Source organism: Micromonospora sp. NPDC053740, assembly GCF_040677775.1.
GTDB classification, from domain to species: Bacteria; Actinomycetota; Actinomycetes; order Mycobacteriales; family Micromonosporaceae; genus Micromonospora; species Micromonospora alfalfae.
Genome location: NZ_JBFASO010000013.1, coordinates 1 through 115,343 on the forward strand (window position 1 = coordinate 1; position 115,343 = coordinate 115,343).

The 115,343-nt window shown below is 71.7% G+C and carries 101 protein-coding genes, 3 pseudogenes and 1 riboswitch (1 of these 105 running past the window's edge); of the genes and pseudogenes, 59 read left to right on the top strand and 45 right to left on the bottom strand.

The genetic code is table 11. From position 1 onward, the window contains the following. A pseudogene (locus AB0K35_RS28865) lies at positions 1-228 on the bottom strand (hypothetical protein); the annotation flags it as partial. A 170-nt stretch (positions 229-398) separates the two neighbouring features. Between AB0K35_RS28865 and AB0K35_RS28870 the strand changes: the two are divergent. From AB0K35_RS28870 to AB0K35_RS28915, 10 genes are all read left to right on the top strand, one after another. Continuing rightward, positions 399-1,769, top strand: a complete 1,371-nt coding sequence (locus AB0K35_RS28870; RefSeq protein ID WP_238671360.1) for an L-serine ammonia-lyase — start codon at positions 399-401, stop codon at positions 1,767-1,769. A 71-nt stretch (positions 1,770-1,840) separates the two neighbouring features. Next, the gene (locus tag AB0K35_RS28875) at positions 1,841-2,668 is read left to right on the top strand and encodes an ABC transporter permease (RefSeq protein WP_238671359.1); all 828 of its coding nucleotides are present in this window, start codon (positions 1,841-1,843) and stop codon (positions 2,666-2,668) included. 1 nt (position 2,669) lies between these two features. After that, positions 2,670-3,416, top strand: coding sequence for an ABC transporter ATP-binding protein (locus AB0K35_RS28880; protein WP_363889381.1), 747 nt, complete (start codon positions 2,670-2,672; stop codon positions 3,414-3,416). Between the two features lie 41 nt (positions 3,417-3,457). Next, positions 3,458-5,473, top strand: a complete 2,016-nt coding sequence (locus tag AB0K35_RS28885) for a DUF5941 domain-containing protein (protein ID WP_363889725.1) — start codon at positions 3,458-3,460, stop codon at positions 5,471-5,473. A 14-nt stretch (positions 5,474-5,487) separates the two neighbouring features. Then, the gene (locus AB0K35_RS28890; protein WP_238671357.1) at positions 5,488-7,698 is read left to right on the top strand and encodes a bifunctional glycosyltransferase family 2 protein/CDP-glycerol:glycerophosphate glycerophosphotransferase; all 2,211 of its coding nucleotides are present in this window, start codon (positions 5,488-5,490) and stop codon (positions 7,696-7,698) included. A gap of 126 nt (positions 7,699-7,824) precedes the next feature. Further along, entirely contained in the window at positions 7,825-9,123 is a 1,299-nt protein-coding gene (locus tag AB0K35_RS28895; RefSeq protein WP_238671356.1) for an ABC transporter ATP-binding protein, read from the top strand. A 94-nt stretch (positions 9,124-9,217) separates the two neighbouring features. Beyond that, positions 9,218-10,228: a hypothetical protein gene (locus AB0K35_RS28900; RefSeq protein WP_238671355.1), complete on the top strand. Its 1,011-nt coding sequence runs from the start codon at positions 9,218-9,220 to the stop codon at positions 10,226-10,228. A 61-nt stretch (positions 10,229-10,289) separates the two neighbouring features. Continuing rightward, on the top strand, positions 10,290-10,754 hold the full coding sequence (locus tag AB0K35_RS28905; RefSeq protein WP_238671354.1) for a DUF4442 domain-containing protein: 465 nt from the start codon (positions 10,290-10,292) through the stop codon (positions 10,752-10,754). 59 nt (positions 10,755-10,813) lie between these two features. Continuing rightward, positions 10,814-11,617: a beta-phosphoglucomutase family hydrolase gene (locus AB0K35_RS28910; protein ID WP_238671353.1), complete on the top strand. Its 804-nt coding sequence runs from the start codon at positions 10,814-10,816 to the stop codon at positions 11,615-11,617. After that, positions 11,614-13,986 carry a glycoside hydrolase family 65 protein gene (locus AB0K35_RS28915; protein ID WP_238671352.1) on the top strand — a complete coding sequence of 791 codons (2,373 nt, stop codon included), beginning with the start codon at positions 11,614-11,616 and terminating at the stop codon, positions 13,984-13,986. Before AB0K35_RS28910 ends, AB0K35_RS28915 begins: the two co-directional genes overlap by 4 nt. Positions 13,987-14,058: 72 nt before the next feature. On the opposite strand, the gene AB0K35_RS28920 is transcribed toward AB0K35_RS28915, so the two are convergent. Further along, positions 14,059-14,253, bottom strand: a complete 195-nt coding sequence (locus AB0K35_RS28920) for a hypothetical protein (RefSeq protein ID WP_238671351.1) — start codon at positions 14,251-14,253, stop codon at positions 14,059-14,061. A 190-nt stretch (positions 14,254-14,443) separates the two neighbouring features. Between AB0K35_RS28920 and AB0K35_RS28925 the strand changes: the two genes are divergently transcribed. Continuing rightward, on the top strand, positions 14,444-15,097 hold the full coding sequence (locus AB0K35_RS28925; RefSeq protein WP_238671350.1) for an alpha/beta fold hydrolase: 654 nt from the start codon (positions 14,444-14,446) through the stop codon (positions 15,095-15,097). Here AB0K35_RS28925 and AB0K35_RS28930 read toward each other — a convergent pair whose 3' ends face one another. Further along, entirely contained in the window at positions 15,098-16,198 is a 1,101-nt protein-coding gene (locus AB0K35_RS28930; RefSeq protein WP_238671349.1) for an AI-2E family transporter, read from the bottom strand. Between the two features lie 201 nt (positions 16,199-16,399). Here AB0K35_RS28930 and AB0K35_RS28935 point away from each other — a divergent pair, with 201 nt between their 5' ends. Further along, positions 16,400-16,582 carry an antitoxin gene (locus AB0K35_RS28935; RefSeq protein ID WP_091395189.1) on the top strand — a complete coding sequence of 61 codons (183 nt, stop codon included), beginning with the start codon at positions 16,400-16,402 and terminating at the stop codon, positions 16,580-16,582. 62 nt (positions 16,583-16,644) lie between these two features. On the opposite strand, the gene AB0K35_RS28940 is transcribed toward AB0K35_RS28935, so the two are convergent. Beyond that, positions 16,645-17,244 carry a hemerythrin domain-containing protein gene (locus tag AB0K35_RS28940; protein ID WP_363889387.1) on the bottom strand — a complete coding sequence of 200 codons (600 nt, stop codon included), beginning with the start codon at positions 17,242-17,244 and terminating at the stop codon, positions 16,645-16,647. A gap of 84 nt (positions 17,245-17,328) precedes the next feature. On the opposite strand from AB0K35_RS28940, the gene AB0K35_RS28945 reads away from it, so the two are divergent. Then, positions 17,329-18,741 (top strand): FUSC family protein, encoded by a 1,413-nt coding sequence (locus AB0K35_RS28945; protein ID WP_363889389.1) that lies wholly within the window; start codon positions 17,329-17,331, stop codon positions 18,739-18,741. On the opposite strand, the gene AB0K35_RS28950 is transcribed toward AB0K35_RS28945, so the two are convergent. The 8 genes from AB0K35_RS28950 to eccB all read right to left on the bottom strand — a co-directional run bounded on the left by AB0K35_RS28950 (position 18,742) and on the right by eccB (position 25,329). Beyond that, entirely contained in the window at positions 18,742-19,386 is a 645-nt protein-coding gene (locus tag AB0K35_RS28950) for a C39 family peptidase (protein ID WP_238671346.1), read from the bottom strand. A 223-nt stretch (positions 19,387-19,609) separates the two neighbouring features. Next, complete coding sequence (locus AB0K35_RS28955) at positions 19,610-20,017, bottom strand: TIGR03618 family F420-dependent PPOX class oxidoreductase (protein WP_238671345.1); 408 nt, start codon at positions 20,015-20,017, stop codon at positions 19,610-19,612. Positions 20,018-20,048: 31 nt separating this feature from the next. Beyond that, positions 20,049-20,390, bottom strand: a complete 342-nt coding sequence (locus AB0K35_RS28960) for a YkvA family protein (RefSeq protein ID WP_238671344.1) — start codon at positions 20,388-20,390, stop codon at positions 20,049-20,051. Between the two features lie 33 nt (positions 20,391-20,423). Continuing rightward, positions 20,424-21,242 (bottom strand): hypothetical protein, encoded by an 819-nt coding sequence (locus AB0K35_RS28965; protein WP_363889394.1) that lies wholly within the window; start codon positions 21,240-21,242, stop codon positions 20,424-20,426. A gap of 157 nt (positions 21,243-21,399) precedes the next feature. Beyond that, on the bottom strand, positions 21,400-21,759 hold the full coding sequence (locus AB0K35_RS28970; RefSeq protein WP_238671342.1) for a hypothetical protein: 360 nt from the start codon (positions 21,757-21,759) through the stop codon (positions 21,400-21,402). A 205-nt stretch (positions 21,760-21,964) separates the two neighbouring features. Then, positions 21,965-23,260, bottom strand: a complete 1,296-nt coding sequence (locus AB0K35_RS28975) for a WXG100 family type VII secretion target (RefSeq protein ID WP_363889396.1) — start codon at positions 23,258-23,260, stop codon at positions 21,965-21,967. Next, entirely contained in the window at positions 23,253-23,621 is a 369-nt protein-coding gene (locus tag AB0K35_RS28980) for a hypothetical protein (protein WP_363889398.1), read from the bottom strand. The genes AB0K35_RS28975 and AB0K35_RS28980 overlap by 8 nt, the downstream gene beginning before the upstream one ends. Positions 23,622-23,709: 88 nt before the next feature. Then, positions 23,710-25,329: a type VII secretion protein EccB gene (gene eccB / locus AB0K35_RS28985; protein ID WP_238671339.1), complete on the bottom strand. Its 1,620-nt coding sequence runs from the start codon at positions 25,327-25,329 to the stop codon at positions 23,710-23,712. A gap of 161 nt (positions 25,330-25,490) precedes the next feature. On the opposite strand from eccB, the gene AB0K35_RS28990 reads away from it, so the two are divergent. Further along, positions 25,491-26,678: a type VII secretion protein EccE gene (locus AB0K35_RS28990; protein WP_363889402.1), complete on the top strand. Its 1,188-nt coding sequence runs from the start codon at positions 25,491-25,493 to the stop codon at positions 26,676-26,678. A gap of 10 nt (positions 26,679-26,688) precedes the next feature. Here AB0K35_RS28990 and eccD read toward each other — a convergent pair whose 3' ends face one another. Then, positions 26,689-28,086, bottom strand: coding sequence for a type VII secretion integral membrane protein EccD (eccD, locus tag AB0K35_RS28995; RefSeq protein ID WP_363889405.1), 1,398 nt, complete (start codon positions 28,084-28,086; stop codon positions 26,689-26,691). 166 nt (positions 28,087-28,252) lie between these two features. On the opposite strand from eccD, the gene eccCa reads away from it, so the two are divergent. From eccCa to AB0K35_RS29010, 3 genes are all read left to right on the top strand, one after another. Next, positions 28,253-32,218 carry a type VII secretion protein EccCa gene (gene eccCa / locus AB0K35_RS29000; RefSeq protein ID WP_363889407.1) on the top strand — a complete coding sequence of 1,322 codons (3,966 nt, stop codon included), beginning with the start codon at positions 28,253-28,255 and terminating at the stop codon, positions 32,216-32,218. A 203-nt stretch (positions 32,219-32,421) separates the two neighbouring features. Then, positions 32,422-32,730 carry a WXG100 family type VII secretion target gene (locus tag AB0K35_RS29005; RefSeq protein WP_030329557.1) on the top strand — a complete coding sequence of 103 codons (309 nt, stop codon included), beginning with the start codon at positions 32,422-32,424 and terminating at the stop codon, positions 32,728-32,730. Positions 32,731-32,755: 25 nt separating this feature from the next. Next, positions 32,756-33,034: a WXG100 family type VII secretion target gene (locus AB0K35_RS29010; RefSeq protein WP_030329555.1), complete on the top strand. Its 279-nt coding sequence runs from the start codon at positions 32,756-32,758 to the stop codon at positions 33,032-33,034. A 124-nt stretch (positions 33,035-33,158) separates the two neighbouring features. On the opposite strand, the gene mycP is transcribed toward AB0K35_RS29010, so the two are convergent. Continuing rightward, the gene (mycP, locus tag AB0K35_RS29015; RefSeq protein WP_363889409.1) at positions 33,159-34,388 is read right to left on the bottom strand and encodes a type VII secretion-associated serine protease mycosin; all 1,230 of its coding nucleotides are present in this window, start codon (positions 34,386-34,388) and stop codon (positions 33,159-33,161) included. 51 nt (positions 34,389-34,439) lie between these two features. Further along, positions 34,440-34,775 carry a MarR family winged helix-turn-helix transcriptional regulator gene (locus AB0K35_RS29020; RefSeq protein WP_238671334.1) on the bottom strand — a complete coding sequence of 112 codons (336 nt, stop codon included), beginning with the start codon at positions 34,773-34,775 and terminating at the stop codon, positions 34,440-34,442. Positions 34,776-35,001: 226 nt separating this feature from the next. Between AB0K35_RS29020 and AB0K35_RS29025 the strand changes: the two genes are divergently transcribed. Continuing rightward, positions 35,002-35,727, top strand: coding sequence for a carbonic anhydrase (locus tag AB0K35_RS29025; RefSeq protein ID WP_238671333.1), 726 nt, complete (start codon positions 35,002-35,004; stop codon positions 35,725-35,727). A gap of 56 nt (positions 35,728-35,783) precedes the next feature. Here AB0K35_RS29025 and AB0K35_RS29030 read toward each other — a convergent pair whose 3' ends face one another. Next, positions 35,784-36,803, bottom strand: coding sequence for a hypothetical protein (locus AB0K35_RS29030; protein ID WP_357267049.1), 1,020 nt, complete (start codon positions 36,801-36,803; stop codon positions 35,784-35,786). Positions 36,804-36,807: 4 nt separating this feature from the next. Continuing rightward, positions 36,808-36,938, bottom strand: a riboswitch (cyclic di-AMP (ydaO/yuaA leader). A gap of 166 nt (positions 36,939-37,104) precedes the next feature. Beyond that, positions 37,105-38,475 (bottom strand): YibE/F family protein, encoded by a 1,371-nt coding sequence (locus AB0K35_RS29035; protein WP_238671331.1) that lies wholly within the window; start codon positions 38,473-38,475, stop codon positions 37,105-37,107. Between the two features lie 306 nt (positions 38,476-38,781). On the opposite strand from AB0K35_RS29035, the pseudogene AB0K35_RS29040 reads away from it, so the two are divergent. Beyond that, positions 38,782-40,717 (top strand): annotated as a pseudogene (locus AB0K35_RS29040) (heavy metal translocating P-type ATPase); the annotation flags it as partial. Between the two features lie 6 nt (positions 40,718-40,723). Here the strand turns inward: AB0K35_RS29040 and AB0K35_RS29045 are convergent. Beyond that, complete coding sequence (locus AB0K35_RS29045) at positions 40,724-41,020, bottom strand: metal-sensitive transcriptional regulator (protein WP_030329541.1); 297 nt, start codon at positions 41,018-41,020, stop codon at positions 40,724-40,726. A 94-nt stretch (positions 41,021-41,114) separates the two neighbouring features. Between AB0K35_RS29045 and AB0K35_RS29050 the strand changes: the two genes are divergently transcribed. The 7 genes from AB0K35_RS29050 to AB0K35_RS29080 all read left to right on the top strand — a co-directional run bounded on the left by AB0K35_RS29050 (position 41,115) and on the right by AB0K35_RS29080 (position 47,156). Continuing rightward, on the top strand, positions 41,115-41,324 hold the full coding sequence (locus AB0K35_RS29050; RefSeq protein WP_363889412.1) for a copper ion binding protein: 210 nt from the start codon (positions 41,115-41,117) through the stop codon (positions 41,322-41,324). Between the two features lie 13 nt (positions 41,325-41,337). Continuing rightward, positions 41,338-42,288 carry a hypothetical protein gene (locus AB0K35_RS29055; RefSeq protein ID WP_363889415.1) on the top strand — a complete coding sequence of 317 codons (951 nt, stop codon included), beginning with the start codon at positions 41,338-41,340 and terminating at the stop codon, positions 42,286-42,288. Positions 42,289-42,300: 12 nt separating this feature from the next. Then, positions 42,301-44,547, top strand: a complete 2,247-nt coding sequence (locus AB0K35_RS29060) for a heavy metal translocating P-type ATPase (RefSeq protein WP_363889417.1) — start codon at positions 42,301-42,303, stop codon at positions 44,545-44,547. A 74-nt stretch (positions 44,548-44,621) separates the two neighbouring features. Next, on the top strand, positions 44,622-44,795 hold the full coding sequence (locus AB0K35_RS29065) for a CsbD family protein (RefSeq protein WP_036410891.1): 174 nt from the start codon (positions 44,622-44,624) through the stop codon (positions 44,793-44,795). Positions 44,796-44,958: 163 nt separating this feature from the next. Beyond that, positions 44,959-45,306, top strand: a complete 348-nt coding sequence (locus AB0K35_RS29070) for a helix-turn-helix domain-containing protein (RefSeq protein WP_363889419.1) — start codon at positions 44,959-44,961, stop codon at positions 45,304-45,306. Beyond that, positions 45,303-45,572, top strand: coding sequence for a hypothetical protein (locus AB0K35_RS29075; RefSeq protein ID WP_238671325.1), 270 nt, complete (start codon positions 45,303-45,305; stop codon positions 45,570-45,572). The genes AB0K35_RS29070 and AB0K35_RS29075 overlap by 4 nt, the downstream gene beginning before the upstream one ends. A 123-nt stretch (positions 45,573-45,695) precedes the next feature. Beyond that, positions 45,696-47,156 (top strand): alpha/beta hydrolase, encoded by a 1,461-nt coding sequence (locus AB0K35_RS29080; RefSeq protein ID WP_363889422.1) that lies wholly within the window; start codon positions 45,696-45,698, stop codon positions 47,154-47,156. Positions 47,157-47,203: 47 nt separating this feature from the next. Here AB0K35_RS29080 and AB0K35_RS29085 read toward each other — a convergent pair whose 3' ends face one another. The 4 genes from AB0K35_RS29085 to AB0K35_RS29100 form a co-directional block, all read right to left on the bottom strand. Further along, complete coding sequence (locus AB0K35_RS29085; protein WP_238671323.1) at positions 47,204-47,860, bottom strand: class I SAM-dependent methyltransferase; 657 nt, start codon at positions 47,858-47,860, stop codon at positions 47,204-47,206. A gap of 91 nt (positions 47,861-47,951) precedes the next feature. Beyond that, positions 47,952-49,205: a DUF6596 domain-containing protein gene (locus AB0K35_RS29090; protein WP_238671322.1), complete on the bottom strand. Its 1,254-nt coding sequence runs from the start codon at positions 49,203-49,205 to the stop codon at positions 47,952-47,954. Next, positions 49,202-49,558 (bottom strand): YciI family protein, encoded by a 357-nt coding sequence (locus AB0K35_RS29095; protein WP_363889727.1) that lies wholly within the window; start codon positions 49,556-49,558, stop codon positions 49,202-49,204. The genes AB0K35_RS29090 and AB0K35_RS29095 overlap by 4 nt, the downstream gene beginning before the upstream one ends. A gap of 180 nt (positions 49,559-49,738) precedes the next feature. Continuing rightward, positions 49,739-51,001 (bottom strand): DUF2786 domain-containing protein, encoded by a 1,263-nt coding sequence (locus AB0K35_RS29100; protein WP_363889425.1) that lies wholly within the window; start codon positions 50,999-51,001, stop codon positions 49,739-49,741. A gap of 169 nt (positions 51,002-51,170) precedes the next feature. Between AB0K35_RS29100 and AB0K35_RS29105 the strand changes: the two genes are divergently transcribed. Next, the gene (locus AB0K35_RS29105) at positions 51,171-51,647 is read left to right on the top strand and encodes a DUF2243 domain-containing protein (RefSeq protein ID WP_238671320.1); all 477 of its coding nucleotides are present in this window, start codon (positions 51,171-51,173) and stop codon (positions 51,645-51,647) included. Then, positions 51,614-52,507, top strand: a complete 894-nt coding sequence (locus AB0K35_RS29110) for a cytochrome c oxidase assembly protein (RefSeq protein WP_363889427.1) — start codon at positions 51,614-51,616, stop codon at positions 52,505-52,507. The genes AB0K35_RS29105 and AB0K35_RS29110 overlap by 34 nt, the downstream gene beginning before the upstream one ends. Here the strand turns inward: AB0K35_RS29110 and AB0K35_RS29115 are convergent, their stop codons facing one another. Genes AB0K35_RS29115 through AB0K35_RS29135 form a run of 5 tightly spaced genes read right to left on the bottom strand, consistent with a single transcriptional unit; the run spans position 52,508 to position 59,192 of the window. Beyond that, on the bottom strand, positions 52,508-53,647 hold the full coding sequence (locus AB0K35_RS29115) for a CaiB/BaiF CoA-transferase family protein (RefSeq protein WP_238671318.1): 1,140 nt from the start codon (positions 53,645-53,647) through the stop codon (positions 52,508-52,510). After that, the gene (locus AB0K35_RS29120) at positions 53,644-55,800 is read right to left on the bottom strand and encodes a 3-hydroxyacyl-CoA dehydrogenase NAD-binding domain-containing protein (protein ID WP_363889430.1); all 2,157 of its coding nucleotides are present in this window, start codon (positions 55,798-55,800) and stop codon (positions 53,644-53,646) included. Before AB0K35_RS29120 ends, AB0K35_RS29115 begins: the two co-directional genes overlap by 4 nt. 14 nt (positions 55,801-55,814) lie before the next feature. Next, on the bottom strand, positions 55,815-57,029 hold the full coding sequence (locus tag AB0K35_RS29125) for an acetyl-CoA C-acetyltransferase (RefSeq protein WP_363889433.1): 1,215 nt from the start codon (positions 57,027-57,029) through the stop codon (positions 55,815-55,817). Beyond that, positions 57,019-58,179: an acyl-CoA dehydrogenase family protein gene (locus AB0K35_RS29130; RefSeq protein ID WP_363889436.1), complete on the bottom strand. Its 1,161-nt coding sequence runs from the start codon at positions 58,177-58,179 to the stop codon at positions 57,019-57,021. The genes AB0K35_RS29125 and AB0K35_RS29130 overlap by 11 nt, the downstream gene beginning before the upstream one ends. A 32-nt stretch (positions 58,180-58,211) precedes the next feature. Beyond that, a complete protein-coding gene (locus AB0K35_RS29135) occupies positions 58,212-59,192 on the bottom strand; it encodes a YafY family protein (protein ID WP_363889439.1) in 981 nt (326 codons plus the stop codon). A 99-nt stretch (positions 59,193-59,291) separates the two neighbouring features. Here AB0K35_RS29135 and AB0K35_RS29140 point away from each other — a divergent pair, with 99 nt between their 5' ends. The 4 genes from AB0K35_RS29140 (at position 59,292) to AB0K35_RS29155 (ending at position 62,096) form a co-directional block, all read left to right on the top strand. Further along, entirely contained in the window at positions 59,292-59,690 is a 399-nt protein-coding gene (locus AB0K35_RS29140) for a VOC family protein (RefSeq protein WP_363889442.1), read from the top strand. A gap of 95 nt (positions 59,691-59,785) precedes the next feature. Next, positions 59,786-60,448 carry a TetR/AcrR family transcriptional regulator gene (locus AB0K35_RS29145; protein ID WP_363889445.1) on the top strand — a complete coding sequence of 221 codons (663 nt, stop codon included), beginning with the start codon at positions 59,786-59,788 and terminating at the stop codon, positions 60,446-60,448. A 135-nt stretch (positions 60,449-60,583) separates the two neighbouring features. Continuing rightward, a complete protein-coding gene (locus tag AB0K35_RS29150) occupies positions 60,584-61,432 on the top strand; it encodes an MBL fold metallo-hydrolase (protein WP_363889448.1) in 849 nt (282 codons plus the stop codon). 4 nt (positions 61,433-61,436) lie between these two features. Next, on the top strand, positions 61,437-62,096 hold the full coding sequence (locus AB0K35_RS29155) for a CGNR zinc finger domain-containing protein (protein WP_238671310.1): 660 nt from the start codon (positions 61,437-61,439) through the stop codon (positions 62,094-62,096). Positions 62,097-62,105: 9 nt separating this feature from the next. Here AB0K35_RS29155 and AB0K35_RS29160 read toward each other — a convergent pair whose 3' ends face one another. After that, positions 62,106-62,993, bottom strand: a complete 888-nt coding sequence (locus tag AB0K35_RS29160; protein ID WP_238671309.1) for a zf-HC2 domain-containing protein — start codon at positions 62,991-62,993, stop codon at positions 62,106-62,108. 72 nt (positions 62,994-63,065) lie between these two features. Between AB0K35_RS29160 and AB0K35_RS29165 the strand changes: the two genes are divergently transcribed. The 9 genes from AB0K35_RS29165 to AB0K35_RS29205 all read left to right on the top strand — a co-directional run bounded on the left by AB0K35_RS29165 (position 63,066) and on the right by AB0K35_RS29205 (position 75,614). Beyond that, positions 63,066-64,106 carry an SAM-dependent methyltransferase gene (locus AB0K35_RS29165; RefSeq protein ID WP_363889450.1) on the top strand — a complete coding sequence of 347 codons (1,041 nt, stop codon included), beginning with the start codon at positions 63,066-63,068 and terminating at the stop codon, positions 64,104-64,106. A 383-nt stretch (positions 64,107-64,489) separates the two neighbouring features. Beyond that, entirely contained in the window at positions 64,490-64,579 is a 90-nt protein-coding gene (gene kdpF, locus AB0K35_RS29170) for a K(+)-transporting ATPase subunit F (protein ID WP_036410889.1), read from the top strand. After that, positions 64,579-66,234 (top strand): potassium-transporting ATPase subunit KdpA, encoded by a 1,656-nt coding sequence (gene kdpA / locus AB0K35_RS29175; RefSeq protein ID WP_238671308.1) that lies wholly within the window; start codon positions 64,579-64,581, stop codon positions 66,232-66,234. Before kdpF ends, kdpA begins: the two co-directional genes overlap by 1 nt. Before the next feature lie 20 nt (positions 66,235-66,254). Next, positions 66,255-68,438, top strand: a complete 2,184-nt coding sequence (gene kdpB, locus AB0K35_RS29180) for a potassium-transporting ATPase subunit KdpB (protein ID WP_238671307.1) — start codon at positions 66,255-66,257, stop codon at positions 68,436-68,438. After that, positions 68,438-69,319 carry a potassium-transporting ATPase subunit C gene (locus tag AB0K35_RS29185; protein ID WP_363889454.1) on the top strand — a complete coding sequence of 294 codons (882 nt, stop codon included), beginning with the start codon at positions 68,438-68,440 and terminating at the stop codon, positions 69,317-69,319. Before kdpB ends, AB0K35_RS29185 begins: the two co-directional genes overlap by 1 nt. A 71-nt stretch (positions 69,320-69,390) precedes the next feature. Beyond that, positions 69,391-71,940 carry a DUF4118 domain-containing protein gene (locus AB0K35_RS29190; RefSeq protein WP_363889457.1) on the top strand — a complete coding sequence of 850 codons (2,550 nt, stop codon included), beginning with the start codon at positions 69,391-69,393 and terminating at the stop codon, positions 71,938-71,940. After that, positions 71,937-72,617, top strand: a complete 681-nt coding sequence (locus AB0K35_RS29195; protein ID WP_363889459.1) for a response regulator — start codon at positions 71,937-71,939, stop codon at positions 72,615-72,617. The genes AB0K35_RS29190 and AB0K35_RS29195 overlap by 4 nt, the downstream gene beginning before the upstream one ends. 104 nt (positions 72,618-72,721) lie before the next feature. Continuing rightward, complete coding sequence (locus tag AB0K35_RS29200; RefSeq protein ID WP_363889461.1) at positions 72,722-74,737, top strand: FAD-dependent oxidoreductase; 2,016 nt, start codon at positions 72,722-72,724, stop codon at positions 74,735-74,737. A gap of 121 nt (positions 74,738-74,858) precedes the next feature. Further along, on the top strand, positions 74,859-75,614 hold the full coding sequence (locus AB0K35_RS29205) for a dienelactone hydrolase family protein (protein ID WP_363889464.1): 756 nt from the start codon (positions 74,859-74,861) through the stop codon (positions 75,612-75,614). A gap of 255 nt (positions 75,615-75,869) precedes the next feature. Here the strand turns inward: AB0K35_RS29205 and AB0K35_RS29210 are convergent, their stop codons facing one another. The 8 genes from AB0K35_RS29210 to AB0K35_RS29245 all read right to left on the bottom strand — a co-directional run bounded on the left by AB0K35_RS29210 (position 75,870) and on the right by AB0K35_RS29245 (position 83,013). Continuing rightward, positions 75,870-76,970 (bottom strand): L-dopachrome tautomerase-related protein, encoded by a 1,101-nt coding sequence (locus AB0K35_RS29210; RefSeq protein ID WP_363889466.1) that lies wholly within the window; start codon positions 76,968-76,970, stop codon positions 75,870-75,872. Between the two features lie 90 nt (positions 76,971-77,060). Continuing rightward, a complete protein-coding gene (locus AB0K35_RS29215; protein WP_363889468.1) occupies positions 77,061-77,942 on the bottom strand; it encodes an SMP-30/gluconolactonase/LRE family protein in 882 nt (293 codons plus the stop codon). A 20-nt stretch (positions 77,943-77,962) separates the two neighbouring features. Next, positions 77,963-78,904 carry a sugar kinase gene (locus tag AB0K35_RS29220; RefSeq protein ID WP_363889471.1) on the bottom strand — a complete coding sequence of 314 codons (942 nt, stop codon included), beginning with the start codon at positions 78,902-78,904 and terminating at the stop codon, positions 77,963-77,965. Continuing rightward, a complete protein-coding gene (locus AB0K35_RS29225; RefSeq protein WP_363889473.1) occupies positions 78,901-79,521 on the bottom strand; it encodes a bifunctional 4-hydroxy-2-oxoglutarate aldolase/2-dehydro-3-deoxy-phosphogluconate aldolase in 621 nt (206 codons plus the stop codon). The genes AB0K35_RS29220 and AB0K35_RS29225 overlap by 4 nt, the downstream gene beginning before the upstream one ends. A 10-nt stretch (positions 79,522-79,531) precedes the next feature. Then, complete coding sequence (locus AB0K35_RS29230; protein ID WP_363889475.1) at positions 79,532-80,368, bottom strand: hypothetical protein; 837 nt, start codon at positions 80,366-80,368, stop codon at positions 79,532-79,534. Beyond that, positions 80,365-81,510, bottom strand: coding sequence for a galactonate dehydratase (dgoD, locus tag AB0K35_RS29235; protein ID WP_363889477.1), 1,146 nt, complete (start codon positions 81,508-81,510; stop codon positions 80,365-80,367). Before dgoD ends, AB0K35_RS29230 begins: the two co-directional genes overlap by 4 nt. Beyond that, the gene (locus tag AB0K35_RS29240; RefSeq protein ID WP_238671296.1) at positions 81,507-82,217 is read right to left on the bottom strand and encodes an FCD domain-containing protein; all 711 of its coding nucleotides are present in this window, start codon (positions 82,215-82,217) and stop codon (positions 81,507-81,509) included. Before AB0K35_RS29240 ends, dgoD begins: the two co-directional genes overlap by 4 nt. A gap of 37 nt (positions 82,218-82,254) precedes the next feature. Beyond that, complete coding sequence (locus AB0K35_RS29245; RefSeq protein WP_363889480.1) at positions 82,255-83,013, bottom strand: SDR family oxidoreductase; 759 nt, start codon at positions 83,011-83,013, stop codon at positions 82,255-82,257. A gap of 147 nt (positions 83,014-83,160) precedes the next feature. On the opposite strand from AB0K35_RS29245, the gene AB0K35_RS29250 reads away from it, so the two are divergent. From AB0K35_RS29250 to AB0K35_RS29270, 5 genes are read left to right on the top strand one after another with little or no spacing between them, the layout of a single operon-like run. Beyond that, on the top strand, positions 83,161-84,456 hold the full coding sequence (locus tag AB0K35_RS29250; protein WP_238671294.1) for an extracellular solute-binding protein: 1,296 nt from the start codon (positions 83,161-83,163) through the stop codon (positions 84,454-84,456). A gap of 1 nt (position 84,457) precedes the next feature. Continuing rightward, entirely contained in the window at positions 84,458-85,375 is a 918-nt protein-coding gene (locus AB0K35_RS29255) for a sugar ABC transporter permease (protein WP_238671293.1), read from the top strand. Beyond that, positions 85,375-86,196, top strand: a complete 822-nt coding sequence (locus AB0K35_RS29260) for a carbohydrate ABC transporter permease (RefSeq protein ID WP_112581751.1) — start codon at positions 85,375-85,377, stop codon at positions 86,194-86,196. Before AB0K35_RS29255 ends, AB0K35_RS29260 begins: the two co-directional genes overlap by 1 nt. After that, positions 86,193-88,280, top strand: a complete 2,088-nt coding sequence (locus AB0K35_RS29265) for an alpha-galactosidase (RefSeq protein ID WP_363889482.1) — start codon at positions 86,193-86,195, stop codon at positions 88,278-88,280. The genes AB0K35_RS29260 and AB0K35_RS29265 overlap by 4 nt, the downstream gene beginning before the upstream one ends. Before the next feature lie 46 nt (positions 88,281-88,326). Beyond that, a complete protein-coding gene (locus AB0K35_RS29270) occupies positions 88,327-90,540 on the top strand; it encodes a glycoside hydrolase family 27 protein (RefSeq protein ID WP_363889484.1) in 2,214 nt (737 codons plus the stop codon). A gap of 50 nt (positions 90,541-90,590) precedes the next feature. On the opposite strand, the gene AB0K35_RS29275 is transcribed toward AB0K35_RS29270, so the two are convergent. Together AB0K35_RS29275 and AB0K35_RS29280 are read right to left on the bottom strand one after the other, a co-directional pair. Then, a complete protein-coding gene (locus AB0K35_RS29275) occupies positions 90,591-93,101 on the bottom strand; it encodes an AAA family ATPase (RefSeq protein WP_363889486.1) in 2,511 nt (836 codons plus the stop codon). A 97-nt stretch (positions 93,102-93,198) separates the two neighbouring features. Further along, entirely contained in the window at positions 93,199-96,276 is a 3,078-nt protein-coding gene (locus tag AB0K35_RS29280; RefSeq protein ID WP_363889489.1) for a S8 family serine peptidase, read from the bottom strand. Between the two features lie 171 nt (positions 96,277-96,447). Between AB0K35_RS29280 and AB0K35_RS29285 the strand changes: the two genes are divergently transcribed. Next, positions 96,448-97,269 carry a serine/threonine protein kinase gene (locus AB0K35_RS29285; protein ID WP_363889491.1) on the top strand — a complete coding sequence of 274 codons (822 nt, stop codon included), beginning with the start codon at positions 96,448-96,450 and terminating at the stop codon, positions 97,267-97,269. A gap of 105 nt (positions 97,270-97,374) precedes the next feature. On the opposite strand, the pseudogene AB0K35_RS29290 reads toward AB0K35_RS29285, so the two are convergent. Together AB0K35_RS29290 and AB0K35_RS29295 are read right to left on the bottom strand one after the other, a co-directional pair. Next, positions 97,375-98,624: pseudogene (locus tag AB0K35_RS29290) on the bottom strand (DUF222 domain-containing protein). A 214-nt stretch (positions 98,625-98,838) separates the two neighbouring features. Further along, positions 98,839-99,318 carry a helix-turn-helix domain-containing protein gene (locus tag AB0K35_RS29295; RefSeq protein WP_363889493.1) on the bottom strand — a complete coding sequence of 160 codons (480 nt, stop codon included), beginning with the start codon at positions 99,316-99,318 and terminating at the stop codon, positions 98,839-98,841. A gap of 101 nt (positions 99,319-99,419) precedes the next feature. Here AB0K35_RS29295 and AB0K35_RS29300 point away from each other — a divergent pair, with 101 nt between their 5' ends. Further along, complete coding sequence (locus AB0K35_RS29300; RefSeq protein WP_363889496.1) at positions 99,420-100,997, top strand: MFS transporter; 1,578 nt, start codon at positions 99,420-99,422, stop codon at positions 100,995-100,997. On the opposite strand, the gene AB0K35_RS29305 is transcribed toward AB0K35_RS29300, so the two are convergent. Beyond that, positions 100,998-101,864, bottom strand: a complete 867-nt coding sequence (locus AB0K35_RS29305; protein ID WP_238671284.1) for an oxidoreductase — start codon at positions 101,862-101,864, stop codon at positions 100,998-101,000. A 154-nt stretch (positions 101,865-102,018) separates the two neighbouring features. Between AB0K35_RS29305 and AB0K35_RS29310 the strand changes: the two genes are divergently transcribed. After that, positions 102,019-102,900 (top strand): helix-turn-helix transcriptional regulator, encoded by an 882-nt coding sequence (locus tag AB0K35_RS29310; RefSeq protein ID WP_363889498.1) that lies wholly within the window; start codon positions 102,019-102,021, stop codon positions 102,898-102,900. A gap of 5 nt (positions 102,901-102,905) precedes the next feature. Here the strand turns inward: AB0K35_RS29310 and AB0K35_RS29315 are convergent, their stop codons facing one another. Beyond that, positions 102,906-103,397: a helix-turn-helix domain-containing protein gene (locus AB0K35_RS29315; protein ID WP_238671282.1), complete on the bottom strand. Its 492-nt coding sequence runs from the start codon at positions 103,395-103,397 to the stop codon at positions 102,906-102,908. Positions 103,398-103,541: 144 nt separating this feature from the next. On the opposite strand from AB0K35_RS29315, the gene AB0K35_RS29320 reads away from it, so the two are divergent. The 6 genes from AB0K35_RS29320 (at position 103,542) to AB0K35_RS29345 (ending at position 108,582) form a co-directional block, all read left to right on the top strand. Next, positions 103,542-103,874, top strand: a complete 333-nt coding sequence (locus AB0K35_RS29320; RefSeq protein WP_238671281.1) for a nuclear transport factor 2 family protein — start codon at positions 103,542-103,544, stop codon at positions 103,872-103,874. A gap of 51 nt (positions 103,875-103,925) precedes the next feature. Then, positions 103,926-104,468, top strand: a complete 543-nt coding sequence (locus AB0K35_RS29325; protein WP_238671280.1) for a TetR family transcriptional regulator — start codon at positions 103,926-103,928, stop codon at positions 104,466-104,468. 87 nt (positions 104,469-104,555) lie between these two features. Next, entirely contained in the window at positions 104,556-105,584 is a 1,029-nt protein-coding gene (locus AB0K35_RS29330; RefSeq protein ID WP_238671279.1) for a medium chain dehydrogenase/reductase family protein, read from the top strand. Between the two features lie 288 nt (positions 105,585-105,872). Further along, positions 105,873-106,046: a hypothetical protein gene (locus AB0K35_RS29335; protein ID WP_238671278.1), complete on the top strand. Its 174-nt coding sequence runs from the start codon at positions 105,873-105,875 to the stop codon at positions 106,044-106,046. A 156-nt stretch (positions 106,047-106,202) separates the two neighbouring features. After that, the gene (locus AB0K35_RS29340; RefSeq protein WP_363889501.1) at positions 106,203-107,417 is read left to right on the top strand and encodes a PP2C family protein-serine/threonine phosphatase; all 1,215 of its coding nucleotides are present in this window, start codon (positions 106,203-106,205) and stop codon (positions 107,415-107,417) included. 97 nt (positions 107,418-107,514) lie between these two features. Further along, a complete protein-coding gene (locus tag AB0K35_RS29345) occupies positions 107,515-108,582 on the top strand; it encodes a DUF2855 family protein (RefSeq protein WP_363889503.1) in 1,068 nt (355 codons plus the stop codon). 6 nt (positions 108,583-108,588) lie between these two features. Here AB0K35_RS29345 and AB0K35_RS29350 read toward each other — a convergent pair whose 3' ends face one another. Then, the gene (locus tag AB0K35_RS29350; protein ID WP_363889506.1) at positions 108,589-109,395 is read right to left on the bottom strand and encodes an RNA polymerase sigma factor SigF; all 807 of its coding nucleotides are present in this window, start codon (positions 109,393-109,395) and stop codon (positions 108,589-108,591) included. 231 nt (positions 109,396-109,626) lie between these two features. Further along, the gene (locus AB0K35_RS29355; RefSeq protein WP_357364510.1) at positions 109,627-109,812 is read right to left on the bottom strand and encodes a hypothetical protein; all 186 of its coding nucleotides are present in this window, start codon (positions 109,810-109,812) and stop codon (positions 109,627-109,629) included. A 319-nt stretch (positions 109,813-110,131) separates the two neighbouring features. Here AB0K35_RS29355 and AB0K35_RS29360 point away from each other — a divergent pair, with 319 nt between their 5' ends. Both AB0K35_RS29360 and AB0K35_RS29365 read left to right on the top strand, forming a co-directional pair. Beyond that, positions 110,132-112,012 carry a sigma-70 family RNA polymerase sigma factor gene (locus AB0K35_RS29360; protein ID WP_363889508.1) on the top strand — a complete coding sequence of 627 codons (1,881 nt, stop codon included), beginning with the start codon at positions 110,132-110,134 and terminating at the stop codon, positions 112,010-112,012. Further along, a complete protein-coding gene (locus AB0K35_RS29365) occupies positions 112,009-112,689 on the top strand; it encodes a DUF305 domain-containing protein (RefSeq protein WP_363889510.1) in 681 nt (226 codons plus the stop codon). The genes AB0K35_RS29360 and AB0K35_RS29365 overlap by 4 nt, the downstream gene beginning before the upstream one ends. A 53-nt stretch (positions 112,690-112,742) precedes the next feature. Here AB0K35_RS29365 and AB0K35_RS29370 read toward each other — a convergent pair whose 3' ends face one another. Next, positions 112,743-113,303: a GNAT family N-acetyltransferase gene (locus AB0K35_RS29370; protein ID WP_363889513.1), complete on the bottom strand. Its 561-nt coding sequence runs from the start codon at positions 113,301-113,303 to the stop codon at positions 112,743-112,745. 81 nt (positions 113,304-113,384) lie between these two features. Between AB0K35_RS29370 and AB0K35_RS29375 the strand changes: the two genes are divergently transcribed. Continuing rightward, on the top strand, positions 113,385-114,095 hold the full coding sequence (locus tag AB0K35_RS29375; RefSeq protein WP_238671270.1) for a siderophore-interacting protein: 711 nt from the start codon (positions 113,385-113,387) through the stop codon (positions 114,093-114,095). Beyond that, positions 114,092-115,343: the 5' portion of an MFS transporter gene (locus AB0K35_RS29380; RefSeq protein WP_238671269.1), read on the top strand. It continues 20 nt past the right edge of the window; the window shows 1,252 of its 1,272 coding nt (coding positions 1-1,252); its start codon is at positions 114,092-114,094; its stop codon lies beyond the right edge, outside the window. The genes AB0K35_RS29375 and AB0K35_RS29380 overlap by 4 nt, the downstream gene beginning before the upstream one ends.

A 115,343-nucleotide genomic window follows, 5' to 3' on the forward strand; every position in this document is an offset into this window, starting at 1 on the left:
CGGGCGGCGGGCGGCGGGGCGGGGCGGGGCGGCACCGGGCGGGGCGGCACCGGGCGGGGCGGCACCGGGCGGGGTCGACCAGGGTGGCACCGGGCGGGGCGGCGCCGGGCGGGGTCGACCAGGGTGGCACCGGGCGGGGCGGCGCCGGGCGGGGTCGACCAGGGTGGCACCGGGCGGGGCGGCGCCGGGCCGGTCGGGGCGGGTGGGGGACGGTGGTCGGGTGTTCACGTCCCGGACCGGGTGGGCGGTGAGCTGGGCGGGTAGGCTGGTTGATCGGTCTTCCACACCCCGGAGGGCCGGCACCCCATACCCAGGACGGTCACGAGCGGGGCCGCCAGACCGGCGGTCACGACCCGGCCGGGTCCCGTACGCCGGGACGACGGCGAGGAAGCGCAGCCATGATCAGTGTTTTCGACCTCTTCAGCGTCGGTATCGGGCCGTCCAGCTCTCACACTGTGGGGCCGATGCGGGCCGCGCGGACGTTCGTTGGTGGGCTGAAGGCCGACGGGCTGCTCAGCGACACGGCGCGGGTGCAGGCCGAGTTGTTCGGCTCGTTGGGTGCTACCGGGCATGGCCACGGCAGCGGTCCGGCGGTGCTGCTCGGGTTGTCCGGCGAGTCGCCGGAGACTGTCGACACGGACACTGTCGGTCCTCGGGTCGAGCGGATCCGGGCCGAGCGGCGGATCAACATCCTCGACGCGCACGAGATCGACTTTGACCCGGATCGGGACCTGACGTTGCACCGCCGCCGGTCGTTGCCGTATCACCCGAACGGGATGACGTTCGTGGCGTACGACGGGGCCGGCGTCGAGCTGCGCAGCCGCACCTACTACTCCGTCGGTGGCGGGTTCGTGGTGGACGAGGCGGCGGCCGGGGCGGACCGGATCAAGCCGGACAACACTGTGGTGCGGTATCCCTTCCTGACCGGGGCGCAGCTCCTCGACATCACCACCCGCACCGGGCTGTCGATCAGCGAGGTGATGCTGGCCAACGAGCGTTCCTGGCGCAGCGAGGCGGACATCCGGGCCGGTCTGCTGGAGATCTGGCGGGTGATGCAGGAGTGCGTGCAGCGCGGCTGCGAGCGGGACGGCGTACTCCCTGGGGGGTTGAAGGTTCGGCGGCGGGCGGCGGAGCTGCGGCGTGGTCTGGAGGCGGAGGCCGGGTCGGCGGACCCGCTGCACGCGATGGACTGGGTGACGCTGTTCGCGCTCGCGGTCAACGAGGAGAACGCCGCTGGCGGCCGGGTGGTCACCGCGCCGACCAACGGCGCGGCCGGGATCATTCCGGCGGTGCTGCACTACTACACCCGGTTCGTGCCGGACGCCGATGACGAGGGTGTGGTGCGGTTCCTGCTGACGGCGGGTGCGATCGGTGTGCTGTTCAAGGAGAACGCCTCGATCTCGGGCGCCGAGGTGGGCTGCCAGGGTGAGGTCGGTTCGGCGTGCTCGATGGCGGCGGCGGGGCTGGCCGAGGCGCTCGGTGGCACCCCGGAGCAGGTGGAGAACGCGGCCGAGATCGGGATGGAGCACAACCTCGGGTTGACCTGTGACCCGGTGGGTGGCCTGGTGCAGATCCCCTGCATCGAGCGGAACGCGGTGGCTAGCATCAAGGCGATCACGGCCGCCCGGCTGGCGCTGCGCGGCGACGGGGTGCACAAGGTGTCGCTGGACAAGGTCATCAAGACCATGCGGGAGACGGGCGCCGACATGAAGGTCAAGTACAAGGAGACGGCGCGTGGCGGTTTGGCCGTCAACGTGATCGAGTGCTGAGTCCGGTCGATTCGGGGCAATCGTTCACCGACTGCTAACCTGTCGTCCGTTTCAGGAGGCGGGAGGCTGCGGTGACCTCTGGCGTCGCGGCGTTGTGGTCGCACCGCAACTCGCTGCGCATCCTGGTCAGGCGGGATCTTGCGGTCAAGTACCAGCAGTCGGTGCTGGGCTACTTCTGGTCGTTGATCGAGCCGCTCGGCATGGGCGCCATCTACTGGTTCGTCTTCGGGGTGCTCTACTCCCGGGACACCGGTCGGCACCTCGGTGAGGCGGCCGGTTCGTACCCGTTGTTCCTGATCACCGGCATCTTCGCCTGGATGTGGACCAGTTCGGCGCTGAGTGAGGCGACGAACGCGCTGACCGGCCAGTCCCGGTTGATCACCACGATGAACGTGCCACGTCAGGTCTTTCCGATCGGTCGGGTCACCGGCCGGTTCGCCGAGTACGCGGCCGGCCTGCCGATCCTGATCGCCATCGCGGTGATCTACGCGGCGCACGGTCGGATCCATCCGGGTTGGTCGCTGCTCTCGCTGCCGCTGGCGGTGGCCGTCCAAGCCGTCCTGTTGACCGGGCTCGCCCTGCTGCTGTCCGCGTGGAACGTGCTGATGCGCGACGTGGAACGGCTGATGCGGCTGATCATCCGGGTGCTCTTCTACGCCACGCCGATCATCTATCCGCTCAGCCTGGTCCGGGAGTCCGGCCTGCCCGGCTGGTTGAAGGTGGTGTACGAGCTGAACCCGCTGGTCGGGATCTTCCAGCTGCACCACGCGATCTGGTATCCGGACGAGTTCCCGGACGCCCGGCTGCTCGCCACCACTGTCGTCGGCAGCCTGCTGGTGCTGGCCGCCGGTTGGTGGTCGTTCCGCCGGTTGGAGCCCGCAGTGCTCAAGGAGCTCTGAGGTGGCCGCGCCGATCATCGAGGCCGACGGGCTGGGCATCCGGTTCGTCCGGAACCGTCGCCGCCAGTTGCGGCTGCGGGAGCTGTTCATCCACCGGGGTGCGCGTGGTGCCCTGCCCGGCCAGTTCTGGCCGTTGCGGGACGTGTCGTTCACCATCGAGCCCGGCGAGACCGTCGGGGTGATCGGGCGCAACGGCACCGGCAAGAGCACCCTGCTGCGGCTGATCGCCGGGGTGCTCATTCCGGATGAGGGCGACATCCGGGTGCACGGCGCTGTGGCGCCGCTGCTGGAGTTGTCCGCCGGTTTCTCCAACGACCTGACCGGGCGGGAGAACCTGCACCTGGTCGGTGGGCTGCACGGACTGTCGACGAGCTATCTGAAGCGGCACTTCGACGAGATCGTCGAGTTCGCCGGTGAGCAGGTGGAACGGGCCATCGACACGTCGGTGCGGCACTACTCGTCGGGGATGAAGGTGCGGCTGGGCTTCGCGATCATCTCGCACCTGCCGCACCCGATCCTGCTGATGGACGAGGTGACAGCGGTCGGGGACGCGGAGTTCCGCAAGAAGTGTTACGCGACTATTGATCGTCTGCTCGGGGAGGGGCGCACGCTGGTGCTGGTGTCACACAACGAAAAGGACCTGACCCGGTTCTGCCGTCGGGGGTTGTACCTCGACGCGGGCCGGTTGACGCTCGACGGCACCATCGCCGATGCGCTCGACGCGTACCACGCAGCGGTCCCGCGGTGACGCTCGCGATCGTGCTCGCCGCCGGGACGCCCGCGGCGGGCCTGACCACTGCGACCGGTGAGCCGTTGGCCGACCGGCTGGCCGACCAGTTGCGCCTGGCCGGGGCGGACGAGGTGCGCTTCGCCGCCAACCTCGACGAGCTGTCCGACCTGGTCACCACAGCGACCGTCCCGGTGCTGATCACCGGCACCGACCTGGTGGCGCACACGGCTGTACTGCGGCACCTGGCCACCAGCCCGGTGGGTCCCACTGTGGCGCTGGTCCTCGGTGACCCGCCGGTGCCCGGTCGGACAGCGGTGCGGGAGGAGCGCGGCCAGGTGGTCGACGCCGGCGCGTTGGACGCCCTCGACGGGGCCGCCACCGGCGTGTTCGGCGGCGCGCTGCGGGTCGGCGTTGACGACCTGCCGACCCTCGCGGCCGCCGCCCGCGCCGCCACGTCCGGGATGCTCCCCGTCGCCGCTCCGATCGGCCCGGCCGGCGACGTCGCGCCGCTGCCGGTGACCGGCGGGGGCGGGTCCGGGGGGTCGGTGGCGGCCGGTGGCCCCGGGTCCGCCGTGGACCGGCTCTTCGCGGGTCTCGCGGCGCTCGGCACCCTGATCTTCGCCCAGCGGGTACGCCTGCTCGTCGCCCACCGGGTCGAGGACCCGGCCGGGCTCACCGCTGCCGAGGCGGCGGTGACCGCTGTCGACGAGGACCGGGCCGAGTTGCGGCTGTCGGTGAAGGAGAAGGACGACTTCTTCTCCACCTACTTCGTCAGCACCTGGTCGCCGTACGTGGTCCGGCTCTCGGCCCGGCTCCGGCTCACCCCGACCGGGGTGACGGTGATCTCGGTGCTCTTCGCGTTGGGCGCGGCGGTGCTGTTCGGGGTCGGTGGGCGGCCCGCGCTGGTCGGTGGCGCGGTGCTGCTCTACCTGGGCTTCGTGCTGGACTGCGTGGACGGCCAGTTGGCCCGCTACACCCGGCACTTCAGCGCCTGGGGTGGCTGGTTGGACACGATGGCGGACCGGGCCAAGGAGTACCTGGTCTACGCCGGGCTGGGCTTCGGGGTGAGCCACGCCGGGCTGGGCAACGGGTGGGCGCTCGCGATCGCCGCGATGACGTTGCAGACCGTCCGGCACATGACCGACACCTGGTACGGGGTGCTGCACGACGAGGCTGCCCGCCGCCCGCGTACGGCGACGAACGCCAGCGGTGGGATCGGTGACCGGCTCAACGCGGCGTCGACCCGGGTGCAGGCGGACACCGGGTCGGTGTCGTACTGGCTGAAGCGGACAGTGGTCTTCCCGATCGGCGAGCGGTGGGCGCTGATCGCGCTGACAGTGGCGCTGTTCAACCCGCTGGTCAGCCTGATCGCCGTGCTGGTCTGGGGGGTGTTGGCGTTCGCGTACACGGGGGCGCTGCGGACGCTGCGGGCCCGCTGGATGTGGGTGCCGGTGCTGGACACTGTCGACGCCACCCTGCACCGCGACGACGGCCCGCTGGCCCGCTGGTTGCCGGTGGTCCGCCCGATGGGGCCGCTGACCCTGGCGGTGATCGCCGCGCTCGGCCCGGCGGTGCTGCTGGTCGGGGCGCTGCTGAGCGACGCGCCCGAGGGGCTGCGCTGGGCGGTGCCGGTGGCGCTGCTGGTGCTGCTGGTCGGCGGCCTGGGTGCCGGGGCGGCGCACAACGGTCCGCTGGACTGGCTGGTGCCTGCGGCGTTGCGGGCCGCCGAGTACCTGTTCGCCATCGCGGTCGGGGTGGTCGGTGCGGCACCCGGCTGGCTGATCTTCGGGTACGTCTTCGTGCTCACTGTGCACCACTACGACCTGACCGCCCGGCTGGAGAAGCGTCAGGCGGCACCGCCCCTGCACGCGGCGACGCTGGGCTGGGAGGGACGTTCCGTGCTGTTGGCCCTCGCGGCGATCGCCGGTATTGCGGGTATCGGACTGGCTACACTCGGTGCGTACCTTCTCGTGGTTTTCGTGGTGAGCGTCGTCCTGGCCTGGTTCGTGCGACCGGCCCGTAGCGCGCGGGCGTCGGTGGCGCCGGCGGGCGCTGGAGGTGCCGCGCCGCGCTGACGGAGGGCGGCCGGATGACTCTGATCAGCTTCGTGGTGCCCGCCTTCCGGGTGCAGGGATACCTGCGGGAGTGCCTGGACTCCATCCTCGGTCAGCCGGAGACGGACATCGAGGTGATCGCCGTCGACGACTGCTCGCCGGACGCCAGCGGCGACATCATCGACGAGTACGCGGCCCGCGACCAGCGGGTCCACTCGGTCCGGCTGTCGGAGAACGTCGGCCTCGGTCCGGCCCGGAACATCGGGCTGGACCGGGCCGTCGGCGAGTACGTGTGGTTCCTCGACGGCGACGACTGGCTGGCCCCGGAGTGCCTGACCGAGGTCGCCGAACGGTTGCGGGTCACCCGCCCGGACGTCCTGCTCGTCGACCACGTCCGCACCCACTGGAACGACACCGCCACCCGCAGCGCGATGGCCGAGGTGTTTCCGGAGTCGCCGGGCCCGGGCACCTTCCGCCTGCGGGACCGGCCGCAGGCGATGCACCTGCTGCACACCGCGTGGAACCGGCTGGTCCGTCGGGAGTTCCTCACCGATCTGGGTCTGCGCTTCGCGCCCGGCTGGTACGAGGATGTCTCGTTCAGCTACCCGGTGCTGATGGCCGCGCACCGGATCGGCGTACTGGACCGGGTCTGCGTCAACTACCGCCAACGCCGCGCCGGTGCGATCACCCGGACCCGGGGTGACCGGCATTTCGAGGTCTTCCCGCAGTGGCACCGGGTGTTCCACCTGATGGAGTCGTGGGGGTCGGCGACGGAGGCCCTGCGGCCGGTGGTCTTCGAACGGATGATCTGGCACTACCTGACGGTGCTCGGCAACGGTCAGCGGATCGCGCCGGAACTGCGGGAGGCGTTCTTCGCGCAGATCACAGCGGACTACGAGCGCTGGCTGCCGGCCGGCGGTTATCCGGTACCGGACGGGGTCGAGGGGATCAAGCACAAGCTTGTCGCCTCCGGCCGGTGGCGCACCTTCAGCGCGTTGCGGGCCGCCGGCCGGGCCCGCGACGCCGCCCGCCGACGGGCCCGCACCGCGCGGCGCACTGTCGGCCCGGTCGCCCGGCGCGGTGCCCGGCTGACCCGGGACGGGCTGCTGCGCGAGTACTACCGGGCCGAGTTGCGGCGGCCGGTCGACCCGGCGCTCGCCGTGTACGCGGCGTACTGGTACCGGGGTTACTCCTGCAACCCGGCGGCCATCTACGAGGTCGCCCGCCGATTGGCGCCGGGGGTGCGCGGGGTGTGGGTGGTGCGTCGGGACCGGGTGGACAGCGTGCCGGCCGGAGTGGAGTACGTGGTGGCCGGCACGCCGGCGTACTACCGGGTGCTCGCCCGCGCCCGGTGGCTGGTCAACAACGTCAACTTTCCGGACTTCGTCAGGAAGCGACCCGAACAGGTGCACGTGCAGACGCACCACGGCACGCCGGTCAAGGTGATGGGGCTGGATCAGCAGCGCTACCCGATCGGCGCGGGTCGGATGGACTTCGCCGGGCTGCTGCGCCGGGTGGACCGCTGGGACTACAGCGTCAGCGCCAACAGCTTCTCCACCCAGATGTGGGACCGGGCGTACCCGGCCACGTACACCACGCTGGAGGTGGGGTACCCGCGCAACGATCGCCTGGTCACCGCCAGCCCGGACGAGGTGCGCCGACTCCGCGCGGAGTTCGGCCTCGACCCCGACGAGCAGGTCGTCCTGTACGCCCCGACGCACCGCGAGCACCTGCCCGGCTATCGGCCGCCGTTCGACCCGGACCGGTTCGTCAAGGCGCTGGGTGACTCGGGCCGGTTGTTGATGCGCAGCCACTACTTCCACGACCGGGACCGACGGCCCGGCCAGCCGAGGGACTGGGAGCGGGTTCGTGACGTCAGCGGCCATCAACGGGTGGAGGATCTCTACCTGGTGGCGGACGTGCTGGTAACCGACTACTCGTCGGCCATGTTCGACTATGCGGTGTTGGACCGGCCGATCGTGCTGTACACCCCGGACTGGGAGGCGTACCGGCTGGCCCGGGGCGTCTACTTCGACGTCACCGCCGAACCGCCGGGCGCGGTAGCCTCCACTTTCGCCGATCTGCTCGACCTGTTCCGTACCGACGGGGTGCGCTCGGACGCGGCGACGAAGGCCCGCGAGCATTTCCGGGCCCGGTTCTGCACTTTGGACGACGGGCGGGCGGCGGAGCGGGTGGTGCGGCAGGTGTTCCTCGGGGAGCCGGACGAGCGATCCACGCGCTGCTGATCGACGCTTCTGTCGTGTAATAGCAGTGTCATCGATCGAACATGAGACGTTTACCCGATGTCACAAACCCATGATCCTGGTCACAGTCTTGTGGGGTTCGGCCGACGCGCGCTGGGGGGGAAGACGGTGAGCACCGTCACGCTCAAGGATGTGACCAAGGTTTTCCGGGATGGCACGCTCGCCGTCGACAGCATCAACCTCGATGTGAACGACGGCGAGTTCATGGTGCTGCTTGGGCCGTCCGGCTGCGGCAAGTCGACGGTGCTGCGGATGATCGCCGGGTTGGAGGAGCCGACCACCGGTGCGGTGATGCTCGACGGGGAGTTGGCCAACGACCTGCCCCCACGGGACCGCAGGATCGCCATGGTCTTCCAGGACTTCGCCCTCTACCCGCACATGACGGTTGGCGACAACATCGCGTTTCCGCTGCGGCTGGCCGGGGTCGAGCCCGAGCCGCGGGGCGAGCGGGTCAGCGACGTGGCGAGCGCGCTGGGCATCGGTGACGTGCTGGCCCGCAAGCCGGGGCAGCTCTCCGGCGGGCAACGGCAGCGGGTGGCGATGGGGCGTGCGATCGTCCGCCGGCCGGGCCTGTTCCTGATGGACGAGCCGTTGTCCAACCTGGACAGCGGCCTGCGGGCCGAGCTGCGCGCGGAGATCTCCGGCCTGACCCGCGAGCTGGGCGTCACCACTGTCTACGTCACCCACGACCAGGCCGAGGCGCTCACCATGGCCGACCGGGTGGCCATCATGCGCCGCGGCGTACTCCAGGACGTGGGCACACCGACCCAGGTGTACGGCCGGCCGGCGACGCTCTACGTCGCGGCGTTCCTGGGCAGCCCGCGGATGAACCTGCTGGAGGCGTCGGTCTACGTCCATCTCGACCGTTACGTCACGCTGAACCTCGGTGACCAGTCGCTCTACCTGCCCTGGAACGACATCCGCAGTAGGGCGGTGGCGCACTACCACGGTGAGCGGATCGTTGTCGGCATGCGGGCCGAGGCGCTCACCCCTGTCGCACCGGACAGCCCCGGCGACGTGCTGCGTGGGCGGATCCGCTACCTGGAGCACCACGGGCACGAGTCGTTGGCGTTCCTCGACATCGGCGCGACAGCGATCGTGGTTGACGAGATGGGCGCCCCACTCGAATCGCCGCCGGTCGGCCAGCGAGGCCTGCGCCGGTTCGGCTCGGTGATGCAGCGGCTGACCGGCAAGCCGGTGGAGGCGCAGGAGGCCCCGCCCAGTGGCGTCCAGACCAGCGTGCTGCCCGATCCGGGCCGGCACCACCGCCGTCCGGCGGAGCTGGCGGTGCGGCTGGCGCCGTACCCGGCGGTCAGCGCCGGTCACCCGCTCGCCGTCTCGGTACGGATGGACGCGCTGCACTTCTTCGACGAGCGTGGCGACCGGATCGACGTGGGTTGGCGCTGACGACGTCCCCGGACGGGGTGGCGGGCCCGCCACCCGGTGCCCTACCGTCTGCCCACCCAGTCCACTGTGAAATACCACCGAGAGGGGTGCACCCGTGTCGGGTGACCGTCCCAGCCCGCTCGTCATCGAGCGCATCCTGCGGGATCGCGAGGGCATCTGGCAGCAGATCGTGGCCGAGCGTGACCTCAACGCCCTGACCGGGCGGATGCTGACCAGCTCCGCCATCGCGTTGGCCTGCTACGGGGCGGTGCTGGGCTTCTTCCACAGCCCGCTGATGGCGCTGACCTCGGCGCTGAAGCTGCCGCTGCTGTTCCTGGTCACCCTGGTCATCTGCCTGCCCACGCTCTACCTGTTCAACCTGGTCTTCGGTGCCCGGCTCTCGGTGCGGCAGTCGGTGGCGCTGGTGATGGTGGCGATCACCGTCACCTCGATGCTCGCTGTGGCGTTCGCGCCGATCAGCCTCTTCTTCCTGATCACCGCCAACGACTACGGGTTCTTCAAGCTGCTCAACGTGTCGATCCTGACCCTGTCGGCGCTGGTCGGGTTGCGCTTTCTGACAAGCGGGATGCAGGTGCTCAACGACCACGGCCTGCTCGCGCCCGAGGCCGCCAACGCCACTGTCGGCGAGCAGGCCAGCGCCCCGGCGCCGGTCCAGGCCGTGCCGGCCGCGGTGCCCGCCGGGCCGTCGCCGGCTGCCGCGCCGGCCGCCGGTCAGAGCACCGAGCCGGTCGCCGTGCCGGCCGGAGCCGCCGTGGCCGAGTCGACAGCGAACGGTGCCGTGACCACTGCGACGCCCCCGGCCCCGGTTCCGACGCAGTGGGCCGGGCAGCCGGCCGGTGCCTCGTTCCCGCCCGGCATGCTGCCGCCCGGCTACGTGGCGCAACGCCCGTGGGACGGCCGTACGGTCCGGCGCGGGGAGCCGACGCAGCGGCCGGCCAGCATGACACTGCTCTACATCTGGATCCTGCTCTTCGGGTTTGTCGGCACCCAGTTGGCGTGGACGTTGCGGCCGTTCTTCGGCGACCCGGGGCAGGATTTCTCCTTCTTCCGCAGCATCGACGGCAACTTCTATGCGGAGATCCTGCGCATCATCGGCAACCTCTGAGCGGGCCCTGACGGGAAAGTAGCTGGTTGCCGGCCTGGTTACCGATTAGTAACGTCAGGTCATGACTATCGACTCCCGCCAGGTGGCGGCCGGCATGCTGGAAGCGGTGCCGTTCGCTCGTACGCTCGGCATCGAGTTCGTCGAGGTGGCACCCGAGGCGGAGGGCGGCGTGCGGGCAGTCGTGCGGCTGCCCGACTCGCCGGCCACCCACAACCACATCGGGGGCCCGCACGCCGGAGCCATGTTCGCCCTCGGCGAGACGGCCTCCGGCGCGGTGGTGCTGGCCGCCTTCGGGCAACTGCTCGATCGGGCCGTGCCGTTGGCCGTCCGGGCCGAGATCGCCTACCGGAAACTCGCAATGGGTCCGGTGCTGGCCACGGCGCGACTCGGCCGGTCGGCGACCGAGGTGACCGAGGAGCTGGCCGCCGGTCGGCGCCCGGAATTCCCCGTCACGGTCCAGATCGCCACCGAGGACGGCAAGCCCACCTCGGAAATGACAGTGATCTGGACGCTGCGACCGAACTGAAACGCCTCAGGGCGGCCGAAACGGGTTTGCGGGCCCAGCAGGGTGGATAGATTCGTACCGTGCTGGGCCTACCTGCTCACGTGACCGCCTGTCTCTTCGATCTGGACGGTGTGCTGACGCAGACCGCCCGCGTACACAACGCCGCCTGGACGCAGACGTTCGACGAGTTCCTCCGCCAGCGCGCCACGGCCTCCGGCGAACCGTTCCAACCGTTCGATCCGGGCCCGGACTACAACCGCTACGTCGACGGCCGCCCCCGCGCCGACGGCGTCCGGTCGTTCCTCGCCTCCCGCGGGATCGTGCTGCCCGAGGGCGGCCCGGACGACCCGCCGGAGGCGGAGACAGTCAACGGCCTTGGCAACCGCAAGAACGTCCTGCTCCTGCACCGCCTGCGTACCGACGGCGTCGAGGTCTACCCGGGCTCCGTGCGGTATCTGAAGGCCGCAAAAGCCGCTGGGCTCCGCCGAGCCGTGGTCACCGCCAGCGCGAACGGGGGTGAGGTGGTCGCCGTCGCCGGGTTCGAGCCACTGCTGGAGGCCCGGGTGGACGGGCTGGTCGCCCGTGCTCAGGGGCTGCGCGGCAAACCACACCCGGACACGTTCCTCGCCGGGGCCAGGGCGCTCGGCGTCGACCCGACCCAGGCCGCCGTCTTCGAGGACGCCCTCTCCGGGGTGGCCGCCGGCCGCGCGGGTGGCTTCGGCTACGTCGTCGGCGTCGACCGGGTCGGCCAGGCCGACGAGTTACTCGCCCACGGTGCCGACATCGTGGTGACGGACCTCGCCGACCTCCTCGACCGCGCGGACCCACCGGCGCCGAACCGCACCGCTACCGACCCGCTCGCCGCCGAACGAGGCTTCAGATGATTCGGGAGCGCGCCTATCCGGTAGAGCCGTGGCACGTCCGGGAGACCCGGCTGGACATGGACGTGCTGGCCCAGTCGGAGTCGGTCTTCGCGCTCTCCAACGGGCACGTCGGCCTGCGCGGCAACCTCGACGAGGGCGAACCGCACGGCCTGCCCGGCACCTACCTCAACTCGTTCTACGAACTGCGTCCGTTGCCGTACGCGGAGGCGGGCTACGGCTTCCCCGAGTCCGGGCAGACCATCGTCAACGTCACAAACGGCAAACTGATCCGGCTGCTGGTCGACGACGAACCGCTCGACGTGCGTTACGGCGAGCTGATCGCCCACGAACGGATCCTCGACCTGCGGGCCGGCACGCTGCACCGGGAGCTGCACTGGCGCTCGCCCGCCGGCCGGGAGGTCAAGGTCCGCAGCACCCGTCTCGTCTCGTTCACCCAGCGGTCCGTGGCCGCCATCAGCTACGAGGTGGAGGCCGTCGACCGCCCGCTGCGGCTGATCGTGCAGTCCGAGTTGGTGGCGAACGAGTCGCTGCCCGCGCAGAGCAAGGACCCCCGGGTCGCGGCGGTGCTGGAGTCGCCGCTCCAGGCCGAGGAAGAGCTGACCACCCCCGACGGCGGCCAGCTGATCCACCGCACCAAGGTCTCCGGTCTGCGGGTCGCCGCCGCCATGGAGCACGAGGTGCACGGCCCGGACCACACCACGATCGAGTCCGAGGGCTACCAGGACTGGGTGCGTACCACAATCGCCTGCGTGCTCCAGCCCGGCGAGAAGCTGCGGGTGATCAAGTATCTGACGTACAGCTGGTCGAGTCGACGGTCCCTGCCGGCGCTGCGCGACCAGGTCGGCGCGGCACTGGCCGGTGCCCGGCTGGACGGGTGGGACGGGCTGCACCGGGAGCAGCGCAACTACCTCGACGCGTTCTGGGACGCCTCCGACGTGCTGGTCGAAGGCGACCCGGAGGTGCAGCAGGCGGTCCGGTTCGGTCTCTTCCACGTGTTGCAGGCCGGCGCGCGGGCCGAGCAGCGGCCGATCTCGGCGAAGGGGCTGACCGGCCCCGGTTACGACGGTCACGCCTTCTGGGACACCGAGATGTTCGTCCTGCCGGTGCTCACCTACACCCAGCCGAGCGCGGTGCGCAGCGCGTTGCAGTGGCGACACAGCACTCTGGATTCGGCGCGGGAACGCGCCGAGACGCTCAACCTCCGGGGCGCCGCCTTCCCCTGGCGCACCATCGGCGGCCCGGAATCATCCGGGTACTGGCCGGCCGGGACGGCAGCCTTCCACATCGCCGCCGACATCGCCGACGCCGTGCGCCGCTACGTGATGGTCACCGGGGACACCCAGTTGGAACGGGACATCGGGCTGGAGCTGCTGGTGGAGACCGCCCGGCTGTGGCGCTCGATCGGTCACCACGACCGGCACGGGCTGTTCCACATCGATGGTGTCACCGGCCCGGACGAGTACACAGCCGTGAAGAACGACAACGTCTACACCAACCTGATGGCGCAGCGGAACCTGCTCGCCGCCGCCGACGTGGTCATGCGCCACCGGGACGAGGCGTTCCACCTCGGCGTCACCGACGAGGAGGCCGCGAGCTGGCGGGACGCCGCCACCTCCATGCACATCCCGTACGACGAGGAGCTTGAGGTCCATCAGCAGGTGGAGGGCTTCACCCGACTCCAGGAATGGGACTTCACGCACACCCCGGCGGAGAAGTACCCGTTGCTGCTGCACTACCCGTACTTCGAGCTGTACCGCAAGCAGGTGGTGAAGCAGGCCGACCTGGTCCTCGCCATGCACTGGCGGGGGGATGCCTTCACCCCCGAGGAGAAGGTGCGCAACTTCCTCTACTACGAGCGCCGCACCGTACGCGACTCGTCGTTGTCGGCCTGCACCCAGTCGGTGCTCGCCGCCGAGGTGGGCCACCCCGAACTCGCGCACACCTACCTGCGCGAGGCCGCGCTGATGGACCTGCACGACCTCAACGAGAACACTCGCGACGGCGTGCACATGGCGTCGTTGGCCGGCGCGTGGCTCGCCCTGGTCAGCGGGTTGGGCGGTCTACGGGACCACGACGGCGAGCTGTCCTTCGCCCCCCGGCTCTCCAGCCGACTCAGCCGGTTGGAGTTCTCACTCCAGTGGCGGGGCTTGGCGCTGCGGGTGGACGTCCGGCCGCACCAGACGACGTACTCGCTGCGGCACGGCGGCCCGGACGACGTGGTGGAGCTGCGCCACCACGACCAGATGCTGCGGGTGACCTGCGACGAGCCGGTGACGGTGCCGGTGCCGCCGGCCGACCCGTCCGGCCCGCCGCCCGAGCAGCCACCGGGCCGGTCTCCGCTGCTGCGGTTGCCCGAACGCGAACAGTGACGGGCGGGGTGGGAGTCCTCCCGCCCCGCCCGCCCGCGCTGTTTGTCGGACCGGCTCGCCGGCCCAGGTTGGTCAGACCGGCTCGCCGGTCGACGGACGTCCGATGGCGTCGCGGGGCGCCGCCGCCTTCGGGTCGTCGGGCAGCCGGGCCGAAGCGGCCTGGTCTCCGAAATCCTGGTCCCCGACGTCCTGGTTGCGCGCGGCGTCCTGTTCACGCTGGGCTCGCTCGGTCAGCTGCTGCTGCCGGGAAATCTGCTGCTTGGCCATGGCGATCCTCGCGATCCGTCGGGGCGCGGTTGCGCCGACACGGTCTGCGGTCGCTCGTCGCGTACCCGGCGCCCCAGCGGGCAAACGCGGCCCGGCGGCGGGCCCACGGCCCGGGGTGACACCGTCGCGGCGTGCGTGCCCGGCGGCGGGCGGGGTACCCGGACCACCGGCGAGTACGCGGAGGTGGGGCATGGACGAGCAGCGCAGCGTGACCATTCCGATCGGGGACGCCCAACTCCCCGCCGACCTGACGCTGCCCGCCCAGCCGGTCGGCGTGGTGCTGTTCGCGCACGGCAGCGGCAGTTCCCGGCACAGCCCGCGCAACGTGGCGGTGGCCCGGACGCTGAACGGCAGTGGGCTCGGCACGGTGCTGGCGGACCTGCTCACCCCGGCCGAGGACGAGGTGGACGCCCGAACAGCCGAACTGCGCTTCGACATCGGGCTGCTCGCCAGCCGGCTGGCCGGGATCGTCGACTGGCTGGCCGTCGAGCGTCCTGCCGGCGATGTGCCGATCGGTCTGTTCGGGGCCAGCACTGGTGCTGCCGCCGCCCTGGTAGCGGCGTCGTCCCGCGCCGATCGGGTGGCCGCTGTGGTCAGCCGGGGTGGTCGGCCGGACCTGGCCGAAGACGCGCTGGCCCAGGTGCGTACCCCGACGTTGCTCCTGGTCGGCGGGCTGGACGAAGAGGTGATCACGCTCAACGAGCGGGCGCTGGCCGAGTTGGGCGAGGTCGGCGAGCTGCGGGTGATCCCCGGCGCCACCCATCTCTTCGAGGAACCCGGCACCCTGGAGCAGGTCGCCGATCAGGCTGCCACCTGGTTCACCACGCACCTCGGTCGGCGGTGATCAGTCCGAGGGCAGGAGAGCCGAGGCCGAGCGGCGCTGTTGCACGGTGTCGATCATCCGCCAGAGGACGGCGGTGATCGGGACGCTGACGAAGGCGCCAGCGATGCCCGCGATCAGCGTGCCCGCGGTGACCGCCACCAGGATCACCGCCGGATGCAGTCGGACCTGCCGTTTCATGACCAGCGGCTCCAGCAGGTTGCCCTCGATCTGCTGCACGGCGATCACCGCCGCGAGGGTGAGCAGCGCTGTGGTGGGACCGTTCGCGGCCAGCGCCACAAGCACCGCCACCGCGCCGGCGACCGTCGCCCCGATGATCGGCACGAACCCGCCGAGGAACGTGATCAACGCCAACGGCAGGGCGAGTGGCACCCGCAGCACCACCAGAGCCAGCCCGATGCCCAGCGCGTCGATCGCGGCGATGAACATGGTGCCCCGGCTGTACGCGCCCAACGTCTGCCAACCGGCCCGGCCGGCCTCGGCCAGCACTGGTTGGTTCGGGCCGGACACCCGGGACAGCACCCAGTGCCACATGGACCGGCCGTCCTTGAGCAGGAAGAAGAGCAGCACCAGAGCCAGCAGCGCGGAGCCGAACACCTCGGTGGCGGTCCGGGCGCCGGCCACCGGGTCCGGAGAGCTGCCACTGAGCCCCTCGCGGGCCTGGTCGACCAGCCGGTCCAGCTGTGCCTCGCTGACCGGCAGGGTGGACGTCACGAAGTCGCGGCTCCGTTCGACCCCCTGCGTCAACTCCTGGCTGAGCTGATCGAACTGGCTGGCGGTCAGGTTCCATACCAGGGCGCCGACACCGACCAGGATGCCCAGCAACAGCAGCACGGTGCAGAGCGCCGCCAGCGCCGCCGGCAGGCGCAACCGGCGCAGCAGCAGCAGGACCGGATCGAGCAGCGCGGTGAGGAAGATGGTGGCGGCCAGCGCGATGGCCAGCGGCGCCAACAGGACGGCGATCCGGCCGAGCAGGTAGAGCCCTGCGGCGATCACCACCAGGCAGGCGCTCCACAACACCGCGGTCCGGACCAGCCACGGCAGCGCCGCCCAGGTCTGGCGCGGCCCGGGGCCACCTGTCGGTCCGGATTCCTCTGCGGCCATGTCGGTCCTCCTCGATGTCGACGAGGTCGGTACCCGGTCGGTCGTGCCCCGACACCCGATTCGCTGGCCGGTGCCCGCGCGGATCGTACGTCGGGCCGAGTGACGTGGGCGGGAGTTCGCGGATCACGTCCACAGCGGCGGCGTTTGCGTGGTCCGGCCGAGGGAACGCGAAGGGGACGGACCGGACTGAGGAGGAACGCGGTGGGTGACTTCATGGACAAGGCCAAGGACTTCGCGGACAAGCATGACAAGCAGGTCGACCAGGGTGCGGAGAAGGCCGGCGACATGGCCGACAAGCGCACCGGCGGCAAGTACGGCGATCAGATCGACAAGGGCGTGGACCAGGCCCAGGCGCGCACCGGTGAGGGCGACCAGGTCCGCTGACCCGACGCGCTCCTCCCGGGCCGTCGAGCCGTCGACGACCCGGGAGGCCGATGCTGCGCGGGTCAGTGGTTGTCGCGTAGCTCGTCCATTGAGGTGGGCCGGCCGCTCAACGCGTCGCGCAACCGGTCGACCAGACCGATGCCGGGGGCGAGCAGCTTGTTCGCCGGCGGGTGTACCGGGCTCCCGGGATGTGGCCGGGTCGGCCCGATTTCCTTGATCACCGTCACCCGGGCGGCGATCTCGACCAGCTCCTCCCGTGCCGTCGCCGCGCGCAGCCGGGGAAAGAGCTCCTTCTCCTCTTCCGCCACGTGCTGTCGGACGGTGCTGGTCAGTTGGGCGAGCAACTCGTCGAAGCGGGGGTCGGACGGGTCGACTGACTCCAACTCCTTCATGGTCCGCTCGGCGTCGGCGTGCTCCGCGATCTCCCGGTCGGCGATCTCGTTGCCGTCGGGCAGTACCTTCCGGGCGATCGGATACACGTACGCCTCCTCGGCCACCGAGTGGCGGACGAGTTCGGCGATCACCACGTCGGCGAGGCGCCTGCGGTGCTCGGGGGTGCCCTGCCGGGTCGCCAACTCGACGAGGACTGCCTCGATCTCACGATGATCGGAGACCAGGATGTCGACGGCATCGTGGTCGTCGGTGGTCGGTGGACTGGTCATGTCACGGCCCCTTACCGGTTGCGGATCGGTGGGAGGTGTGTGGCTCTGGTACCCCCACGGGGCTGCACAAACCTACGGTTGACGATGCGTCCGACGGTGCCGGTGGTGCTCCCGGTGGCGGTGGTGCCCGGCCGCCACGATTGCCCTGCCACCGCCGGGGTAACCGCCGCCATGGCCGACGATCGCCCCACCGCCGACCGCGATCAGTCGCGCTTCGACGAGACCGCCGAGCGGACGGTCCGGCGGGTGCGGCACCGTGGCGGGCAGGCCGGCCGGATCAGGGCCCGGCAGTGGGAGGTCACCCTGGTGATCTCCATCCAGGCCGGGCTGGCCGCGGCCATCGCCGCCCTGCTCGCCAAGAATCTGCTCGGCCAGGGATCGCACGTCTTCGCTCCCGCCGCCGCCGTCGGTACGATCGCCACCGCCATCGGGCAGCGGGCCCGCCGGACCTTCGAACTGTTGGGCGGCGTGGCCCTGGGCATCATCATCGGGGACACGCTGCGATTCCTGCTCGGCTCGGGCCCGTGGCAGACCGGCGTGGTGGTGGCGCTGGCAATCGCCGCCGCGTTGCTGGTGGCGGGGAAGGGCGGTCCGCTGGTCGGCCAAGCCGGCGGTACCGCAGTGCTGATCGCCACGCTGGCCCCGATGGAGCGTGGCCTGGAGGTGCCCCGCATCTTCGACGCGCTCGTCGGTGGGGCGGTCGGCCTGGTGGTGGTCGCCCTGTTGTTGCCGATCAACCCGATGCGGGTGCTGGACCGCGCCGCGGCACCGATCTTCACGATCCTCTGCGAGCAACTCGCCGAGTTGGCGCGGGCGCTGCGCGAGCGCGACAGCGCCGGGACCATGGGCGTCCTGGAACGGCTCCGCGGCACCGACGACGACCTGAGCCGGTTGCACGACGCCCTCAGCGGCGCCGAGGAGGTGGTGACGATCGCCCCGGTGCGCTGGCACCGCCGGCAGCAGTACCACAGTTACGCCCGCAGCGCGGGTCACCTGGAGCGGCTGCTGCTGGACAGCCGCGCCATGGCGCGTTGGTCGGCCACCGCGTTGCAGTACGACGAGCCGATTCCGCCGGAGTTGCCGGATGCGATGGGCCGGTTGGGTCAGGCGGTGGCGGAGATGCGGGTGGAGTGCAAGGTCGGTGACGACCCCCGACGCACCCGCCGGTTGGTCGAGGAGTGCGCCGAATTGGCCGGGCGGGCCTCCTCGACCGGCGTGAAGTCGTTCGGCGAATCCCTCGTCACCGGACTTCGTACCGCGGCCAGTGACCTGCTCCGGGCCGCCGGTTCCGAACCCGAGGACGCCAACCGGATCGTGCGCCGGGCGACCGGAGCAGGTGAGGCGGAGATCCACCCGCCGGTCCGCCGACAACTGCACCGGACCCGACCGACGCGGGCCGCCCGAGCCCGTCGACGCGCACACCTCGCCGCCCGGGTCCGTAACGACGTCGGGCCGGCCTCCCCGCACGGGAGAGGCCGGCCCGGTGAACCGTCCTGATCAGGAGGAGTAGCCGCGCTCGGCGATCCAGTTGGCGACCTTCGGCAGGCTCATCCAGTACTCGCCCAACGCCGGGTCGGCCGGGTCGGCGACCCGGATCATGTCACCACCGTCGCGGTAGCCGACGAGGGTCAGGTAGTGGCCACCCTCGTACGAGTGCGGGTTGCCGTCGGTGTCCACCGTCGTGCCCTTGATGTTCGCCACCACCGGGCGGCCGGCGTCCACAGCGGCCAGCACGTCACGGCGCAGCTGCTCGACCTGGTCGGGGCGGGCCACCGAATCACGGATCTCGGTGGTCCGGTACTTGCCACCGGTCAGCTCGTTCAGCACGCGGGTGGTGTCCAGGGCCGAGGGGGTACCCGCCTCGGTGGTGCCGAGCAGCCGGGCCACCTCGTCCTGGGACAGCGCCTTGCCCTGGGCCGACAACGCGATCCGGGTCGCGGCCGGGCCGCAGTAGTAGAAGTTCGGCTGGGCCTGGTAGTCGACGCCGAGGATCCGCTCGGCGTGCCTGTCGCTCTGGCTCGACGAGGCCGGGGCGGCCTGAGCCGGGGCGGCCTGCGCGGCCACGGCCGGGCCGAGAGCGCAGCCCCCGGCGACCAGCAGGCCGACGACGGACAGACCGCTCTTCTGGACGATCGGGTTCATTGTCGAGTCTCCGTTCGGGGGTTGGCGCCTCCGGCCAGCGGAGGGCGGCAGCACCGGGAATGGCGCTCGGCGCAACACGGGGGCCGACCATCTGTGGTCTCGGCCCTGGCCGTACCGAGGGCGTAACGGCTCTGCTCCACGGAGAATTCCGCCGGCTGCGGGCCCCGGGGTCGCGCGGCGTCCCTGCCCGACCCGAACCGGTCATCGGGGACACACGGTCAGGTCAGAGGCTGCCCAACAGCCTGGTCACGGTGATCTCGATGACCACCCGCTCCGGATTCGGACGCGGCGTCCGATACCGCTCGGCGTACCGCCGCTCCGCCTCCGCCACGGCGGCCGGATCCGACCGCAGCACCGCGCGGCCCTCGATGGTCAACCAGCGGCGGCCATCCACGTGGCACACGGCAACCGCCGCGCCCGCCGCGCCCGCAGCCGCCACCTGACGGGCCTTGCTGGAGGCGCCGGAGGTGATGACCCGGGCCAGGCCGGCGGCCGGGTCGAGAGTCACCCCGACCGGTACGACGTGCGGGGTGCCGTCCGCCCGCAGGGTGGTCAGCGTCGCCAGGTGCCGTTCGGCGCAGAAGGCGACAACCCGCTCATCGTGCACGTCCAACCGATGATCGCCCGCCATGCCCGTCCCCTGTCCACCAAACCGACCCCGATCATGGCACGCGGCGGCGCACCTGGCCCCGATCCGGCGGGGCGTCCGGCTGACCCGGCAGCTGGCGACCCGCCGCCCGACGTTGGTGCACCAGCCGGGTCAGGTAGATCAGCGCGGCGGCCAGGACCCCCATGTCATCCAGGTAGATCGGGTCCGGCAGAACGTCGACCGGGAAGATCGTGTAGATCAGCGCTCCGTAGAAGGCGACCTTGCCGCCCGCGCCCAGCCCGGTCAGCATCCGCCGGGTGCGCACCACCCGCACCGCCAGCACCACGGCACCGACCAGTGTGGCGAGCGCCAGGATGCTGGCGACCACCACGAGGACCCACGCCTGTCGGGACATGCCGTCACGCTAACCCACCCGAGCCTGCGCGGCTCAGAACGCGGGCACCGTCGCACGGCCGCGCGCGGTCACCTTGTTCTCCCGGGTCTGCTCGACGTTCTCCCGGGTCTGCGCGCCCACCGGTCGGGCAACCTCGCTCAGCGGCAGCACCGACGCCGACTCGGCGACCCGTCGTCCGGTCGCGGCGTGCGCCTCCTCGCGCAGACTGCGAGCCGCGGCCACCGCCAACTCCGCCGCCCGCCACGCGGCCTGCTCCCGCTCGCGGGCTGCGGCGTGCCGGGCCGCCAGGTTGTCCCGGATCGCCCGCTGGAGCACCAGCTCCTGCTCGACGGGGTGCAGTCGCGGGTCCCACCCGTCGCGGTGCGCGAAGACGTCGCTGAGCTGCTCCACCGACAGCTCCCGCCGCCAGTACGCATCCAGCGCCGCCCGGTGCAGGTAGCGCTCGCGGTCCGCGTACTCGGCGGGGGTCCGTGCGGTGTGCGGCAGCGGCATCGCGGCCGCCGCGTCGAGCCGCCGTACGCCAGCCTCGGCCGCCTCGTACGCCAGCCAGGCCGCCTCGATCGCCTCCTGCGCGGCCACCCACTCCGCCCGGCGGCGCCGCACGGTGGTGGTCGCCCGCTCCGCGGCCACCGCGACCTCCTGCGCGTAGCGGCTCTGCTCCCGCTCCTCCTGCGCCTGCTCAAGTTGGCTCGGCATGGCGGCGCGGCGGATCCGGGAGCCCGGGTCGAAGCGGAGCCGGCCGGGCCGCAGCAGCAGAGCGGAGACAGCGACGGCCACCACCCCGAGCAGGCTCAGCCAGATGACGGCGGCCCGGGAGAGGTCTGGCAGGACGGCGGAGAGGATGGTTTGCATGATCAGCACCTCGCGGTCGAAGGCGGGTATCGACGGGCGGCAGGAAGGCGCGGCAGCACCGGTCGGCCCGGTGGCGGGATGGTCCCGTCGACGGCGAAGTCAGGTGCCGTGCGGGAGGATCAGCCGGGATCGGGCCCCGGGGATCGCCGGGCCTGGTTCAGCGGGCGGGCGGGCCGCGTCGTGCAGGAGAGCCACGGCCGGGATCGATGGCCGGGACGTGCACCGGGCCCGCCGCGACCGGAACGGTCGCCGTGGCGGTGTCGAGCGTGCCGGCCGGCGGGGCTTCGGCGGGCTGTGCGGCCCGCTGGTTGGCCGGGCCGGTGTCGGGGCGGACATCTGCCACCCGGCTGCTCACGGCACTGGGCCGCAGCTGCGTGGGGGCGGGCGGTGGCGTCGCGGCGAGAGCGGCACCGAGGCCGACCGCGAGCACCAGCGCGGTGACCGCCAGGCGGGTCAGTTCCCGCAGTGACCGCAGCGCAGCCCACCTGGCTGGGCGGACAGACGCTGCGGACGACACCCGACCAACCTATCGCCCGTCCCGGCCTACCGCAGCACGGCGACGGACCGCGCGGGCGTGACCGCCACCACCATGCGCACTGTGGACGCCGGCGGTAGAGGCCCGGAACGGCAGTGCCCCCGACCGGATCGGGTCCGATCGGGGGCGCCGTGCAACGTCGGGGCGGCACCGCCGGTGGTGCGGGCGTGCCGGCGGCGGGCCGTGGTCAGTCGCCGGTGCCGAGCACCGGCGGTGCGGCCTTCTCGTCGCCCTGCCACACCATCTCGTCCTCGGTCAACCAGGTCAGCCGCTCGTCGGAGTCGTCGTCCTGCGCGCGACCCTGCCCGCCGAGCACACCGGGCCGGCCGCCGCCGGACCCCGGTCGGGCGTTGCCACCGGTCATGGCCGGGCGTCCGCCGCTCCCACCACGCTGGCCGTCGATGCTGCGCCCGACCCCGTTGGCGGCGCGGGTCTCCGCCGGAGCCGCACCACCGCCGGTCGGTCGAGCCGAGGCGGGGGGTGCGTTGCCCGAGCCGGCCAGCGCGCCGCTGCGCAACACCCCGCCGGCCGGTGACCCGCCCGGTGCTCCGTAGAGCAGGCCGGGACCGGTGCTCGCCGCAGTGGGCGCGCCGACCGGCCCGGACAGCCCGGCCAGCCCGGCGGCACCACCGCCGAGCAGCGCGCCGCCGACCAGAGGGTCGGCGCCGGCGAGGGAGGTGCCGCGGTCAGCGAAGTCATTGCCAGCACCGATCGGCGCGGCACCGACAGCAGGGCTGCCGCCGGTGCCCGAGCCGACATCGCCCGGCGTCGAACCGTCGCCAGGCAGTTGGGCAACCCGGTCGGGCGTCGAGATGGTCGCGTCGCCGGTGTGCCCGGAGTCCGCGCGGGTGGTGGGGCCACCGGTCACCCTGGCGATGGCCGAGACGCTCTGTGACGTCGTCGGATCCTTGCGGGCGGTGCTCGGAGTATCCGGGTCGGGCGGGGGTGGTTCGACCACCCGGTCGTAGGCCGAGATCTCGTAACTGTTGGCCAGGCCGGCCACCAGGTTCACCATCCGCTGGTGGGCCTTCTCCTGCTCTGCCTTGTCCTGCTGGTGCCCCGCGATGCCCCCGACGATCAGACCGGTCAGACCGAAGACCGCGCCACCTTTGATCGCGCCGCCGATCGCCTTGTCGTTGTCGTCGGTCTCCTCAGGGCTCTCGGCCTGCTTGTGGGCGTCGCGCAGATGGTCGGCCATCATGGTCAACCCCTGCTTGATGCCGGCCATCCCTTCGCCCAACGCGTCGGTGTGGGCGACGATCAGGCTGAGTCGCCGATGGAACTCCCGACCCGCCGACCCCGTCCACGTGTTGCTGAGCTTGTCGAGGTCGCCGCTCAGATCCCGGCCGAGGCCGTCGAGGATGCCCTTGACCTCGGCCCACTGGGTGGCCACGCCCTCGATCTGCTCCGGCTTGCCCGCCATCAGGCCGTCGTACAGCTGCTGGTGGCTGTTGCCCTGGTAGCGCTGGGTGTATTCAGACACGCCCGTCCTCCTTCGCCTGAAACGCCCGGTCGACAGGGGTCAGCGCGGCGGTGACATCGTCGGCGTTGGCCGCGTTGCGCGCCTCGGCGGTGCGGTAGTTGTTCAGGATCGTGCTGGTCGCCTGCTGCGCCGCCAGCACCGCCTGCCTGATGCGCTCGGCCTGGTCGACATAGGACTGGTGGACCTCGCTGTAGCGACGCGCCTTGTCGGTGGCGTCGAAGAACGAGCCCAGCGCCGGAGGACGGCACTGCATCTCGGTGTTGAGCTTGCGCAGCACCGACTCGGCCTGGCTCAACCGCGAGGCCAGGTGCTCGTGGAAGTCCTCAAGGGACAACAGGTCGACTTCCGTACGCCCGGCCATGGCAACATCCCCGTCGTTCTGGCTGACAACCGTCAGCGACATTCAGGTTAGTCCACCAGTGCGACTCCGGGCGACCCGTCGAAGCTGCTCAGCCGTCGGTGCCGATCGATTCCGTGGACCCCCCGCCGGTCCCGCCGCTCGACGGCGTGCCACCGGCCGGACTCGACGACGTCGACCCCGACGGTGGCGCAGCGGAGGACGACCCCGACGGTGACGCCGCGGACGGCGTGCCCGAGGGCGGCGCCGCTGATGGTGAGCCCGACTTCGGCGCGGCCGACGGCGGTGCGCTCGGTGCCGGCCCGTCGGCGGCGAAGACGGCGAACGCGTCCTCGCGGTCCAGCGTCGGCCCGGTCGGGATCAGCGCGAGCAGGGAGCCGGGCACCGCCAGCGGGGTGATCCCGCCGTAACCGAGCACGTCCAGTGTCGCCGCCGAGCCGAGCGGATACCGGATGCCCTGCGGGCTGATCAGGTAGATCGTCGACCCGGCGGCACCGGACCCGCTGGTCCCGGCGCCCGGCGAGGCCTGCGCGATGACACCCTTGCCGCCGGGCAGCAGCACCGCCTCAGCGGTGCGTACGGCGTCGCGCCTGGTCTGGCGCACCGGCACCAGGCCCGGATCGCTGTCGGTCAACTCGCTCGGCACCCGGTCGAAGACCTCCAGGGTGGTGGTCGGCGGGCCGCCCGCGCTGCCCTTGCGGTACGTCGCGCACAGCGTGGTCTGACCGGGCTGGGCCGGGTAGAGGGCGGGCATCGTCGGGGGCACCCCGTCCTCCTCGATCCGCCGTTCCTCGAACGCCTCGCTGGCCTGGTTCGGGGTGATGTCGGTGATCCGACCGCCGTTGCTGACGAGCAGCAGAGCGGTGATCTCACTGATCGAGACGAGAGCGTCCCGGGTCAGCACGTAGTGCCGCCCGGCGGCCTTGAACACCGAACCGACGTCGTGCGACTGCCCGGCCACCGTGCGACTGCTGGGCTCGCCCTCACCGGGCAGCGACGGCCGGCGCAGCGGTGGCCCGGCCGGTACGGCGTTGAGCAGTTGCTGCCCGACCTGGAGTCGCTCGGTGCCGGCCATCCGCAGCGCCGTGATCGTGCGGGACGGATCGAGTAGCTGGAGTCGGGTGTTGTTGGTGACCAGGTATCGCTGGTCGTTCACCGAGACCAGCACCGCCCGGTCACCCAGCGGCGTGCCGCCGGGCAGCGCCCGGTCGATCACCAGTCGGGTGCTGGACCGCTGCCGGTCGACCGGGTCGGGCACGTCGCAGACCGACCAGGGCAGCCCGGTCAGCGACTTGCGGTCCGGCAGGGCGTCCGGCGCCCCGACGATGCCGACGGTGACGCCGCGGGGCCGGTCCCGCAGCGACGCCTGGGACATCGTCCGCACCTGGGCACTCGCGTCGTTCACGATGAGGCGGGCCGAGGTGTAGTTCAGCGTCGGGTGCAGCTTGCCCCCGATGAACACGTACGTCGCGCCGGTCTCCCTTTCGATGACAAGGGTCTGGTCGTCCAGCGGCGCCGTGCCACCGGTCAACTGGCCGTAGGCGCCCACCCCGCCGAGCACGATGGCCGCGGTGAGGACACTGCCGAAGACGGCCATGCCGAGCCGTCGCATCGGCAGGTTGGTGGTCTCCGGATCGCCCGACAGCAAGGCGGAGACGATGCGGCGGGTGACGAAGCGGTACGCCTGCACCTGATCGCGGCGGGTCCGCATGACTTACCTCCGGCGGGGTGGATCCGCGACGATCAGGGTCGGGGTGCCGTCGCGGGCTTCCCTACGATAAGGGGCCGACGGTGGTTCCTTGGGACCACCGCTCGTGGCCGGCACCGGACCGACCGGCGCAGGGTCGTACCGTGCAGGAGGGACAGTCAGCGATGACGCAGGTTCAGGCGCCACCCGCCCGAGCGGTCACGGACCCTGTCGACGTTCCGAGCCGGCCGGTGCCCCCGGCCGAGCGGCCCGGCCGTGGGCGGGTCGGCCCCGTGCTCGTCGGGCAGCTCGTCGTACTGGAGTTGTGCGTGGTCGGCGTCTGGGCCGCCACGGCCGGGCCGAGCTGGGTGCTCGCCGCGGCGGGCGCCGCGGCGCTGCTGGTCGTCCTGGCGGCCTTCGCCCGTCGGGGTGGCCGCTGGTGGTTCGAGGACCTGCTGCTGCGCCGGCGGTTGCGGCGACGCGGTGAGCGGGCGTCGGCCGCGCTGGCCGGCGGCACCGCGACCGACCCGAGGTTGGCTGCGCTCGCTCCTGAGCTGAGCGTCATCGAGCTGACCGACCGAGGCACCCGGCTCGGCATCGGGCGTGACGACCAGGGCTGGTTCGCGGCCGTCGCCCTGCAGTCCGCGACCGGTGCGGCGGTCGGCTCCGTCGACGCCGCCGCGGTGGACCGCGCGCTGCGGGTGCTCACCGACTTCAGCGCCCCGGTCTCCCGGGCCCAGGTCGTCGCGCACACGTTGGTCTGGTACCCGGCACCCGGTGCGCCGCCGGCTGCCCACCGGACCGTGTGGGTGGCGGTGCGACTCACCGTCCGGGACGCCCGGGTCGAGGCGGTGAGCCGCGGCGGTGGGCTGACCGGCGTGCACCGGACGGTGGCGGCCGGGATCGGCAGGCTCGGCAAGGCGCTGACCTCGGCGGGGCTGGCACATCGCCCGCTGGGCAGGGAGGAGCTGCGCGCGGCCATCGTCTCGGCCGCCGGTCTGGACCTGGTGCCCGAGGCGCCGGCGGAGAGTTGGCGTGGGTTGCGCGGCGGCGGCTGGACGCACCGCTGCATGGCGCTGCGGGGCCGCTTCGACGCGCCGCTCGGTCCGCTCGTCGACGCGATCACCGCGACCTCGGCGCCGTCGCACACGGTGGCCGTAACCGTCTCGTCGGACGGTCGGGTGGCGGCACCGCTGCTGCGGGTCGCGGCGATGGACAACCACGTCGAGGCCCTGGTCAAGGTGGTTCGTGAGGTCGCCGGCCGGGTGGGTGCGTCCACCCGGCCGATGGACGGTCAGCACGCCCCGGGCGTCTACGCCACCGCTCCGGTCGCGTCGGCGCTGGGCGTCTCCACCGGTCCGCGGTCGCGCTGACCGGTGCGGGTCAGGGTCGGAGGTTGACGATCCAGCCGTAGAGGCCGCAGACCCAGAAGGCGAGCGGCACCAGCGCGATGATGAGCAGGATCTCGGCGATGTCGAGCAGGCGGCCCCAGACCGGCGAGATGCGCTTGCCGGCGACTGTCAGACCGTAGATCAGGCTGATCACCGCGGCGAGCACCAGCCCGCCCAGGATCAGGCCGAGCCGGACCGGCAGCGACCCACCGGCGAAGGTGGTCGCGGCGGCCAGGCCCAGACCCACGGTGCCGGTCAGCAGCACCGGGGTGCGCTGGGCCCGGCCCAGGAGGGGGCGGGCCCGCAGCAGCGCCAGCAGTGCCAGCACCAGACACAGCAGCACCGCGGGCAGGCGTCCGTCCAGGGCCAGCACGATCTGCGCGCCCAGCACCAGCAGTGACACCGTCCACAGCAGACCGGTGAGGAACTGGTCGGCGCGCTCACTCTGCTGGAGCACCTGGCGGCCGTCCACCGACTCGCTGTCGGTCTTCAGGTCCTCCGGACCGGTCGGAATCGACGGCACCGGCAGCCGGGCCAGCCGGTAGGCCATCATCGGCAGCGCCGGCACCACGCCGAACGCGACAGCCGCGACCACCGCGGCGGAGGCCGCCGCGTCGAGGCTGAGGGCCAGGCAGAGCACCGCGCCCAGACCGGTGGCGGCCGCGACCCCGATCGCGGCGAAGAAGAGGGGGTACCGGTCGCCGACCGCCAGCACTGCCACCGCGCCGGCCACCACCGCCGCGGTCGCCGCGAGCAGGACATGCGGACCGGCCAGGTCGGTCAACGATTGATCGTCGGCGAGCAGCAGCAGACCGCCGGTGGCCGCGTGCACCAGGCCGACGAGGGCCAGCACCGCGCCGATGCCGCTGTCACCGGCGGCCCTGGACAGCACCGCCGCGCCCACCAACAGCGCCACCGCGACCAGCAGCGCGGCCAGCGCGCCGGGCAGGTGCGGCGGACCGGCGAAGAGGGCGGCCAGCGCGCCGGCGCCGAACGCCGCCGCCGCGAAGACCACAGCGAAGGAGCGGGTCGCGCCGACCTGCCAGGCGCCGGGGCGCTGGTTGGTGGCTGTGGCGACCGCGTCCACCACGTCATCGAAGACGATTTCCGGCGCGGCGTCGGACCGGGGGTTGAAGTAGAGCACCTCACCGTCGCGGACGCTGAGCTGCGCCGCGGTACGACCACCGTCGAGGGGCGCACCACCCAACCGGGACAGTGCCCAGCCGCCGTGCCGCGCACCCTCGTCGGCCATGTCCTCGCCGGCGTAACGCAGCAGTGTGGGCAGCAGGTCGGCCATCGGCACGTCCGACGGCAGCGCCAGATCCATCCGGGTACGCGGAGCCACGATGGTGATCCGGCTGAGACCGCCGGTCGCCGTCTTCGTCGCCACAGTGGCCTCCAGGTGTGCGTCTGTGATCGGCTGGCTGGAATGCTGCGGTACGGGTCCACCGCGCACACGGCAGATTACCTACGATGACGGCACGTACGATGCCCACCCGCGGGCGGTGTTCCGCGGGCCGCACGTCATCAGGGCCGCTTCTGGGGAGGAGACAGCCGTGAGCACTGTGGTGTTCCGCCGGCTCCCGCGTCAGCCGGGGCCGGCCCTGCCGCGCGGCGAGGTGCTGCTGGAGTCGCCTCCAGAGCTGCCCGAGCCGACGCCCCGCGGGATGGGGCAGCTGCTCATGATCCTGCCGATGTTCTGCGGGGTCGGCGCCATGGCGTTCCTCTACGCCGGCAAGGGCGGCGGCATGATGACCTACGTCGCCGGTGGTCTGTTCGGTGTCTCGATGCTCGGCATGGCGATCGGCTCGCTGGCCAACAGCGGTGGCAAGGACAAGGCCGAGCTGAACGCCGATCGCCGCGACTACATGCGCTACCTGGCGCAGATGCGCAAGCGCACCCGGCGTGCCGCCGAGCAGCAGCGGGCCGCGATGGCCTGGCGGCACCCGGAGCCCGACGCGCTCTGGTCCATCGCCGCGTCGCGGCGACTCTGGGAGCGGCGGATCACCGAGGACGACTTCGGCGAGACCCGGATCGCCCTCGGGCCGCAGCGGCTCGCCGTGGAGATCGTCCCACCGGAGACGAAGCCGGTGGAGGACCTGGAGCCGATGAGCGCCATCGCGCTTCGCCGGTTCGTCCGGGCGCACTCCACGGTGCCCGAGCTGCCGACGGCGCTGTCGGTGCGCGCGTTCAGCCGGGTGGTGCTGCGCGGCGACCGCGAGCCGGTGCTCGACCTGACCCGGGCGGCGCTGGGGCAGCTGGCCACCTTCCACGCACCGGACGACCTGGTGATCGCGGTGGTCGCCGCACCTGACCGGCAGTCGTCCTGGGGTTGGGTGAAGTGGCTGCCACACGCTCACCACAGCGGTCGTACGGACGCGGCCGGCGCGCGCCGGCTGGTCTTCGCCAGTCTGGCCGAGGCCGAGGCCGCGCTCGCCGCCGAGCTGGCCGGGCGGCCTCGGTTCGCGCCGGAGGCCAAGCCGCTGACCACCGCTCCGCACCTGGTGGTGGTGATCGACGGCGGGGAGATCTCGCCGACCTGTCAGCTGGTGGGCCCGGGGCTGCTCGGCGCCACGGTCGTCGACCTGTCCGGGACGGTGCCGCGCGACGCTGGCCGCTGGTTGCTCTGCCTCGACGTGAATGACGGTGGATCCCTCGAACTGGCCCGGGGCAGTTCGTCGTCGACGCTGGGTCGGCCCGACCGGCTCAGCGCGGAGGCCGCCGAGGGGCTGGCCCGACAGATCGCACCCTTCCGGCTCTCCCAGCAGCAGACCGGCGGCGACGAGCCGTTGGCCCGCAGCACGGAGCTGCCGGACCTGCTCGGTGTCGGTGACGCCGCGGCGGTGGACGTGCAGAACACCTGGCGCCCGCGTGGGCACCGTGACCGGCTGCGCATCCCGCTCGGTGTCGGCCCGGACGGCAACGTGGTGGAGCTCGACTTCAAGGAGTCGGCGCACGAGGGCATGGGCCCGCACGGTCTGGTGATCGGTGCGACAGGCTCCGGCAAGAGCGAACTGCTGCGTACCGTGGTGGCCGCGTTGGCGGTGACCCACTCGTCGGAGGAACTGAACTTCGTCCTCGTCGACTTCAAGGGCGGCGCGACCTTCGCTTCGCTGGAGGCGCTGCCGCACACCAGCGCGGTGATCACCAACCTGGCCGACGAGCTGCCGCTTGTCGACCGGATGCGCGACGCGCTCGCCGGCGAGATGGTGCGCCGGCAGGAGCTGCTGCGGGCGGCCGGCAACTACGTCTCCCGCTTCGAGTACGAGAAGGCGCGTTCGGCCGGTGAGCCGCTGGCGCCGATGCCCAGCTTGTTGATCATCTGTGACGAGTTCAGCGAACTGCTCGCCGCCAAACCGGACTTCATCGACCTGTTCGTCATGATCGGCCGGTTGGGTCGGTCCCTCGGCGTGCACCTGCTGCTGGCCAGCCAGCGCCTCGAAGAGGGCAAGCTGCGCGGCCTCGACACGCACCTGTCGTACCGGATCGGTCTGCGGACGTTCTCCGCTGTGGAGAGCCGGATCGTGCTCGGCGTACCGGACGCGTACGAGCTGCCGAACGCGCCAGGCCACGGCTACCTGAAGACGGACACCAGCACCATGCTGCGGTTCCGGGCCGCGTACGTGTCGGGGGCGTACCGGGCGCCGGGGCAGCAGGCATCCGCCTCGCAGGCGCTGGTGCAGCGCCGGATCGTGCCGTACGGTCTCGACTTCGTTCCGGTGCAGGTCCCGCAGGTGCCGGTGGCCACCGCCCCGGAGCCGGAGCAGCCTGCCGACGGCAAGGCCGTGGCGATGCTCGACGTGCTGATCGACCAGCTCAAGGGTCGGGGCCGTCCGGCCCACCAGGTGTGGCTGCCGCCGCTGGCCGACCCGCCGGGCCTCGGTGAGCTGCTCGGCCCGCTGGCTGTCGACCCCACCTACGGCCTGTGCACCGCCTCCTGGCCGGGGCGCGGGCGACTGACAGTGCCGGTCGGCGTCGTGGACCGCCCCTACGAGCAGCGCCGGGATCCGATGATGGTCGAGCTGGCCGGGGCCGGCGGCAACGTGGTCATCGTCGGTCGGTCGCTGAGCGGCAAGAGCACGATGCTGCGTACGCTGCTCGCCTCGCTGGCGCTCACGCACACGCCGCGGGAGGTGCAGTTCTTCTGCCTGGACTTCGGCGGGGGCGCGCTGCGCAGCATGGAGCGGTTGCCGCACCTGGCCGGGGTGGCGGGTCGGCGCGACGTCGAGGCGGTCCGCCGGACGGTGGCCGAGGTGGTCGCCGTCCTGGACGACCGGGAGAGTCGTTTCGCCCAGCACGGCATCGACTCGGTGGCGAGTTACCGCCGCCGCCGTGCCGCCGGTGAGTTCGCCGACGACCCGTTCGGCGACGTGTTCCTTGTGGTGGACGGGTGGAACACCCTGCGCCAGGAGTACGAGGAGCTGGAGCAGACCATCACCACGTTGGCCAACCGGGGCCTCGGCTTCGGTGTGCACGTGGTGCTCACCGCCGTCCGGTGGGCGGAGATCCGGATCAACATGCGGGATCTGCTCGGCACCAAGCTGGAGCTGCGCCTCGGTGACGCGTCGGAGTCCGAGATCGACCGTCGGGCGGCGAACAACGTGCCGGAGAAGTCGCCCGGTCGTGGCCTGACCCGGGACAAGCTGCATTTCCTCACCGCCATCTCGCGGATCGACGGCCGTCGCGACATCGACGATCTGAGCGAGGCCTCGCTGTCCCTGGCCGGGCACGTGGCGGCGAACTGGCCGGGTCGCCCGGCGCCGAAGGTGCGGTTGCTGCCGCGCCGGATGCCGGTGGCGGAGCTGGCCCGGATCATCGACAGGTCGGCGCCCGGTCTCCCGATCGGCGTCAACGAGTCGGCGCTCGCTCCGGTCTACCTGGACCTGGCCAACGAGCCGCACCTGACGGTCTTCGGTGACGCGGAGTGCGGCAAGACCAACCTGCTGCGCCTGATCGCCCGGGGGATCACCGAGCGGTACACGCCTGCGCAGGCCCGGCTGGTGATCGCCGACTACCGGCGTGGCCTGCTGGGGGCGGTGGAGGGTGACCACCTGCTTGACTACGCCCCGTCGAACCAGGCGTTCGCCCAGGGGCTCGGATCGATCCGCAGCGCGCTGTCCAACCGACTGCCCGGCCCGGACGTGACCACCGCCCAGCTGCGTGATCGGAGCTGGTGGAAGGGTCCGGATCTTTACATCCTGGTGGACGACTACGACCTTGTGGCATCGGGTGGCAGCAACCCGCTGAGCGCCCTCCAGGAGTTGTTGCCGCAGGCCCGCGACATCGGTCTGCACCTGATCGTCACGCGTCGCGTCGGTGGTGTGTCCAGGGCGCTCTACGAGCCGGTGTTGCAACGGCTTCGCGAGTTGGACTCTCCGGGCCTGCTGATGTCCGGCAACCGGGAGGAGGGCGCGGTCTTCGGCACGTTGCGGCCGAGCCCGCAACCGCCCGGTCGGGGCACCCTGGTGCGCCGTCGCGATGGCCAGCAGTTGATTCAGACCGCCTGGTCCGAGCCGGCCTGAGCGCTGTCGATCGTTCGGCAGGGGTGGTGGGCCTTTCCGGCCCGATTCACCACCATCCATCGAACGTCGCCGGTCAGGGCTGCGAGGGCTGGACCCGTTCCGCTACGGTCTTCACAGGAGTGTCCGTCGGTGGGGTGTTGCTGCCTTGCCGCGGGGGAGGATGCGGCGAAGCCGCCACCACAACAGACGGAAGGGTGTGAAGCATGGCGTTCGAGGTCGAAGCTGCGACTCTGCATACCGCCGCGAGTGACGTGCGGTCCACGCGCAGCGAGGTCGACGGCGAGCTGAAGAAGCTGTGGAACGTCGTCGACGACCTGGCCATCGCGTGGAAGGGTCAGGCGTCCACGGGCTTCCAGTCGCTGATGACGCGCTGGAACGAGGACACCGTCAAACTGCTGACGGCGATGGACAGCATCGCTGACCTGCTCGACAAGTCGGGTACGACGCACCAGGTCAACGACGAAGAGCAGCAGCAGATGCTGGACAAGTTCCACTCTGCTCTCAACCCGTGATCCGTAGCCGGCAGAGGAGGAAATCGTGACGATCAAAGTTGACTATGCGGTCCTCGAGAGCAGCAACCAGCAGATGCAGGCCATCTCGAAGACTCTCGAGGAAAAGCTTGACACGCTGCGGTCGATGCTGACCAAGCTGCACTGGGACGGCGAGGACCGGGTTGCCTACGAGCAGCACCAGGCGAAGTGGGACGCGGCGGTCCGGGACATCAACCGGATCCTGAACGAGATCGGTGGTGCCGTGGGCATCGCCCGTGAGAACTACCTCACCACGGAGATGAGCAACTCCAAGGTGTGGAGCTGAGGCATTCGCACGAGCGGCTCCGGTCCGGTTCGCCCGGCCCGGAGCCGCTCTGTGTCTGGCGTTGGCGGGCGTAACCGTTGGCGGACGTATGCGTCGGCACCTGGCTGCGGCTGCGGTGCGCCGCTCAGCTGGCAGTTGGTGCGTCGGTGCGTCGGCCGGGGCGCCAGTCGCGTCGGCGGCCAAGGGTCATGATCGGTCGCGCGACCAGCAGCAGCAGGGCGAGTAGCCCGCCGATGACCGCCGCCCAGATCGCCGCGGGGCGCTGCCAGCTCAGCGGGTCGTCCCGCACGGCGGGCGCCGGGAGCACGCCGGCCGGAGGGTTCGCCCGGCTGCCGAGCAGGCTCGACACCGCCCGGTACGGGTTGACCATCCCGTGGCCGATGTCGGCGTTCTGGCCCTCGGGTGGGTTGTCCGCTGTGCGTGTCAGCCGATCCGCGACCTGCTGCGGGTCGAGACTGGGGTAGGCGGCCCGGACCAGCGCGGCCACTCCCGAGACGTACGCGGCGGCGTAGCTGGTGCCGCCCTCCGGCACGGTGCGGTAGCCGCTGTTTCCGGGTGCCGGCCCGACGATGTTCATCCCGGGTGCGGCGATGTCGACGTAGTCGCCGCTGATCGAGGTGCCGACGTGGCCGCCCTGCTCGTCCACCCCGCCGACCGCTATCACCCCGGGGTACGCGGCCGGGTAACCCGGCAGGTTCTGCGAATCTTCCGACCGGTTGCCCGCGGCGGCGACCAGCACCACCCCTTTGGCCAGGGCGCGCTCGACGGCCGCCGTCAGTTCGGGGCGGGGAATTGTGGTCAGGGACAGGTTGATCACGTCGGCGCCCTGCGCGACCGCCCAGTCGATGGCTGCGGCGATCTCTGCCGGGAGTTGCGGGTTGTTGACCGCGCCGAGCTGCGGCAGAACCCGGATCGGCAGGATGCGGGCGGCCGGGGCGATGCCGCTGAAGGGGACGACAGTGCCCTCCCGGCCCGCGATGATGCCCGCGATCAGCGTGCCGTGCCCGGCCTCGTCGCACTGGCCCTGTCGGGCCGGCAGGCCGTTGAAGTCGCGCCCTTCGAGCACCTGCCCCTTGAGGAGCGGGTGGGCGGCGGAGACTCCGGAGTCGATCACGGCCACCGTGATCCCGGCGCCCCGGGACAGGGGCCACGCCGAGGACGGCTCCAGCCGGCGGAGCGCCCACGGCAGCTGGGTCAGGCTGTCGGTGCCGGTGGGACCACAGAGGGGCGGCGCGGCGGTCGCGGGGGAGGGTGCCACCAGGCCGGCGCCGAGCAGGACCGCCAGCGTTCCACTGAGGACGCCGCGAAGGGCACGGCGGGACGGGGTCGCGCTCAACGGCGGGCATTCGCGCACACGCAAAGGTTACCGCCGTGACCATCGGTCAGCGGCCCCCGGTGACCACTGTCAGGCCCGGGGCTCTGCCTTCGCTGTGGAGTCGTCGGCGAACAGCGCGAGCAGGTCGCCGACCTGCCGGTCGGCCTCGGCGGGGTGCCGGAACCGGCCGGCCGGGTTGAGTGTGTACTCGTTGCGTCGCCCGACCCGGGTGCGGTGCAGGTACCCGCCCGCCTCCAGGTCGGCGACGATCGCCTGCGCGGCCCGTTCGGTCACGCCGACCTCGGCCGCGACGTCGCGCAGCCGGGCGGTCGGATCGCGGGCGATGGCCAGCAGGACGTGCCCGTGATTGGTGAGGAACGTCCAGTTCCGCCCGCCGCCGGTGTCGTCCGTCACCGTGCTCGCCATCGTGTGACCGCCTTTCCGGATGTCCGTCTGCCCTCGCGAGAGTCTGGTCCGCCCCGCCCCGGGAAGGTTGCCCAGGGGGTGGCCGAAGTCAACGTATGAAATCTAAATCACGCATACCTTGACGCATCTTACGGTGCGTGTGACGGTGGAGCACGAGCCAGCGCCCGCCGCCCGGCCGGCGGAGAGCCGGTTTGACCAGGTCAGATGCGTCGAGACGAGGTGCGGGATGAGTCATACCGGGAGCTCCGGCGGTCAGCCGGGTCCGCAGCGGACCACCGACCGCGCCGCCGCGCTCAGCGAGCCGACCCGGGCGTACGCCGAGCTGGTCGCCGGCAACCGGCGCTTCGTCGATGGCGCCCCACGCCACCCCAACCAGGATGCCGGGCACCGGGCCGCCGTGGCCGACGGGCAACACCCGTTCGCGGTGATCGTCGGCTGCTCCGACTCGCGGCTGGCTGCCGAGATCATCTTCGACCGGGGTTTGGGCGACCTGTTCGTGGTTCGCACCGCCGGGCACACCGCCGGTCCCGAGGTGCTCGGCAGCGTCGAGTACGCGGTGACAGTCCTCGGCACCCCGCTGGTGGTGGTGCTCGGCCACGACTCCTGCGGTGCGGTGCAGGCCGCCCGGGAGTCCGCCTCGACCGGCACCGCGCCGAGTGGCCATCTGGGCGCGGTGGTCGACGCCGTGCTGCCCAGCCTGCGCCGAGCCGCGGCCGAGGGCGTGGACGACATCGACGGCATCGTCGACATCCACATCGCACAGACCGTCGAGACGTTGCTCGGGCAGTCGCCCGTGCTGGCCGACGCGGTGGCGCAGGGGCGGTGCGCGGTGGTGGGTGTGTCCTACCGGCTGGCTGCCGGCGCGGTGCGCCCGGTGGCCGCCGTGCCGGCCGGCCTGGCGGCGTTGGAGACCGCGGCCTCGACCGACCCGGCCGCGCCTGCCACCGTCTGACGCGTCGAGGGCCGCTCCGCATCACGCGGAACGGCCCTCGACGGGGATCGTGCGGGTCAGAGCAGCGACATGTGGACGTGGTCGGTGTGGTTCGACGGCCCGCTGTACGAACTCCAGCCGGTGGCCGGGAACCAGATCTGCCGGTTCCAGATCACGTAGTAGATGCCGAGCCGGTCGGCGTTACGGATGAGGAACGCGGCAACGTTGTTGCCGTACGTCCGGGTGTCGTTGTTGTGCCACGGGGAGAATCCGCTCTTCTGCAGCGACCAGTCGCAGGCGCGCCCCTTGGGGTGCTCCCACGGCCCGCCGGGGCGGTAGCAGCCGACGAACCGGTTGAAGCCGGCCGCCTTGACCTCCTTGTACGCGTGCAGCGTGCGCGGCGTGATGCAGCCGGACGTGGTGGGGTCATTCTCGCTGCACGACTGGGGCTTCCAGTCACCGTCGGCGGTGCGACCCGGGCCGATCTTCGCGACCTTGGAGGTGGCGTCCACCAGGCCGCCGGTGAAGCCCTTGCCGCCGACGAGGGAGAGCGCCTTGTCGGCCTCGCTCTTGCGCTTCGCCATCAGGGCGGTCTGCTTCTGCTGCTCGCGGACCTCGGTGTCGAGGGCCAGCTTCGCCTGCTCGGCGCGGGCCTTCACCTCGTTGACCTCGGAGAGCTTCTTCTCGTTGACCATGTTCATCTCGTCGAGCATCCCGGCGCGTTGGACGAACGAGTCGGGAGCCTCGCTCTCCAGCAGCATCGCGACAGCGCCGATCCGGCCGGTCCGGTACGCCTGGGCGGCGATCTGCCCGACCTGCGGGGCCAAGGCGTCCAGGTCGGCCTTGGCGCGGTTGACCTCCGCCGCCAACTCGCCCTGCCGCTTCTTGGATTTGTCCAGCTTGGACTTTGCGGCGGAGTAGTCGCGGTTGGCCTGCTCGATGACGTCGTTGAGCAGCTTGGGCTCGCCGTCCTCCTCGTGCCCGGACGGTGTGGGGTTCGTCGGGGCGGCGTGCGCCGGGAGCGGCCCGGCGAGCACTGTCAGTGCGGCGATCACGGCCACCACGGGTGTCAACCAGCGGCGTAGGGGTGCCGTCACAATGTTCCCTTCCGTCGACCGCCGACCGGGTTAGCTGACGGGTTCGGGGCGGAAGTGGCCCCTACCGCTGACGCGGATTCACCCCAGGCACCTGGGTCCCCGGCTCGCCGGTTGGCGATTGGGCGGTGGCACCGCAGGCGCCGCTTCGCGCCTTCATCGGTAACCGGCAGCGAGGTTACCCGAGAGTCGACCGCCTGAGCTACGCCTGGATGCCGACCAAAAGCGTCATTTCGCCATAGCGTTGAGTGACCAGTGACGTGGTTCTCAGGGTGGATGCCCGATCTGGTCACGCTGAGGAGTGTCACCATGTCGTATCCGTGCTCCTGTTCGGCTCCGGCCACCGGTCGGTGGCCTCGGATGGGGGTGCGGTCCGCGTCCGGTCCGGCTCGTCGGAGCCGGCCGTTCGCGGTGAGCTGAGTGCGGCCAGTGCCTCGCTGCGGTCCGGCTGGGGCCGGGGCGCGGGAGCGTCGGTGGACGCTGCGGCAGCGCTGCGCCCGGCGGCGGTCACCACAGCGGCCAGCCCGGTGGTCAGCGGCACGGCGGCGATCAGACCGAGGGTGGCGACAGCGCTGCGGACGATCTCCTGCGCGAGGAACTCACTGGTGAGGATCTGCCCGATCGGCCGCGCGTCGGCGGTGAGCAGGAGCAGCAGGGGCAGTGACGCGCCCGCGTACGCCAGCACGATGGTGTTGACAGTGGAGGCGATGTGCGCGCGGCCGACCCGGGTGGCGGCACGGTACAGCTGCAACCGGGTCAGCCCGGGGTTGGCGTTCGCCAGCTCGGTGACGGTGGCCGCCTGGGTGACAGTCACGTCGTCGAGCACTCCGAGCGAGCCGATGATGATTCCGGCGAGCAGCAGACCGTGCAGGTCCACGTCGCCCTGGAACATCGACAGGGTGGTGGCGTCTTCGCTGCCGAACCCGGTGAGGTGGGTCGCGGCGGTGGCGATGGTGGCGAGCACGCCGGTCAGCACCAGGCTGCCCAGGGTGCCGAGCACCGCGACCGAGGTCTGTGCGGTGACCCCGTGGGTCAGATAGAGCACCACGAACATGATCAGGGCCGCGCCGACCACCGCCACCAGCAGTGGTGACCTGCCCGCGCTGATGCCCGGCAGCACGAAGGTGAGCAGGATGGCGAAGCTGGCGGCCAGCCCGGCGAGCGCCGCCAGACCTCGCCACCGCCCGAACGCGACGATCGCGGCAGCGAAGACCACCGCCAGCCACACCATCGGGGTGCCGCGTTGGTGCTCGGCGATGTTCCAGTTGCTGGTGGTGGGATCAACCGGATCGGCCAGCTCGACCAGGACGACCTCGTCGCCGACCTCGACCCGGGGTGCGCCGGGCCCGTCGGGCACCGGAGTTCGTACCTGCTGGCCGGCGTTCGGCCCGTCGTCGACCCGGACGTCGACAGTGCCGCACCGCCCGTCGCCGACCCTCGGTGTGCCCTCCGGAACCGACGGCACCGGCGGGCACGGCTCGCTCACCACCCGGGTGACGGTGCCGGGGTGGCGCGGCACGTCCGCACCACCATCGGTCTGCGGTGACCCGCCGCGCGGCCAGAGCAGCACCGCGGCCAGCACTGTGGCGACGAAGAGGGGTACCACAGTCACGACGAGGATCCGTCGCACCCGTGGTGGGGCGGACGGAGCGGGGTGAGTGTGGTCGGCGGCCAAGGCGAGTCTCCCAACGATCCGGTGCGGGATACGGGTCAGCGGGCCGGGCGGTTCACAGTTGCTGTGGAAACGCGGCGGACGGCGGGGCGGATCGCTGCCTGACGACCGCCTGATCACGGACGGTCAGTGCTCGGCCCGGTCGGCCGGGGGCGACGCCATGACGTGGCGGCGCCGGTGCCCGACTGTGCAGCGGCATTCGGAGGGCCATCGTGGGAGATGCTAGCCAGCCCTCCCGGGGTCGCAGGTCGTGGCGGAGTGTCGGGTGGCCGAACCGCTCGCGCGGCGGTCTCCGGGGCGGCATGTTGGTTGACCGTCCCGGTGGTGCTGACGAGTCATCTCGTGTCGGGTCAGCTGGGCCTGACCGGGGACGACGGCGTCCCCGGTCAGGACTGGGTGGGGCCGGGTGCTCGGCTCGGTGGTGTTCTGGTGGGGCGGCTGGCCGTTCCTGGTCGGTGCGGTTCGGGAGGTCCGGGACCGGGCGCCCGGGATGATGCTGCTGGTCGCGATGGCGATCACCGTCGCGTACGCCGCGTCCCTGGCGACCAGCGTCGGCGCCTTCGACCTGGACTTCTGGTGGGAGTTGGCCGCGCTGGTCACTATCATGCTGCTCGGGCACTGGCAGGAGATGAAGGCCATCGGGCAGGCCCGGGGAGCGCTGACGGCGCTGGCCGCGCTGTTGCCGGACGAGGCCGAACGGGTGGCGGCGGACGGGCGGGTCGAGGCGGTGCCGGTGACCGGTCTGCGGATCGGCGACGTGGTGCTGGTCCGACCGGGGGGTCGGGTGCCGGCGGACGGCCAGGTCGTCGAGGGCGCCGCAGAGCTGGACGAGTCGATGATCACCGGGGAGTCGCGGCCGGTCGCCAGGTCGACGGGCGACCGGGTGGTGGCCGGCACCGTCGCCACCGACTCGGCGGTCCGGGTGCGCGTCGAGGCGTTGGGTGAGCAGACCGCCCTCGCCGGCATCCAGCGCATGGTCGCGCAGGCCCAGGCTTCCGGTGGACGGGCCCAACTGTTGGCCGACCGGTTCGCCGCGGCGCTGTTCTACCTGGCCACCGGCACCGCCGTGCTGACGGTGCTGGTCTGGACCGCGCTCGGGCAGCCGGACGAGGCGGTGGTCCGTGCGGTCACCGTCCTGGTGATCGCCTGCCCGCACGCGCTGGGTCTCGCCATCCCGCTGGTCGTGGCGCTCTCCACGGCGCTCGCCGCGCGGTCCGGGATTCTGGTCAAGGACCGGTTGGCGCTGGAGCGGATGCGGACCGTCGGCGCGGTGCTCTTCGACAAGACCGGCACGCTGACCAGGGGCGAGCACGGCGTGACCGACCTGGTGACGGTGTCCGGCGTCGAGCGGGACGAGGTGCTGCGGATCGCGGCCGGTGTCGAGTCGGAGAGCGAACATCCGTTGGCCCGGGCGATAGTGGCGGCGGTCGGGAGCGCCGGCCCGGCCCGGGCAGCCGGGTTCCGGTCGCTGCCGGGCCGCGGTGTGCAGGCGACGATCGACGGTACGGAGTACGCGGTGGGCGGGCCGGCGCTGCTGCGCGAGTTGGGCCTTCCGGTCCCGGCGGAGCTGGAGGCCGCGACCGGGCGGTGGTCGGCGCGGGGTGCCGCGGTGTTGCACCTGGTGCGGCTGCCGGACGCCGTGCTCGGTGCGTTCGCGTTGACCGACGAGGTGCGTCCGGAGGCCCGGCGTGCCGTCGACGAGCTGCGTGCCGAGGGTGTCCGCACCATCGCCATGATCACTGGTGACGCCCGGTCGGTGGCCGAGGCGGTCGCCGCCGACCTCGGCTTCCGACCTGGCGTCGACGAGGTCTTCGCCGAGGTGCTGCCGGCGGAGAAGGACGATCGGGTGGCCGAGCTTCAGCGGCGGGGGTTGGTGGTGGCGATGGTCGGTGACGGGGTGAACGACGCGCCGGCGCTGGCCCGGGCGGACGTGGGCATCGCGATCGGCGCGGGCACCGATGTGGCGATCGAGTCCGCCGGGGTGGTGCTGGCATCCTCGGACCCGCGCGGGGTGGGGGCAGTGGTCCGGCTGTCCCGGGCGTCGTACCGGAAGATGCGACAGAACCTGGCCTGGGCGGCCGGCTACAACGTGGTGGCGCTGCCGTTGGCCGCCGGGGTGCTGGCCTGGGCCGGCGTGGCGTTGAGCCCGGCGTTGGCCGCGGTGCTGATGTCGGCGTCCACCATCGTGGTGGCGCTCAACGCGCAGTTGCTGCGCAGGGTCCGTCTCGGCGCTGCGCAGGACTGAGCGCGGTCAGCCGCGCTTCATGAGCCGGCCGACCGCCGCCATCATCTCGGTGGCCATCTCGTCGGCCCGACCCTCGGCGGCGCCCTCGTGCATGCAGTGCCGGGCGTGCCCGTCGAGCAGCCCGAGGGCCACCTTGTCGAGGGCGGCCTGGATGGCGGAGATCTGGGTGAGCACGTCGATGCAGTAGCGGTCGTCGTCGACCATCTTCTCGATGCCCCGGACCTGCCCCTCGACGCGGCGGAGCCGCGCGAGCAGCTGGTCCTTGCTGGCGGTGTATCCGCGGATCGGGGTGGGTGCGGTCATGCCGACAAGGATAGCCTACCCCCAGGGGGTATGGTAGGGTCGGCTCTGTCGAGATACCCCCACCGGGTACCGGTACCGCGAAGGAGACGATCCAATGGTCAACACGACGTATCAGGTGCAGGGCATGACCTGTGGGCACTGCGTCAGCGCGGTGAGCGCCGAGGTCGGCGCCATCGCGGGGGTGCGTGACGTCCAGGTCGACCTCGCGGCCGGCCGGGTCACCGTCAGCAGCGATCAGCCGCTGGACACCACTGTCGTCCGAGCCGCCGTCGACGAGGCCGGCTACGACCTCGTCGACGCGTGATCGGCGGGCCGGCGTGCGCACCGTGACGAGACTCGCCGGGTTCGCCGTCGGCCTGGCGGCGGTCTTCGGCGCCACCTACGGGGTCGGCAGGGTCGTCGACACCGCCCCGGCCGCCGAGAGCCGGCACGACGATGCCGCCACCACCCCGACGGCGGACGAACGGGGCGGGACGGGCGATCGGCTCCCCGGCGGGCTGCTCGTCTCCGAACACGGCTACACCCTCGAACCGGTCGACGCCCCGGCCGGCGAGTTCGCCTTCCGGATCGCCGGCCCGGACGGCCGCCCGGTCACCCGGTACGACGTGGCGCACGACAAGCAGATGCACCTGATCGTCGCCCGTCGGGACCTCTCCGGCTTCCGTCACGTCCACCCCGAGCTGGCCCCGGACGGCACCTGGCGGGTCGACACCCCGCTGGCCGGCCCCGGTCAGTGGCGGGCGTTCGCCGACTTCACCCCGACCGGTGGTGAGCCGCTGACCCTCGGCGTGGACGTGACAGTCCCCGGCGAGTTGACCGAACGGCCGCTGCCCGCTCCGGCGACCAGCACCACGGTCGACGGCTACACGGTCACCCTGACCGGAGCGCCGCAGCCCGGCCGCACGTCGTCGCTGACACTGACCGTCAGCCGGGACGGGCAGCCGGTCACCGACCTGGAGCCCTACCTGGGCGCGTACGGGCACCTTGTGGCACTGCGCCAGGGCGATCTGGCCTACCTGCACGTGCACCCGGACGGGACGCCCGGCGATGGGCGCACCCGACCCGGTCCGGCCGTCACCTTCCTCGCCGAGGTGCCCTCGACCGGCAGCTATCGTCTCTACCTCGACTTCCAACACGGTGGGCGGGTGCACACCGCCGAGTTCACAGTGGTCGCCGACGCTGCCCCGACCGGCGACGCCCCCACTTCGAGCGGGCCCGCACCGACCGGCGGGGCCGACCACGGCACCCCCGGGCACGGACACAACTGACGGGACCAGACGATGACCACCACCAGCAGACCCCTGCCCGAGGCGCCCAACCGGATCGAACTGGCGATCGGCGGGATGACCTGCGCCGCGTGCGCAGCCCGGATCGAGAAGAAGCTCAACCGGATGGACGGGGTGAGCGCCACAGTCAACTACGCCACCGAGAAGGCGACCGTCCGGTACGCCGACGGCATCACGCCGGACGACCTGATCGGGACCGTGCAGAAGACCGGTTACACGGCGGCGCTGCCAGCCCCGCCCAGCGCGGAACCCCCGGTGGACCCGTTGCGGGGGCCGCGTAACCGGCTCTGGGTGTCGGTGGCCCTGAGCGTGCCGGTGGTGCTGCTGGCCATGGTCCCGGCCTGGCAGTTCGACTACTGGCAATGGTTGTCGCTGACCCTGGCCGCCCCGGTGGTGGTCTGGGGTGGGCTGCCGTTCCACCGGGCCGCCTGGACCAACCTGCGGCACGGCGCGGCCACCATGGACACCCTGGTGTCGCTCGGCACCCTGGCCGCGTTCGGTTGGTCGCTCTGGGCGCTCTTCCTCGGCGACGCGGGGATGCCCGGCATGACGCACCCGTTCCGCTTCGACATCACCCGGACCGACGGCGCCGGCAACATCTACCTGGAGGCGGCCGCCGGGGTCACAGTGTTCATCCTGGCCGGTCGCTACTTCGAGGCCCGTTCCAAGCGGACCGCCGGCGCCGCCCTACGCGCCCTGCTCGACCTCGGCGCCAAGGACGTGACAGTGCTGCGTGACGGCGTAGAGACCCTGATCCCGGTGGACCGGCTCGCCGTCGGTGACCGGTTCGTGGTCCGCCCCGGGGAGAAGATCGCCACCGACGGAGTGGTCGACGAGGGCACCTCCGCCGTCGATGCCAGCATGCTCACCGGTGAGTCGGTGCCGGTCGAGGTCGCCCCGGGTGACGGCGTGGTCGGCGCCACGATCAACGCGGGTGGGCGGCTCATCGTCACCGCCACCCGGGTCGGCGCGGACACCCAGCTCGCCCGGATGGCCGACCTGGTGGAGCAGGCGCAGAGCGGCAAGGCGGCCGTGCAGCGGCTGGCGGACCGGATCTCCGGGGTCTTCGTTCCGATCGTCATCACCCTCGCCGTCGGCACGCTCGGCTGGTGGCTCGGCAGCGGGGCCGGCCCGACCGCCGCGTTCACCGCCGCCGTGGCCGTGCTGATCATCGCCTGCCCGTGCGCGCTCGGCCTGGCCACCCCGACGGCGCTACTGGTCGGCACCGGTCGGGGCGCCCAGCTCGGCGTGCTGATCAAGGGCCCGGAGGTGCTGGAGTCGACCCGCCGGGTGGACACCGTGGTGCTCGACAAGACGGGCACCGTGACGACCGGCCGGATGACAGTGGTGGACGTGGTGCCGGCGAGCGGTGTGGACCGGGCCGAGCTGCTCCGGCTCGCCGGGGCGGTGGAGGCCGCCTCCGAGCACCCGATCGCCCGTGCGGTCGCGGCCGCTGCCACCGACGCGGGCGCGCTGCCCCCGGTGACCGCCTTCAGCAACCTCGAAGGGCTGGGGGTGACCGGAACTGTCGACGGGCGGGCCGTGCTGGTCGGCCGGGTCCGGCTGCTGCGCGAGCGTGAGCTCGACGTACCGCCGGAGGTCGAGTGGGCAGTGCGCGACGCCGAGGCTGCCGGCCGTACGCCGATCGTCGCCGGCTGGGACGGACGGGCCCGGGGCGTGCTCACTGTCGCCGACGTGGTCCGGCCGACCAGCCGGGCGGCGGTGGCTCGGCTGCGCGGGCTGGGGCTGACTCCGGTCCTGCTGACCGGGGACAACGCCACAGTTGCTCGCGCGGTCGCCGCCGAGGTGGGCGTCGACGAGGTGATCGCCGAGGTGCTGCCGGCCGGGAAGGTCGACGTGATCAAGCGGCTCCAGGCCGAGGGGCGGTCGGTGGCGATGGTCGGTGACGGGGTCAACGACGCCCCGGCGCTGGCCCAGGCCGACCTGGGGCTGGCCATGGGTACCGGCGCCGACGTGGCGATCGAGGCGGCCGACCTCACCCTCGTCCGGGGCGACCTGGACGCCGCTGTGGACGCCATCCGGTTGTCCCGCCGCACGCTCGGCATCATCCGGGGCAACCTGTTCTGGGCGTTCGGCTACAACGTGGCCGCGCTGCCGTTGGCCGCCGCCGGGCTGCTCAACCCGATGATCGCCGGCGCCACGATGGCGCTGTCCTCGGTCTTCGTGGTGGCCAACAGCCTGCGCCTGCGTCGCTTTCGTCCGGCCGCTGCCGATCTGTGACGACGGCAATGGTTGGGCCGGTGCCGGCGGGGGTACCTCTGTTGTCGTAGCGACGCTTGCAATGGAGGTTGGCAATGGGATTCGACGACAAGATCAACAACGCCACCGAGGACGCGACCGGCAAGCTGAAGGAAGGCGCCGGTCGGGCCACCGACAACGAGCAGCTGGAGGCGGAGGGTCGCGCTGACCAGTCCACCGCCAAGCTCAAGCAGGCGGGCGAGAAGATCAAGGACGCCTTCAAGAGCTGACGTACGACGTAACCCGCACGCCGGGCCGGTGATCATCACCGGCCCGGCGTGCTGTGTGTCAGGACTCTTTCGCTGACCCTGAGATCCCCCTGATTCCACTCGCGTCCCGCACCGCAGCGCGCCGGCACCTGCTAACTTTCCTTGGCATGTGCAAGGGCTGGTTATGAGCGCCGCCTCACCGCCGACCGGCGACGACCTGGTCCGGGTGCTGGCCACCCTGGCCAACCCGCACCGGCTGCGGGTCGTCGCCGCATTGGCCCGCGAGCGTGCGTACGTCAGCGGGCTGGCCCGGCAACTGGGCATCAGCCGGGCGCTGTTGCAGGTCCACCTACGGAAGCTGGCGGCGGCCGGGCTGGTCACCGCCCGCCTGGAGTTGTCGGAGGACGGGAAGGCCATGAACTACTACGAGGTGGAGCCGTTCGTGCTCACACTCACCCCCGCGGTCATCGCGGCCGCGGTCGAGACGCTGGCGGTGCCCGACTCGGGCGAGCAGCCGGGAGCACAGCGATGAGCGAGCACGACTGGACCGAGGTGGTCGGTGCGATCGGCATCTTCGCCTTCCTGATCAGCGTGGTCACGGTGACCGTCGTGCAGCTCGCCAAGACCCGGCGGGCCCGGTACGAGGCGGACCGGGCGGACGACTACCGCCGGCTGGCCGAGACGGCCGCTCAGGCCCAGGCGGACAACGCCCGACTGCTCGCGGCGATGGACGGCCGGCTGGGCGGGATGGAGACCCGGATGACCACGCTCGAACGCGTCCTGCGCGAGGTCGACTGACCCGGCGGACGAGAGGCCCCGGGCCGCCGAGCGGCTACTCGACGGCCCGGGTGGAAGCAGCATCACCTCGCCCAGTGGGCGAGTTTCACAGGCAACGCTCCTTCGAGGAGAGGACAGCACCTCATGCTGCGCGTACGCAAATCCGCAGTCGGCTGGGCGGTCGCCCTGGCCCTGACGGCCACCGGCCTGACCCCGGCGAGCCCGGCCGCCGCCCGACCACAACCCGCCCCGACGATCGACTGGCGGCAGTGCGCCGAGGACAGCAGCGCCGAGTGCGGCACCCTGTCGCTGCCGGTGGACTGGAACCGACCCCGGGGTGAGCGCTTCGACCTGTCGCTGGCCCGCCGGGTCGCCAAGCCGGCGACCCGGGAAGGCGCGCTGGTCTTCGGCCCCGGCGGGCCGGGCGACAGCGGGGTCGACCGGGTGGTGAACGGCAGCTCCCGGTTCAGCGCCGACCTGCGGGCCCGGTTCGACATCGTCAGCTTCGACCCACGCGGCACCGGCGACAGCCACCCAGTGGTCTGTGCCCGGGACCTGCTCGCCCGGCAACCACAACTGATCGCCGACCAGGCGCAGTTCGACGCCACGCTGGCGAACAACGCGCTGCTGCGCGCCGACTGCCGGGCCCGCACCGGGGCGCTCTACGACCACGTCGACACCACCAGCGCCGCCCGCGACCTGGACGCGGTCCGCGCCGCGCTCGGCGAGCGGCAGTTGACCTTCCATGGCAGCTCGTACGGCACACTGCTCGGGCAGCGGTACGCCGAGCTGTACCCCGACCGGGTCCGGGCCATCGTGCTGGAGGCCGCCATGGACCACAGCCTCGGCACCCGCGCCTTCCTGGACACCCAGGCCGCCACCGCCGAGGGCGCGTTCGACGAGTTCGTCGCCTGGTGTGACCGGTCCACGGCCTGTGCCCTGCACGGCCGGGACTTCCAGGCGATCTGGGCCGGGCTGCAAGCGCGGGCCGAGCGCGGTCTGCTGACCGACCCGAAGCGGCCCGGGGTGATGCTCACCCCATTCGAGTTGAGCAGGCTCACCCACAAGGAGTTCTACGACACCTGGCGGTGGCCGGGCCTGGCCGAGTGGCTGGGCAAGATGGATGCCGCCACTGCCCCGCGAAGCGCCGGACCGTCGACCGGCGACGCCGTCGCTCCGTACCCCTTCGCGGTTTTCTGTCAGGACTGGAGCCTGCCGGTGCGCGACTACCGGGAGTACGTCGGACATCTGCGCCGGGCGGCCCGGCTCGCGCCGGACCTGCGCTACCCGCCGGCGCTGTTCGCGCTGGTCACCTGCCTGGGCACCCCGACGCCGGTGGCCAACCCGCAGCATCGGCTACGGGTGCACACCGACGTGCCGCTGCTGGTTGCCGCCACGGTGCACGACCCGGCGAGCGGCTACGACTGGGCGCGCAACGTGGCGCGGCAGTTGGGTCGGCACGGCGCGCTGCTCACCTACCGGGGGTGGGGGCACGGCAGCTACAGCAGCAGCCCGTGCGTGCAACGAGTCGTCGACTCGTACCTGATCGATCAGGTGGTGCCCGCCCGGAGTGCCAGCTGCCCGGCCGTCGAGCCCGCTGTGTGACAGCCGCTGCCGGCCGCCGGGACGTCCGGCGGTCGGCAGCGGTGTGCTCACTGGCGTCGGGTGGCGCGTACGACCACGTCGTGCAGCGGTGCGTCCCGGCCCGGCATCGTGCGGCGGTGCTCCTCGGCGGTGACGATCTCCCAGGTGCTGCTGTCCAGGCCGGCGGTGATGTCCGCGAGGGTGACCGATGCCTCGTCCGGCGGGTGGTGCCCGGGCCCGTGCCCGTGTCCGTGCCCCGGCGCGGAGGCTTCCGAGGTGTGCAGATGCCCGACGATCAGGAGGGTGCCGCCGGGTGCCACCCACTCGGCGATGCGGTCGTAGAAGGCCAACTGCGGCATCGCGGGGTGCGCGTAGTGCGTCGTGACCAGGTCAAACCGTGCCTCCGGAGCCCAGGCCGTCAGGTCCGCCTCCACCCACCGCACGCGCTCGGACACCCCGCTCTCCGCTGCGCGTTCGGCGGCTCGGGCGAGCGCGACAGGTGCGATGTCGACGGCGGTGACCTGCCAGCCGTGGGCGGCGAGCGAGATCGCCTCGGCGCCAGCGCCGCACCCGGCGTCCAACGCCGAACCCGGCACCAGAGCGCCGATCTCCCGGGCCAGGTACGGGTGCGCGGGACTCGTGCTCATCGCGCCGGGGCGGTCGTGGTGTGCCTGGTGCCAGTGCCGCTCCCAGTAGTCCTTGTCGAACTCGTGCTGCTCGGTCATCTGTGCCTGCTCCTTCGCGCGTCGCCCACGACTGTGACCGGCGACCGAGCGATGCGCAAAGATTGTTGCCAAAACGGCAAGACGACGTCGCTCACCCCTGCCCGGTCAGCCGGGCCGCCCGCACCTCCAGGTAGCGCTGCTCGGGCCGGCTCGTGGTGCCCCGCGCCGCCACCAGGTACGCCTCCCGCGCCGCACCGACCTCCCCGGCCAGCTCCAACAGGTGAGCCCGGACGGCGGCCAGCCGGTGGTGCCCGGCCGTGCGTTCGTCGGCGTCCAACGGCGTGAGCAGAGCGAGCCCGGCGCGGGGCCCGTCGACCATCGCCACCGCCACCGCCTGGTTGAGGGTGACCATCGGGTTCGGCGCGACCCGGGCCAGCAGCCGATAGAGCGCGACGATCTGCCGCCAGTCCGTCTCCGCCGCCGTCGACGCCTCGGCGTGCACAGCGGCGATCGCCGCCTGGAGCTGGTACGGGCCGGGCGGCGACCAGGTCAGCGCCTCGGTGATCAGCGCGACCCCCTCCGCGATGGCGGCGGCGTCCCACCGGGAACGGTCCTGCTCCGCCAGCGGCACCAACTCCCCGTCCGGCCCCACCCGGGCCGCCCGGTGCGCGTCGGTCAACAACATCAGCGCCAGCAGCCCGGCCACCTCACCGTCGTCGGGCAGCAGCCCGCGCAGGATCCGAGCCAGCCGGATCGCCTCGCCGGTCAGCTCGGCCCGGCGCAGATCCGGGCCACTGGACGCGGTGTAGCCCTCGTTGAAGATCAGATAGAGGACCCGCAGCACGGTTCCCAGCCGCTCGCCCCGCTCGCCCGGCCCCGGCATCGTGAACCGTGCCCCGGCGGCCTCGATCCGCTGCTTGGCTCGCCGGATCCGTTGACTCATCGTCGCCTCGGGCACCAGGTGCGCCCGGGCGATCTGGGCGGTGCTGAGACCGCCGACCGCTCGCAAGGTGAGCGCCACCTGCGCCGATCCGGGCAGCGCCGGGTGGCAGCAGAGGAACAGCAGCGTGAGGGTGTCGTCCCCGGTCGGAACTGTGGGCTCCGCGTCCGCCGCGGGCGCCACCCCGGCGTACGCCGGCTCGCGCCGCGCCACCGCCACCTCGCGGTCGCGGCGCGCGCTCTCGCTGCGCCACTCGTCGGTGAGGCGGCGAGTGGCCACCGTGAGCAACCAGGCGCGCGGATTATCCGGTACGCCCTGGCCGGGCCACTGCGTCGCGGCGGCGAGCAGGGCCTCCTGGACCGCGTCCTCGCACCTGTCGAACTGTCCGTGCCGACGGACCAGCAGGCCGAGGACCTGCGGCGCGAACGTGCGCAGCAGATCCTCGACCGTCCGGTCCCCGGTCACATCTCCGTCCCGGCCTCGTCCATGATCGGGCGGACCTCCATCGCACCGCCGTACCGGACGTCCGGCCAGCGGGCGGCGATCTCGGCGGCCCGCTGCGGGCTGTCGCAGTCGATGGCCAGGTAACCGGCGAACTGCTCCTTGCTCTCCATGAACGGACCGTCGAGGACCTCGGGGCTGCCGTCCACGAGCCGGACCGTCGACGTCTGCGACGGATTGGCCAACGCCTGGCCGCCGATCAGCTCGCCCGTCTCGGCCAGCTCCTTCATGATCTCGTCGACCTCACCGAAGAGGGCGGTGCGCTCCTGCTCGCTCAGCTCCTCGGTGAAGCCGGGGCGGTTCCAGATCAGCAGCATGTACTTCACGGCGATGCTCCTCAGGCTCTGGTCGCACCCCCGACCGGGGCGCGACTCACCGGAGGGTCGGAGCCGTTCCCCCGATCCCTACCGCGTACCGAAGAAAATCGCAGAAACGTCCGCCGGGGGCGGTCCCACGCCGGACGGGCCGAGATCGAGGCCCGGTCAGCGGAACAGCGTTCAACGCGGATCGGGTCGGCCGGGCACCTGTCGGGGCTTCCGGGCACCGCCGACGTCCAGCGAAGCCCGGTCGGCCGCCGAGGTGCCGGACGACCAGCCCTCGGCGTCACGCACGCTGAGTCGGTGCCGGGTGACGCCGGGGAAGAGCGTGTCCAACCGCTCCCGAACCGCCTCGCCCCGCGCCGCGAGCACCGGCAGCAGCCGTTCCGCCCCGGCCGTCTCGGCCGCCGCCTGGTCCGCCGCGTGTGTCGCCGCCTCGGTGGCAGTGCGCAGCCGCTCGCCGATCCGCAGCGCGAACGCGTTGAGGAAGGACTCGTCCCACACCTTCGTCCGTCGCCCCGACCCCGGCCGGCGCTCGGCCCGCCCCCGCAGCATCGCCGCCGTGGCCTGGACCAGCAGCGACGTGTAGAGCAACTCCACCGCCACCAGATCGGCCGGCCAGCCCAGCACCGTGGCGAAGCCCAGATCGTCGGACCAGACAGCCTCGCACCGGTTCGCCGCCGCCACCTCCTGCACCAGCAGCGCCTTCGCACCCGCGTACGGGGTGTCGGTGCTCAGCCGTACGCCGCCGGGAAGGTCCCCGCGCTCCGACCCGGCCGCCAGCAGCGCCTCGTCGATGCTGTGCCGGGCGATCAGCTCCTGGGCCTTCCCGGTCAGCGCCTCCGCCTCCGCCGGGAAGGTGGTCGACTCGGCCTTCGCCAGCAGCGCCCGCACCCGATCCAGCATCGGCGACCCGCTGCGAGCCGTGCCCGCCGTACGGGGCAGTGCCGCGCCGCTCGTACCCGGCGGTGGACGCAGCACCGCGATCGGCGGCAGGCTCTCCACCAGCGCGAGAGTGTCCACGGCCGCGCGGAGCGCGTCGGCGCGGTCCAGACCCTCCCGGCCGGCCCAACCAGCCAACACGCTGCGGTCGGCACCGCCCTCGGTGGCCAACAGCTCGCGTAGCTGGTCGTCCCACCAGGCCGGGACCGGCTCGGTCTGGTCGCGCCGCTGGGCGGCCATCGCGGCACGGACCAGCCGGGCCGCGCGGGCGTCGAGCCGTCGACTGGTGATCCGGTCCACGTCGACCGGCTGCCAACCGCGCGGCCAGAGCCGGCCCAGGCCGCGAACCAGGCGACGCAGCAGAGCGGCGTCCACCGCAGTGGTGCCGTCCGCGGCGCCGGTGCCGACCATCAGTTGGTCCAGCTGCCGTTCGGCCTGCCGTACGTCAGTGCCGCGCACCGCCGCGAGCGCGTTGGCGACGAGTTCGTCCGCGTCCGGCACGGGCACCTCCTTCTCGGGATCTGGCTGTCGCTGCCCCTCCAGGCTCCATGATCATGCCGCCACTGGTGCGGGAGTCGTGAAACGGGGATGGCTCGGGGTCGGCTCGACCGCGATCGGCGGCATGTCCGGGGTAGTTTCGACCTGACCCGAGGCGGATGCGAGGTTTGTGGTGGCCGATTCGAGCCTGCCGAGCGCACGCGCCGCCGACGTACGCTCCTCCACGCTCGTCGGCGTCTTGATCGGCATCGCAATCATGGCTGCGGTGGACGAGATCGTCTTCCACCAGTTGCTGGCGTGGCACCACTTCTACGACCGGTCCACCCCATCGGTGGCGCTGCTCTCCGACGGACTGCTGCACGCCGCCGAGCTGATCATCCTGGTCGGCGGGTTCTTCTGGTTCGCCGACCTGCGTCGACGACGTGCCCTGTCGAACCGGTTGGCGTGGGGTGGCTTCCTGCTCGGTGCCGGAGGGTTCCAGGTCTTCGACGGGGTGGTCGACCACAAGGTGCTCCGGCTGCACCAGATCCGCTACGGCGTACACCTGCTGCCGTACGACGTGCTGTGGATCGCGTCCGGCGCGGTGCTGCTGTTGGCCGGCGCCGGGGTGGTGTGGTGGGCCCGGTCCCGCCGGCCCGGCCCCCGATGACGGTGGCCGGGTCGCTGGCGCACGCCGGGCACGGTGCGGCCGGGCCGACCTGGTTCCCGCTGTTCCCGGTCGTGCTGCTGGCGGTCGGCTACCTGCTGGCAGCCGTCCGCGACCCGCGGGGTTGGGACCACCGGCGTACCGCCTCCTGGCTGGTCGGCTGCGCCCTGCTGGCGGTCGCCGTCGGGCCGCTGACCCAACTCCCCGACAACCCGAGCGAGCACATGGCGCAGCACCTGCTGCTCGGCATGCTGGCCCCGCTCGGGCTGGTGCTCGGCGCCCCGGTGACGCTGTTGCTGCACGTCGCGCCTCCGCCGATGCGCCGGCTGGTGGGACGGCTGCTGCGCGCCCGCCCGCTGCACCTGCTCGCCCACCCGTTCACCGCCGCGCTGCTCACCACCGGCGGGCTGGCGTTGGTGCTGCTCACCCCGTTGTACGCGGCGGCCGAACGGCAACCCGTCCTGCATCACGCGGTGCACCTGCACTACCTGGCCGCCGGGTACCTCTTCGCCTGGTCGTTGGCCGGGCCGGACCCGGCGCCGCGTCGCCCCGGCCTGGCGGTACGGGTCGGCGCGTTACTGGCCGCGTCGGCCGGCCACGCCGTGCTGGCCAAGTACCTGTACGCCCAGGCCGAAAACCTCCCGCCCGGCCTCGCCGACCGGGACCCGGAAGCGTTCCGCTCGGCCGCCCAACTCATGTACTACGGCGGCGACCTGGCCGAGCTGCTCCTGGCAGCAGCCCTCTTCGCCACCTGGTACCACTCCCGCCGCCCCCGCCCGTCCCCGCCCTCGTCCCCGTCTCCACCCCCGTTGATCAAGAAGTTTGCGTCACCGGAAGGCAATTCCTTGACGCAAACCTCTTGATCAACAAGAAGAGGGTCGGTGGGGCCAGTCGGTGAGGATTTCCTCTACCGCCAGGACGTCCTGCTCCGGATCTGGTGCCGGGGTTGGTCGGTCGGTCGGGGTGCGGTCGAAGCGGGGTGCGGGGGCCGGCTGGATCTCACCGCCCACCTCGACGAACGTGCCCCGGGCAGCGTTGTGCGGGTGCCCATGCGCCTCGCCGGGGGCGAGCACCGGCGCGACGCAGGCGTCCACGTCGGCGAAGACCGCCGTCCACTCGTCCCGGGTGCGCTCGGCAAACCGTTCGGTGAACCGGCGGCGCAACTCGTCCCAGCCGCTCGGGTCGTACTGGGCGGGCAGGTCCGGGTCGTCGGCGAGGCCGAGGCCGGTGAGCAGTACGGCGTAGAAGGCCGGTTCCATCGCGCCGACCGCCATGAATCCACCGTCGGCGGTGGCGTACGTGTCGTAGAACGGCGCCCCGCCGTCGAACATGTTGCGCCCACGCGGGGCGGCCCACAGGCCGGTGCCGAGCAACCCGTGCAGAAACGAGGTGAGCAGCGCCGAGCCGTCCACCATCGCCGCGTCGACCACCTGGCCGAAGCCGGAGCGCTCCCGTTCCAGCAGCGCGGCCAGCACCCCGACGGCGAGCAGCATCCCGCCGCCGCCGAAGTCGCCGAGCAGGTTCATCGGCGCGTACGGGCGTTCGCCGGCCCGCCCCAGCGGCTCCAACGCCCCGGCCACCGCGATGTAGTCGATGTCGTGCCCGGCTCGGGCTGCCAGCGGGCCGTCCTGACCCCAGCCGGTCATCCGCGCGTACACCAGTCGGGGGTTGCGGGCCCGGCACACCTCCGGCCCGATGCCGAGCCGCTCGGCCACCCCGGGCCGGTACGCCTCGACCAGCACGTCCGCGCGCTCGGCGAGGCGCAGCAGGTCCGCCACGCCGGCCGGGGACTTCAGGTCCAGCGCGGTGACCCGCCGGCCGCGTTGCAACGGCCCGCTGGTCGGTGCTGCCAGCCGGCCCGCTCCCGGGGCGCCCGGCCGGTCCACCCGCACCACGTCCGCGCCGAGGTCGGCGAGCACCATGCAGCCGAACGGCGCCGGGGCGAGGCTGGCCAGCTCAACCACCCGCACCCCGGCCAGCGGCCCGCCGCGGGCCGCCGTCATGCGACGTCAGCCGGTTCGGCCCGGAGAACGGCGAGCCGCTCGGCCAGGTCGGCGGGGGGCGTGAACCGGTCGCCGTAGATGCCCGCCAGCTCGGTGGCACGGGCCGCGAAGCCGGCCGGGCCGCCCGCGTACTGCCGGACGTAGCGGATCACCCCGCCCGTCCACGCCGGGAAGCCGATGCCGAAGATCGAGCCGATGTTGGCGTCGGTCTCGGTGCGCAACACCCCCTCGTCGAGGCAGCGCAGCGCGTCCAGCGCCTCGGCGAAGAGCATCCGTTCCTGGAGGTCGGTGAACGGCACCGCCCGACCCGCGTCGGTGGTCAGGTCGGCGAGACCGGGCCACAGCCGACCCCGGGTGCCGTCGTCGTAGGAGTAGAAACCCCGTCCGGCGGCGCGCCCCGGCCGCTCGTACGCGTCGACCAGCTCGTCTACCAGGCGGTGCGCCGGCATCGGTCGGAACTCCTCGCTGGCCGCCTCGAACTGGCGGCGGATCCGCTGGATGAGCGTGAGGCTGACCTCGTCGGCCAGCGCCAGCGGCCCGGTCGGGTAGCCGGCCTGAAGGGCGGCCTGCTCCACCGATGCGGCGGGGACACCCTCGGCGACCATGCCGACCGCCTCGTCGACGAACTTGCCGATCACCCGGCTGGTGAAGAAGCCCCGGCCGTCGTTGACCACGATCGGGGTCTTGCCGATCCGCCGGCCCAGGTCGAACGCACGGGCCAGCGCCACGTCCCCGGTGCGTTCGCCGACCACGATCTCCAGCAGGGGCATCCGGTCCACCGGAGAGAAGAAGTGCATGCCGATGAAGTCCGTCGGCCGGTCCACGCCCTCGGCCAGCCCGGTGATCGGCAGGGTGGAGGTGTTGGAGGCGAGCAGCGCGCCTGGCGCGAGCACCGGCAGCACCTCGGCGAACACGGCCTTCTTCAGGGCCGGGTCCTCGAAGACCGCCTCGATGACCGCGTCGCAGCCGGCCAACGCGTCCACCTGGTCGGTGGTGGCGATCCGGTCCAGCACGGCACGCGCGTCCGCCTCGGTAGTGCGGCCCTTGCGTACCGCCCGGGTCAGTAACCGCTCGGCGTGCTCCCGGGCCCGGCCGGCGGCCTCCGGCGTGACGTCCTTGACCACGACGTCCAGCCCGGCGCTGGCGCAGGCGTACGCGATGCCAGCGCCCATCATGCCCGCGCCGAGCACCGCCACCCGGCGCACCGGCGGCGCATCCACGCCGGGCGGTCGGGCCGCGCCACCGTTGACGGCCTTCAGGTCGAAGAAGAACGCATCGATCATGTTCTTGGCGACCTGCCCGGTGAGCAGGCCGATCAGGTGCCGGGTCTCCACGGTCAGGGCGGTCTCCAGGTCGACCTGTGCGCCCTCGACGGCGGCGGCGAGGATCGCCTCGGGCGCGGGCAGCCGGGCACCCTTGAGCTGCTTGCGCAGCGTCGCCGGGAAGGCGGGCAGTTGTGTGGCCAGCGAGCGGCTGGCCGGGGTGCCGCCCGGCATCCGATAGTCCGGCCGGTCCCACGGCTGCGCCGGGTGCGGGTTCGCCGCGATCCAGGCCCGCGCCCGGTCCAGCAGCTCGGTGGGCGTGGCGACCACCTCGTCGACCAGCCCGGCGGACAGGGCGTCGACCGGGCGCATCCGCCGGCCGGTGAGCAGCACAGTGGTCAGCGCGCCGGCCAGGCCGAGCATCCGTACGGTCCGGGTGACACCGCCAGCACCGGGCAGCAGGCCCAGGGTCACCTCGGGCAACCCGAGCCGGCTGCCGGACGCGTCCAGCGCGATCCGGTGGTGGCAGGCGAGCGCGATCTCCAGGCCACCACCGAGCGCCGAGCCGTTGACAGCGGCGACCACCGGCCGGCCCAGCGTCTCCAGCCGGCGCAGGTCCCGTTTGATGGTGCCGAGCAGGTCGGCGAGCGCGGGCGCGTCGGCGCGGGTGGCCCGGATCATCTCGGGCAGGTCACCGCCGGCGAAGAAGGTCGACTTCGCGCTGGTCACGATGACGCCGACGAGATCGCTCTCGGCCTCCAGCCGGTCCAACGTGGCGCTCATCGAGGCGGCGTACGCCCGGTTCATTGTGTTGGCGGACTGGGTGGGGTCGTCCACTGTGAGCGTGACGATGCCGTCGGCGCCGCGGTCGTACCGGATGGTGTTGGTCATTGTCGTCCTCCGGGTCAGCAGCGCTCAAGAACTGTGGCGACGCCCATGCCGCCGCCGATGCAGAGGGTCACCACGGCCCGGCGCAGGTCGCGGCGCTCCAACTCGTCCAACGCCGTACCGAGCAGCATCGCTCCGGTCGCGCCGAGCGGGTGGCCGAGCGCGATCGCGCCACCGTTGACGTTCACCCGGTCCGGGTCGAGGCGCAGGTCGCTGACGTACTTGAGCACCACAGCGGCGAACGCCTCGTTGATCTCGAACAGGTCGATGTCGTCGACTGTCAGCCCGGCCACGGCGAGCGCCTTGTGGGTGGCCGGGATCGGGCCGGTCAACATCAGCGTCGGGTCCGCGCCGGTGACCGCCGCGCCGACGATCCGGGCGCGCGGGGTGAGGCCGAGATCCCGACCGACCTGCTCCGAACCGATCAGCACCAGCGCCGCACCGTCCACAATGCCGGACGAGTTGCCCGCGTGGTGGACGTGCTCGATCGCCTCCAGCCAGTGGAACTTCTGCAACGCGACAGCGTCGAAACCGGCCGCCTCACCCATGGTGGCGAAGGACGGGGTGAGTTTGGCCAGCGCCTCCCGGGTGGTCTCCGGGCGCGGGTGCTCGTCGACGGTGAGGATGTCCAGCCCGTTGCCGTCGCGGACCGGCACCACCGAGCGGGCGAAGTACCCGCCGGCCCAGGCCTTGGCGGCCCGCTCCTGCGACCGCAGCGCGTAGCCGTCCACGTCGTCGCGGGTGAAACCCTCCAGTGTGGCGATCAGGTCGGCGCTCACGCCCTGCGGCACGAACGACGTGGCCAGCGCGGTCTGCGGATCGGTGGCCCAGGCCGCCCCGTCGGAACCCATCGGCACCCGGGACATCGACTCGACCCCGCCGGCGAGCAGCAGATGCTCCCAGCCGGAGCGGATCCGCGCGGCGGCGGAGTTGACCGCCTCCAACCCGGAGGCGCAGAACCGGTTGAGCTGCACCCCACCCACCTCATCGGGCAGCCCGGCCAGCAGCGCGGCGGCCCTGGCCAGGTCGCCGCCCTGCTCGCCGACCGGGGTCACGATGCCGAGCAGCAGATCCTCCAGCCGGCCGACGTCCAGGCCGGGGTTGCGCTCCCGCAACGCGTCGATCAGGCCGACCACCAGGGAGATGGGCTTGACCCCGTGCAGCGCGCCAGTGTCCCGGCCGCGTCCGCGCGGGGTGCGGACCGCGTCATAGACGTACGCCTCAGAGAGCACGGGCGATCAACTCCTTCATGATCTCGTTGGTGCCGCCGTAGATCTTTTGGACGCGGGCGTCGGCGTACATCCGGGCGATCGGGTACTCCGTCGTGTAGCCGTAACCGCCGAAGAGTTGAAGGCACCGATCGACCACCTCGCACTGCCCGTCGGTGAGCCACGACTTCGCCATCGCCGCCGTGGAGACGTCCAGGTCGCCACGCGTGTGTCGGACGATGCAGTCATCCAGGAAGACCCGGCTGACCCGGGCGCGGGTGGCGCACTCGGCGAGCACCATCCGGGTGTTCTGGTGACCCATCAGGGGCTTGCCGAACGCGGTGCGCTCCTTGGCGTACGCGACGGTCAGCGCGACCGCCCGTTCCATGGCGGCGACCGCGCCAACGCCGATGACCAGCCGTTCCTGCGGAAGCTGCTGCATGAGCTGGACGAAGCCCAGCCCTTCGGCGCCGCCGAGCAGGTTGGCCGTCGGCACCCGGAACTCGTCGAAGAACAACTCCGCAGTGTCGTTGGCGTGCAGGCCGATCTTGGACAGCAGTCGGCCTCGCCGGAAGCCCTCCGGGTCGCCGCCCACCTCGCACACGAGCAGCGAGACGCCGGCCGCCCGCTGCTCGGGGTCGGTCTTCACCGCCACGATGACCAGGTCGGCCAGACCGCCGTTGGTGATGAACGTCTTCGCGCCGGTCACCAGGTAGTCGTCGCCGTCGCGGACCGCCCGGGTGCGCATCGCCTGAAGATCGGAGCCACCGTCCGGCTCGGTCATCGCGATGGCGCCGACCAGCTCACCGCTGCACAGGCCGGGCAGCCAGCGCCGCTTCTGCTCCTCGCTGCCGTACGCCACCAGGTAGCCGGTGACGATGCCACTGTGGACGGCCAGGCCGAGGCTGCCCTCCCCGGCGTACGCCTGCTCGTGCAGCAGCACCGCCTCGTGGGTGAACCCGCCGCCCCCACCGCCGTACTCCTCCGGGACCGACAGGCCGAGCAGCCCCAGCTCACCGGCGCGCCGATAGTGCTCGCGGTCCGGGTGGCCCTGCTCCTGAAGGCGGTCGGCGTGCGGCAACACCTCCTTGGTGAAGAAGGTGCGGGCCAGCTCGGCCAGGTCGTCGTGCTCCGGCTCGCGCCAGGGGGAGGGGGGACCGTCGGGCGTCGGCATGTGCACCACCCTCGCGCGCTGTTGGCGGCATGTCAATAAGTCGTGATCGACCCACGTCGTGACGAGGCCGCCAGCCGCTCAGCGAGAGCGACGACGCGGTCGCGGAGTTCGTCCGGACGTTCGATGACGAACGGCAGGTCGAGCGCGGCGAGCACGCCGGGCAACCAGTCGAGGCTCTCTGCCCGGATCTCCACGTCCTGCCAGCCTTCGTCCGCACCCTCTCGCACCTCGGCGATGCTGGCCGGTAGTTGCCTGCGGATCTGCTCGACTGTTCCTTGTATCCGCAGCGACACCGCGTGCTGGTACGGCGCTCGTGCCATCGAGGTGAGAAGGTGCCGGGCCGGATCGTTCCCGGCGGGCGGCTCGAACGAGCCCGGCTGCGGTCTCGCGTCCGCGATGCGGTCGAGTCGAAGGGTTCGCTCCTCGCCGATATCCGGATCGACCCCGGTGACGTACCACCGGCCGGCATGGTTGACCAGCCCGAACGGATGCAGCACGCGGACGCTGCGCCGGCCGTCGCCCGAGGTGTACTGCAGCGAGATCGGCCGGTGATGGCGGACCGCGTCGGCGACGGCGAGTAGTACGTCGGTCCGCGGCGCAGGGAAGTCACCGAGTTCGGCGGTGAAGGAGAGGGACTGGAGTGCGGCGTCCAGCCGGTCCGCCGTCCGCGGCGGCAGGACGCGACGGATCTTCGCGGCGGCTGTTTCGCCCGCCGTGCCCGTTGCTGTCGCCAAACCGGCACGGCGGCCGGCGATCAGGCCGAGTAGGACGGCAAGAGCTTCGTCGTCGTTGAACATCAGCGGCGGCAGACGATAGCCGGCGGCGAGCCGATACCCGCCGTAGCGACCGCGCACCGACTCCACCGGCAGGTCCAGGTCGACCAGATGACTCACGTAGCGCCGCACCGTGCGCGGCTCGACACCAAGGCGCTCGGCAAGCTCGGCCATCGTCCGGACGCCGCCGGACTGCAGGAGTTCCAGCAGTGCGAGCACCTGGGCTGTCGGTCGTGCCACGGTCTGAACTTTATCCGAATACTGGACCAAACCTGTCCAGTATTCGTCCTAACGTGATCTCGACCGACCGATACCGACCGCACTGAGCAGGGAAAAGACGTGGACTTCATCTCGATCCGCATCATCACCGACGAGATCAACCGCCTGGTGGGCTTCTACGAGAAGATCACCGGCGTGCAGGCGACCTGGGGCAACGAGGACTTCGCCGAGGTGCGTACCGCCCACTGCACACTGGCGATCGGCAGCACCCGCACCGTCGGACTGTTCGCGCCCGGCTCAGCCCGCCCCGCCGACAACCACAGCGTGATCATCGAGTTCCTCGTGGAGGACGTGGATGCGCTGTACGGGAAGCTGAAGAGCGTGGTGGACGACTTCGTGAACGAGCCCACGACCATGCCCTGGGGCAACCGAGCCCTGCTCTTCCGCGACCCCGACGGCAACCTGGTCAACTTCTTCACCCCAGTGACCCCGGCCGCGATCGAGAGGTTCAGCCGTTGACCGGTCGGCGCGGCCCGGGGGCCGGCGGCTCCGAGGAGGCACGGCGGACGTCGACGCCGAAGCCGGCGGTGTGAGCTGCCGATAGGGTCGGGCAGATGAGTGTCGAGACGGCTCCGCGCCGCCGCCGGTTGGAGCCGGACGCCCGACGCGGCCAGATCCTGGCCTGCGCGGTCCGGCTGTTCGGCGAGCGCCCGTACGCGGAGGTGTCGACCACCGACGTCGCCCGTGAGGCGGGTGTCGCCCGCGGGTTGGTCAACCACTACTTCGGCGCGAAGAAGGACCTCTACCTGGAGGTCGTCCGGGTCATGGTGACGATCCCGGAGGTTGCCCTGGAACGGCTGCCCAAGGGCGATCTGCGGACCCGGGTCGAGGCCAGCGTCACCTGGTTCCTCGACGTGGTGTCCCGACACAGCACCTCGTGGCTGGCGGCGGTCACCGCCCGGGGGATGGGCGGCGACGCCGACGTGGAGCGGGTGCTCGCCGAGGCCGAGGAGGTCGCCGCGGACCGGATGCTGGTCGCCGTCGGGCTGGCTGGCCAGGCCGAGCACCATGAGGAGCTTCGCGGCATGGTCCGGGCGTACTGCGGGTTGGCGACGTCGACCGCCCGGGAGTGGCTCCAGCGTGGCGCGCTGACCCGCGCCCAGGTGCACCTGCTGCTCACCACGACCCTGCTGACCATCGTCGAACAGGTCGTCCCACAGATCCTCGCCGACGAGGATCTGACCCGGCCGATGCGCCCGGCTGGGCCTCCCGGCTAGGGCGTGACACGGGGCGGTGACGTAGGCCACGAGCGCGATGACGGCAATGAAATAGGTGTAGAGGCTACGGTTATGTCATTGCTCGACGGGTACCCACCCGCGACGAGCCGGGCATCGCGTCACCGAGGAGGAAACATGACCACTCCTGCCCTGTCGTACGAGGTTTTCGTCTCGGACGGCCCCATGCGAGCGGGTGACCAGCGCATGCCGGACGGGTCACGGCTCCACTGGAACCCCGTCTCGTCCACCTTGATCTTCGGGGCCGAGGAGGCGCTTCTGGTGGATCCACCGTTCACCCACGAGCAGATCTCGCAGGTGGGCGACTGGATCGCCGAGTCGGGTAAGCGGCTGACGTACATCTACGCCACCCACGGGCACGGCGACCACTGGTTCGGCGCGGCGGAGCTGGTCAAGCGCTTCCCCGGCGCGATCACCTACGCCACGCCCGGCACCATCCAGGTGATGCACCAGCAGGCCACCGTCGGGCGGAGTGAACTGTTCGACCGGGTCTTCCCCGGCTTGATCCCGGAAACGTCTGTCGACGCGGTACCCGTGCCGGCGGAGGGGTTCCTGCTCGAAGGCAACCTCATCCAGCCCGTCGAGACCGGGCACACCGACACCGATCAGACCACCGTTCTGCACGTCCCATCGATCGGCCTGGTCGTCGCCGGCGACGTCGTCTACAACGGGGTTCACCAGTACATCTCGGAGACCGTCGGCGGCGGCCTGCGGCAATGGCTCGACGCCCTCGACCGCGTCGAGGCGCTCGCGCCCCGGGCCGTCGTCGCTGGCCACAAGAATCGGGCCCTTCCCGACGACCCGGCAAGCATCGACCAGACCCGGAAGTACCTGCTGACCGTGGAGCGGCTGCTGGCCGAGAAGCAGACCGCCCGCGAGTTCTTCGACGAGATGGTGCGACTCTACCCAGACTGGATCAATCCGGGGCCGGCGTGGTACGGGGCCCTCGCCCTGCTCGGGAAGTGACCCGGTGACGCTTTCGATGCCCGACCACCCGACAGGCGCGGTGGTCGGGCCGTGGACCGCCACCGCGAGGTACGGCATCGACCCCGCTCCGGGCGGCCTCGGGCTCGTTCAGGATCTGCTCAACACGATCTCGGCTGGCGTGCCACGGCAACCGGACCTTCTGGACGACCCGGGCAGCGCCACAGAATGGGCACAGTCGGCCGTCGCGCAGTGGTCGACGCCCGCCGGCCGCCCAGCGCCCGACGTCACGCTCGACCCTGCGGGACTCCGGGCGCTACGGACCTTTCGCGACGAGTTGCTGGACGGGATCGACGCCAGGCTGCACATGCCGGAACCCGGACACGGCACCACCGGGGCGTCGAACCGGCGCGCGACCGGATCTCGTACCGCCGGTGCCACGCTCCGGCTCGATCAGGGCGGATCCGTCCACCTCGACCCCGCCGGGGCCGGGGTCGAGCTGCTGGTCTCGCTCGTCCTCGCTGCGCTGTTCGAGGCGCAGCTCGCCGACACCGGGCGGCGGATCAAGACCTGCCGCAACCCCCGCTGCCGGGTGGCGTTCTACGACCGCTCACGCAACAACAGCGGGGTCTGGCACTCCGTGCGCGTCTGCGGGCACCCGACCAACCTGCGCGCCCACCGGGCCCGGCAGCGGCAGGTGGACTGACTCGGCCGATCAGGCGGCCCGGCGTTCGTCTGTCCGCCCGGTGTGCGCCGCCGGGGCAGCCTGACCGGCCCGCGCCGCCGGCGCGGCGAACCGGTCGGCGGCCTGCGCCGGATAGGAGTCGGGGCGTACCACCCGCAGCGGTCGGTCCACCTCGTCGGCCCCGAACCGCCAGCGCGACGGTCCCGGCTGCCGCTGCGGTGCCGGCCCACCGGGGCGCAGCCCGGGCCGGGACAGCAGCACCGTGATCAGGTAGCCGACCACCAGGAAGCCGTGGCTGATCAGCCGTTCCCCACCCACCGAACCGGTGGCGAGGTCGTTGACCGACAACAGCAGCAACGTGCCGACGAACGCGCTGAGCATCGGCAGCAGCCCGGCGGGTGGGCTGCGGCGCAACGCCACGAAGAGGAAGCCCGCGCCCACTGCCACGTTCCACGCCGCCGACTCGTGCCACAGGTGCTGGCCGGTGGGGTGCAGGTGGTCGGCGGTCGCACCCCGGCCGACCTGGGCCAGACCGAGCACCAGTTGCACCGCGCCGAGCAGCCCGAGCGCCGACCGAAGGCCGGCGACGAGCGGGCCACGTCCGAACGCCGCGCGCAACCCGGCGGCGAGCTGGCCCCGTCCGGGCACCTTTCGCAGGCCGGCGACGAGCGGCCCACGCCGCCACCGCGACCGGCGGGCCGGGGCCGCGCTGGCGGCAGCAAGGATCGCCGCCGTCCGGTCCGGCACCTCAACCACCAGTCGGGTACGAACCCGACGGGTCACCGCCGCCGCAGCCGTGAACCAGGCCCGGCACTCGGCACACCCGTCCAGGTGCCCCTGCACCGCCGTCAGTTCGGCGGCGGTCTCCTCCCCGTCCAACTGCGCGGACAGGACCTCCCGCCACTGCTCACACCCCATGTATCGGTAGTCGCTCCGGCAGCCGCTCCGGTTCCCGGCGACCGTGACCGGTTGTGGAATACTCGCCGGATCATGACGCGTTACGGCCTGCTGATCCTGCCCGCCACCAACCGGGTGTACGCCCGCGCCGCAGTCGACCTCACCCGAGCTGAGCTGGAGATCTTTGACCGCTCGGCGTTGGACGGCCGGATCGGCGAGCTGGACACCGAGGTCGTCGGAGGGGCGTCCTACATCACGTTCACCGGTGACGGGCTGACCGAGCGTGACCTGGCCGTCCTGGGCAACCTCTCCGCCGGGTACGCGTTGTTCGAGATCGTCGGTGAGTTGTTGCGGCCGATCGAGTGGAGCCGTCTGGACCGTTACGACGACGATCTGCTCACCATCCAGAAGTACCCAGGCAAGACCAACGAGCAGTTCACCAAGCTGCTGCTCAACGTCACACTGCTCGCCTCGGACTGGGCCGCCGAGATGACCAGCCGCCGGTTCCGGGTGCTCGACCCGCTCTGTGGTCGGGGCACCACCCTCAACCAGGCGCTGATGTACGGCTTCGACGCCGCCGGAATCGAGCGCGACCAGAAGGACGTCGAGGCGTACCGGGCGTTCATCACCACCTGGCTGAAGCAGAAGCGGGTCAAGCACCGGGTGCTGGAGTCGGGGCCGGTGCGGCGGGAGCGCAAGGTGGTCGGCCGGCGGGTGCGGATCGAGTTGGCGCCGACCCGCGAGGAGCACAAGGCCGGCCAGACGCAGTTGCTGGACGTGGTCAACGCCGACACCGCCCGTTCGGCGGAGTTCTTCCGCCCGGAGACCGTGGACCTGGTCGTCGCCGACGCGCCGTACGGCGTGCAGCACGGCAGTCGTACCGCTGGGCAGGGGTTGACCCGCGACCCGCTGGCGTTGCTCGCGGACGCCGCGCCGGTCTGGGCCCGGTTGTTGCGTCCCGGCGGTGCGCTCGGGATCTCCTGGAACACCCACGTCGCCAGTCGGGACGACGCGGCGGCGGCGTTGGCCGACGCCGGCCTGACAGTGGTCGACGCCGAGCCCTACCGCGCGCTGCGGCACCGGGTGGACCAGTCGATCATGCGCGACGTGCTGGTGGCCCGCCGTCCGGCCTGACCCGCCGCCCACCCCCTTCGAGCCCTTTGCTCTGCTTCAACCGGCGCAACAGTTTTGGCGCCTCGCTGTCGCCTCCGTTGAAGCAGAGCAAAGGGCGGACAGCCGACCCTCGTCGCTCCGGCTGACGCGCCTCTGTGCCGCATTTCACCTGATCAGCAGCTCGGTGTGAAAACCACGTCAAGAAAAGGTTCGCCGCCGTCATGGTCGCGTTATGACTCGTGCCGTCCGGTGGGTGGTGGGGCTTTGATTGCCCGGCGCGACCGGAAGGCGGTCGCGACGAACCTTTCCGGCTGAGGAGTCAGCGTGTCTGACGTGGTGTTCGTGGTCCTGACGGTGGTGCTGTTCGCAGTGCTCGCCCTGGTGGTCCGGGCGGTGGAGAAGCTGTGAACGCGGTAAACGCCGTCGGTCTGGTGCTCGCGGTCGTCCTGGGCGCGTTCCTGGTGTTCGCGCTGCTGTTTCCGGAGCGCTTCTGATGACCATGACAACAGCGGGCGTCATCTTCGTGTTGACGCTGGTGGCGGCCCTCGTCGCCGTCTACAAGCCGTTCGGCGACTACATGTTCCGGGCGGTCTCCGGCACCAAGCAGTCGCGGGTCGAGCGGGGCATCTTCCGACTGGTCGGGGTCAACCCGACCGCCGAGCAGACCTGGGGCGTGTACGCCCGCAGCGTGCTGGCGTTCTCCGCGGTATCGATCCTGTTCCTGTACCTGTTCCAGCGGGTGCAGAACCACCTGTGGCTGTCGCTGGGCTTCGACCCGGTGGTTCCGCACGGCGCGTGGAACACCGCCGTGTCGTTCGTGACCAACACGAACTGGCAGTCGTACTCGGGTGAGTCGACGATGGGCCACCTGGTGCAGATGGCCGGCCTGGCGGTGCAGAACTTCGTCTCGGCGGCGGTCGGCATCGCTGTGGCGGTGGCGTTGGTACGCGGCTTCGCCCGCAGCCGCACCGGGCAGCTCGGCAACTTCTGGGTCGACCTGACCCGGATCACGCTGCGGATCCTGCTGCCGATCGCGGTGCTCGGCGCCATCGCGCTGATGATCGGCGGGGCGGTGCAGAACCTGTCCGCCGGCACCGACGTGAGCACGCTGACCGGTGGCACCCAGACCATCACCGGCGGGCCGGTCGCCAGCCAGGAAGTGATCAAGGAGTTGGGCACCAACGGTGGCGGCTTCTACAACGTCAACAGCGCGCACCCGTTCGAGAACCCCACCACCTGGACGAACTGGCTGGAGATCTTCCTGATCTTCCTGATCCCGTTCAGCCTGCCCCGGGTCTTCGGCCGCATGGTCGGGCAGAACCGGCAGGGCTACGCCATCGCCGCCGTGATGGGCATCCTCGCGTTCCTCAGCGTCGCCATCACCAACATCTTCGAGCTGGCCGGGCACGGCACCGTGCCGCAGGCGGTCGGCGCGGCGATGGAGGGCAAGGAGGTGCGGTTCGACGTGTCGAACTCGGCCACCTTCGCCGCCGCCACCACGCTCACCTCGACCGGTGCGGTGAACTCGTTCCACGACTCGTTCACCTCGCTCGGCGGCATGATGACGATGGTCAACATGATGCTCGGCGAGGTCGCGCCGGGCGGCACCGGCTCGGGGCTGTACGGCCTGCTCATCCTCGCGGTGATCACCGTCTTCGTGGCCGGCCTGATGGTGGGCCGCACGCCCGAGTACCTGGGCAAGAAGATCGGGTCGCGCGAGATCAAGTTCGCCTCGCTGTACTTCCTGATCACGCCGATCCTGGTGCTCGTCGGCACGGCGGCGGCGTTCGGCACCGGCAACAACTCCACGGCGCTCAACGTCGGCCCGCACGGCCTCTCCGAGGTGCTGTACGCGTTCACCTCGGCCAGCAACAACAACGGCTCCGCGTTCGGCGGCATCACCGTCAACACCACCTGGTGGGACACCGCGCTCGGGTTGTGCATGCTGCTGGGCCGGTTCCTGCCGCTGATCTTCGTGCTCGCGTTGGCCGGCTCGCTGGCCCGCCAGGCACCCACCCCCGCGTCCGAGGGCACCCTGCCGACCCACCGACCGCTGTTCATCGGCATGGTCGTCGGCGTCACCGTGGTCCTCGTCGCGCTGACCTTCCTGCCCGCGCTCGCGCTCGGCCCGCTGGCAGAGGGGCTCTGACCATCATGAGGAACGAGGACATGTCCGTGACATCCGGGCAGCTCGCCACAGCAGCCGACCAGGGCAGACGGATCGGCGGAGGCCTGCTCGACCCCCAGCAGTTGATCCGATCCCTGCCGGACGCCGTACGCAAACTCAACCCCACCACCCTGTGGCGCAACCCGGTGATGCTGATCGTCGAGGTCGGCGCGGCCTTCACCACAGTCCTGGCGGTGCTCGACCCGTCGGTGTTCGCCTGGGCGATCACCGTCTGGCTCTGGCTGACAGTGGTCTTCGCCAACCTGGCCGAGGCAGTCGCCGAGGGTCGGGGCAAGGCCCAGGCCGCGACCCTGCGGCAGGCGAAGAAGGACACCATCGCCACCCGACTGATCGACTGGAAGCCGGGCGCGCGGGCCAACACCTACCGCGACGAGGCGGTGCCGGCGCCGGACCTGCGTCAGGGCGACGTCGTACTCGTCGAAGCCGGCGGCATCATCCCCGGCGACGGCGACATCGTCGAGGGCATCGCCAGCGTCGACGAGTCGGCCATCACCGGAGAGTCGGCACCGGTCATCAGGGAGTCCGGCGGCGACCGCAGCGCTGTCACCGGCGGCACCAAGGTGCTCTCCGACCAGATCATCGTCAAGATCACCCAGAAGCCGGGGGAGAGCTTCATCGACCGGATGATCGCCCTGGTCGAGGGGGCCAACCGGCAGAAGACACCGAACGAGATCGCGCTGAACATCCTGCTCGCCGCGCTCACCGTCATCTTCCTGCTGGCAGTGGTCACCCTCCAGCCCCTGGCCATCTTCTCCAAGGCGTACCAGGCTGCCGCACCGGACAGCGGGGCGATCACCGACTCCGGCGTCACCGGCGTGGTGCTGATCTCGCTGCTGGTGTGCCTGATCCCCACCACCATCGGCGCGCTGCTCTCCGCCATCGGCATCGCCGGCATGGACCGCCTCGTGCAGCGCAACGTGCTGGCCATGAGCGGCCGGGCCGTCGAGGCGGCCGGCGACGTCAACACCCTGCTGCTGGACAAGACCGGCACCATCACGTTGGGCAACCGGCAGGCAGCCGAGTTCGTACCGGTCGAGGGGGTCGACGCCGCGGCGCTCGCCGACGCCGCGCAGCTGTCCAGCCTGGCCGACGAGACCCCGGAGGGGCGCTCGGTGGTCGTCCTGGCGAAGAACGAGTTCGGGCTGCGCGAGCGCGAGCCCGGCGTGATGCCGCACGCCACCTTCGTACCGTTCACCGCGCAGACCCGGATGAGCGGCGTCGACCTCACCCCGGACGCCAGCGTCGACGGCGGCGCGGTCGGCACGGCCCGCCGGGTCCGCAAGGGCGCCGCCGCCGCGGTGATGAAGTGGGTACGGGAGAACGGCGGCCACCCGACCGAGCAGGTCGGCGAGATCGTGGACGCGATCAGTGGCACCGGCGGTACCCCGCTGGTGGTCGCCGAGCACGTCGACGGTGCGCCCGCCCGTGCGTTGGGCGTCATCCACCTCAAGGACGTGGTCAAGTCCGGCATGCGGGAGCGGTTCGACGAGATGCGCCGGATGGGCATCCGAACCGTGATGATCACCGGCGACAACCCGCGGACCGCGAAGGCGATCGCCGACGAGGCCGGGGTGGACGACTTCCTGGCCGAGGCGACGCCGGAGGACAAGCTCGCGCTGATCAAGCGGGAGCAGGAGGGTGGCCGGCTGGTCGCGATGACCGGTGACGGCACCAACGACGCGCCGGCGCTCGCGCAGGCCGACGTCGGGGTGGCGATGAACACCGGTACGTCGGCCGCGAAGGAGGCCGGCAACATGGTCGACCTCGACTCCGACCCGACGAAGCTGATCGAGATCGTGGAGATCGGCAAGCAGTTGCTGATCACCCGCGGCGCGCTGACCACCTTCAGCATCGCCAACGACATCGCGAAGTACTTCGCGATCATCCCGGCCATGTTCGCCGGCCTCTACCCGAGCCTGGACGCCCTGAACATCATGCGGCTGGCCAGCCCGGAGTCGGCGATCCTGTCCGCCGTCATCTTCAACGCCCTGGTGATCATCGCGCTGATCCCGCTCGCCCTGCGGGGCGTGCGGTACCGGCCGGCCGCCGCGTCGAAGCTGCTCAGCCGCAACCTGCTGGTCTACGGGCTGGGCGGCATCATCGTGCCGTTCATCGGGATCAAGCTCATCGACCTGCTCATCCAGTTCATCCCGGGGATTTCGTGATGCGCCTACCCACCTGGATCGCCCAACACCTCGCCGCGCTGCGCGCCGTACTCGTCTTCACGGTGCTGCTCGGCCTGGTCTACCCGCTGGCCCTGGTAGCTGTTGGTCAGTTGCCCGGCCTCAACCACAGGACCGACGGCTCGCTGATCACCTCGGGCGGGACGACTGTCGGCAGCGCGCTGATCGGCCAGTCCTTCACCGACGCGGACGGCAACCCCGTCGCCCGGTACTTCCAGTCCCGCCCCTCCGCCGCCGGTGACGGCTACGACCCGACGGCCACCTCGGCCAGCAACCTGGGCCCGGAGAGCGTTGTCGACACCCTTGCCACCGACCCGGAGGCATCCAGCGAGAGCCTGCTCACCCAGGTGTGCGGGCGCAGCAAGTCGGTCGGCGAGCTCAACGGTGTCGACGGCCGGCGCCCGTACTGCACCGACGACGGGGTGGGCGCTGTGCTCGCGGTGTTCCGCGCCGACGGTCTGACCGGTCCGGTCACCCGGGTGGTCAGCGTCAACCAGGCCGCCCCGACCACTCCCTTCGTCTCCGAGTACCAGGGTGTCGCGGTGGAGCCGGCCCAGCCCGGCGAGGACTACGTCGCCGCCGGTGGGGTGGTCACACCGATCCGGGGCGACGCGCCCGCCGACCCGGTGGTGCCCGCCGACGCGGTCACCGCCAGCGCCAGCGGCCTCGACCCGCAGATCAGCCCGGCGTACGCCGAACTACAGGTGAACCGGGTCGCGCGGGAGCGCGGCGTGGACCCGGCGGCGGTCCGCAAGCTGGTCGAGGAGCACACCGGCGGGCGAGGGCTCGGCTTCCTGGGCGCGCCCGGCGTCAACGTGCTGGAGCTCAACCTCGCGCTCGACAAGCAGTTCGCGGCACGCTGAGCACCTCGCGGGCGGGGCCGGGCCGACCGGCGCGGCCCCGCCCGCCGATCTGACCAGGGAGGATGGTCCCCGTGCCACGCGGAGAACTGCGCATCTATCTGGGGGCGGCCCCCGGCGTCGGCAAGACGTACGCCATGTTGGAGGAGGCCCAGCGGCGGGCCGCGCGCGGCACCGACGTGGTGATCGGCTTCGTGGAGACCCACGGCCGCCAGCACACCGCCGAGATGCTCGGCGACCTGGAGCAGGTGCCCCGCCGCACGATGACCTACCGGGGCGTCGAGTTCACCGAGATGGACCTGGACGAGGTGCTGGCCCGCCGGCCGCAGATCGCCGTGGTCGACGAGTTGGCGCACACCAACATTCCCGGCTCCCGGCACGACAAGCGCTGGCAGGACGTCCAGGAGCTGCTCGACGCGGGGATCGACGTGCTCTCCACTGTCAACGTGCAGCACCTGGAGTCGGTGAACGACGTCGTCGCGCAGATCACCGGCACCACCCAGCGGGAGACAGTGCCCGACGAGATCGTCCGCGCCGCCGAGCAGGTCGAGCTTGTCGACATGACCCCGGAGGCGCTGCGCCGGCGGATGGCGCACGGCAACATCTACCGACCCGACAAGATCGACGCCGCGTTGGGCAACTACTTCCGGGTCGGCAACCTCACCGCGCTGCGCGAGCTGGCGCTGCTCTGGCTGGCGGACAAGGTCGACGAGCAGCTCGACCGCTACCGCAGCCAGCAGGGGATCGCTGCCACCTGGGAGGCCCGGGAACGGGTGGTGGTAGCGCTGACCGGTGGCCCGGAGGGTGAGACGCTGATCCGTCGGGCTGCCCGGGTCGCGGCCCGCAGCAAGGGCGCCGACCTGCTCGCCGTGCACGTGGCCCGCAGCGACGGCCTGGCCGGCGCCGACCCGGCCCAGTTGGCCCGGCAACGAGTGCTGGTGGAGAGCCTGGGCGGCACGTACCACCAGGTGCTCGGCACCGACGTGCCGGCCGCGCTGCTGGACTTCGCCCAGGGCGTGAACGCCACCCAGCTGGTGCTCGGGGCCAGCCGGCGGGGTCGCCTCGCGCAGATCTTCGCCAGGGGTGTCGGGGTGACCACCACAGCGCTCTCCGGCTCGATCGACGTGCACCTGGTCACCCACAAGCAGGCCGGCAAGGGCCGCCGGGCGGCGGCGGTTCCGGCGGCGCTGTCCCGACGCCGCCGGCTGCTCGGCTTCGGCCTGGCGGTGCTGGGCATGCCGCTGCTCACAGTGCTGCTGAAGACACTGCCCGACCTGACGCTGACAAACGACATCCTGCTGTTCCTCGCCGGGGTCGTCGGGGTCGCGCTGGTTGGCGGGGTGTGGCCGGCCCTGGTCGCCGCGCTCGGCGGCTCGCTGCTGCTCAACTGGTTCTTCACCCCGCCCTTTCGCACGCTGACCATCGCCGAGGCGGACAACCTCCTCGCCCTGGCCGTCTTCGTCGGGGTGGCCCTCGCGGTGAGCTGGATCGTCGACGTGGCCGCCCGGCGTACCCGGGAGGCCGCGCGCGCCGCCGCCGACGCGCAGACCCTCGCCGCCGTCGCCGGTGGGGTGCTGCGCGGCGAACGACCCCTGCCCGCCCTGCTGGATCAGCTCCGGGAGACCTTCGGGCTGCGCGCGGTGAGCGTGCTGGAGCTGGCCGAGGAGGCTGGTGGACGGCCGGAGCGGGCCCGCGAGGAGCACGCCTGGTGTGTGGTGGCCAGCGTCGGCGAGCAGCCGGCCGGCACGCCCGACGGCGGCGAGACCGCGGTGCCGGTCGACGACCGGATCACCGTCGTGCTCAGCGGCCGACGACTGGAGGCCGCTGATCGGCGGATCGTCGAGGCGTTCGCCGCCCAGGCCGCCGTCGCGTTGCGCCAGGAACGGCTCGCCGAGGAGGCCGCCACCGCCCGGCCACTCGCCGCCGCGGACCGGATGCGCACCGCGCTGCTCGCGGCGGTCAGCCACGACCTGCGTACGCCGCTGGCGTCCGCGAAGGCGGCAGTGACCAGCCTGCGCAGCCACGACATCGAGTTCGACGAGTCCGACCGCGAGGAGTTGCTGGAGACCGCGGAGGAGTCGCTGGACCGGCTTGCCCGGCTGGTCGGCAACCTGCTGGACATGAGCCGGCTCCAGGCGGGCGTGCTGGGCATCTCGGCGACCGCGATCGGCCTGGAGGACGCCGTACCCCTGGCGCTTGACGAACTTGGCCCGGTGGCCGCGACGGTCGGCACCGACATCCCGGCCGACCTGCCGGCCGCCACCGCCGACCCGGGCCTGCTGGAACGGGTGCTGGTGAACATCGTCGCCAACGCGCTGCGGTACAGCCCGCCCGGCCAGCCGCCCACGATCACCGCCAGCGCCCACGCCGGTCAGGTCGAGCTGCGGGTGATCGACAGGGGGCCGGGAATCCCGGAGGACCGGTGGGAGCACGTCTTCCTGCCGTTCCAACGCCTCGGTGACCGGGACAACCAGACCGGCGTCGGTCTGGGTCTTGCCCTGTCCCGGGGGTTGGCCGAGGCGATGGGTGGCAGCATCACCCCGGAGACCACCCCCGGTGGTGGGCTCACCATGGTGCTGCGGTTGCCCGCCGCGCCGACCAGCTCGGAGGGGCCGCAGGAATGACGCGCATCCTGGTCGTCGACGACGAACCGCAGATCCTGCGCGCGCTGCGCATCAACCTGCGCGCCCGCCGCTACGACGTGGACGTCGCCGGCACCGGAGCCGCCGCGTTGAAGGCCGCCGCCAGCCACCCACCCGACCTGGTGGTGCTGGACCTCGGCCTGCCCGACATCGACGGCGTGGAGGTGATCCGGGGCCTGCGCGGGTGGACCACAGTGCCGATCATCGTGCTCTCCGGCCGAGCCGGCAGCGAGGACAAGGTCGCGGCGCTGGACGCTGGCGCGGACGACTACGTGACAAAGCCGTTCGGGGTGGAGGAGTTGCTGGCCCGCATCCGCGCGGTGACCCGCCGCCTCGGCACGCCCAGCGAAGCGGTGCCGGCCCTGCGGATCGGCCAGCACACAGTCGACCTGGCCGACCACAGCGTGCTGCGGGACGACGGCACCGAGGTCAAGCTGACCCCCACCCAGTGGAGCGTGCTGGAGAAGCTGCTGCGTCACCCCGGCAAGCTGGTCAGCCAACGTCAGCTCCTCCAGGACGTGTGGGGGCCGGAATACCAGAACGAGACCAACTACCTGCGGCAGTACCTGGCCCAGCTGCGGCGCAAACTGGAGGACGACCCGGCCCGCCCTCGCCACCTCATCACTGAACCGGGAATGGGCTACCGCTACCGCCCCTGACCCCGTTGACACCCGCCTGTGGACATTGAAGAATTTCTGTTAGCAGCGGCAGCGGCGTGCTTCTGTAACCGTCCCCTTCACCGGTTACCCCTCGGGAGCCCGCCGTGTCCGTGCCCCTGCCCCTGTCCCGTCGTCGGCTGCTGGTCGCCGGCGGTGCCGGCCTCGTCCTGGCCGGCCTCACCGACCCGTTCCGGGCCGCCCCCGCCCGAGCCGCCGTCACCACCGCCGACCTTGTCGTCTACGGCGCCACCTCCGGCGGGCTGGCCGCCGCTATCACCATGCGCCGGCTCGGGCGTACCGCAGTGGTGGTGGAGCCCACCGGCCACGTCGGCGGGTTGAGCACCGCCGGGCTGGGCGCCACCGACACCGGCGTCCAGGCGTCCATCGGCGGGCTGGCCGCCGAGTTCTACCGCCGGGTGTACGTGAAGTACCACGGCGGAACCCTCACCTCGACGTCACCGCTGCGGATGACCTTCGAACCGCACGTCGCCACCACCGTCTTCGCCGAGATGCTGGCCGAGGCGGGCGTCCCGGTGGTCGTCGACGCCCGGCTGGCCAGCCTGGGCCGGACCGGGAACCGGATCACCGAGCTGCGCACCGAGGACGGGTCGATCTACCGGGGCGGGGTGTTCGTCGACGCCACCTACGAGGGCGATCTGCTGGCAATGGCCGGGGTGGGGTTCACCGTCGGGCGGGAGTCCAACGACACCTACGGCGAGACGATCAACGGGGTGCAGTCGCGCAACACCCACCAGTTCGCCTACCCCGTCGACCCGTACGTGACGGCCGGTTCGCCCGCCAGCGGGCTGCTGCCGGGCATCTCCGCCGTTCCGCTCGCCCCGCAGGGCAGCGGCGACGACCGCATCCAGGCGTACTGCTTCCGGATGTGCCTGACCCAGGCGGCCAACCGGATCCCGTTCGGCAAGCCGTCCGGTTACGACCCGATCCGCTACGAGCTGCTGCTGCGGCACATCCAGGCCGGCTACGCGGGGCCGTACTTCACCACCCACTCGGTAGGCGGCGGAAAGACCGACTCCAACAACAACGGCGCCGTGTCGACCGACAACATCGGCTTCAACTACGCGTACCCGACGGCGAGCTGGGCGACGCGGGAGAGCATCATCGCCGAGCACCGCAGCTACCAGCAGGGGCTGATGTGGTTCCTGGCCAACGACAGCCGACTGCCGGCGTCGGTGCGCGACTCGACCGCCCGGTGGGGACTGCCGGTGGACGAGTTCACCGGCACGGGCGGCTGGCCACCGATGCTCTACATCCGCGAGGCCCGCCGGATGATCTCCGCGTACGTGATGACCGAGGCCGACTGTCGGGGCCGGGTACGCGCCACCGACTCGGTGGGCCTGGCCAGCTACACGATGGACTCGCACAACTGTCAGCGGGTGTTAGTCGACGGCAAGGTCCGCAACGAGGGGGACGTGCAGATCGGCGTGCCGGCGCCGTACCCGGTGAGCTACCGCGCGATAGTGCCGCACCAGGCGCAGTGCGCCAACCTGCTGGTGCCGGTCTGCCTCTCGGCGAGTCACATCGCGTACGGCTCGATCCGGATGGAACCCGTGTTCATGATCCTCGGGCAGGCTGCTGCCACCGCGGCGTCCCTGGCCCTCGCCGGGAACCTCGCCGTGCAGGCCGTCTCCGTGCCCGCCCTCCAGACCCGGCTGCGCCAGGACGGCGCGGTGCTGGAGTGGGGCAGCACCAGCGAGGTGATCCTGGACAACGCGGCGGCCAGCGGGATCACCCGGGCCGGGACGTGGCTGCGCAGCACCAGCACCGGTGGCTACTACGGCCCGGACTACGAGCACGACGGCAACGTCGGCAAGGGCGTCAACCGGCTGCGGTTCCGGCCGACACTGCCCGCCTCCGGGTCGTGGACGGTGCAGCTGCGCTGGACCGGGCACCCGAACCGGGCGACGAACGTGCCGGTGGACATCGCGTACTCCGGGGGGTTGGTCACCACGACGGTGGACCAGCGGCAGTCCGGCGGCCAGTGGGTGGCACTGGGCACCTACCCGTTCACGGCGGGCAGCGATGGCAGCGTGCTGATCCGTACCGAGGACACCGACGGGTACGTGGTCGCCGACGCGGTCCGCTTCGTCCGCGCCTGACCGGCGTCGGATCCGTGCCCGATCGACTTCTTGACGCCCCGTTCACGCGGCTGCCCGACGGGGGTGCCGACACGGCGAGTAACGTTCGGAACGGACCAAGATCGGCGTACGAGGAGGCACGGTGCTGACGACGACGGTGGACATCCCGACCAGTGACGGAGTGGCGGACGCGAGCCTGACCCGACCGGACGGCGACGGCCCGTTCCCGGCGGTGCTGCTCTTCATGGACGCCTTCGGGCCGCGCCCCCGCCTGGTCGAGATGGCCGAGCGGATCGCCGAACGCGGCTACCTGGTGCTGACGCCCCACCTGTTCTACCGGGCCGGTCGGGCACCCCTGTTCGACCTGTCCCGCCTCGGCGAGGCCGACCAGCGCGGCGCCCTCTTCGAGAAGATCATGCCGCTGGTCGGCGCGTTGACCCCCGACGTGATCAGCCGGGACACCGCCGCGTTCCTCGACTTCCTGGCCGCCCGCGACGACGTCCGACCGGGCCCGGTCGCCATCACCGGTTACTGCATGGGCGGCACGAACGCGCTGCGGGCCATCGAGGCGCACCCGGACCGCATCGCCGCGATCGCGAGCTTCCACGGCGGGCGGATCGTCACCGAGGCGCCGGACAGCCCACACCGGGGCGTCGCCTCGATCACCGGCGAGGTGTACTTCGGGCACGCCGACGCCGACCAGTCGATGACGCCCGAGCAGATCGCCACGCTGGAGAAGGCGCTCGACGCCGCCGGGGTGCGCTACCGCTCCGAGGTGTACACCGGGGCGCACCACGGCTACACCATGGCCGACACCCCGGCGTACGACGAGCAGGCCACCGAGCGGCACTGGGCCGCCCTGTTCGACCTCCTGGACCGCAATCTGCCAAAGAGTTGAGGGCTGGGGCGGGCTCAGTCCACCGGGACGCGGTACACCAATTCGTACCGCCCGCCCGGCAGGACGATGTCCGCCGTCTCGACCGGTACGTCCGCGGCGTAATACGTCCGCGTAACGCACGCCAAACGTGCAGAAGTGGCCGTCCCCGTCGTCACGACGTCGTGGTCTGGTGATCAAGTGATGAAAAGTAGGTCAAGAACGGCTCGGAGACCTGCTTTTCATCACCTGATCATGGGAAGCGGGGGCAACCTCGCCTCAGCGCAGCAGCACCGGGCCGGCGTCGATGCGGGTGCGGAACAGCGCGTACGGCTTGCGCCGCAGGTCCTTGCCGCGCTGGTACTGCGGCTGCCGGTGCAGTTGGTTGGCGGTGACGTAGAGGTACCCGTCGGTGGCCACCGACATGGTGTCCGGCCAGAGCAGTCGCGGGTCGTGGACCAGCGTCTCGTACTCGCCGTCGGGCAGTCGACGTAGCACAGCGTTGTGCTCGTACGAGGTGATGTAGAGCCGCCCGGCGTCGTCGCTCTCCAACCCGTCCGAGGCGGTGCCCCGGTCGCCCTCGTCGACAACCGTCGCGGCGACCGCCTCCTGGGTGACGCCCGGGTCGGCCAGCGCCTCGGTGGACACGCTGTAAAGGCGCCGGGACGCCAACGGGCAGTAGTAGAGCCGGGTGCCGTCGGCGGAGATGGCGATGCCGTCGGAGCCCATGCCCACCGGCCTCGGCGGTCCGTCGGCCGGTCGTTCCAGGAACGGTCGGCCCTCGACAATCGGACGGAACGACGTCAGCGGCTCCGCCTTGGTGGACGGGTGGTCGTGCAGCCGCCGCCAGGAGGCCCCGCTGGCCAGGTCCACCACGATGATCCCGTTCGGCCCGGCGAACGCGGAGTCGGTGATGTAGGCGACCCCCGCCTCGCCCCGCCGAAGGTCGAAGCGGACGTCGTTGAGGTACGTCGTCGGCAGCGCCACGTCCGCCGGGAAGGTGATCACCTGGGCGACGGTGTCGGTGTCCAGGTCGACCCGGACCAGCTTCGGGCCGCCCGGCTTGGTGGGTTGCAACATCGGGCTGCCGGTGTCCAGCACCCAGAGCCGGTCCGCCGGGTCCACCACGATGCTCTGCACCGAGACGAACGCGCCCGCGTCGTCGTCGCCGGACGGGTCGTTCCACGCCTGGTCGGGGTAGGGCATCTCCTGGCCGTCGCGCAGCTCGACGACTGTGGCCGGCACCTCGTCGCCCCACTTCGGGAAGTTGACGAAGATCCGGCCCCGGTGCGAGACGCTCACCCCGGTCGGCATCGGGCCGGTGAAGGTGTGCACCAGTTCCAGTTCGCCCATCGGCTCGTCGCCGACCGGCCCGTTCATGACGTCCGCTCCACGGTGCTCATCGGCTCGCTCCCTACCGGTCGACTGTTACGGCGCTTGTTCCCGCCCTGGCGTCCGGTATGCCTCCGATCAGCTCGCTGGCGCGGCGGCCCGGGCGGCGGGCAGTCCGGGCACCGGGACGTCCACCGCGAGCAGCGCGCCGTCCTGCGGGCCCGGCGAGTCCAGCCCCACCCGGGCGGTGCCGATGAAGAGTCGCCGCAGGTCGGGGCCGCCGAGGCAGATACCGGCCGGCTGCTTGGTCGGCAGCCGGATCTCCCGGTCGAGGGTGCCGTCCGGCCGGTAGCGGCGTACCGCCGAGCCGCCCCACAGCGCGATCCAGAGGTGGTCGGCCGCGTCGAGCGTCATGCCGTCCGGGCCGCCGTCGGCGGGGGACAGCCGCAGGAACGGCTCCCGCCCGCGCAGGGCCCCGGTGGCGGGGTCGACTGTGAACCGGTCGATCTGGCCGAGCGGGGTGTCGGCCAGGTACATGGTGGTGCCGGTCGCGTCGAACGCCGGCCCGTTCGGGATGGTCAGCCCGGTCACGGCGGGGACCGGCTCGGCGCCCGGTGTGAGGCGGAACAGCGTGCCTCCGCCGGGCACCATCGCGTACGTCATGCTGCCAGCCCAGAAGCGGCCGTGCGGGTCGGCGACCGCGTCGTTCATCCGGGTCGGCTCGGGTGCCTCGCCCACCAGGTCGGTGACCGGTCGGGGGTCGCCGGTGGCGGGCAGCACCGTGACGCCGGTCCCGGCGGCGGCCAGCCATTCACCGGGTCGGTCGGCCATCGGGGCGACCGCGCCGAGCGGCACGTCGAGGCGGCGCAGCTCCCGCAGCGGGCTCGGGGCGTCGCCGTCGGTCTCCAACAGTCGCCCGGCCAGCAGGTCGACCAGGACCAGCCGGTCGTCGACCCAACGCAGGCCCTCACCCAACTCCAGTCGGTCGGTGCTCCAGACGGTCGGCTCGGTCAGCTCCATGGTGTTCCTCCAAAGGATCGTCAGCGGACCGTACCGCCAGGGCCGTGGTCGAGCAGCGCCAGCTCGGTCCGGTCGGGCAGGCCCTCCCAGTCACCCCGGGTGGCGACCGCGAACGCGCCGGTGGTGACGGCCAGGTCCAGTCGGGCCGACGCGTCGAGGCCGTCGAGCCAGCCGGAGAGCAGCCCGGCGACGAACGCGTCGCCAGCGCCGACGGTGTCCACCACCGGCACCGTCCGGGCTGGACGGTGGATGACGCCGGCCGCGCTGTGGCTGGTCGCGCCGTCTCCGCCGTGCTTGACCACTACCTCGGTGACGCCGGCCGAGAGTAGCGCCGTGGCCGGGTCGGTGGCGTCGGTCAGCACCGCCAACTCGTCGTCGGAGGCGATCACCAGGTCGATCGAGGGCAGCAGTGGGCGCAGCGCGGCGGCGGCCTCGGCGACCGACCAGAGCCGGTTGCGGTGGTTGACGTCAAGGCAGATCGTGCTGCCGGCCGCGCGGGCACGCCGCACGGCTTCCACCACCGCCTGGTACGGCTCGACGCCGAGCGCGCAGGTGATGCCGGTGACGTGCAGCAGCCGGGGTGGTGGCCCGGGCGCGTCGAAGGCAGGTGTCACGTCGGTCGGGCCCAGCCGGGAGCCGGCCGACCCGGCACGGTGGTAGGTGACCCGGTTGATGTCGGCGACCCGGTTCTCGAAGAGGATCAGGCCGGTGGGGGCGGTCGCGTCGACCCGGGACCAGGTCAGGTCGACACCCTCCGCGCGCAGCGTACGGCGGACCAGTTCGCCGGGCTCGTCGGCGCCGGTGACGCCGACCCAGGCGGCCCGGTGGCCGAGCCGGGCCACGCCGATCGCCACATTCGACTCGGATCCGGCGACGGAGATGCTGGCGGTGCCGCCCAGTCGCAGCGGGCCGGTGGTGCGGAACGCCGCCATCGTCTCGCCGAGCGTGAGCAGGTCGGTCATTGCCGGACCGCCGCGAGGAAGGCGGCGGCGCGCTCCCGCAGCGCCACCTGGTCGCCGCCACGGACGGCGTCGCCGAGCAGCGGGGAACCGACGCCGACAGCGACCGCTCCCCGTGCCAGGTAGCGTCGCGCACCGTCCGCGTCGACCCCACCGACCGGCACGAACGCGGTACCGGGGAACGGGTCGCGCAGGGCGCCGAGGTAGTCGGGCCCGCCGAACGAGGCAGGGAAGAGCTTGATCGCGGCGGCCCCGCCGTCGGTGGCCTGCACCACCTCGGTGGGGGTGAGGGCACCGGCGAGCACCGGCAGGCCGAGCCGGCCGCCCTCGGCGAGGCTCGCCGCGATGGCCGGCGTGACCAGGAAGCCGGCCCCCGCATCGGCCGCCGCGCGGGCGTCCTCGGCGCTGAGCACGGTGCCGGCGCCCAGGGCGTAGCCGGGTCCGAGGGCGGCCCGGGCGCGTCGGATGACGCCGAGCGCGTCGGTGCTGGTCAGCGAGACCTCGACCAGGGCGACGCCGCTCTCGGCCAGTGTGAGCACGGCGGTCAGCGCGGCGGCCGGGTCCGGGCCGCGCACGATGGCCAACAGCCGGTGGGTACGCAGCTCGTCGAGCAGGTTCATCACGGTGTCCTCAGTGGTTGCGGTGGGCGGAGATGGTGAGTCGCCAGGTGACCTCTCCGGTGGGCGGGACGACCGCCGCGTCGGAGGGGCCGGCGTCGGCCAGGTCGAAGGCGCTGCCGAGCATCGGTTCGACACCGATGCTGCGGTAGGGGCAGTCGGCCGGCCAGCCGCCCAGGTTGCGCCAGAGCGCGGTGCTGCGGGGCTGGCCGGCGCACTCCAGCTCCATGGTCAGACGGTCGGCTCCGTCGATCACCTGCACCCGGTCGCAGTCGAGCAGCACCGCGCCGAGCGCGGTCCCGTCGTCCGGGCCGAAGGTGTCCAGCGTCAGCCCGGCGGGAGCGGGCCACGGCCCGGTCAGCCACGGGCTACCGGTGGGCCAGACGCCCGGCGGCAGGAGTGCGGCGGCCTCCGGATGCAGCCGGGTGGGCGTGCCGGCGGGGGCGTCGAGATGAGCCTCGGGGGAGAGGCCGAGCAGGGCGTGTGCGGCCCACACGAAACGGTAACCGGGGTCGGCGGCCAGCCGATAGTCGGCAACCACCACGCCACCGTCGTCGGTGATCCGCCGGCTCAGCGTGAACGTCGGCCGCTCGATGACCAAGGTTTCAGGGCCGCCGCTGCGCCACTGCCGCGACCACACCTCGCCGTGGTCGGGCTCGCCGCGCACTGTGGGCAGGCACTCCTCCAGCCCACCGGCGTCGACGAACGCGTCGTCGGGGCGTACCTCGTGCCGGCCGGGTTCCGGGCCACGCCACAGCCACTCCCGGCCGCCGCCGCGCACACTCGTCCACCGACCGCCGTGCGCCGCGTCGTACGCCACCCGCAGGGCCACCGGCCGCGCGTCGGTCACCACTCGGCGAAGGACCCGTCGGCGTGCTGCCAGACCGGGTTGCGCCAGGCGTGGGGCGTCTGGGCGGCCTTGCGGACCGCCGCCTCGTCGACGGTGATGCCCAGGCCGGGCCGGTCGAGGCGGGCGATGTGCCCGTCCACGAACCGGAACGGCTCCGGGTCGACCAGGTAGTCGAGCAATTCCGAGCCGGCGTTGTAGTGGATGCCGATGCTCTGCTCCTGGATCAGGAAGTTCGGCGTCGCGAAGGCCACCTGGAGACTGGCCGCCAGGGAGATCGGGCCGAGCGGGCAGTGCGGGGCGAGCAGCGCGCCGTACGTCTCGGCCAGCGCGGCGATCCGGCGGACCTCGGAGATCCCACCGGCGTGCGACAGGTCCGGTTGGACCACTGCGACCCCGGCCCGCAACGGGGCGAGGAACTCGGACCGACCGTAGAGCCGTTCGCCGGTGGCCACCGGGATCGGCGTGCTGGCGACGATGTCGCGCAGGTGGTGAGCCTGATCGGGCAGGACCGGCTCCTCCACGAAGAACGGGCGCAGGGCGGCCAGCTCGGGCAGGATCCGGCGGACGGCGGCCAGTCCGGCGCGACCGTGGAAGTCCACAGCGATGTCCCGGTCGGGGCCGAGCACCTCGCGGGCGGCTGCCACCCGGCCGATGACCGCGTCCACCTCGGCCGAGGTGGGGATCGGCGAGAGTCGCCCGCAGGCGTTCATCTTGATCCCGGTGAGGCCGGCGGCTACCTGCGCTGCGGCGGCGTCGGCCACCTCGCCGGGTTCGTCCCCGCCGACCCACGAGTAGATCCGTACCCGGTCGCGCACGTGCCCGCCGAGCAGCGCGTGCACCGGCGCGCCGTACGCCTGCCCGGCGATGTCCCAGAGCGCCTGGTCGAGGCCGGCGACAGCGCTGGAGAGGATCGGGCCGCCCCGGTAGAAGCCGCCCTTGGTGAGCACCTGCCAGTGCTGCTCGATGCGCAGGGGGTCCGCACCGATCAGGTGTTCGGAGAGCACCTCGACCGCGCTGCGCACCACCTCGGCGCGGCCCTCGACCACCGGCTCGCCCCACCCGACCAGCCCGTCGTCGGTCTCCACCCGGCAGAACAACCACCGTGGCGCGACCAGGAAGGTCTCGATCCGCTCGATCTTCACTGACTGCCCCTTCGTCCCCGTACCTTCTCGACGTCGCGGACGGCCTTGTCCAGCAACTGACGCATCGCGGTCTCGGCCGCCGTCTCGTCCCGGTCGCGCAGCGCGTCGACCACGGCGCGGTGGCTGGGCACCGGGTCGTCGTGCGGGGTGCCACCGTGCACCAGCCGGTCCCGTTCGGCGAGCCCGGTCTCCATCACCACCTCCATCCGTTCCAGCAGCTCGTTGTGGGTGGCGGTGAGCAGCGCGCGGTGGAAGGCGAGGTCGGCGGCGATGGCGGCGGCGGGATCACCGTTGGCCCGGGCCATCTCGGCCAGCGCCCGGTCGAGGGCGGTCAGGTCGTCCTCTGTGGCGCGGGTGGCGGCCAGCCGTGCGGCGGCCGGCTCGATGATGGCGCGCACCTCGTGCAGTTGGTCGAGCAGCCGCTGGTCGGTGCCCTCGGCGAACTGCCAGCGGATCACGTCACCGTCGAGCAGGTTCCAGTCCGCACGGGGTCGGACGAAGGTGCCGCGCTTCTGTCGGGCGTCGACGATGCCCTTGGCCGAGAGGACCTTCAGCGCCTCGCGGAGCGCGGTGAGGCTGACGTCGAACTCCTCCTGCAACGCGACGATGTTCAGCGTCGCGCCGGCGGCGATCTCACCGGTGAGGATGCGACGGGCGATCGCTTCGACTGTCTGCCCGTGGACGCCGCGGCGTGCGTACTGTGCCAATGCTCCTGGCCTTTTCGCTGGTCGGTATCGATCTCTCTCAGGCCGAGGCTTTCACCGCTGTCCAGCCACCGTCCACCACGAGGCTCGCGCCGGTGATGTAGGCGGCGTCCGGCGAGGCGAGGAAGGCGACGGTGGAGGCCACCTCGTCCGGTGTGCCGAAGCGCTTCGCGACGGTCTCCGCGATGCTTCGCTGGCGGTCCTCTTCGGACACGTCGGCCCAGGCGGCGGTGAGAATCGGCCCGGGCAGCACCGTGTTGACCCGGACCTGCGGGCCGTACTCGACGGCGAGTTGGCGGCCGAGCGCGAGCAGGCCGCCCTTGGCCGCCGCGTACGCGGGTCGGCCGGGCAACCCGACCAGCGCGTGCACCGAGGAGATCAGCACCACCGCGCCGGAGCGTGCCCGCAGGTCGTCCAGGCAGGCGCGGACGCCGAGGAAGGAGCCGGTGAGGCTGACGCCGAGCTGTTGGTCCCAGGACTGCCGGCTGGTCTCGTGCGCCGGGGCGACCCGCACGGCGTACGCGGTGCTGACCAGGATGTCGACCGGGCCGAGGTGGTCCCGTACGGCGTTCACGGCGGCCGTCCAGTCGGCTTCGTCGCTGACATCGCCCACTACGGACAGTGCGCGGTCGCCCCGCGCTGTCAGTTCCTCGGCCAGCGGGGCCGGGTCGGTCACGTCGAGTAGCGCAACCGCTGCCCCCTCGGCGGCGAGTCGCCGGGCGATGGCCGTGCCGATCCCACCCATCGCACCAGTGACCAGCGCGTTCTTGCCCTCAAGCCGACGCATAAGCTGATCCACCTGACCCTCGCCTTGGTCTCGTCTAATCATTAATTACGAAGATATCTTGACAGCCGGCGACGGCCGATGCAACCTTCTCGTCACAGCATTCACATGGACGACACATCGCGTGGTGACGCTGAGTGTCGTAAAGGAAGGGATACCTCCGTGAGCGACTTCGACCCCGGTCGCCGGCGATTCCTTGGCCACCTTGGGCTCGCCGGCCTGGGCGCGCTCGGCGCCAGCTCGTTCCTCAGCGCGTGCGCCAGCTCCGCCAGCGGGCCGACCACGAGCAACGGCTCGGGCGCTGTCACCATCCAGTCCAACCTCTCCTCGCCGCAGGCCAAGGCGGCGATGGAGAAGCTGATCGAGACCTTCAACGCGCAGGGCAAGGGCACGGCGAGCCTCAACACGATCGCCTCGGAGACCTTCCGGACCCAGTTGCCGACGTACCTGACCTCGGCCAACCCGCCGGACCTCTACACCTGGTACGCGGGCTCGGTCGCCAACGACTACGCCAGCAAGAACCTGCTGCTGGACGTCTCCGAGGTGTGGAAGTCACTGGACGACTACCCCCAGTCGCTGCGCACCCTCTCCACCGACGCCAGCGGCAAGCAGATCTTCGTGCCGATGAACAACTACTGGTGGGGCTTCTTCTACCGCAAGTCCAACTTCGCCAAGTGGGGCGTGCAGGAGCCGAAGACCTGGACCGAGTTCCTGGCGCTGTGCGAGACGTTGAAGAGCAAGGGCGTCCCGCCGATCGGCATCGGCCTCGGCGACACCCCGTGGGTGGCCTCGGCCTGGTTCGATTACCTGAACATCCGGATCAACGGCGCGCCGTTCCACCGCGAGTTGCTCGCCGGCAAGCAGCGCTTCGACGACCCGAAGGTCAAGGCGGTCTTCACCCGCTGGCGCGAGGCCCTGCCCTACTTCGACCCCAAGGGCAAGGCGTACCCGTTCCAGGAGGCGACCACAGCGCTGCTGGCCGGCAAGACCGGCATGTTCCTGATCGGCACGTTCTTCGCCGACGCCGCACCCAAGGACGCGCTCGGCGACCTTGACTTCTTCCGGTTCCCGATCATCGACCCGGCGGTGCCCCTGGCCGAGGAGGCACCTACCGACGGCTTCTTCGCCAGCGCGAAGACCGCCAACCCGACCGGCACCAAGGCCCTGCTCAGCTACCTCTCCGGGGTCGAGGCCCAGGAGGCGTACGTCAAGGCCAGCTCCGGCATCGTGCTGCCGGCCAACCCGAAGGCCAAGGCGTCCGACTCGCCGCTGGTGGTCAAGGGCAAGGCGATGCTGGACGAGGCCAAGGAGCTGACCCAGTTCTTCAACCGCGACTCCAGCGACGCGCTCCAGCCGACGGCGGACACCGCGCTGACCAAGTTCATCGACAAGCCGGACCAGATCGACGCGATCCTGCGGGAGTGGCAGGCCGGCGCCGAGAAGGTCTTCAAGGGCTGACGTGACAGCAACGATCTCCACGACTTCGGTCACCCCCACCCGGCGGCGGCGACGGTCGGCTCGACTGTCGCCGCTGCTGGTGGCGTTCGTCCTGGTGCCGTTCGCGGTCGAGAGCGTCTGGGTGTTCTGGCCGGCGCTCCAGGGCTTCTGGTTCTCCGTCACCCGGTGGGACGGGATGACACCGCCGACCTTCGTCGGCACCGACAACTACGTCGAGCTGGCCGGTGACGCCACCTTCCGGGGTGCGCTGATCAACACGGTGATCTGGCTGGTGCTCTTCGGCGGCCTTTCCGTGCTGGGTGGCTTCGGGATGGCGCTCGTCCTGCAGAAGGAGCGGCGCTTTGTCGGCTTCTACCGGGCCGCGCTGTTCACCCCTGTGGTGTTCTCGCTGGTGGTGACCGCGCTGGTCTGGCGGGTCTTCTACCAGCCCGACGGCATCGCCGACACGCTGCTGCGGGCGGTCGGCCTGGAGCACCTGATCCGGCCCTGGCTCGCCGACCCGCAGACCGCCCTGTACGCGGTGATCCTGCCCGCCCTGTGGCGGCAGATCGGCTACGTGATGGTGCTGTTCCTGGCCGGGCTGAAGGCGATCGACCCGGCGCTGCACGAGGCGGCCCGGATGGACGGCGCCAACGCCTGGCAGCGATTACGACACGTCACGATTCCCCAGCTCAAGGGGGTCAACGCCGTGGTGCTGTCGGTCATCGTGATCGATTCGCTGCGCTCGTTCGACATCGTCTGGTCGCTGACCAAGGGTGGGCCGTACCACTCGTCGGAGCTGCTCAGCACCTACATGTACTCGACAGCGTTCCAGAGCCTGCGGCTGGGCTACGCCTCAGCGATCGCCGTCGTGATCTTCGTGCTCGCGCTGGCTGTCATCCTCGGCTACCTGGTCCGCGCGTTCCGGGAGGAAGCGTGATGAACAAGCTCCGTACCGGGGCCTTCCACACCGGCATGATCCTGCTCTCGCTGCTCTGGCTGGGCCCGGTGCTCTGGGTGGTGGTGATGTCCACCCGGTCGTTCGACGACATCGCCGCGCACGGCGTGGGCAGCCTGCCCCGGTCCTTCACACTGGACACCTACCGGCAGGCGTGGACCGACGGCGGCGAGCTGCGCGCGCTGATCAACAGCATGCTGGTCACCGTCCCGTCGGTGGCGCTGAGCCTGGGGTTGGCCGCGATGGCCGCGTTCGCGCTGAGTCGCTTCCGGATCCCCGGGCGGCGCACGATCCTGCTGCTGATGCTCGCCGGCAATCTGCTGCCACCGCAGATCCTGCTCATCCCGGTGGCCAAGTTCAGCGAGCTGACCGGCCTGTACGACACGCTCTGGGCGTTGATCGCGGTGCAGGTCGGCTTCGGGCTCGGCTTCTACACGTTCGTCCTGCACGGCTTCATGCGGGACCTGCCGGGCGAGATCCAGGAGGCGGCCACCATCGACGGCGCCGGCACCGCGCAGATCTTCACCAGGGTGATGCTGCCGCTGACCCGACCCGCGCTGGCAGCTCTCGGGGCGCTCTCCTTCACCTGGATCTTCAACGACCTGCTCTGGGCGATCACCGTGCTGCGTACCGATGACAACATGCCGGTCACCCCGGCGCTGCTCGCCCTCCAGGGCCAGTTCGTCTCGTCCTGGAACGTCATCGCCGCCGGTACTGTCATCGCGGCGGTGCCCACCGTCGCGGTGTTCCTCCGCTTCCAGCGGCACTTCGTCTCCGGCCTGGCGCTCGGAGCGGTCAAGTGACCGCCGAGGCCCGGCAGCGCTGGACGCTGCGCGGCGCGCACACCGAGTACACCGTCACGGTGCCGGCGCACGGCCGTTGGCTGGAGCTTGTCGCGTGGGGGCCGCACGGCGTATCCGACGGGCCCTCGCCGGTCGCCTACGACGGCCCGGTCCCGTTCCTCACCGCCGGGGACGCGGCTCCCATCGAGTACGCGACCGACGCCGACCGCCCGTTCGCCGGCGCCGACCTGGTGATCGAGACCGTGAACGGGCAGCGCCGGGTGGGTTTCGTGCACACCGACGCGCGGTTCGACGCCGACCAGCGGGAGCTGGCTGTCGAGTTCGCCGACGCGGTGACCGGGCTGCGCGCCACAGTGCACTACCGGGTGCCGGTCGGCACCGACGTGGTGCAGCGGTGGGTCGAGCTGGCCAACGACGGCACCGACGCGCTGCGGGTCGTCCGGGCCGGCTCGGGCGGGTTCTGCGTACCGACGCCGCACGGCGCGCTGCTCAGCCACCAGTGGGGGCAGTGGGCGCAGGAATTCCAGCTCTCCCACGTCGAGCTGGGCCACGGCACGTTCAGCATCGGCAGCTCCCAGGGCGTACCCGGGCACCTGCACGTGCCCTGGCTGGCCGTGCGCGACACCGCCGAGCCGGCCGGTCCGGCGTGGGGGATGGCGCTGGCCTGGACCGGCTCCTGGGAGATGAGCGCCGAGCGGGACACCGGCGGCCTGACCCGGGTCCGGGTCGGCCGTCAACTGGTCGACGGCCCGCTGGAGTTGGCCGTCGGGGAGCGGTTGACACTGCCGGTGGCCACCGGGGCGTACAGCCCGGACGGCCTGGACGGGCTGGCCCGGGTCTGGCACACCCACCAGCGGTTGCTGGCCGCCGACCGGCTCAGCCCTCGCCCGGTGCTCTACAACTCCTGGGAGGCGACCTACTTCGCCGTCGAGGCGCAGAGTCAGCTCGCGCTCGCCCGGATCGCCGCCGAGTTGGGCGTGGAGACGTTCGTGGTGGACGACGGCTGGTTCGTCGGCCGCGACGACGACACCGCCGGGCTGGGCGACTGGACGCCCGACCCGGCGAAGTTCCCGGCCGGGTTCGACACCTTCATCGCCGACGTCCGCGCCCTCGGGCTGAACTTCGGGCTCTGGGTCGAGCCGGAGTGCGTCAACCCGAAGTCCTCCCTGTACGCCGAGCACCCGGACTGGGTCTACTCCGTCGACGGCCGACCGCTCACTCCGGTCCGTAACCAGTACCTGCTCGACCTGGGCCGGCCGGAGGTCGCCGAGTTCGTCCACTCGACAGTCGACGGCCTGCTGCGCCGGTACGACATCGACTACCTGAAGTGGGACTTCAACAGGCCCCGTACCGAGCCGGGTCGGTCCGGCGGGTTGGGCCCGCTCGACCTGGACGGCGCGCACGTCGCCAACCTGCACCGGATCTACGAGCGGTTGCGCCGGGACCATCCCGGTGTGCTGATCGAGGCGTGCGCCGGCGGGGGCGCGCGGACCGACCTGGCGATGGCCGCCCGCGCCGACGTCTTCTGGCCCAGCGACAACACCGGCCCGCTGGACCGCCTCGCCATCCAGTACGGCTTCCTGCACGCCAACGCCCCGCACCTGCTCAGCTCCTGGGTCACCGACGCGCCCGGCCTGTTCGACAGCCGCCCCCGATCGCTGGCGTTCCGATTCGTCCTGGCGATGGCCGGTGTGCTCGGCATCGGCGCCGACATCAGGGCGTGGACCCCGGTCGAGCGGGCCGAGGCGGCCGGCTGGATCGCCCGCTACAAGGAGATCCGGGACGTCGTCACGCGCGGCGAGGTGCACCTGATCGGTGGCCCCGACCAGGCCCGCTGTGCGGTGCAGTACACCGCGCCGGACGAGAACCAGGTGGTGGTGCTGGCCTGGCACACCGGCCGGCTCGACGGCGCCGGGCTGCTTCCGTCCCGCCCGGTCCGGTTGCCGCTGCGCGGCCTCGACCCGGCGGCCCGTTACTCGCACGGCGATCAGCACTACTCCGGCAGCCACCTCGCCACTGTCGGCCTGCCGGTGCAGTGGAGCGCTACCCACGACGCCGACCTCATGGTGCTGACCCGCTGCTGAGTTCGGAGCACCACCACCCCCACCCCCGAGGGACAGGAGTACCTCCATGCGCCTGAACCGACAGCTGACCGCTGCCCTGGCCGTGCTCGGCCTGGGCCTGGCCAGCCCGATGCCGGCGATGGCCGGCCCACCCCACGCCGACCCGCCGCAGGCCGGCCACGGGCCCGGCCGCCCCGGTCACGCCCCGGCGGCCACCGGCGCCGAGGACCAGGGCGCGCCGACCTTCTTCAACAGCGGCCTCGCCCCGACGCCCTACCAGGGTTGGAACACCTACTTCGGTCTCGGTGGTGACCCCACCGAGGCCGAAGTGCGGTCGGTCACCGATCACATGGTCCACAGTGGCCTCCGGGACGCCGGCTACACCTACGTGTGGATCGACGGCAACTGGGCAGCACCCACCCCGCGCAACGAGGCCGGCCAGCTCGTCGCCGACCCGGCCCGCTTCCCCGGCGGAATGGCGGCGCTGGCCGCGTACATCCACAGCAAGGGGATGAAGGCCGGCATCTACACCGACGCCGGCCCCTACCTGCCGGGGCAGTGCGGCCTCGGCAGCAACGGCCACTACCGGGCAGACATCGCCCAGTTCGCCGGCTGGGGCTTCGACGCGCTGAAGGCCGACTGGCTGTGCGGCCGGGCCGCCGGCCTCGACCCGGAGAGCACCTTCCGGGAGCTGGCCGAGGCGGTACGCCAGTCGCCCCGACCGATGCTGCTCAACATCTGCAACCCGGTCAGCTCGGACTGGGGCGGCGGCCCGTACACCCCGGAGCAGCTCTCCACCTGGAGCTACACGTACGCGCCCACCATCGCCGACTCCTGGCGGACGTACACGGACGTGGGGCTCACCGACCCGTCCCCGCAGTGGGCGTACCAGTGGGTGCTGCGCAACATGGACGTCAACGCGTACCACCCGGCGGCCACCGGGCCGGGGCACTACAACGACCCGGACTACCTGCTGCCGATGCGCCCGCTGCCCGACGGTGGGTACGAGTTGAGCCTGGACGAGTCCAAGACGCAGCTCGGCATGTGGGCCATCATGGCCGCTCCGCTGGTGATCGGCTCCGACCCGCGTGGCCTGCCGAAGGAAATGATCTCGGCGCTGACCAACCCGGAGATCATCGCGGTGGACCAGGACCCGTTGGTCCGGCAGGGCATCAAGGTCGCCGACACCGGCACCGACGCGCAGGTCTGGAGCAAGGTGCTCACCGGCTCCGGAAAGCGGGCGGTCGCGCTGCTCAACCGGCACGACACCGCCCAGCAGATCACTGTGAACTTCGCCGACGTCGCCCTCGGCGGGTCGGTTCGGGTCCGTGACCTGTGGGCCCGCGCCAACGTGGACGCCCAGCCGGGCAGCCCGGGTGTTCAGCCGTTCACCGGCTCGTACACCGTCGAGGTGCCGGCGCACGGGGTGGCCATGCTCGGCCTGACCGGCACCGACCAGGTCGCCGGCGCCGACCTCGGCGGCACCGCCAGCGCCAGCCCGGCGCTGGTCCGGGTGGACGACACCCACGCCACCGCCTTCGTGCGCGACGCTTCCGGCGCGCTGGCCGTCAACACCCGCACCGGTACGACGTGGGGCACGCACTGGACCTCGCTCGGCGGCCCGGTCGGCGGTCGGATCCTCGGCCAGCCGGCGGCGTACGGCTCCGCCGACGGGCGGCTCGACGTCTTCGTCCGCGGCACCGACGACGCCGCCTGGCAGCGCAGTTACGTGGCCGGCAGCTGGGGACCGTGGCGCAGCCTCGGTGGCACGCTGACCGACGCGCCCACAGTGGCCTGGACCAACCCGACGCAGTGGACGCTCGTCGCCCGCGGTGCCGACGGCAAGCTCTGGTCGCGTACGCCGACCGCCGGCTGGACCGGCGTCGGGGCCCCGGAGAACCGGCCGTTCTACGGTCGGCCGAGCGCCGTCGTCGACGACGCCGGCGTGCTGCACGTGGCCGTCCGCAGCCGCACCGACGAGGTGTGGTGGAGCAGCCGGACCGGCACCACCTGGTCAGCCTGGACCAACCTGGGCGGCACCACCAGCGGCAGCCCGACCCTGCTCGCCACCTCCGGCCGGGTCTACCTGTTCGCGCTGGCCGCCGACAACCGGCTCTGGCAGCGCAACCTGGCCGACGGCGCCTGGGGCGGCTGGTTCCGACGCGGTGAGTTCGCCACCGACGCGTTCCGGGGTGCGCCCGGAGCCGCCGCCGGTGCCAACGGCAGCGCCTGGCTGGCGGTACGCGGTGTCGACAACCGGGTACACCAGGTCACCCTCTGATGCACTGTGGCGGGCCGTCGACAGACGGCCCGCCACCCCGCCAGCCTGGCTCAGGCCGGCACGAGTGCCCGGCATCGGCGTAGGGCGGCCTGGGCCAGCGGCGCGTCCCGGCCCGCGATCCCGGCCTCCAGCTCGGCCACCGCTCCCGCGGCCCGCCCCGGATCACCGGCTGCGGCTTCCGCCTCGGCCAGCACCAACACCGCGTCGGCGGCCCACGCCAGGATGCCCTTTCCGCGGACGACTGACAGCGCCTCCGCCGCGTGCCGGACCGCCTCGTCCGGTCGCCCGGCCACCATCAGTCGGGCCAGCGCCGAGAGTGCCTGCACCAGCGGCCAGATCGCGCCCACCCGCCGGGCGTCGGCGACCACCTCGCGCAGCGCCCGCTCGGCCGACTCCACAGCGTCGCGGCCTCTGTTGCTGTCTTCACGTCCGGCGCATCCGTCGGCGCGGCTGACGGGGCTGCCGTGTTCCCCGGTGCTGCCAGCTCGTTGGGCGGTGGCGGTGAGCGCCAGCACTGTCGCCAGTTCGGCCCGCGCGTCCAGCAGGGTGACCGGCATCCGCTCAGCGCTGGCGACCAACCGGCTGAGCCGCTCGGCGAGCCCGTCCAGCCGGCCGGCGGCCCGGTCCAGCGACAGCTCGGTCGCCTCCACCAGGGACGCCAGCCGCTCGTACCCGGTCTCGTCGACCAGCGCCCGACCGGCCGCCAGCAACGCTTCGGCCTGCTCCGGGTGACCGGCGTGCAGCGCGCCCTGCGCCCAGTTCAGGCAGGCTCGCGCATGCTCGCGGGGCCGGTCGGCCAGTTCGGCGGACGCCCGTAGCTCGGAGATGATTGCCCAGGCCGCGGGGTCGCCCAGCTCCAGCAACAGCGAGGCGCGGGCGATGCGAACCGCGAGGTCCGCCGCCGGATCCCCGCTGGCCGCTGCGGCGGTCTCCGCCTCGGCGCAGCGGGCCAGGTGGTCGTCGACGTGCCGGTCGACGACCGTGTCAGGGGCCGCCAGCACCGCGAGCGCCTGGGCCTTGCGGCGCGGCGCGCGCAGGTACGGCACGGCACGCTCGATCTCGGTGTACCCGCGCAGCGCCTCGCCCTGCTGTCGCAGCATCCGTCCGAGCACCAGACCCAGCTCACCGCGGGCGCCTGGCGGCAGCCGTCGGTCGGCGAGCAGCCGTTCCAGCACCGGGATCGCCTCGGCCTGGCTGAGCCCGTCGATGGCCGACCGGCCCAACTTGGCGGCGAGCCGAACCCGTACCGGTCGGGGCAGTTCGGCGATGTCCATCGTCTGGAGCAGGAAGCTTGCCGCTGTCGCGTCGTCGCCGCGCTCGGTGGCCAGGTCGGCTGCCGCCTCGGCGTTGCGGACGAAGTCGGCCCCGCTGCCGGCCCGGCGGTAGTGGTGCGCCAGTTGGGCCACCGGCCTCGGCAACTCCTGTTCCAACACCCGCGCCACCCGCAGGTGCAGCCACTCCCGGCTCTCCCGGGGCACCAGGTCGTACACCACCTGGCGGGCCAGGTCGTGCCGGAACCGCAGGCCGTCACCGGCGTCGTGCAGCAGGCCCGCCCGGTGCGCGGCGGTCAACGCCGCGCCGATCGCCACCCGGTCCAGGCTGAGCACCGAGGCGAGGATGCGCTGATCGGGCGTCATCCCCAGTACGGCAGTCGCGCCGAGCACCTCCCGGGTGGCCTCGTCGAGCGGGCGCAGCCGCCAGAGCAGCACGTCACGCAGGACGAACGGAACACTGTCGTCGGCCAACGGGTCGCCGCCGCGCTCGGCGAGCGTCCGCAGCACCTCCTCGACCACGAACGGGATGCCGGCGGTGCGGTCGAGCAGGGTGGCGGTGAGCTGCTGCGGCGGATCATCGAGGCGCAGGGTGCGGGCCGCCAGCTTGCGTACGTCGTCGGCGTCCAGCGGGCCGAGCGCAACGCGCGTGACGCTCCACGGGGGAGTCCGCGCCAGGGCGTCGTGGATCGGCGTACTGCTTCCCGGCGTCGCCGTGCGCGCTGTCAGCACCACTGACAGCCCTTCCACCGGGTGGGTGCTCAGGTAGGCGAGGAGTTCGCAGGTCGCCGGGTCCGCCCAGTGCAGGTCCTCCAGCAACAGCGTGGCCGGACTCAGCGCGGCGAGCACCGCCGCGACGGCGCGGAGCAGGCGATGTCGCTCGGCCGCCGGGTCGGTCAACGGGGGCGGCGCGTCAGGTAGCACGTCGGCCAGTTCGGGCAGCAGCGGCGCGAGAGCGCCGGCCACCGGGCTGAGCGGACCGAGTCGGTCGGCACCGCCCCGGATCGCGTCCAGCAGCACGCCGAGTGGGAAGGGCTCGGGCACGTCGTCGCACTCGCCGATGAGGTGCCGCCCGGGGAGTTCGGCGAGCAGTTCGGCGACGAGCCGACTCTTGCCGATCCCGGGCTCACCCTCCAGCAGGATCAGGCAGGGCGGCGTGGCGACGATCCGGCGGAGCTGGGCCAGCTCCGCCGCCCGGCCGACGAACTCGACGGGCCCGCGCAGACGCTCGGGGCGGACGGGAGTTGGGCTCCCGCCGCCCCGTGTCTTGTCCTCGCCGCCGTCGATCACCGTGGGCCGAGCAGATCATCTCTGCGCGGCGCGACGGCGGGCCGGCGGACCGGCGGTGACCTGGGTCACACGCCGATCCGCCGGGTTGGGGGAAGGGTCAGGACTGGATGGTGACCGGCACCGTCTTCAGCGAGCCGTCACCGTTGCGGAACTCCAACACCCCGAGGTAGCGCTGGCCCGGAGCGAGACCGAACCAGCGCATTGTCAGGTTCGCCGTCGCGCCCGGCCGCACGCTGCGCTGCTTTGGGTCGATGGTGAACCGGCCGGTGGAGGTACCCGGCGCGCCCGGCAGGTAGCTGGTGACCGTGTACGCGTTCGCGCCGTCCTTGATGTTCTCGGTGAACTCCTGCTCGACGACCACGATGTAGTCACCGGCACCGTCCGGCAGTGTCACCTTGGCGCCGTCCCGGCCGCTGGCCGTGGCGGTGACGAACTTCCCGGACTTGTCGTAGACGTTGAGGCTGAACTCGGTGCACTCCATCACGCCCTCCTCGTCGTCCCAGTCGATGTGGGAGCAGGTGGGCCGCTCCGACGTCACCTGGACGAGTGGGCTGCGGGTCCCGGCCGGCACGTGCAGTGTGGTCCTGCTGATCGACGCGGGCAGCGGCACCGGCAGGTTGTTCGACGTGCTCCAGTCCCAGCTCGGCCCGTCGCCCTTGAGGGTGACCACGTTGCTGGTGCCCGAGGTGAGCCCGGAGAGCTGGGAGATCAGCTGACCCTGGTAGCCGACCTCGGCGGCGATCCGGACGCTGCCGAAGGTGCCCTTGCCGGTGATGGCGTCGGGGGCGACCAGCCCGGAGTTGCGCACCACCAGCGGGCTGCGTACCGCGTGCTTGAACTGGTCGCGCCAGGTCAGCGAGCCGTCGGCCCAGGTGTCGAAGGCGCCACCGGTGTTGGTGACCTCAACAGTGAAGCGGGCGCTCTTGCCCGGGCGGATCTGCAGCTTCTTCGGGGTGACTTTGACCTGGTAGCCCGGCGGGGCCTGCACCGACGAGGAGTAGGTGCTGGTCTTGTCGCTGACGTTGGTGACCGTACGGGTCACGGTCTGCTTGCCCACCATCCGGCCGAGCGAGATGGACGGGTAGTTGAGCTGCGCCGTGTCGATCGCACCGATCGTGTCGCAGCCGTCCAGGCCGCCGAGCCCGTAGTCGCCGCCACGGTCGGCGGAAACCCCACACAGGTACTGGATCCAGTCCTGCTGGTTGGAGTCGTAGACCAGGCCCGGGTCGAAGGCGCTGCCCGGCTCGACCTGGCCGGCGCCGTAGTTCAGCGGGGTCGCGTCGTACGTGCCGATCTTGATCGGGTTGCCCTTGTCGGTCTTGTCCACCGCGCTGGTCATCAGCGCCGAGCGGACCGCCGCCGGCGACCAGTCGGGGTGCTTGGCAAGCAGCAGGGCGGCGATGCCGGCGATGTGCGGCGCCGCCATCGAGGTGCCCGACTCCAGTGCGAAGTCGTTGCCGCCGATGGACGGGGAGAACGCGGCGACGATGTCCTGACCGGGGGCGCTGATGTCCGGCTTGAGCAGCTCACCGGCGTTCAGGTTCGACGGGCCCGCCGAGGAGAACGCGGCGACAGCGGGCGCCTCGACCGTCTCCAGCCTGCTCGGCGAGATGGTCGCAGTGGCGTTGCCAGTGGCGACGTACGCGGTGACAGTGGCCAGGTCGACCTCGTTGATGTGCACTGTCGGCACTGCCTGCACATCGGCGTTCAAGGAGTTCAGCTCGTCGTTGTAGAGCACCATGCCGACGCCGCCGGCCCGCGCCACCTCGATGCTCTTGTCGGTACGCGGGATCTCGCCACGCAGGCAGAGCACTATCGCGCCCTTGACCTTGGCCGGATCCAACGTGTCGTCGGCGCAGAGGCCGGCACCGTAGGCGCCGTCCGGGTCGATCGCGCTGTCCTTCGCGAAGACCAGTCGGGCCGGCCCGACACCGGTCTCGCCCATGCCCACACCGGCGATGGTGGTGCCGTTGCCGAGGGTGAGCTTCCGGGTGTTCTGCCGGTCGGTGGTGCTCGCGGCCACAGTGGTCAGCCAGGGCGTCGAGTTGTCGACGGTGTTGGCGAACGGGCCGGAGTTGCCGGCGGCGGCGGCGACGAACACCCCGGCTGCGGCCGCGTTGAAGAACGTCGCGTCGACAGCCCCGAACCGCTCGGTGTCGTCACCGATCGAGTAGTTGATCACGTCGACGCCGTCCGCGACCGCGTCGTCGATGGCGTGCACGATGTCGATGTCGGTACCTGTCGCGCCACCAGCGCCGTTGTCGTACAACGCCTTGTAGATGGCCAACCGCGCGGCCGGCGCCATGCCGGAGATCATGCCCAGGTCCTGGGTCCCCGAGGTGGCCCGCACGCCGTGGATGCCGGCTGCGGTGCTGGCGGTGTGGGTGCCGTGGCCGTTGCGGTCGCGCGGCGAGGAGTAGTCGTCCGGGAACGCCTCGGCGATGCCGCTGTCGTTGTACCAGCGCGCCCCGATCACCTTGTTGTTGCAGGTGACCGGCGCTTCGACGCCGACGTCACAGGTGCCCTTCCACTTGGCGTCGATGATGGCCTGGTCAGGGCGCGGGCTGGGCAGCGGCGCGAAGCTCGCGCTCTCCGGCCAGTAACCGCTGTCGATCACCCCGATGATGACGCCCTCACCGGCGTGGGAGTCTGAGCCGAACTCCTTGTTCCACACCCCGCCCTTGCCGGTCAGGCCCAGGTAGTCGGGGGTGTGTGAGGTGGCGGCGTGCACCTTCTGGCTCTCGTACACCGCTCGGACGCCGTTTGTGGCGCGCAGCCGGGCGGCCTGCGGCCCGGTCAGGTCGGCGGCGAAGCCGTTGAACGCGGTCTCCATGGTGACGCGGGTGCGCTCGGCCGGCACACCGACGTGGTCCAGCACCGACTTGCGCTGCTGGCGCAGGTGATCCCGGTACGCGTTGGCGTTCCCGGACGTGCGGTTCAGCTTGGCCCCGTCGGCCGGCTTGGTCGCCCCGATCCCGGGAACCCCGCCGGTGTAGGTGGCCAGCGGCTCCTCGGCGAGCTGGACGAGGTAGCGGGCGGTCGGCCCACTGCTCGCCGGCGCGGCGGTGGCGCTGGCAGGCAGGCTGGTCAGGCCGGCTGCGGTCAGCGCCACGGCGGCCAGCATGCTGACCCCGTACCTGGCCCGTCCGGTCCGATGTGCGTTCGGTTGTGGCACGTCGTTGCCTCCACGTTCGGTGCCGGCCGCCACGACTGATGACGGTGGCCGAAACCTAGGATCGGTACCGATCATCGAGAAGCACCCGTAACCTCGCTGTCATCTTGGAAACAAGCTCGTAACACAACGGGTACTTTGCGCGTCATTTGGGAGCGCCGACATGGGGGATCCATGGCATTTGGTCGGATGCCCGTGCCGCCGGTCGAGTCGGCCTTCGTGGTCTTCGACGCGCAGGACTCCGGATGCCTCTCCTACGGCGTCGAGGAGGCGGGCCGCCGCTGGCTCGTCAAGACGGCCACCACCGTCGAGGGCCGAGCATCCCTCGACCGGGCCGTCGCGGTGCACGCCGCAGTCAGCCACCCGGCCATCGTCCGTCCCACCTGGACGATCCACGGCACTGCTGGACCAACCCTCGTCTACCCCTGGTACGACGGCACCGTCCTGAACCACGCCACAGCGCACGGCACGGACCGCAGCGCGCTGACCCGGTTCCAGCGCCTGCCGGTCCCGCAGGTCGAGGTGGCGCTCGACGCGATCCTCGACGCCCACCTCGCCGTCAGCGCCGCCGGCCTCGTCGCTGTCGACCTCTACGACGGCTGCTTCCTGTACAACTTCGCCGCCAACCGGATGCGGCTGATCGACCTCGACGAGTACCGCCGCGGCCCGTTCGTGCTCGCGGCGGATCGGCTGCCAGGTTCACGTCGCTACATGGCACCAGAGGAGTTCACCCGTGGCGCGATCATCGACGAGCGGACCACGGTGCACAATCTCGGCCGCGCCCTGCACCACCTACTCGACTCGCCAGCGGACCTGCGGTGTGCTCAAGACGACCGGCGGAGCTCACCACAGGCTTGGCGGGGCAGCAGCGACCAGCGCCGGGTCGTGGAACGCGCGACGAGGCAGCCGCCGGACGCACGGTACCCAGGCGTGTCAGCACTGGTCCGCGCCTGGCGGCTGGCGACACCCGTGGAGGGTGGCGCATTCGTCATCTAGGCGCCGAGGTGCTGCCTTCGTCGTCTAGTGCCGGAAGGGTCGTGTGCGTTGTCCAGCGCGCGCAGGTCGCCCGCCTTGACGGGCCGCCCGGTCGGCCGGCTGCTCCTACGTCCGTCGGTGGTAGTGGTTGCGGCGGGGGACCTGCTCGGGATCGAGCCAGGCGGGCGGGGTGAATTCGGGGTGGCCGTCGCTGCCGAGTCGGACACTCCAGTCGCTGTGGTGAATGTGTCGGTGGTGGTGGCCGCAGAGCAGCACGGCGTTGGCCAGGCTGGTTAGGCCGCCGTCGGCCCAGTGCTCGATGTGGTGGGCGTCGCACCAGCGGGGTGGTCGGTCGCAGCCGGGGAACGCGCAACCCCTGTCGCGGAGCACGAGGGCGCGTCGCAGAGGCCCGGTGATGAGGCGGCGTTGCCGCCCGACGTCGAGGATTTGGCCAGCGCCGCCGAGGACGGCGGGCAGGACGCCAGCGTCGCAGGCGAGCCGGCGCACCGCTTCCGGGGTGAGGGTGAGTCCGGTGTCGAGGGTGCCGGCGTCGAGCTTTGCCGTGAGCGCGTCGTAGGTGCTGATGACGACGATCTGGGCGGGGTCGTTGCCGTGTTCGGGTAGGTCGCTGGTGCGCAGGCTGAGTCGGCAGACGTCGGTGAGCGCGTCATGCCGGCGTTGCCCGGGGGAGCGCTGATCGTCGGGGCCTGATGGCGTGGTCAATGGGTCGATGGCCGCGCGGAGCAGACCGGCGGTTTCGGCGTCGAGGATGCCGGTGAGCCGGAGTCGGCCGTCGGTCTGTTCCGACAGCGTGAGGTGACGGTCGCGGGCGGCGCGGGCCGCCTCGGCCTCCATGGCAGCTTTGGCGGCGGCGTCGGCGAGGTCAGGAGCGACGTGGTCGAGGATGCGGTTGCCGAGTTTGCGCAGCAGGGAGGGGTCGAACTGGCCGGCCCAGTCGGTGAGGAGGCTGACGGCCTTGTCGGCGGCCTCGGGGCCGGCGGTGGCCTGCACGGTGTCGACGGTGTCGGGATGACCCGGGCCTGGTCCAGGCTGATGGTGCCATCAGCCAGCGCTTGTCGGATGCCGGGATTGCCGGCGTCCAGCGCGGTGGCGAGGTCGATCAGGCGGCGGGCGGCGGGAACCGTCAGCCGCAGTCGTTCGCGGAGCCAGACTGCGGTGGAGGAGGCTCCTTGACTGCGGGCCGTGCCGCGGCCGTCGATCTCACGAATCAGGGTGAGGGTGACGGCGGCGAGGCGTTGCTGAAGGCGGTGTGCGGCGTCGAGCGCGGCGATCAGCTCCCGTTCCGGGACCGGCCAGGCGGGGGCGTCGACGCAGGCGACGACAGCGTCGTCTGCCAGCGCCAACTCCTTGAGCATGACCCGACACTAGAACACGTGTACGACACTTTCAGTCACCATGATCGATTGGATGACGGCACCTGCCGTGGCGTTGCCGGCCGCGCTTGTTGTGAACCAATGCCGTCAGTTCCGCAGCGGCGCAGGGTTCGCGGCCAGGAAGAGCTGCCGGACCGGGGCGTTGCCGCGCGACCTGGGTGGCGGCAGTGCGGTGGTCCGGCCACGGCCAGCCGGTTCAGTCGCGGCGGACGAGGCCCGGGCCGGCAGTGATGTCGATGTCGCTGTCGGCGATCTCGTGGCCGGCGGCGCAGCGGAGTACGGCGCGGATCGGCTCGCCGCAGTCGCGGTGGGTGGCGACGACGGACGGGCCGGTGTCGGTGGCGGCCCAGGTGTCGCCCCAGTTGCGCAGTGCGGTGATGACGGGCAGGAGTTCGCGGCCCTTGCGGGTGAGTTGGTACTCGTGGCGGGTGCGCTGCCCGGGCTCCCGGTAGGGGATCCGTTCGAGCAGTTCGGCGGCGACCATTTCCTTGAGGCGGGCGGCCATGGCGGGCTCGCCGACGCCGACCCGGCGGACGAAGTCGTCGAAGCGGCGCGTGCCGAGCAGGGCCTCGCGCAGGATCAGGACCGTCGACCTGCTGCCCACGATGTCCATCGCCCGGGCCACCGAGCAGTTTTCGCTCGTCCAGGAATCGCGATCGCCTCGTAGGTCCTCCATGCCCCCAGCGTACCTGACTTGCATGGAGGCTAGCCAGGTGCTTCACTGGGCAAGCTGACTTCAGCATACGCAAGTCAGACCATCAGCCTGAAGGATCTTCAGTGACCACTAGCGCCACGGCCCCGACCCCATCCGGAGCGGCCCCATCCGGCAAGACCTCACCAGGGCCGGCCGCCCCCGCCCGCTCCTCCTTGCGCGGCTCCCGCCCGGTGACCCTGATCGCCATGTGCCTGGGCGCGATGATCACGTTCCTGCAGATCACCGCGACGGTCTCCGCGTTGACCACGATCCAGCAGGACCTGCGGGTCGACCCCACAACTCTGGTCTGGATCCCCAGCGCCTACACCCTGATGGTGGCGAGCGTCGTGCTGTCCGCGGCCACCCTGGGCAGCCGATACGGGCGTAAGCGCATGTTCGGCGCCGGGGTCGTCGCGATGATCGTCGGCGCAGCCGTCGTGGCTGAGGCTCCGACCGTCGGGTGGGTGATCGTGGGGCAGTTGGTCGCCGGCCTCGGCGGGGCCCTGATCCTGCCGAACAGTCTGGCGATCCTCGGCGCGACCTTCACCGATCCGCACCGACGGACCGAGGTCATCACCGCGTGGTCGGCGGCGTCCGGCATCGGCCTCGCGATCGGCCCGCTCATCGCCGGCTTCCTGTTGCGGCACTACCAGTGGCACAGCGTCTACCTGTCGACGATCGCGCTGGGGCTGGTCACCCTCGTCGTCGCCATCGTCGGGGTGGCCGAGTCCCGGCCGTACGCCGCCCGACTCGACGTGCCCGGCCTCCTCCTGGGAACCGTCGCCATCGCGGCCGCCGTCTACGCGCTGATCCAGGGCGGCAAGGTCGGCTACACCAACCCGGTGGTGTCGACGGCCTGGGTCGTCGCGGTCGTCGCACTTGTCGCGTTCGTGCTGGTCGAGCTGCGGACCAGCGCGCCAATGCTCGACGTGCGGCTGTTCCGGTCCGCGTCGTTCAGCGCCGTCATGGTCGTCGGCGCGGTGTCGCTGTTCGGTTTCACCGGCGTGGCGATCCTGCTGGTCCTCTTCCACGAACGTGCCCAGGCGCTCAGCCCGCTGGACACCGGCTGGCGGATGCTGGTGCTCTTCGGCGCGTACGTGCTGGTCGCCTTCGGTGCCGGGCGCGCGATCCGTCGTACCGGATTCAAGGCGCCGTTGACCCTCGGCCTGGTCCTCGGTGCGGTGGCCAGCTTCGCGCTGGCCAACCAGGGGCCGACCACGTCGTTCGGTGACCGCTGGCCGCTGTTCGTGTTGTTCGGCGCGGCCAGCGGTCTGGTGGTGGCCCCGGCGACGGCGGCGGCGTTGGCCAGCGTCGCGCCCGCCCAGGCAGGCATGGCCTCCGGCGCGGTCAACGCCGCCCGCCAGGTCGGCTCGGTGCTCGGCTCGTCAGTGCTCGGCACGCTCCTCACCACCACGATGGTGGCCGACCTGCCGGACCGGCTCGCCGCGCACCAGATCGGCGAACCCACCCGAACCGCAGTGCAGGCAGCGGTGGCCTCCGGCGTCAACGGCAGCCAACCCCTGCCCGACCCGGTCCGGGCGGCGATCGCGGAGGCACTGACCTCCGGTGTCCAGGCCGGGTTGCGGATCAACGGCATCGTCTTCCTGGTCACCGCCGCGCTGGCGCTCACCCTGATCCGCAACCGGCCGCACCAGCACTAGCTAGGAAGCCAGCGCGTCCAGTTCCTCGATGGCGTCGGTCGGCAGTTTCAGGTCGGCCGCCGCCATGTTCTCCCGCAGGTGCGCCACGCTGGAGGTGCCGGGGATCAGCACTGTGGTGGGCGAGCGCTGGAGAAGCCAGGCGAGGGCGACCTGCTGCGGTGAGGCACCCAGTCGGGCGGCCACGCCGTCGAGCGTGTCGGACTGCAAGGGCGTGAACCCGCCGAGCGGGAAGAACGCCGCGAACGCGATGTTCTCCGCCGCGCACCGGTCGACCAGGGCGTCGTCCTGCCGGTTGGCCACGTTGTAGAGGTTCTGCACGGTGACCACCGGCGCGATGGCCTGGGCCTCGTCGAGCTGGTCGAGCGTCACGTTGCTGAGGCCGAGGTGCCGGATCAGGCCCTCCTGCCGCAGCTCCGCCAGGGCGGCGAATTGCGCGCCGAGCGGCGCGTCGCCCGTGCCCTCCGCCACGCCTACCCGCAGGTTGACCACGTCGAGCACGTCCAGGCCGAGGTGGTCCAGGTTCTCCCGGACCTGGGCCTTGAGGTCGTCCGGCTCCAGGGCCGGGATCCAGGAGCGGTCGGCGCCGCGCCGCGCGCCGACCTTGGTTACCAGGTGCAAACCCTGGGGGTACGGGTGGAGCGCCTCGCGGATCAGCTCGTTGACCACCACGGGCCCGTAGAAGTCGCTGGTGTCGATGTGCCGGACGCCCAGGTCGACGGCCTCGCGGAGTACGGCGAGCGCCTGCTCGCGGTCGCGGGGCGGGCCGAAGACACCCGGGCCGGCCAACTGCATCGCCCCGTAGCCCATCCGGCTCAGGGTGAGGCCGTCAGCGGGGGTGAGGGCACCACCGGGAAGGTTCTCGCTCATCTCATCCTCTGCTCGTTGTCGTGGTGACATCTGGGCCGCTTGGAACCGGCCCTTCGACGACTGTGCGTCGGCATTCGCCTAGGCGGCAGGGCGAGCTGTTCCTGGTAGTGACACAGCCAGTCACCGGGCCGCCCGGCGATCTACCGTCGGTGGCATGGACGCAACGAACCCGCTCGGTGACTTCCTGCGCGCCCGCCGGGAGCAGACCCGGCCCGAGGACGTCGGGCTCGGCCCGGGCGTTGGCCTGCGCCGGGTGCCGGGGCTGCGGCGTGAGGAGGTGGCGATGCTGGCCGGCATCAGCGCCGACTACTACCTCCGGTTGGAGCAGGGGCGCGAGCGGCATCCTTCGGTGCAGGTCCTCGATGCCCTCGCCGGGGTGCTGCGGCTGGATCCGGAGGCGACCGCGTACATGATCGGGTTGAGCCGGGCGCGGTCGCGTCGGGCGGCCCGACCGGCCGCCGAGCGGGTCCCGGCCAGCATCCTGCACCTGCTGCGGCAGCTCTCCATGCCGGCCTTCGTGCAGAATCGCTACCTCGACATCCTGGCGTCGAACCCGATGGCGAGGGCGCTGTCGCCGAATCTCGCCCCGGGCGCCAACCGACTCCGCGCGGTGTTCCTGGACCCGGCCGAGCGGGAGCTGTTCCGCGACTGGCGGCAGGCGATGCAGAGCGTGGTGGGGCAGATGCGTGCCGACTCGGGCGGGGCCACCGACGACCCACGGTTGACGGCACTGGTGGGGGAGTTGTCACTCAAGAGCGACTGCTTTCGGCGACTGTGGGCGCGACACGAGGTGCGTCGGCGGGAGGGCGTGGTCAGCCGGCTGCACCACCCCGAGGTGGGCGACCTCGACCTGTACTGCGACAAGCTCGCGGTGGCGGGCGCCGACGGGCAGTTGCTGGTGATCTACCACGCCGAGCCCGGTACGGAGTCCGCCCGCTCGTTGGCGCTGCTCGGCTCGATCGCCGCCAGCAGTGCTGACGACCTGCCGGACAGCCTCCGACCCGGCGACCCGGCCCGCCTCTATCCGCTGGAGTGACCAGGTCAGGGCCGCTGCGGGGTCGCCTGGGTGGGGATGTGCTCGTAGCGTTTGCGCATGGTCTCGCTGGCGGCCGGGCCGGCGGCGAACACGAAGTCGGCGTCGTCGAGCGGGCGACCGCTGTTGCGGTCCACGATCACCGGGTCGGCCTCCAGTCCGGTGGTCCGGTCGACGAGGATCATGCTGCGCTCGCTCGGATCGAGGCGTGAGTTACCCCAGGCGGCGAGGGCGACGACGACGGGCCGCAGGCTGCGGCCGAGGTCGGTGAGGACGTACTCGTAGCGGTCGGGCCTGGTCTGGTAACGGCGACGTTCGAGCAACCCCTGACCGGTGAGGGTCTTGAGCCGGCTGGTCAGGATGCTGGACGAGACGCCCAGGTTGGCCTGGAACTGGTCGAACCGGGTGTAGCCGTCGAAGGCGTCGTGCAGGATCAACAGCGTCCACCACTCGCCCACATGGCCCAGCGCGCTGGACAGCGGGCATTCGCGGTCCTCCAAGCGGATCTTCCCGGCCACAACTGTGCCCTCTCCCGAGTAGGTGCTAGTGTCGAAGTTAGTAGGTGCTATTTCAGAAGTAACTGTACGACGTCCTGGTGGCATGTGCCTCCTGCTGCCCAGCGACGTCCGGAAGGGTCTCCAACCGTGACTGTCACCCAGGCCGCACCGGCCATCATCCGCCGCTACTTCGAGCTCGCCGGCCGGCCCGACTCCGAGGACTACTTCGCCCTCTTCGCCGAGGACGCCGTGGTCGAGGACGAGTCGACCGAGTGGCGGGGCATCGAGGCCATCCGCGCGTGGCGTCGTGCCGTGCCGCTGGTGTCGTACGAGATCACCGACGTCGAGGACACTCCCGCCGGCACCGTCGTGACCGCGACGATCACGGGCGACTTCCCCGGCAGCCCGTTCGCCGGCCTCCGTTACCGCTTCAGCGACTACGACGACACAGCGATCCGGCAGCTGCGGATCGCACCCTGAAAGTCCGCGCCAGGCTTGACGGCGATTGTTTGTGAGTGCACACTTACAAACATGCGATCCACCGCCGAGGCCCGCCGGGTCACCGTCCTGAACACCGCCGTGTCGGTGTTCGCACGCGCCGGCTTCCACGCCACCCCGGTCACCGCCGTGGCCGCCGCCGCCGGCATCTCCGAGGCGTACGTCTTTCGGCTCTTCTCCGGAAAGCTCGGCTTGTTCGTGGCGGCGGCCGGGGTGTGTTTCGACCGGATCGCTGACGCGATCGAGGCGGGTGCGGAGCGCGCCGAGGGTGACAGCCCGCAGGAGATCCTCGACGCCATGGGCGGTGCTTACGCGGAGCTGATCGCCGATCGCGACCTGCTGCTCTTCCAGGTGCAGGCGCAGGCCGTCACTGACATCCCGGAGATCGCCGAGGCGGTGCGGGCCGGTTACCGACGGGTCGCGACCTTCGTGCAGAGTCGGGCAGGGGCCAGCGACGCGCAGGTGCAGCAGTTCTTCGCGTACGGCCAGTTGTGCCACCTGATCGTGACGGCCGGCCTGGAGCAGGTCCCGGAGCCCTGGGCTCGCGCCCTGACCGCCGGCATTCGCCACCCCTGACCGACCCCGATGCTGGGCCGCTTCGGCGGCCCGCTCTTTTGAGCTGACAAGTGTGTGAGTACGCACTTACAAACAAGGGAGAACCCGATGACCACCGACACGATCACCGAAGTGGTGCTGCCCGGCGTGGTGGAGCCCGACGGCCTCCTGCTGCACCGACGCGCGATGCCAGTGCCCGCCCGGGGGCAGGCGCTGGTCCAGGTCGAGGCCACCGGCATCTCGTTCGCCGAGCAGCAGATGCGCCACGCGCTCTACCCCGGCCAGCCGAAGTTTCCGTTCGTGCCCGGCTACGACCTCGTCGGCACCGTCCGGGAGGTCGGCCCCGACGGCGACGACGCACTGGTCGGCACGCGGGTGGCGGCGGTCACCAAGACCGGCGCCTGGGCCACGCACGCGCTTGTCGACATCGACGCCCTGACCCCGGTGCCGGCGGGTCTGGACCCCGCGGAGGCCGAGACCGTCGTCGTCAACGGGGTGACCGCCTGGCAGATGCTGCGGGACGCCGACCTGACGGCCGGACAGACCATCCTCGTGCACGGTGCGAACGGCGGCGTCGGGAGCGTGCTCGTCCAACTCGGCCGACACCTCGGTCTGCGGGTCATCGGCACCGCCGCCGAACGGCACCACGCCGGGCTGCGCGAACTCGGCGTCGAACCCCTTGACTACCGCGACCCGGAAATGGCGGCGCGGGTCCGCGAGCTGTCGCCGGGTGGCGTCGACGCCGTCTTCGACCCGGTCGGCGGCCCGGGCGTACGCACCTCGTACGCACTGCTCGCCCCCGGCGGCAAGCTTGTCGTCTACGGCAACGCCGCCGCCGTCGGCACCGGGCAGTCGGTCGTGTGGGTCTTCGTGAAGCTGCTGACCCGCCTCTACACCTGGAACGCGCTGCCCAACGGTCACCGGGCCGGCTTCTACAACTTCTGGGCCGGCCAGCTCACCCGCCGCGCCGCGTTCCGCCGTCGCCTGCGTACCGACCTCGGCATCGTGCTCGACCTGCTGCGGCAGGGAGTGATAGTGCCGCAGATCGCCGCCCGCTACCCGCTCAGCGAGGTCTCCGCGGCACTGGTGTTCGCCGAGAACCGCAGCCGGGCCGGCAAGGTGGTGCTGGAGCCCTGACCTCCGGCCCGTCCAGGGCGCTGGTGCGGCTGGCCGCCGTGAGGGCGTACGGTGAACATGTCGCCCGGGGGACCCCGGTGGCCGCGAGACGCCGTCGCCACCAGCCCACCAGGGCGTTAGCGCTCATCTTCTCCGTCGCCGCGACGTACCGGCCGTGTCGGCTGACCGCGGACCGCGTCCCGACCGACAGGTCGGCGCGTCGTCGGCATCCGGCGGTCGGTTGCCCGACGCGCACTCGAGTTCATCCTCAGTGCACATTGTTTCGACGTTCAACTAGGGGAGTACCAGATGAGGATCGCCAGGGACCGAATCGTCGCCGCACTTCGCGACCGGGGTCAACTGGCTCGGGCCGCCTGGGTCGAGCGTGAACTGCCCGAGTGGGTGGACCCGGCCAAGCACTCCGGGCTGCTCGCCACCCTGGACCTCAACCCGGCTGACCTCGCCGAGGCGCCATCCTCGTGAGGGTGGCGCGGCTCGGGCCGGCCGCCGGTGGTGTGATGATCGCGGCGCGCCCTGGCGTGGAGGCGACTCGGTAGGCGCCGGTGCGCGGCGGGCGAGGTAGCCTCACCGCTCGCGCTACGTGCTCCCGCGATCCGGGAGGACAGGGGGAGGTGGAGCATGGCCGACGTTGGCGAGGTGGTGCGTTGGTTGCAGCTCAACGCGCCCCGGGGCGGCCCGGACGAGGTGTCGCAACTGGTCTCCCGTGCGGCGCCCGCGATCGACGCCAGCGAGATGGTGATCTATCTGGCCGACTACACGCAGACTCTCCTCGTGCCGCTGCTCGGCGCGGGTCTCGACCGGGGCCAGTTGCCTATCGAGACGACGCTCGCCGGCCGGGCCTTCACCACCCTCGACATCCAGCGCGCGCCCGACAACCCGGACCGGGTGTGGGTGCCACTGCTGCTCGGGTGTGAGCGGATGGGCGTACTGGAGATCGTCTCGCCGGCCGCCGCCGACGAGACGATGGATGCTCCGGCCTGGGAGGTGGCGGTCAACATCGCCCAGATCCTGGTCAACCGCCGGCTCTACGGTGACGTGGTCGAGCGGATGCGGCGGCGAATGCCGATGCAGGTCGCGGCCGAGATCGTGTGGGGCCTGCTCCCACCGCTGACCTTCGCCACCGACGACCTTGTGGTCACCGCCATCCTCGAACCGTGCTACGACGTCGGCGGCGACATCTTCGACTACGCGTTGAACGACGACGTCCTCAGCGTCGGGCTCTTCGACACCTGTGGGCACGGCATCAAGGCGAGCACCCTGGCCTCGCTGGTGGTCAGCGCGTACCGCAACGCCCGTCGGTGCGGCCTCGACCTGGTCGACACGGCGATCAGCATCGACCGCTGGGTGCGGTCCGAGCACCCGAACTTCTTCGCTACCGGGTTGCTCATCGAGTTGGACCGACAGACCGGCCGACTCAGCATGATCAACGCGGGTCACCCCGGTGCGATGTTGCTGCGCGACGGCAAGGCCGTTCGGGAACTTCCCGGGCCGACAGTGTTGCCGCTCGGCCTGGGCCACCTGTCACCTCGCCGACCGTGGGTACACGTCGAGGACCTGCACCCGGGCGACCGCATCCTCGCCTACACCGACGGCATCACCGACGCGCGCAGCGCCGAGGGGGAGCAGTTCGGGCTGGACCGGCTCGTCGACTTCGTCAACCGTGCCCTGAACGACGGGTTGCCCAGCCCGGAGACGATGCGTCGCCTGGTCCGCGCCGTCGTCGGCTACCAGGACGACCAGCTCGAGGACGACGCGACGGCCCTCTTCGTGGAGTGGCGGCCTCCGCACCTGCCGCTCGCGCACCTCCGCGACCTCGCCGCGCTCCGACACTGACCCCGCGCCGCAGCGCCCCGACCCCCCGGCTTGCGCAGTGGGATTTTGCACTCGCAGTGCACTTGTCTCCGATTGCGAGGCTGTCTAGCGTCACCTCATGGCTGACTCATGGACCTTCGCCGTGGCGCGTGACGACCTCGGGCAGACCACGCTCGTCGATGGCTTGACCCCTGCCCCGGCCGACGGCGAGGCGCTGCTGCGTGTGGACCGCGTCGGCCTCACCGCCAACAACGTGACCTACGCGGTGCTCGGCGACGCGATGCGCTACTGGCAGTTCTTTCCGCCGGCGGCCCAGGGCCTCGGGCCGCAGTGGGGCCTGCCACCGCTCTGGGGCTTCGCAGAGGTGGTCGCCTCGGCGGTGGCCGGGGTCGAGGTGGGGCAACGGATCTACGGCTACCTGCCGCCCGCCGGTCACCTCGTGGTGCGACCGGACCGGGTCGACGCGACCGGGTTCCGCGAGGCGAGCCCGCACCGGGCCGAGTTGCCGTCGCCGTACAACGCGTACCGGTCCACCGTCGGCGACCCCGCGTACCAGCGCGACCAGGAGGATCTGCTGATCCTGTTCCGGCCGCTGTTCTTCACCTCGTTCATGCTGGCCGACCAGGTGGTCGACAACGACTTCTACGGTGCCGAGGCGCTGCTGGTGTCGTCGGCGTCGAGCAAGACCGCGTACGCCGCCGCGTTCGAGTTGCACCGGCGAGGGCCGCGCCTGGTCGGTCTCACCTCACCGGGCAACCTGGCGTTCACCAGGTCGCTCGGCTGCTACGACGAGGTCGTGTCGTACGACGACATCGACGCCCTCGACGTGGCCCCGACCGTCTACCTCGACCTGTCCGGCTCGCCCTCGACCCGTGCCGCGGTGCGTCGTCGCCTCGGCGACCGCCTGGTCCGGGACATCGCGGTCGGGCTCACCAACCAGACGCCGAACGCCGACGCCGCCGAGGAGGTGTTCTTCGCGCCGGTGCAGATGCGCAAGCGCAGCCACGACTGGGGCCGCGACGGCCTCGACCAGCGATTCACCGAGGCTTGGCAACGCTTCGCCGCCGTCGTGAGCGGGTGGCTAGACGTTCGGGTGGGTGCCGGGCCGGCGGCGCTGCAACACGCGTGGCTGGACGTTCTCGCCGGTCGTACGCCGCCACGGGTGGGCCACGTCATCCAACTCTGATCGGGCTCAGGCTGCGATGTCCGGGTTGAGCTGGCGGCGTAGCGCGGTCAGCGAGCGGGTGATCAGTCGGGACACGTGCATCTGCGAGACGCCGATCCGGTCGGCGATCTGGGCCTGGGTCAGGTTGCCGTGGAAGCGCAGGCTCAGAATCTGACGCTCGCGTGCCGGCAGCGTGGCGAGGGCCGGGCCGAGGGCGACGCGGATCTCGACGAGATCGAACTCGTGGTCGTCATCGCCGAGGGTGTCCCCGAGTTCGCGGCTGCCGTCGGCCCCGGTCGGAGTGGACAGCGACGTGGCCCGGTAGGCACGCGCACCCTCCAGCCCTTCCAGGACCGTCTCCTCGGACACGTCGAGGTGGGACGCGATGTCGGCGACTGTCGGCGAGCGGCCGAGGGTCTGGGTCAGCGCGCTGTTCGCCGCGCTGATCGACAGGCGCAGCTCCTGGAGGCGGCGGGGCACGCGCACCGCCCAGGTGCGGTCCCGGAAGTACCGCTTGATCTCGCCGATGATCGTGGGAATGGCGTACCCGCTGAAGTCGACGCCTCGGTCGTGGTCGAAGTTGTCCACTGCCTTGATGAGCCCGACGAAGGCGGTCTGGGCCAGGTCGTCGTCGGGTGCGCCGCGTCCGCCGTAGCGGCGCGCCAGGTGCCGGGCCAGCGGTAGCCACGCCTCGATGGCGCGGTCCCGCAGTGCTGGGCGGCGGGGATCGTCCGCCGGGGTCGCCGCCAGGATGGCGAGCAGCTCATCCGGGCTCTGGTCGCTGCTGCGCTGGCTGACGCGGGTGCTGGTCGCGTTCTCGACGATTGTGGACATGTGGTGATCCCCTCCCGCACATGCCCGTCGATCGGGTCGACCGGAAGGATCTCCGAACCGGCTGACGCCGGGGCGCACGTACGGGCGAAGGTGCGCTGTCGCAAGGCCACGAGCACGGGCCTCGCCACCGCGTCATGTCGTTCACTTGATGACCCGGACACTACCCGAAAGACCGACTATTTTCTAGCCGAAAGTATGAGGCTAGGCGTTTGGAGAGGGAGCAGGCGGGGATCAGCCGCGCTGATCCGAGGGGTCGACAGCGCCGGGCGTCGGCTGGGCCGGCTGCACCGCGAACGGGTGACGCAGTTGCCGCATGGCCTCCTCGCTGCTGTCGAAGGTCACCGCCGGTCCGTCCAGCACGTCACCGTGCGACGTGGCGAGGAACAGGGCGGGTCGACCGTTGTCGTTCGATGTCATGCAGGGATCCTGTCTCTACGAAAGGGGTGCGTCCGGGCCTCGGCAACGTCGGCCGTGCGACCCGGTGACGCTTCGGCGCACACGTTGGCGCCCGAATGCTGGTGTCCTGTGCACGGGCGAGCGCCCGGCGACACCGACACCCCGCACCATACCCGGCGCCGCCGCCACATATGCGCCGCCGACGGACCCGCCTCGCTTGTGACGAACCGGCCGCCCAGGAATTCTGTAATCCCACCCGCTGCCGCGAGTCTCCGATCTTGAGGGCGGTCAGCACACCCAGCGTGGCTGCCGCGCGGATGAGCACCCAAGGAGTGGACCCATGTCGTCAGCCGGTCGAGCACTGCCCGATGTCGGGTTGGTCGTCGCGGCCCGGCAGGGTGACCAGCGCGCTCTCGACGACGTCGTCGCGGCCTCGCTCCCGCTGGTCTACAACATCGTCGGGCGTGCGCTGCGCGGGCACGCCGACGTCGACGACGTGGTCCAGGAGACGTTGGTACGGGTGATCCGGTACCTGCCCGCGCTCAACGACCCGGCGGCATACCGGTCCTGGCTGGTGGCGATCGCCATCCGCCAGGTGCGTGACTGGGAGACGCGTCGCCGCGTCGCGCTCAACCGCGACGCCGGGCTGGACGCGATCCACAACGTGCCCGACCCGGCCTCCGACTTCGCGGGGATGACCATCCTCCGGCTCGGCCTCACCGACCAACGACGCGAGGTGGCCGAGGCGACCCGCTGGCTCGACCCGGACGACCAGGAACTTCTCTCGCTGTGGTGGCTGGAGGAGACCGGCGAGATCACCCGCAACGAGGTCGCCGACGCGCTCGGGTTGTCACCCGGGCACGTCGCGGTGCGGATCCACCGGATGAAGGAGCAGATCCAGAGCGCCCGTGGCGTCGTCCGCGCGCTCCGCGCCCGCCCTGGCTGCCCGGACCTGGGCGCCGTGACCGCCGAGTGGGACGGCACGCCCAGCTCGCTGTGGCGCAAGCGACTGGCTCGACACGTCCGCGACTGCGCGTTCTGCGGACGGCTGGGAACCACCCTCCTGCCGATCGACCGGCTGCTGGCCGGTATGCCGCTGCTGCCGCTCCCGGCGGGTCTCGGCGCCCACCTGCCGGGCGCGGCGGCCCCCGCCGCCGCGCAGGCCGTCGTACCCCCGGCCCCGGCGGCCGGACCCGCCGCCGGGCCGACCCCACCCGGCGCGGTGTCCGCCGATGCGGGCGGCGGCCCGAGCGTCGTCGACCTCGCGGTGAACCGGCCCCGTGGCCTCGTGCCGTCCCTCGCCGCCGGTGTGGCCGCCGCCGTCCTGGCCATCACCATGGCTGTGGTGATCCTGCCGGACGATCCGTCCGCGCCCTCGTGGGCGGCGCCGCCGTCTGCCGCGCCCACCGCCGTCGCCACCCCGAGCGTCGCGCCCTCACCGAGCGCACGGCCCTCGTCGAAAGCTCCGGTCGCGCCGGCGGTCAGCTCCGCCCGCAAGGGCGTCGGGGTGTGGAACTTCGCCGGAGCGAGTCAGGCGTTGGCGAACTCCAGGGCCAGCTGGTACTACACCTGGGGCACCCAGCACGCGGGGATCAGCACCCCGCGTGGTGCGACGTTCGTGCCGATGATCCGCAGCGCGGAGAACGTCACCGCCGTGGAGCTGGCGCGGGCCAGGGCGGCCGGGCCGTACCTGCTCACCTTCAACGAGCCGGACCTGCCCGAGCAGGCGAACATGACGGTCGAGCAGGCGTTGGACCTGTGGCCGCAGCTGATGGCGACGGGCAGCAAACTGGGCAGCCCGGCGGTCGCCTGGGGCGGGCCGGACCCGCAGGGTTGGCTGGACAGGTTCATGACCGGCGCAGAGGCCCGCGGCCACCGGGTGGACTTCATCGCGCTGCACTGGTTCGGCGCCGACTTCACGACCGCCACCGCTGTGGCTCAACTCCGGCAGTACCTCCAGGCCGTCTACCAGCGGTACCGGAAACCGATCTGGTTGACCGAGTTCGCGCTGATCCGCTTCGCCGGGGGCGGTTCGCAGTTCCCCGGTCAGCAGCAGCAGGCGGCCTTCCTCACGGCGGCCACCGCCATGCTCGGTCAACTCCCCTACCTCCAGCGTTACGCCTGGTTCGGGCTACCCGCCACGGACAAGGACCGGTCCGGGTTGTTCAGCGACGGGACCGGCGCGACAATGGTCGGCCGCGCGTTCCAAGCCGCCCGGTGAGCACTGGCGAACTGATGGACGAACAGGGCATGGCGGAGCGCAGAGGGCCTCGCGTACCTGCCGGGCGGCTGGTCGGCGTCGTCGCGACAGTGGTCGCCACGGCGGTGGCCGTCGGGCTCAGCCAGGGCTGGGGTCGCACCAACCAGGCACCAGCAGCGTCGTCGGTGGCAGCGTCGTCAGCCGCCGCGGTGCCGGCCGTGCCGGTGGCACTCAACGGCACCGACGACGCCTTCATCCAACTGCTGATCCCGATGAACGAGGGCGCGCTCGCGCTGATCGATCAGCTCGACACCCGTCCGGCGGATCCGTCGCTGCGGACCCTTCTCGGCGAGGTCCGGAAGGCCCATCAGGCGGAGTTGCGGGACCTGCGTGGGCTGTTGGCCGCGGGCAACACGCCGGAGCTGAACATCCACGAGGGGCATCAGATGCCCGGCATGGTCACCGAGGCCAGCCTCGCCGAGCTACGTGCCACGTCCGACGCGGAGGTGTCGTCCCGGGCGACTGGCCTGATCCGGGCGCACCTCGCGCAGACAGTGGTGCTGTGCCGGGGCGAGCAGACCGCCGGGGGAAGCCCGGAGGTGAAGGCGCTCGCCGGCCGGATCCAGCAGGCGCGGGCCGCCGAGCTGAACATGCTGGACAACCGGCCCGGCGCGCCCACTGCCGCACCGGGCGGCTGAGCGCACCGGACCCGCAGCGCGGCACGGTCGCGCCGGTGCCGGTCGCGTGGTGGTCAGGCCGGCGTCGGGTGCCTCTCCGCGAACCGGGCGCGGGTCAGGAACGCGAGTTGGGCCCGCTTGTCCGGCATGTCGATCTCCGAGTCGAAGGTGAAGCCCTCGATCTCCAGCCGACGCAGGGCGAGGTGGTTGCGGACGTCCGGCTCCACCACGATCCGCTGGGCGGCCGGGTCGCGGAACAGGAAGCGGGCGACGGCCGGGCCGGCCGCGTTGGTGAGGCTGCGGGCGAGGCGTCGGTCGGGGCTGAGCAGCAGGTGCATCCCCACGTCGCCGGGCTGGACCGGGTAGCGCTCGCCGACCGGGTCCGCCTCGGGCTGATAGCTTTGGAAGAGGCCGACCGGCTCCCCGTCGACGGTGATCAGGTACGCGTGGTGCGTGGGGAGGCCGTCCACAAAGGCGTATGTCTCGCGGACCTCTTCGAGAGTGTGCGAACCCATGCCCCAGAAGGAGTTGCGGGGCAGGGCCACCCATTCGTGCAGGAGTGCGGCGTCCCGGTCCGGGTCCACTGTCACCAACGACAGCTCGCCGAGACCGGCGATCTTCTCCTGGTACGTCATCGGGCGCTGTCCTCTGTTCCATCCGGGGCGCAACTTAGGTTAACCTCCCCTAACCAAGGATGACCTTACCTGGAGGGGTGCGTGAAACGGAACTGGGAGGCCCTGGTCCTCAAGGCCATGGGAGGGCGGGACTTTCGGTTGACCGTCCTGAGCACCGAGTCAATCGACGGGCACTACCAGCGTCTCCTCCTGGACGGGGGCGGCCTGCTGGAGACGTGTGGGGTGCACCCCACGATGTGGATCCGGCTGTGGTTCGACAACGACGGCCGGGCCCACCAGCGCGCGTACACGCTGGTCGACCCGGACCCGGCCACCGGCCGATTCACACTCGAATTCGCCATCCACGACGGGTGCGCGGCCCGCTGGGCCACCACCGCCACTGTCGGCGACACCATCAGCGCGACAGTGCAGGGCAGCGCCTTCGAGCTGCCCGACCCCGCGCCCGAGCACCTCTACCTGGTCGGCGACGCGGCCTCGCTGCCCGCGGTGAACAGCCTGCTCGACGCCGGTGCCGACATCCCGGCGACGATCTGGCTGGAGTACGCCCACGAGGGCGAGAAGGCACTCGCGCTGCGGGCCCGGGCGCACCACGACGTCACCTGGGTGCCCCGGCGCGACGCGGGTCAGCACCTCGTCGACACGGTCTGCGCGGCCCTGTCGACCAGCGACGCGGGCCACTACTGGGTGGCCTGCGAGGCGGCCACCACCCGGGGCATCACCCGACACCTCCGCAAGACGCTGGGCGTCGACAAGGACCGGTTGACCTCCCTCGGCTACTGGAAAGCGGCATGAAGGGCCGGCTCGGCACCCTTACCGCGCTCTACGTCACCCAGTACCTCGGCGTCGGCTTCATCACCGTCGGGCTCACCGCCATCCTGCGCGACGGCGGCACCTCGCTGGACACGCTGGCGCTGTTGCAGATCGTCGGCCTGATCTGGCCCATCAAGTTCCTCTGGGCGCCGATCCTCGACCGGTACGGTTCGAAGCACCGCGGCCACTACCGGTCCTGGCTGCTCGTGCTCCAGACCGCCCTGGTGCTCGCCCTGCTGGCGCTGGTGCCGTTCGCCAGGCCGGCCGACGCGCTCGGCCCGATCATCGCGATCTGTGCCGCGTACGTCTTCTTCTCGGCCACCCAGGACATCGCAGTGGACGCCGTCGCGGTCCGGATGCTGGCCGACTCGGCCCGGGGGACCGGCAACGGCATCCAGGTCGCCGCGAGCTACCTCGGCAACCTGCTCGGCGGTGGCGCCTGCGTCCTGGTCTACGACCAGTTCGGCTGGGTGCCGGCGATCGGCCTGCTGGCCGGGATGACGGCTGTCGGCCTGCTTGTGGTGTGGCGGTTCCGGGAGCCTCCTCGTACCGATCGGGTGGAACGGGTCGGCGCGGCGTACCGGGCGTTGCTGTCGGTGTTCGGCCAGCCGGGCTGCCGGTGGTGGACCTTCGGTGTGGTGCCACTGGTCTACGTCGGCGCGGGAATGGCGTACGCCCTGGTCACCCCGGCGCTTGTCGACGCCGGATGGTCGCTGGGTCGGATCGGCGTCGTCACCGGCGTGGTGACCAGCGCTCCGGCCATCGTGGCGGGCCTGGTCGCCGGGCTCGGGATCGGGCGGTTCGGGCGCGGTGGAGTGCTCGTGGTCGGCGGCGTGGCGCTCACGGTGTCGACGTTGCTGCTGCTGCCGCTGATGAACGGCCGCGCTCCGCTGGGCGGGACGGTCGCCGCGCTCTGCTGCTTCATGGTGGCCTACACCATCGCCAACGTCGTGCTCTACACGGTCAACATGGACTACTCCCGGCCCGACACCGGCGGCACCGACTTCACAGTGCTGTCGTCGTTCGGCCTGGTCTGCTCGTTCGTGGCGGCGTCCATCGGTCTCGCGGCGGCCGACCGGGTCGGCTATCCGGCGGTAGCGGTCGCAGCCATCGTGCTGGTGGCCGCCGGGGTCGTCCTCGGCCTCTCCCACCAGCGGCGATTCCCGCACCGGCAGGGCCCCGCCGTCGAAACGGCGGCCGGGCAGCCCACCGATCCGCAGGCGCTGGACG

Bases quoted from the DNA above. Each gene is read 5' to 3' on its own strand.
- AB0K35_RS28870 (WP_238671360.1), top strand. From the start codon at position 399: ATGATCAGTGTTTTCGACCTCTTCAGCGTCGGTATCGGGCCGTCCAGC.
- AB0K35_RS28890 (WP_238671357.1), top strand. From the start codon at position 5,488: ATGACTCTGATCAGCTTCGTGGTGCCCGCCTTCCGGGTGCAGGGATAC.
- AB0K35_RS28905 (WP_238671354.1), top strand. From the start codon at position 10,290: ATGACTATCGACTCCCGCCAGGTGGCGGCCGGCATGCTGGAAGCGGTG.
- AB0K35_RS28915 (WP_238671352.1), top strand. From the start codon at position 11,614: ATGATTCGGGAGCGCGCCTATCCGGTAGAGCCGTGGCACGTCCGGGAG.
- AB0K35_RS28920 (WP_238671351.1), bottom strand. From the start codon at position 14,253: ATGGCCAAGCAGCAGATTTCCCGGCAGCAGCAGCTGACCGAGCGAGCC.
- AB0K35_RS28925 (WP_238671350.1), top strand. From the start codon at position 14,444: ATGGACGAGCAGCGCAGCGTGACCATTCCGATCGGGGACGCCCAACTC.
- AB0K35_RS28930 (WP_238671349.1), bottom strand. From the start codon at position 16,198: ATGGCCGCAGAGGAATCCGGACCGACAGGTGGCCCCGGGCCGCGCCAG.
- AB0K35_RS28940 (WP_363889387.1), bottom strand. From the start codon at position 17,244: ATGACCAGTCCACCGACCACCGACGACCACGATGCCGTCGACATCCTG.
- AB0K35_RS28945 (WP_363889389.1), top strand. From the start codon at position 17,329: ATGCGTCCGACGGTGCCGGTGGTGCTCCCGGTGGCGGTGGTGCCCGGC.
- AB0K35_RS28950 (WP_238671346.1), bottom strand. From the start codon at position 19,386: ATGAACCCGATCGTCCAGAAGAGCGGTCTGTCCGTCGTCGGCCTGCTG.
- AB0K35_RS28955 (WP_238671345.1), bottom strand. From the start codon at position 20,017: ATGGCGGGCGATCATCGGTTGGACGTGCACGATGAGCGGGTTGTCGCC.
- AB0K35_RS28960 (WP_238671344.1), bottom strand. From the start codon at position 20,390: ATGTCCCGACAGGCGTGGGTCCTCGTGGTGGTCGCCAGCATCCTGGCG.
- AB0K35_RS28965 (WP_363889394.1), bottom strand. From the start codon at position 21,242: ATGCAAACCATCCTCTCCGCCGTCCTGCCAGACCTCTCCCGGGCCGCC.
- AB0K35_RS28980 (WP_363889398.1), bottom strand. From the start codon at position 23,621: ATGGCCGGGCGTACGGAAGTCGACCTGTTGTCCCTTGAGGACTTCCAC.
- eccB (WP_238671339.1), bottom strand. From the start codon at position 25,329: ATGCGGACCCGCCGCGATCAGGTGCAGGCGTACCGCTTCGTCACCCGC.
- AB0K35_RS28990 (WP_363889402.1), top strand. From the start codon at position 25,491: ATGACGCAGGTTCAGGCGCCACCCGCCCGAGCGGTCACGGACCCTGTC.
- AB0K35_RS29005 (WP_030329557.1), top strand. From the start codon at position 32,422: ATGGCGTTCGAGGTCGAAGCTGCGACTCTGCATACCGCCGCGAGTGAC.
- AB0K35_RS29020 (WP_238671334.1), bottom strand. From the start codon at position 34,775: ATGGCGAGCACGGTGACGGACGACACCGGCGGCGGGCGGAACTGGACG.
- AB0K35_RS29025 (WP_238671333.1), top strand. From the start codon at position 35,002: ATGAGTCATACCGGGAGCTCCGGCGGTCAGCCGGGTCCGCAGCGGACC.
- AB0K35_RS29045 (WP_030329541.1), bottom strand. From the start codon at position 41,020: ATGACCGCACCCACCCCGATCCGCGGATACACCGCCAGCAAGGACCAG.
- AB0K35_RS29050 (WP_363889412.1), top strand. From the start codon at position 41,115: ATGGTCAACACGACGTATCAGGTGCAGGGCATGACCTGTGGGCACTGC.
- AB0K35_RS29060 (WP_363889417.1), top strand. From the start codon at position 42,301: ATGACCACCACCAGCAGACCCCTGCCCGAGGCGCCCAACCGGATCGAA.
- AB0K35_RS29065 (WP_036410891.1), top strand. From the start codon at position 44,622: ATGGGATTCGACGACAAGATCAACAACGCCACCGAGGACGCGACCGGC.
- AB0K35_RS29070 (WP_363889419.1), top strand. From the start codon at position 44,959: ATGAGCGCCGCCTCACCGCCGACCGGCGACGACCTGGTCCGGGTGCTG.
- AB0K35_RS29075 (WP_238671325.1), top strand. From the start codon at position 45,303: ATGAGCGAGCACGACTGGACCGAGGTGGTCGGTGCGATCGGCATCTTC.
- AB0K35_RS29080 (WP_363889422.1), top strand. From the start codon at position 45,696: ATGCTGCGCGTACGCAAATCCGCAGTCGGCTGGGCGGTCGCCCTGGCC.
- AB0K35_RS29085 (WP_238671323.1), bottom strand. From the start codon at position 47,860: ATGACCGAGCAGCACGAGTTCGACAAGGACTACTGGGAGCGGCACTGG.
- AB0K35_RS29095 (WP_363889727.1), bottom strand. From the start codon at position 49,558: ATGCTGCTGATCTGGAACCGCCCCGGCTTCACCGAGGAGCTGAGCGAG.
- AB0K35_RS29115 (WP_238671318.1), bottom strand. From the start codon at position 53,647: ATGACGGCGGCCCGCGGCGGGCCGCTGGCCGGGGTGCGGGTGGTTGAG.
- AB0K35_RS29120 (WP_363889430.1), bottom strand. From the start codon at position 55,800: ATGACCAACACCATCCGGTACGACCGCGGCGCCGACGGCATCGTCACG.
- AB0K35_RS29130 (WP_363889436.1), bottom strand. From the start codon at position 58,179: ATGCCGACGCCCGACGGTCCCCCCTCCCCCTGGCGCGAGCCGGAGCAC.
- AB0K35_RS29145 (WP_363889445.1), top strand. From the start codon at position 59,786: ATGAGTGTCGAGACGGCTCCGCGCCGCCGCCGGTTGGAGCCGGACGCC.
- AB0K35_RS29150 (WP_363889448.1), top strand. From the start codon at position 60,584: ATGACCACTCCTGCCCTGTCGTACGAGGTTTTCGTCTCGGACGGCCCC.
- AB0K35_RS29160 (WP_238671309.1), bottom strand. From the start codon at position 62,993: ATGGGGTGTGAGCAGTGGCGGGAGGTCCTGTCCGCGCAGTTGGACGGG.
- AB0K35_RS29165 (WP_363889450.1), top strand. From the start codon at position 63,066: ATGACGCGTTACGGCCTGCTGATCCTGCCCGCCACCAACCGGGTGTAC.
- kdpA (WP_238671308.1), top strand. From the start codon at position 64,579: ATGACCATGACAACAGCGGGCGTCATCTTCGTGTTGACGCTGGTGGCG.
- kdpB (WP_238671307.1), top strand. From the start codon at position 66,255: ATGTCCGTGACATCCGGGCAGCTCGCCACAGCAGCCGACCAGGGCAGA.
- AB0K35_RS29185 (WP_363889454.1), top strand. From the start codon at position 68,438: ATGCGCCTACCCACCTGGATCGCCCAACACCTCGCCGCGCTGCGCGCC.
- AB0K35_RS29195 (WP_363889459.1), top strand. From the start codon at position 71,937: ATGACGCGCATCCTGGTCGTCGACGACGAACCGCAGATCCTGCGCGCG.
- AB0K35_RS29210 (WP_363889466.1), bottom strand. From the start codon at position 76,970: ATGAACGGGCCGGTCGGCGACGAGCCGATGGGCGAACTGGAACTGGTG.
- AB0K35_RS29215 (WP_363889468.1), bottom strand. From the start codon at position 77,942: ATGGAGCTGACCGAGCCGACCGTCTGGAGCACCGACCGACTGGAGTTG.
- AB0K35_RS29220 (WP_363889471.1), bottom strand. From the start codon at position 78,904: ATGACCGACCTGCTCACGCTCGGCGAGACGATGGCGGCGTTCCGCACC.
- AB0K35_RS29225 (WP_363889473.1), bottom strand. From the start codon at position 79,521: ATGAACCTGCTCGACGAGCTGCGTACCCACCGGCTGTTGGCCATCGTG.
- AB0K35_RS29260 (WP_112581751.1), top strand. From the start codon at position 85,375: ATGAACAAGCTCCGTACCGGGGCCTTCCACACCGGCATGATCCTGCTC.
- AB0K35_RS29270 (WP_363889484.1), top strand. From the start codon at position 88,327: ATGCGCCTGAACCGACAGCTGACCGCTGCCCTGGCCGTGCTCGGCCTG.
- AB0K35_RS29285 (WP_363889491.1), top strand. From the start codon at position 96,448: ATGGCATTTGGTCGGATGCCCGTGCCGCCGGTCGAGTCGGCCTTCGTG.
- AB0K35_RS29295 (WP_363889493.1), bottom strand. From the start codon at position 99,318: ATGGAGGACCTACGAGGCGATCGCGATTCCTGGACGAGCGAAAACTGC.
- AB0K35_RS29305 (WP_238671284.1), bottom strand. From the start codon at position 101,864: ATGAGCGAGAACCTTCCCGGTGGTGCCCTCACCCCCGCTGACGGCCTC.
- AB0K35_RS29310 (WP_363889498.1), top strand. From the start codon at position 102,019: ATGGACGCAACGAACCCGCTCGGTGACTTCCTGCGCGCCCGCCGGGAG.
- AB0K35_RS29325 (WP_238671280.1), top strand. From the start codon at position 103,926: ATGCGATCCACCGCCGAGGCCCGCCGGGTCACCGTCCTGAACACCGCC.
- AB0K35_RS29330 (WP_238671279.1), top strand. From the start codon at position 104,556: ATGACCACCGACACGATCACCGAAGTGGTGCTGCCCGGCGTGGTGGAG.
- AB0K35_RS29335 (WP_238671278.1), top strand. From the start codon at position 105,873: ATGAGGATCGCCAGGGACCGAATCGTCGCCGCACTTCGCGACCGGGGT.
- AB0K35_RS29340 (WP_363889501.1), top strand. From the start codon at position 106,203: ATGGCCGACGTTGGCGAGGTGGTGCGTTGGTTGCAGCTCAACGCGCCC.
- AB0K35_RS29345 (WP_363889503.1), top strand. From the start codon at position 107,515: ATGGCTGACTCATGGACCTTCGCCGTGGCGCGTGACGACCTCGGGCAG.
- AB0K35_RS29350 (WP_363889506.1), bottom strand. From the start codon at position 109,395: ATGTCCACAATCGTCGAGAACGCGACCAGCACCCGCGTCAGCCAGCGC.
- AB0K35_RS29355 (WP_357364510.1), bottom strand. From the start codon at position 109,812: ATGACATCGAACGACAACGGTCGACCCGCCCTGTTCCTCGCCACGTCG.
- AB0K35_RS29360 (WP_363889508.1), top strand. From the start codon at position 110,132: ATGTCGTCAGCCGGTCGAGCACTGCCCGATGTCGGGTTGGTCGTCGCG.
- AB0K35_RS29370 (WP_363889513.1), bottom strand. From the start codon at position 113,303: ATGACGTACCAGGAGAAGATCGCCGGTCTCGGCGAGCTGTCGTTGGTG.